Origin of the sequence: Variovorax sp. HW608 (genome assembly GCF_900090195.1) — a bacterium.
GTDB lineage: Bacteria > Pseudomonadota > Gammaproteobacteria > Burkholderiales > Burkholderiaceae_C > Variovorax.
The window spans coordinates 6,016,403-6,128,295 of sequence record NZ_LT607803.1 but is presented as its reverse complement, the minus strand read 5'-3'; the positions used below and the strand labels follow the sequence as shown (position 1 = coordinate 6,128,295).

The window sequence follows — 111,893 nt, the reverse complement described above, 5'->3', positions numbered from 1 at the left end:
ATGGCCGGCGCCATCGGCGGCGGCGGACTGGGCGACCTCGGCATCCGCTATGGCTACCAGCGCTTCCTGCCCGAAGTGATGCTGGCGGTGGTGCTGGTGCTGATCCTCTTCGTGCAGGCCGTGCAAAGCGGCGGCGACTGGCTGGTGCGCAGGCTCAGCCACAAGTAGTTTTTTTGACCAGGAATCGATATGAACCACAACAAGCGCAAGCTTCTTCAATCCGTCGTCGCACTCGCCATTGCCGCCGGCTTCTCCACCGCGCCGGCCTTCGCTGAGGACAAGCCGATCAAGGTCGGCGTGACCGCCGGCCCGCATGCGCAGATCTTCGAGCAGGTGCGCAAGGTCGCCGAGAAGGACGGCCTGAAGATCCAGATCGTCGAGTTCAGCGACTACGTGCAGCCCAATGCGGCATTGGCGGCCGGCGACCTCGACGCCAACAGCTACCAGCACAAGCCCTACCTCGACCAGCAGGTGAAGGACCGCAACTACAAGATCGTCGACGTCGGCTACACGGTCAACTTCCCGATCGGCATCTATTCGAAGAAGGTCCGGAGCCTGAAGGACCTGAAGGAAGGCGCGCGCTTCGGCATCCCGAACGACCCGACCAACGGCGGCCGCGTGCTGCTGGTGCTGCAGGACCAGGGCCTGATCAAGCTCAAGCCCGAAGCCGGCCTCAAGGCCACGCCGCTCGACGTGATCGACAACCCGAAGAAGATCAGGTTCGTCGAAGTCGATGCCGCGCAACTGCCGCGCACGCTCGACGATCTCGATGCTTCCGCGATCAACACCAACTACGCGCTCTCGGCCGGCCTCAACCCCGGCAAGGACGCGATCGCGCGCGAGAGCGCGAAGAGCCCCTACGTCAACCTGATCGCGGTGCGCGAGCAGGACAAGGACAAGCCGTGGGTCGCCAAGCTGGTGAAGGCCTATCACTCCGACGAGGTGCGGACCTTCGTGCAGAACGAGTTCAAGGGCTCGGTGCTCGCGAGCTGGTAGGCCGCCCGGTATCGCCGCCGGTCCGGGCGGGTTTCGTGTAGAAACCCGCCCGAGGTGGGGTTTTGCACGATGGTGCATCGTGGGACCCCACGACCGGAGGAACGCATGTCTTTATTCGATGTGGGTGACATCGTCGCCGACCTGCACGCGGCGCGCGACGAATGGCGCGATGCGCAAAAGCGATCGCGCGAGCCGGGCAGCCGGGAGTTTCCGTCGCGCGAAGCTTTGGCGGCCATCGTCGAGTCGCTCAAAGGGGCGCTGTTCCCGATGCGGCTGGGCCCGCCCGAACTGCGCCGCGAAAGCGAGGACTTCTATGTCGGCTACACGCTGGATGCGGCCCTGCAGGCGCTGTGGACGCAGGCACGCCTGGAGCTCCTCTACACCTCGCGCCACCAGCCGCGCCCGACCGAGGACATCGATGAGCAGGCGACGAGCGCCGTGCGCGAATTCGCGGCCGCGCTGCCGGGCATCCGCCGCCTGCTCGACGGCGACGTGATCGCCGCCTACCAGGGCGACCCCGCGGCGCGCAGCGTGGACGAAGTGCTGCTGTGCTATCCGGGCATCCTGGCGATGATCCATCACCGGCTCGCGCATCGCCTCTACCGGCTGCAATTGCCGCTGCTCGCGCGCATCGTGGCCGAGCTCGCGCACGGCCAGACGGGCATCGACATCCACCCGGGCGCGCAGATCGACGCGGGCTTCTTCATCGATCACGGCACCGGCGTCGTGATCGGCGAAACCGCGGTCATCGGCAAGCGGGTGCGGATCTACCAGGCGGTGACGCTCGGCGCGAAGCGCTTTCCGATCGATGGCGAGGGCAACCTGCAGAAGGGCGGGGCGCGGCATCCGATCGTGGAGGACGACGTCGTCATCTACGCCGGTGCCACCATCCTCGGCCGCGTGACCCTGGGCAAGGGCGCGATCATCGGCGGCAACGTGTGGATCACCGACGACGTGCCGCCGGGTGCCAATGTGTCACAGGCGAGCCTGCAGAACGCGCCGCTGCGCAAGACCGCGGCCTGAGTCGCACAATGCACGATCACGACTTCCTTCAACCCCTCTCAAGGAGTTTTCATGGCCCAGAAGAAGATCGCCGTCGTCGTCGGCAGCCTGCGCAAGGATTCGTTCAATCACAAGCTCGCGCTCGCCATCGCGCATCTCGCGCCGTCGGACTTCACCTTCGAGCATGTCCGCATCGATGACCTGCCGCTCTACAACCAGGACCAGGACGGCAACCAGGCGCCCGAGGTCAAGCGGCTCAAGACCGAGATCGCGGCCGCCGACGGCGTGCTGTTCGTGACGCCGGAATACAACCGTGCCATCCCGGGCGTGCTCAAGAACGCGATCGACAACGCATCGCGCCCCTACGGGCAAAGCGCCTGGGCCGGCAAGCCGGCGGGCGTGATCGGCATCTCGGTCGGCCAGATCGGCACGGCGGTCGCCCAGCAGCAGTTGCGCGGGGTGCTGGCCTATCTGGACATGCCGACGCTCGGCCAGCCGGAGGTCTTCCTGCAGAACAAGGAAGGGCTTTTCGACGACAAGGGCCATGTGGCCGAAGGCAGCAGGCAGTTCCTGCAGGGCTGGGTCGACAAATACGTGGCGTGGGTCAAGGATCACTCGAACTGAGCGACGACGAATGAAGAAAAGGGCGGGTGCGCCGTGCGCACCCGCCCTTTTCTTTGAGTCAGCCGGGATCAGGCAGCCAGCGTGGCCCGATCCTGGTTCGCGGCTTCGGTGACGGCCGTCGCGATGTCGGTGCGTGCGGCAGTGATCGCGGCCGTCTTGGCCGCGTCGCCCATGGCGATGCCCTCGGCGCGCACGAAGCGCACGTCGGTGATGCCGAAGAAGCCGAAGACCACCTTCAGGTAGCTCTCCTGGTGTTCCATGGCCTGGCCGCCTTCGCTGGTCGAGTACATGCCGCCGCGGGTCGAGGCGACGATCACCGTCTTGCCGCCGGCCAGGCCGACCGGGCCCTTGTCGGTGTACTTGAAGGTGCGGCCGGCCTGGGCGAGGCGGTCGATCCAGGCCTTGAGCTGGGTCGGCACCGAGAAGTTGTAGAGCGGCGCGCCGACGACGATCACGTCGGAGGCGAGGAACTGGCTCACCAGGCGCTCGGAGACTTCGTTCTCACGACGCTGGGCTTCGGTCGGGTTGGCCTGCACGCCGACCTTGATGCCGAGTGCGTCGGCGGTGAAGTGGTTGGGCGTGTCCACCGCGAGGTCGAGGTACTCGACCTTGGTGTGGGGGTGGTTCTTGCGCCATTCGGCCACGATCTCGGCCGTGAGTTGGCGCGAGACGGAGTTGGTGCCCAGGACGCTGGAGTCGACGTGCAACAGTTTCATGATCGATGGTCTTTCTTGAACAGGGCCGGCACGGAAATCGGTCGGCGTGGGAAGAATTCTATTTTTGTGGCGATTCATTGATAAGTCGGTAAAAATGGCTTAATTCGTTCCACTGATAGGACAATCAATGTGATGCAGGACCTGAACGACATGGTGTTCTTCGCCGAAGTGGCCGAGCGCGGCGGATTCGCAGCGGCCAGCCGCGCACTCGGCATTCCCAAGTCGCGGCTGTCGCGTCGCGTCGCGGACCTGGAGGCGCAACTGGGCGTGCAACTGATGCAGCGCAGCACCCGGCGTCTGTCGCTGACGCCGGCCGGCGAGATCTTCCTGAAGCACTGCGCGGCGATGCGCGATGCGGCGCAGGCCGCTTCGGAGGCGGTGGTCCAGGTGCAGACGGAGCCGCGCGGCACGGTGCGGCTGAGCTGTCCGGTCACGCTGGCGCAGGGCAGCGTCGGGCCGCTGCTGCCGCGCTTCATGGAGCGCTTTCCGGCAGTACGCATCGAGATGCGGGTGTTGAACCGGCCGGTCGATCCGATCGAGGAGGGCGTCGATCTCGCGCTGCGCGTGCGGCCCGAGATCGAGGACAGCGCGACGCTGGTCGCGAAGACCTTCGGCATCAGCCGCGGCATCCTGGTCGCGAGTCCCGATCTGCTGCGGCGGCAGGGGCCGGTGCAGACGCCGGCGGATCTGGGCAAGCTCGACACCGTCTCGATGTCCACGGGCGACGGCCGGGCCAACTGGCGGCTCGAGGGCCCGGGCGGCAAGGTGGTGGTCCACACCCATGTGCCGCGCTACGTGGCGGACGACCTGCTGACGCTGAAGTTCGCGGTGGTGCAGGGCACCGGCGCCTCGGTGCTGCCCGACTACATGTGCCGCGCCGAACTCAAGGACGGCCGGCTGGTGAAGGTCCTGCCGGGCTGGGGGCCGGCGCCGGGCATCACCCATGCGATGTTCCCGGCGCGGCGGGCACTGGTGCCGGCGGTGCGGCAACTCATCGATTTCCTGGTCGACAACCTCGATCGCGAAGAGCCGCACGACTACGTCATCTGAGGCGTCACCCGAGTTCTTATGCGTAAAACGTCATATTCAAACAAGTAGATATTCGTTTGTCTTCGAAGCAAGGCTTCGGAGAATCGCCGGTTCCCAATCCACCGAGAGCACGCAAGAGGAACCATGGCCCACGCGCCGAAGCCGACCATCGTCATCGTGCCGGGCTGGCGCGATTCCGGTCCGGGCCACTGGCAGAGCCTGTGGGCGGAACGGATGCAGAGCACGGTCCGCGTCACGCAGGACGACTGGCTCACCCCGCGCCGCGAGGCCTGGGTGGCCTCGCTCGAAAAGCTCGTGGCGGAAAGTCCGCAGCCGGTGGTGATCGTCGCGCACAGCCTCGGCTGCATCGCGACCGTGCACCTGTCCGAAGCAGCCGCGGCACGCATCAGCGGCGCGCTGCTGGTCGCGCCCGCCGATCCCGAGCGCCGCGCCGTGCTTTCCGATTTCGCGCCGGTTCCGTACGCGAAGCTGCCTTTTCGCAGCATCGTGGTGGCGAGCAGCAACGACCCCTACTGCCCGGTGCGCCTGGCCGGCGCCTATGCCCGCGCCTGGGGTAGCGAGTTCGTTCGGATGCAGAATGCCGGCCACATCAACATCGAATCCGGGCATGGCGACTGGCCCCTCGGCCTCGCGCTGCTGCAATCGTTGACGGACGAGCCGTTCCCTCTGCTGAACGGCGGCAAGAATCTCGAACCTCTGGCAACCCTATGACTTCAAGAATCAAGACACTCATCGGCGCGTTCGCGCTGGCCGCGGCTGGCATCGCGTCCGCGCAGCCGACGACCCTGCTCAACGTGTCCTACGACGTGGCGCGCGAGTTCTACAAGGACTACAACGCCGCCTTCGTGGCGCACTACAAGAAGACCACCGGCAAGGACGTCAAGATCGACCAGTCGCATGCCGGTTCCAGCGCGCAGGCGCGTGCCGTGGCCGACGGCCTCGACGCCGACGTGGTCACGATGAACACCAGCACCGACATCGATTTCCTCGCCAATGCCGGCGTGGTGGCCAAGGACTGGCCCAAGCGCTTCCCGTACAACGCGGCGCCGACCACTTCGACCATGCTGTTCCTGACCCGCAACGGCAACCCGAAGGGCATCAAGGACTGGGACGACCTGATCAAGCCCGGCGTGCAGGTGGTGATCGTCAACCCGAAGACCGGCGGCAACGGCCGCTACGCCTACCTCGCGGCATGGGGCTACGTGAAGAAGAAGGGCGGCAGCGACGCCCAGGCGGCCGAGTTCGTCGGCAAGCTGTTCAAGAACGTGCCGGTGCTCGCGCGCGGCGGCCGCGATGCGACCACCGCCTTCCTGCAGCGCAATATCGGCGACGTGCTGATCACCTTCGAATCCGAGGTGGTCTCGATCGATCGCGAGTTCGGCGCGGGCAAGGTCGATGCCGTCTATCCCTCGATCAGCATCCTGGCCGAGAACCCGGTGGCCATCGTCGAGCGCACGGTCAACAAGCGCGGTTCGGGCGAACTCGCGAAGGCGTACCTCGACTACCTCTATTCCGACGAGGCGCAGGAAATCGCAGCCAAGCATGCGCTGCGCCCGCGCTCGGAAGCCGTGCTCAAGAGAAACGCCGCGACCTTCAAGCCGCTGCAACTCTTCACGGTGCAGGAACTGTTCGGCAGCCTCGGTGAAGCGCAGAAGGTGCACTTCAACGACGGCGGGCAGTTCGACAAGATCTATACGCCTGGCGTCAATAGATGAGCGCCGCGCTGAACCGCTTCGAGCAAGCGAACGCCCCCTCGGGGGGCAGCGACGACACGACAGTGCGGAGCGTGGGGGCACGATGAGTGGTGCAGTTTCCTCGGCGCTGCCGTCTTCGGCGGCGCCCCTCGCGCGTGCAGGCGGCACGGGCGTGTCGCGGCGCGTGCTGCCGGGCTTTCACCTGACGCTCGGCTATTCGCTGCTGTACCTCGGCCTGATCGTGCTGATCCCGCTCTCGGCGCTGGTCTTCAGGACCTTCGCCTTGACCTGGGACCAGTTCTGGGCGGCGGTCACGGCGCCGCGCGTGATGGCCTCCTATCGGCTGACCTTCGGCGCCTCGTTCATCGCGGCGCTGGTCAACCTCGTGTTCGGGCTGCTCGTGGCCTGGGTGCTGGTGCGCTACAAGTTTCCGGGCAAGCGCATCGTCGACGCGCTGGTCGATCTGCCTTTCGCGCTGCCCACCGCGGTGGCCGGCATCTCGCTCACGGCGCTGCTGGCAGGCAACGGCTGGCTCGGCCAGTACCTCGAGCCGCTGGGCATCAAGCTCGCCTTCACGCCGGCCGGCGTGGTGATCGCGCTGATCTTCATCGGCCTGCCTTTCGTCGTGCGGACGGTGCAGCCGGTGCTCGAGGACACCGAAAAGGAACTCGAGGAAGCCGCCACCAGCCTCGGCGCGACGCGCCTGCAGACCTTCACGAAAGTGATCCTGCCGTCGATCATGCCGGCGCTGCTCACCGGCTTCGCGATGGCTTTCGCCCGCGCGATCGGCGAATACGGCTCGGTGATCTTCATCGCCGGCAACATGCCGATGATTTCCGAGATCACGCCGCTCATCATCATCGGCAAGCTCGAGCAGTACGACTTCGCCGGTGCGACGGCGGTGGCGCTGGTGATGCTGGTGATCTCGTTCGTGATGCTGCTGGTCATCAATGCGCTGCAGGCATGGCAGCGCCGCCGCTCGGGAGCGCCGGCATGAGCGCGAAGACCGTGCGCCGCGCGCAGGCCGGCACGACCGAATCGGCCTGGGTGCGCTGGACGCTGACCGCGGTCGCGCTGCTCTTCATGCTGCTGTTCCTGTTCCTGCCGCTCGCCGCAGTCGCGACCGAGGCGCTGCGCAAGGGTTTCGGCGCCTACCTCGAGGCGCTCCAGGAGCCCGATGCCTGGAGCGCGATCCGCCTGACCCTGCTGACCGCCGCGATCGCGGTGCCGCTGAACCTCGTCTTCGGCATCTGCGCCGCATGGGCGATCGCCAAGTTCGAGTTCCGTGGCAAGGCATTGCTGACCACGCTGGTCGACCTGCCGTTCGCGGTCTCGCCGGTGGTCGCCGGCCTGATCTACGTGCTGGTGTTCGGCGCGCAGGGCTGGTTCGGGCCCTGGCTTTCCGAGCACGACATCAAGATCATCTTCGCGGTGCCGGGCATCGTGCTCGCGACGGTGTTCGTGACCTTCCCGTTCATCGCGCGCGAGCTGATCCCGCTGATGCAGGCGCAGGGCACCGACGAAGAGCAGGCTGCGATCGTGCTCGGCGCGACCGGCTGGCAGACCTTCTGGCGCGTGACCTTGCCCAACATCAAGTGGGGCCTGATCTACGGCGTCATTCTCTGCAATGCGCGGTCGATGGGCGAGTTCGGCGCGGTGTCGGTGGTGTCGGGCCACATCCGCGGCCAGACCAACACCATGCCGCTGCACGTCGAAGTGCTCTACAACGAATACCAGTCCGTCGCTGCCTTCGCGGTGGCCTCGCTGCTGGCCATCCTGGCGCTGGTCACGCTGGTGATCAAGTCCTTCGTCGAATGGCGCCACGAACGCGAGATGAAGGCGATTGCCGACCTGCCCCCTGAGCGCCCGACGCCGGCAGCGACCTGAAAGAGAGAATCATGACCCCCAAACTTTGCACTTCGTGTCTTCGTTGCCCCCCGAGGGGGCGCGTTTCGCCTTGGGGCGGCCCGGCGGTGAAACCATGAGCATCGAGATCCGCAACGTCAGCAAGCGCTTCGGCGACTTCCATGCCTTGCGCGACGTGAGCCTCGATGTGTCATCGGGCGAACTGATCGCGCTGCTCGGCCCCTCGGGCTGCGGCAAGACCACGCTGCTGCGCATCATCGCCGGGCTCGAAACGGCGGACGCCGGCAGCATCCTGTTCTCGGGCGAGGACACCACGGACGTGCATGTGCGCGAGCGCCAGGTCGGCTTCGTGTTCCAGCACTATGCGCTGTTCCGGCACATGAGCGTATTCGAGAACGTGGCTTTCGGCCTGCGCGTCAAGCCGCGCAGCCTCCGACCCAGCGAGGCGCAGATCAAGGCCAAGGTGACCGATCTGCTGAAGCTGGTGCAGCTCGACTGGCTCGCGGACCGCTATCCCTCGCAGCTTTCGGGCGGCCAGCGCCAGCGCATCGCGCTCGCCCGTGCGCTCGCGGTGGAGCCCAAGGTGCTGCTGCTCGACGAGCCCTTCGGCGCGCTCGACGCCAAGGTGCGCAAGGAGCTGCGCCGCTGGCTGCGGCGCCTGCATGACGAACTCCACGTCACCAGCATCTTCGTCACGCACGATCAGGAGGAGGCGCTCGAAGTCGCCGACCGCGTGGTGCTGATGAACAGCGGCAAGGTGGAGCAGACGGGTTCGCCGCAGGACGTGTGGGACCACCCCGCGAGTCCGTTCGTCTACGGCTTCCTCGGCGATGTGAACCTGTTCCATGGCCGCGCCCACGAGGGCGAGGTGCATGTCGAGGGCTTTCGCATCGATTCGCCCGAGCACCGCGACCTGCGCGACGGCAAGGCGCTGGCCTATGTACGCCCGCACGACCTCGATGTGGTGCCGTACAAGCAGGGCGCCTCGGGCATCGTCTCGACCTTGACGCGGGCGATCGTGGTCGGACCGATCGCGCGGCTGGAACTCGAACCGGTCGAATCGAATCCTGATAATCCGGGCTCCGGAACCATCATCGAGGCGCAACTCCCTGCGCAACAGTTCCGGGAACTGGGACTTCGCGAAGGCGACACGGTCGTCGCCAAGCCGCGCAAGGCCCGGGTGTTCGTAGAGGACTGGGTATCACCTTGATCGATTGGTATTTCGGCGCGCCGCGGCGCGCTCTCGCTTTGATCTGTGCCGCATGCATCGCCATGCTGGCGTTCGGCATGTACCTGCAGCACGTGGTGGGGCTCGAGCCTTGCCCGATGTGCATCGTGCAGCGCTATGCGCTGGTGCTCGTCGCCCTGTTCGCCGGGCTGGCGGCCGCGAGCCGCCGCCGGGCTCTGCAGGTGACCGGCGCGCTGCTCGGGCTCATCATGGCCGTCGGCGGCGCCTATACGGCCGCGCGCCAGAGCTGGCTGCAGTGGCATCCGCCGGAAGTCGTGTCCTGCGGGCGCGACATCTACGGAATGATCGAGATGTTCCCGCTCCAGCGCGCAGTCCCGATGATCTTCCGCGGTGCGGGGGACTGCACCAAGATCGACTGGACCTTCCTCGGCCTGTCGATCGCCAACTGGTCGTTCATCGCGTTCAGCGTCTTCGCGGTGCTGCTGCTGGTCCTGATGTTCCGTCGCGGAAACCGCTGATCGCGGCGCTCCGGTTTTCGATCTCAAGACAAGAGTTTTCGATTTCGCCGCGCACGTAAGGGCCAAGATCGGCCCTTGGCGACGGGCGCCTGCTAGGAGTCAGGCTGCGAAAATCGTCAAAACAACGTAAGTAGGCTGATCCGATGGGAAGATGCGCTCGGTCTGAATTACGTGCACGCCGCGCGCCGAATGCGCGCCACTTCGGCTGCTTCGCACACTCCTGGAGTCATGAGCGCGAGATCGCTCCGCACTCCGCATCCAGCACGTCGATCAGCTTATCAACAAGTTTGTCAGAGCTGGCTTGAGTAGGATGGATTCCATCCAGTGTCGGGAGCGGTTCCGCGCCCCAATTCGCCCAGGGCGTTCCACTATCCTGTGCCACGGCATAGAGCATGGTGTTGACGGTCAGCCAACTGGGAATGTCGTTGGTAGTGGGCGACGGACCTGTCAGGAGCGGCCTACTGCCCTCTTCGCGAACCTTGTCGATCAGCGCGCGCATGAGGGAAAAGTCCCTGATGCGGTGGGTTGCGTCATTGACGCCCCATTGCAGTACTACGACGGCCGGCGTGGGACGTGGGTCACTCATTGCCAATTGCGCGCCCTCATAGCCCGTTTGCCCTGCCACGGCGCGCAATTCGACGTTCCATGAGGGTCGTGCACGCTGTATGCGGCGCTGAGGACCCTCCTGAACCAACGGCTCGCCCCGCATGATGCTGTCACCATAGAGCACAACGCTGCATTGAATATCCGGAGCGGGATCCTTTGAAAACGCACTGCCAACGTTCTTTTGGTCAAAGGACCCAAAAGACGAATTGCCAGCCTCGCTGCCGCCGCCGCACGCTGCGAGCATCAAGACCGCGGCGCAGTTAAGAAGAGATTTCATAGCAAAAACAAAGCCGTCGGAGCATTCATTGCTCCGATGCGGGTTTCCCGAAAAGAGTTGAATAAAGGTAGAGGCGAAGGACGCGTCTTGCCTCTAGGGCTGCTGCCGTAGCAGCACGTTGACGGACCCGCCGTAACTCGCAGACGCGCCGGCCCCCACGACGTGGCGCCTTCCGGGAGAAAGCGTCAAGCGACCGAAGAATAGAAGCGTGGCCTAGACCTTGGAATCAGACGAGTCCGAAAGTCGCCCGGATGAGCGTCGATTCGTCTTGCTCCGGGGAATGTGGGCCGCCGACCGGCCCTTCTTTTAACGACCGGCTACTCTCGATAGGCCGATCCGCTCCAGACTTATCACGCAACTCAAAAAGTCGCGGTTCGTCAGGGTGGGGTAGCGCTTGTCTTCCGCCTTGGTGGAATAGCCGCTGATCGAGGCATCCAGAACGCCGAAAAGTGTGACAGACGATTGAGCCGAGGCGGTGCTGACGGCGGCGAGGGCAGCCAGGGCGACCAGAGTTTTTTTCATTGCAAATTGCTCCAAGGTTAAACATAGGGCACCGGTTTTTTGCCGGGCCCGGCCAACCTCCTTTTGGGAAGTTGGTGTTATTCCATCAGAGCAAATTGCGGGTCGCTGAATCGATCCTGCGAGATCGATCCACAATCCTGCGGAATTGACACCGCGAATTCGGCGTCGCGTTGTGAGATTGCGACAGGCTTTAAAGCGGCAGCGTGTCGAACGCCCCGTAGGCCGTGGCCAGCCAGGTTTTTACGCGCTGGCGTTCCAGCAGGCCCAGCGCGTGCGGGCTTTCGCGGTCGTTGACCGCCTTCCAGAAACTGGTGTTGCGCGCGTCGATCTTGCGCATGCTGGCGTCGTGCAGGCGCGGCAGCGTGATCACGCGCGCGCCGTGCGCGGTCGCCTTGGCCAGCGATTGCGATCCCAGCAGCAGGCCGAAGTCGCTGCCGCGGCCGTAGTTCTGCACCACGACGTAGTTCGGCCGGTTGCCGAAGGTGTCGGTCAGGATGCCGAGCAGGTCGGTGGAATCCTTGCCGTCGTCGAGCACGTGCCAGAAGTTCACCGCCACGCCGAGTTCGGCGAAGACGTCGAAGAGGTCCGATTCCTTGATCCAGCGCGCGAGCGGCGCGAGCGTCTGCGCGGCGAGGTCGACGATCACGTTCTGCTGCGGCTTGTCCTCGAAGCCGTTCACCACGGTGTCGAGCCCCTCGAAGCTGTCCACCACCACCGGCGAGGCAAAGCCTTCATAGAAGCGGGTGAAGGAGCTGTGCGAGCGATCGGTGTCGAAGCCCACGAAAGGCCGGCTGTGATCGATGAAGTACTGCGCCAGCAGCCGCGCCGTCACCGATTTGCCGACACCGCCCTTTTCGCCGCCGATGAAGTTGAGAGAGCTCATGAGGTCCTTCGAGGAGTGGTTGCGTGAGCCTTGAGTGCCAAAGGTGCGGCAAAGGCATTTTTCAGACGATTCTCGCAGACGCATCGACCCCGGATTCCTACGATCGACAGCATTCGAATTCACTGCGAGTGCAGTGCGTCGACAAGCACGTGGAGAGCGTATTTCAGCCGGGGCTGACCCGAAGCGCGACGCTGACGCGCGCGGTCGTGAATAGAGAGATATCAAGGGATGGTTTGGATGGAATTGGCCGGTATGTCGGCAGCGGCTGCGCGAGGGCGCCGCGGATATTCGTTTACCCGGGGCCTCGGCTTCCTCTTTGTCGCGATCGCATGCGCCCTGGGAAGCGCCGGCGCGCGAGCGATTTGCGTCGAGACCGGGACAGGGTCCGGCGACGGCCTGTGGTCTTTCGCGCAGGGCCAGCCGATCGGACCGTCGAGCATCACTGTCTATCCGCAGAAGTTCATGCCGGTGGGGACGGTGCTGTTCGATCAGACCTACCCCATGACCTATCTGTTGGGCGGGAACGCCAATGCGGTCGTCGCGAAATGCACCGACACGGCCAGCGCCTCGAAGGTGTCGGCCGCCTTGCGCCTGGACGATACCTATCAGTTCGGGGGGTTCGATGTCGGCGGAACCCGCTACTACTACGTGCAGTACGTCTATCCGTCGAATTCGACCATGTACACGACGGTGGGGTGGAAGCTGTATGGGGTGATGGCCGACGGTTCGCAGCGTGAGTTGGTCTTCAATGACTCCGGCGCGGCGAGCAACACGGCGGTCGTCTTTCCGACCTCCGGCGGCTACGAGTCGTCCACCCGCGCCGACAAGCTCACCTATCCCTATGTCGTGATGGCCAAGCACTTTCCGAGCGTGCGGCTGGTCATGGTCCGCTCCCCTTACGACGACAACAAGTTCGCCGTGGTCAGCGACGGCTACATCGGCCGAATCGGCATCGCCCACACCGACTACGGTGGCGGCAGCACCGATTCCACCTACGGCTATATCAAGTTCGGCAATTACCAGCCGACGCCCAGCGCCGCCTGCGGCGTGTCGAGCGTGCCTCGCACGGTCGACCTGGGCTCCCACGCGAAGGCGACCGTGGCCGCCGGCAGTGCGCCCTGGTCGGGGTTCACGGTCACGTACGAGTGCACTTCCGCCAATTCTCCGGTGAGCAGTCTGCGCATCGGATTCGAGCCGCAGCAGCGGGGCAATCTGGTCGCCACCAACTACCGGTACCTGAAGTCCGACGCAGTGGCGAATGCGGCCCAGGGGGTCGGCATCGTCTATCGACGCCAAGGCGAGTCGGGAAGCCGCTACTGGGTTCAGAACTCCGGCTGCTCCGGGGTCAGCACGGCCACGCAGAACAACTCGAACTGCTATCTGGCGCGATCGCAGACACAGGACCAGGGTTGGTACAAGGCCAATTACCTCAGCAGCGGCAGTTCGGCGACCGCGGGGTACACCGAATACGCGGAACCGTTCGAGGCGCGCCTCGAATTGCTTCCGGACACGGCGGCCAACGATGTGACCACAGGTGGTGTGACTGCCACGGTCAACGTGCTGGTCAACCAGCCCTAGCCCCCAAATCACTCCGATCGAGACGCCCTGGCGCGTGCCAGCGGCATGGCTCGACCGGCACCCGACATCTCGCCGCGAACGACCTTCGCGGGGTGGTGGAGGAGTGGATGTGCGGCACGTCTGATCGAAGACGGCCGTCCGTCCGCTCTGTTTATTGAAACCGTTCGAAAGGAAAAATCATGTCGAAGAAATTGGCGCTAGCCATTGCCGCGTCCTGCCTGGCCGCGATGGGGGGACTGGCGCAGGCCCAGAGCAACACCATCACCTTCAACGGTGAAGTGGTCGAGACGACCTGCGACCCTGTCGTGACCGGTGGCAACTACACCGTCACGCTCGATCAGGTCGCCAAGAGCGCCCTGATCGCCAGCGGCCCCGGTCGGTACTCAGCACTGAGCGTTCCGTTCTCGATCCAGGTGGTGAACTGCCCGGCGAGCGTGTCAAAGGTCGGCGCGGTGCTGGACTCGAGCACCTACGACGCGGCCAACTTCAACCTGAACGACCTGACCACCTACGGCAGCAATGCCGTCCAGATCCAGGTCATGGACGGAACGGATCCCACGACGCAAGTCGAGGTCGGCGCGGCCGACCCGGTGACCTATGTGTCGACCGTCAGCAACGCGGCAAGCATTCCGATGACGGCGCATTACTTCGTGAAGGACGTCGCGAATGTCGTGACCGGAAAGATCAAGACGACCGCCGTCTACGCATTGCGTACTCAGTAAGTCACGCAGCGCCACGAGGACATCGCCCCGATGTCCTCGTGGCGCCCTCGCATTCCTTCTTTTCTCCATGACGCAAAGCGAATCCCGATGTCTGCACTGAAGCCAAAATTTCCCGGCACGGGAATCCTGCTGCTGGCGTTCCTGATCCTGTTCCTGGTCGAGGTTCAGGCTCACGCAGGGGTCGTGATGTATGGAACGCGGGTCATCTACCCTTCCGAGAAGAGCTTCGTCTCGGTCAGACTCGCCAACCAGGACAAGACCCCTCATCTGATCCAGGCCTGGGCCGACGATGGCAGCCTTCCTGCGGAGAAGGCCGCGCCGGCGCCGTTCGTCGTGCTGCCGCCGTTGTTCCGACTCGATGGGGGCGCCCAGCAGTCCGTCCGGCTGATGTTCAGCGGCGACGTCGATTTGCCGGCGGACAGGGAGTCGCTGTACTGGTTCAACTTTCTTCAGGTTCCTCCGGAAAGCCCGGCCGGTCCCGACGTTGGCGGCGCGCAGATCAGCATCTCCTTCCTCAACCAGGTCAAGCTTCTCTACCGCCCGGCCACCGTGAAGGGCGAGGTCCACGATCTCAGGGATCGCCTCGTGTTCACGCTGACTCGCAGCGGGAAGGACTGGCGGCTCACAGCCGAAAACCCGACGGGGTTCTACGCCAACTTCGTGGAGGCGGCCCATCTCCGGGTCGGTGATGAATCGCTTCCGGTCGACTTCGGCGGCGCCGTGACGCTCGCGCCGTTCTCGTCCCTGAGCTGGCGCCTGGCAGGGGGCCGCGCCTCCATGGCGGCGCCGAGCCTCGAGTTCTCCCTGATCGACGATTCCGGCAATCCGAGGACCCATCGGAAGGCCGTCGCAGTCCTTGCGCCGGATGGGGGAACGAACCCATGAGCCGTCGCCGCACGACCATCGCCCGAGCCTGCCTGATCCTGGCAGCGCTCGCCGCCGAGGCCCAGCATGCCGCCGCCAATGAGGCCGCCGTTTCCCCGGTCAGGTTCAACAGCGCCTTTCTGCGCGGCGGCAGCGCGGCGAACGTGGATCTTTCCATCTTCACGAAAGAGGGCAACGTTCCGCCCGGGCGGTATGAAGTCGACCTCTACATCAACGGCTCCTTCCTGAAAAACGTCGAGCTGGCCTTCGTCCTCGCGGGAGATCGGGTCAGGGCGTGCCTGAACCGGGAACTGATCGTCGATGCGAACGTGCTCGAGGATGCGATCGCCACGCCTTGGCAGGACCAAAGCTGCAGATCGGTCGAGGACGCCGTCAGGGGCGCGACCGAATCCTTCGACTCGTCCCGCATGCGACTCGACCTGGTCTTTCCGCAGGTGTCGCTGCGCCGCACGCCACGGGGCTTCGTTCCCGAGTCGGCCTGGGACAGCGGCGAGACCGCCGGATTCGTCAACTATTCCGGCAGCTACTACAACAATTCCTACCGCGGGGCGAATCGTTCGCTCAATTCGACCTACTTCAACCTGCAAAACGGCCTGAACCTCGGCCTTTGGCAACTGCGCAATTCTTCGACCCTGCGCCACACGCCGGCGGGCGGAACCGCATTCACCTACGGCAATACATTCCTTCGCCGCGCATTGCCGGCGTGGCGCTCCGAACTGACGCTGGGAGAGACCTCGACCAGCGGGACGCTCTTCGATGCGCTCAGCTTCCGCGGTGTCCGTCTGGCGAGCGATGAACGCATGCTGTCGCCCAATCGGCAGGGTTACGCGCCGGTCGTGCGCGGCATGGCCTACAGCAATGCGCGGGTGGTGATCCGGCAGGCGTCAACGATCGTCTATGAAAGCTCGGTGCCCCCGGGCGAGTTCGCTTTCGACGACCTGTACCCGACGCAGAACTCGGGGGACTTGACGGTCGAGGTGACTGAAGCCGACGGCAGCGTGCGCAGCTTCGTGGTTCCTTTTTCTGCGGTCGCCGCTTCGCTGCGGCCCGGTCTGTCGCGCTATGCGGTCACGGCCGGCAGAACCAAGGTCGCCTATTCGGGTGTCGAGAACGTGGGATTCGCGGAAGCGACCTACGAGCGCGGGATCAGCAATCGATTGACTCTCAACGGCGGCGCGCAGCTGGCCGGCAATAACTATGCGGCGATGGCTGCGGGCGCTGTCCTCGCGACGGACCTGGGCGCCTTCGGCGTCGGCGCCAGCTTTGCACACGCGGGCGTCCGCGACGCCCCATCGAACGGCTGGCAGTTCAAGAGTTCCTACAACACGGCGTTCGCGGCGACGGGAACCAGCCTGACCCTGGCCGGTTACCGCCATTCGACCTCGGGCTACCGGTCGCTGGCCGATACGCTCGGGGGCGGCGCGGCGCCGTACTACATCGACGATCAGGGAAACCGCGTCCGCTCGAACACCTTCAAGCAGAGGAATCGATTCGACCTGCTGGTCAGCCAGCCGCTGGGGCGCTCCGGATCGGTCTTTGCAAGCGCCATCAGGCAGGACTACTACGACCACTATCGTCCGGGAACCCAGTTCCAGCTCGGCTACCAGAATACGCTGGGCCGGGTGGGCTACAGCGTCAGCCTTTCCCGGCAGTCCCAGGCCGCGATCTACGGCAGGCCCCAGGCGCAGAACGTCGCGATGCTGTCGATTTCGGTGCCCCTGGATCTGGGCCGCCGCAGCGCCTCGCTGACGTCCAGTGTGAGCCGCTACGGCGATCAGGGAACGGTCGTCCAGTCGAACCTGACGGGGACGGCCGGCGCGCACAACGAATACTCGTATGGTGCGAATGTCTCGAGGGACAGCGGTCAGCGCGTGACCCGCGCGGGCGTGAACCTCGGGCGCAACACCTCGATGGGGGCGTTCGGCGCCGGCTACTCCCACGGGACCGATTCCTCGGCGTTCTCGGCCTACGCCCGCGGGGCAGTGGTCGCTCACCGAGGCGGCGTGCTCCTGGGCCCCTATGTCGGCGATACCTTCGGCATCGTGGAGGCCGAGGGGGCCGGGGGAGCCAAACTGACGAATGCCGCGGGCGTGGTCCTGAACCGCGCTGGCTTCGGCATCATTCCGGCGCTGGCCCCCTATCGCTACAACACGGTGAGCCTGGACCCCGCCGGCGCGCCAGACAACGTCGAGCTCGAGGAAACGCAAAAACGCGTCGCTCCCTACGCCGGTGCGATCGCGCGGATCCAGTTCAAGACGCGCACCGGCTATCCGGTGCTGGTCGATGTCGAGCTGGAGGATGGCAAGCGGCTGCCGGTCGGCGCGCCGGTGTCGGACGCCCAGGGCCACGAGGTCGGCGTGGTGGGCCAGGGAGGTCACCTCTACGCGCGGGTCAAGGCGGCGACCGGCGTGCTCTTCGTCGCGTTGGGGCCGGGCGGCGCGAAGTGCGAGGCCGCCTACGACATCGCGGGTCAGGACCTGGGCCAGGCATTGATCCGGACCCGCGCGGTCTGTCGACCGGTGGCGCCGTCGGCGCAGGCTGCCCGGCCGATCGAGACGGCGTTGTGAGGTGGAGTCGGTGGCGCTTCGAACACCTTTGACCAGCCGTTGCCGCCGGGCAGCGGCCGCGCTGCGCATCGCCTGCGTCCTGCTGGTGGCCTGTCCGACGGCTGCGGGAGCGCGCGCCGAGACAGGGGCCGGACTGTTCGTCAGCGCCACCCGGCTCGTGTTCCCCGGCACCGCGCGCGAAGCCTCGCTGCAGATCCACAACGAGAATGTCTATCCGGTGCTCGTGCAGACCTGGGTGGATGCGGGTGATCCGACCGCGGATCCGGCGACGATCGATGTGCCCTTCGTGGTTCTTCCGCCGCTGATGAGGCTGCAGCCGAACGAGGCCCGGGCGTTGAGGGTTGTCTACACCCGGCAGCCGTTGCCGAGCGATCGCGAGTCGGTCTTCTGGCTCAATGCCCAGATGATTCCGCCCCATCCGGACGACGGCGCCGCCCGCGACCATGTGATGGAGGTGTCGGTGCGGATCCGGCAGAAGATCTTCTTTCGCCCCCCACGACTGGTGGGCGGATCGGCAGAGTGGATCCAGAGGCTCGACTGCAGGCCGTCCAGGCAAGCCGAACTGGTCATCGTCCAGTGCCGCAATCCGACCCCTTACTTCGCGACCATCGACCGCCTCGGCATGACCGAAGAGGATGGGGAGTTTTCCGCGCTCGGCGACATGCTCGCGCCGTTCGGCGAGATGGAGTTCCGGCTGTTGAAGGAGGGCGCTGCCCTCGATCGCGATCGACCCGACAGGCAAGCCGCGGGCAGACTGAGCATTGCCGCCATCGACGATGAAGGACGCGTGACGGTCGTTGTCAACGACGCGCCCCCGTGGTCCGCCCCTCCGGTGCGACCGGCTACTTCGGCACCATAGAAAAGAACGGACCGAGGTTTCCGAGAAGCCAGTTCTGGCTGAAATCCAGCGCGGCGCGCCGGTATTTCTCGTCCGCCTGCGCCGCCAGCAGGTCCAGTCGCGCGACCACCTTCGACAGTTCGCGATCGACCAGCAGGTTGCGGCCCCGGTCGCTGATTTCAGTCGCCAGCAGCAGCGGTTATCCATCCGGGCCCGCCTTGGAGCTGATGAGCCAGAGCGAAATCTCGAAATTGCGCGCCGCCCGGTAGCTGTTCTCGGCGTTCACGCCGTCGAGCATGGTCTGCTCCCAGGTGTTGCCGTTGGCCTGCTTGAGCAGGCTCTCATAGGGCTCCGCGCGCTGCGTCGAGGTGCAGCCCGCCATGAACAGAGCGGCCGTGCAGATTCCGGGCAGCCATGCAAGACGTCGAACGAGAGGGAAACGAAGAGGGACATCGAGGCAGAAACGGCACGGGGCACGCATGGTCCGCACGTTATCATCCCGGCCTCGGGTGGCGGCCGATCCCCGTGGGTGACGGCCAGTGAAAATTCCCTTACAAATCAACACCTTGGCATAGGGCCGACCTGTCGTGCGTCTCAACTCCATCAAGCTATCGGGCTTCAAGTCGTTCGCCGAACCCACCAATTTCCTGCTTCCCGGCCAGCTGGTCGGGGTCGTCGGGCCCAACGGCTGCGGCAAGTCGAACATCATGGACGCCGTGCGCTGGGTGCTCGGCGAATCGCGCGCCTCCGAATTGCGCGGCGAGTCGATGCAGGACGTCATCTTCAACGGCACCACCACGCGCAAGCAGGCGAGCCGTTCGAGCGTGGAACTGGTATTCGACAACGCCGACCATCGCGCCGGCGGCCAGTGGTCGCAGTTCGCCGAGATCGCGGTCAAGCGGGTGCTGACGCGGGACGGCAATTCGAGCTACTACATCAACAACCAGCCGGTGCGCCGGCGCGACGTGCAGGACGTGTTCCTCGGCACCGGCCTCGGCCCGCGCGCCTACGCGATCATCGGGCAGGGCACGATCAGCCGGATCATCGAATCCAAGCCCGAGGAACTGCGCCTGTTCCTCGAAGAGGCCGCCGGTGTCTCCAAGTACAAGGAACGCCGCCGCGAGACCGAGAACCGCCTGGGCGACACGCGCGAGAACCTGACCCGCGTCGAAGACATCCTGCGCGAGCTCGGCAGCAACCTCGAAAAGCTCGAGAAGCAGGCCGAGGTCGCGGCGCGCTACAACACGCTGCAGGCCGACGCCACGCGCAAGCAGCATCAGCTCTGGTTCCTGAAGCGCACCGAAAGCGAATCGGACCAGACCCGCATCAAGCTCGATGCGGAAAAGGCGATCAACGACCTCGAATCGCGCACCGCCGATCTGCGCCACATCGAGGCCGAGCTCGAAACCATCCGCCAGGCCCACTACGCGTCAGGCGACCAGGTCAACCAGGCGCAGGGCAAGCTGTATGAGGCCAGCGCCGAAGTGGGCCGCCTCGAAGGCGAGATCCGCTTCGTGGTCGAAGGCCGTCAGCGTGTCGAGCAGCGCCTCGTGCAGCTGCGCGAGCAGATCGCGCAATGGAATGCGCGCCGCGAAGACGCCGAAACCGAGATCGAAACCCTGGCCGGCCAAGGCGTGAACGCCGAAGAGCAGGCCGAACTGCTTGCCGCCCAGCTCGAAGAGCACGACGCGCGCATGCCCGAACTGGAAGACGCGCAGCAGCGCGCGCAAAACGAGGCCAATGCGCAGCGCGCCGCGGTCGCGCAGGTGCAGCAGCAGATCCAGGTGCTGGCGGCCGATCAGCGCAACATCGAGGAACAGAGCCGCCAGCTCAACCAGCGCGCCGAGCGCCTGCGCAGCGACCAGAACGCGCTCGCCGCGCCCGACGAGGCGCGCCTGCAGGACATGCAGGAGCAACTGGCGGCCGCGCAGGAAGCTTCCGCCGAGGCGGAAGCGCGGCTGCACGAGCTGCAGGATTCGGTGCCCCAGCTCGACGAGGACCGCCGCAACCGCCAGCAGACGGTGAACACCGAGGGCGCGCGGCATGCCGAACTCGCGGCGCGGCTCGAAGCCCTGAAGGCGCTGCAGGAAAAGGTCAAGACCGACGGCAAGCTCGCGCCGTGGCTCGCCAAGCACGGCCTTGAAAGCCTGCAAGGGCTGTGGAGCCGGATCCACATCGAGCAGGGCTGGGAGAACGCCCTCGAAGCGGCGCTGCGCGAACGCCTGGGTGCGCTCGAAGTCAGCCGCCTCGACATGGTGCGCGCTTTCGGCAACGACGCGCCGCCGGCCAAGCTCGCGTTCTACAGCCCGCCGTCGGCCGCCGCACCGTCAGGCGAGGGCGCCTTGCCCCGGCTTTCCGCGCTGCTTCGCCTCAGTGACGCCGGCCAGCAGGCGCTGCTCGAAGAATGGCTCTACGGCTGCTTCACCGCGCAGACGCTCGAAGAGGCGCTGGCGCAGCGCGAGCAGCTCAAGGCCGGCCAGGTGATCTACGTCAAGAGCGGCCACGCGGTCACCGCGCACAGCGTGAGCTTCTATGCGGAGGATTCCGAGCAGGCCGGCCTGCTCGCACGCCAGCAGGAAATGGAAAACCTGGAGCGCCAGCTGCGCGCCCAGACCCTGATCGCGGAAGAGTCGCGCAGCGCGCTCGCGCGCGCCGAGTCGGCCTATGCCGACGCGGCGCAACGGCTCGTCACCGCGCGCCGCGAAGCGGCCGACACGCAGTCGCGCGCGCACGAACTCCAGGTCGAGACGCTGCGCCTCACGCAGCTCGCCGAACAGACCCGCGCGCGCAGCGAGCAGCTCTCCAACGACCTCGGCGAGGTCACGGCCCAGCTCGAGGAACTGCAGGAGCGCCGCATCGCCGCCGAAGGGCGCTTCGAAGAGCTCGACATGCAGCTCGCCGACAGCCAGGAGCGCCATGCGCAGCTCGACGAGCGCGTGATCGAAGCCGCACGTGTGCTCGCCGCCAGCCGCGAACAGCACCGCAGCCTTGAGCGCCAGGCACAGGAGGCCACCTTCGCGCAGCGATCGCTCGAAGCGCGCCGCGGCGAACTCAGCCGCGCCATCGAGACGGCCGCGCAGCAGACCACGTCGCTCGCCGATGAAGACGAACGCGCGCGCGCCGAACTGGGGCGCCTGTCGGATGCCGCAGCGCAAGCCGGCCTGCAGGACGCCCTGTCGGTCAAGCTCGAACGCGAGTCCGCGCTCGGCGCGGCACGCAGCCAGTACGACGACCTCACGCTCAAGCTGCGCGCGAGCGACGAGCGCCGCCTCCAACTCGAACGCGAGCTCGACCCGCTGCGCCAGCGCATCACCGAATTCCAGCTCAAGGAACAGGCTGCGCGCCTGGGCTTCGAGCAGTACCAGCAGCTGCTGGCCGATGCCCATGCCGACCTCGAAGCGATCGCCCAGTCGATCGAGACCGACAAGGTGCGCCTCACGGGCCTGCAGGGCGAGATCGACCGGCTCAACCGCGAAGTGGCCGGGCTCGGCGCGGTCAACCTCGCGGCGCTCGACGAGCTCGCGGTGGCGCGCGAGCGCAAGACCTTCCTCGACTCGCAGTCGGCCGACCTCAACGAGGCCATCGGCACGCTCGAAGACGCGATCCGCAAGATCGACGGCGAAACGCGCGAGCTGCTGGGGGGCACCTTCAAGACGGTCAACGACCACTTCAGCCGCATGTTCCCGGAGCTGTTCGGCGGCGGCAACGCCAAGCTCATGATGACCGGCGACGAGATCCTCGACTCCGGCGTGCAGGTCATGGCGCAGCCGCCGGGCAAGAAGAACCAGACCATCCACCTGCTCTCGGGCGGCGAGAAGGCGCTCACCGCCATCGCGCTGGTGTTCGCGATCTTCCAGCTCAACCCGGCGCCGTTCTGCCTGCTGGACGAAGTGGACGCGCCGCTCGACGACGCCAACACCGAGCGCTACGCCAAACTCGTGACCTCCATGAGCCGCGAAACCCAGTTCCTCTTCATCAGCCACAACAAGATCGCCATGGAAATGGCCGAGCAGCTGATCGGCGTGACGATGCAGGAGCAGGGCGTGTCGCGCATCGTCGCGGTGGACATGGAATCGGCCGTCTCGATGGCCGAGGCTGCATGAGCCGCCGGGCCGCCCCAAGGCGAATCCCGAAGCGCCGCTGCGCGAGGGGAATCCAGTGAGCAGCCTGACCGTCGCACTCGCCATCCTCGGCGGACTGACCCTGGCCGCGGTGATCGGCTACAACGCATGGACCTCGCACCGCAACGCGCCGCGTCAGCCCGACGCGCGCAGCGCGCAAGCTCCCGAGGCGGACGTCGACTCGCCACAGGTAGACCGCGAGCCGGTGCTTCACGTCGATCCGCATCAGGTCGCCGGCGCCGAGCGGCACGAACCCTTGTTCGACCCGGCCTTGCCCGCGCCGAGCGCGTTGCCCGTGCCATCGGTCGACCGCCGCGGCGGCCTCGATCCGCTGATCGACGTGATCGCGCCGATCTCGCTCGAAGGACTGGCTTCCGGCGATGCAGCGATTGCCGCGATGCCGGCCACGCGCCGGGCCGGCAGCAAGCCGGTGGCGATCGAAGGCCTCAACGAGCACACGGGCGCGTGGGAGCCTGCAGTGCAGGGCCAGCGTTACAGCGCGTTCCAGGTCGGGGTGCAGCTCGCCAACCGCACCGGTGCGCTCAACGAGATCGAGTATTCGGAATTCGTCGTCAAGGCGCAGGCCTTTGCGGATGCGGTGAACGGCGCACTGGAGTTTCCAGAAATGCTCGACGAAGTCGCCCGTGCGCGCGAGCTCGACCAGTTCGCCAGCTCGCACGATGCGCAACTGAGCTTCGTGCTGCGCGCTCGCCATGCGGCATGGAGCCCCGGTTACGTGCAACAGAACGCCTCGCGTCTCGGCTTCGTGCCGGGCATGATCCCCGGCCGCATGGTGCTGCCCGCGGCCGAGCTGGGCCTGCCGCCGATCCTCGGCCTCGCGTTCGACACCCAGGCCGCGCTGGCCGACGATCCCGCGCAGTCGGCGATCCGCCAGCTCTCGATCAGCCTCGATGTGCCGCAGGTCGACCGCGAGGAAAGGCCGTTCGAGCGCATGCGGGATGCCGCCGCGGCCCTGGCGCACGACATGGACGGCATCGTGACCGACAGTGACGGCCAGCCGCTGCAGGGCGAGGTCATGGACGCGATCGGCGTCGACCTCGAGCAGCTCTACGACACCCTTGACGCGCGCGACCTGTCGGCGGGTTCGCCGCTGGCACGCCGCCTGTTCAGTTGATTGCCGCTCTTCGGGAGATCCGCATGACCACGCGCGACGACGCGGCCCGCGAAGCCGCCGCATTGAGCGAGCAGCTCCATCGCCACGCTCACCTCTACTACGTTCTCGACGCGCCGGAAATCCCGGATGCGGAGTACGACAGGCTGTTCCAGCGCCTGCAGGCGCTCGAAGCCGAATACCCGGATCTGCGCACGCCCGATTCGCCGACCCAGCGCGTCGGGGGCAAGCCGCTCGAAGGCTTCACCAAGGTGCGTCACAAGGTGCCGATGCTTTCGATCCGCACCGAAACCGACATCACGCCGGCCGGCGCCAGCGCCTTCGATGCGCGCGTGCGCAGGGAGCTGGACCTCGCCGAGGACGGGGCCCAGGTCGAATACGTGTGTGAGCTCAAGTTCGACGGGCTGGCGATCAACCTGCGCTACGAGAACGGCGTGCTGGTGCAGGCCGCGACCCGCGGCGACGGCGAGATCGGCGAAGACGTGACGCAGAACATCCGCACGGTGCAGCAGATCCCGCTGCGGCTGCATGGCGAGGCTTCGAAGATTCCACCGGTGGTGGAAGTGCGCGGCGAGATCTACATGCGACGCGACGATTTCGAGGCGCTCAACGAGCGTCAGCGCCAGAAGATCGCCGATGGCCAGAAGAACGAGAAGGTGTTCGTCAATCCGCGCAATGCGGCTGCGGGCGCGGTTCGCCAGCTCGACCCGGCGATTGCCGCCGACCGGCCCTTGAGCTTCTTCGCCTATGGGTTCGGCGAAGTGACGCCGCCGGAGCAGGGCGGACCGGCGTACGCGACGCAGTTCGACTGGCTGCAGCAGTTCGGCGCCTGGGGCTTTCCGGTGGCGCAGCAGACTGCGCGTGCGCGCGGCGCGGTCGAGCTGATCGCCTTCCACGAAACCATCGGCCGCCAGCGCGATGCCTTGCCCTACGACATCGACGGCGTGGTCTACAAGGTCGACAGCCTCGAGGCGCAGCGGCAGCTCGGCTTCGTTTCGCGCGAGCCGCGCTGGGCGGTCGCGCACAAGTATCCGGCGCAGGAGCAGCTCACGCAGGTGCTCGGGATCGAGGTGCAGGTGGGCCGCACCGGCAAGCTCACGCCGGTCGCCAAGCTCGCACCCGTGTTCGTCGGCGGCGTGACGGTGACCAACGCCACGCTGCACAACGAGGACGAAGCCCGGCGCAAGGACGTGCGCGTGGGCGACACGGTGATCGTCCGGCGTGCCGGCGACGTGATTCCCGAAGTGGTCGGCGTGGTGCCCGAGAGCGCGCAGCGGCCCGACAGCGAGCGCGGCCCCGTCTTCACGATGCCGCACAAGTGCCCGGTCTGCGATTCCGATGCGGTGCGGGAAGAGGGCGAGGTCGACTACCGCTGCACCGGCGGACTCTTCTGCGGAGCACAGCGCAAGGAGGCGATCCTGCACTACGCGCAGCGGCGTGCCCTGGACATCGAAGGCCTCGGCGACAAGCTGGTGGAGCAGATGGTCGACGGCAACCTGATCCGGACGCTGCCCGATCTCTACAAGCTCGGCCTCGTGACGCTCGCCGGGCTCGAGCGCATGGCCGAGAAATCGGCCAAGAACCTCATCGATGCGCTGGAGTCCTCGAAGAAGACCACCTTGCCGCGCTTCCTCTTCGGCCTCGGGATCCGGCACATCGGCGAAAGCACCGCGAAGGACCTCGCGCGGCATTTCGGCAAGCTCGACGCGATCATGGATGCGACCGGGGAGCAGCTGCTCGAAGTCAACGACGTCGGCCCGGTGGTCGCGCAGAGCGTGCGCACCTTCTTCGACCAGCCGCACAACCGCGAGGTGGTCGAACAGCTTCGCGCCGCCGGTGTGCACTGGGAGGAAAGCGAACCGGAAGCGCGCGCGCCCAAGCCGCTTGCGGGCAAGACCTTCGTGCTGACGGGCCAGCTTCAAACCCTGAGCCGCGATGAGGCCAAGGACATGCTCGAGGGCGCGGGCGCGAAAGTTGCCGGCTCGGTCAGCAAGAAGACCGACTACGTGGTCGCCGGCGCCGAGGCCGGCAGCAAGCTCGACAAGGCGCGCGACCTGGGCGTGGCGGTGATCGACGAGGCGGGCATGCTGGAAATCCTGAGGAACGGACTCTGAGCGGCCCGCTCAAACCCTGACGGGGCCATCTTTACATGGCCCGGCGCGGGCGCTGTCAACACGGGTTGCCGGCCGGCGTTGAACAGAGAGAAGCGTATCGACCAGGAGTGCGTCATGAGCGGAGTTCGTCTTCTTGCGGCAGGCCTCGCGGCCAGCGGTGCGATCGTGCTGGGCGGCTGTGTGGCAGTGCCGTCGGATCCGTACTACAGCGGCGGCGTGGCGTATTCGCAGCCGGCTTACGGCTACCCCTATTCCTATCCGTACTACTACCCCTACTACTGGGGGCCGTCGATCTATCTCAGCGGCGTCTACGGCTACTACGGGCATGGCTATTACGGGCACCCGTATCACGGCGGCTACTGGCACGGCTCTCCGTACTGGGGCCATGCGGGCTATTACGGCGGGTACCGGGGCGGTGGGGGCTGGGCGCGAAGAGGCCGCGTCTGACTGCTGAATCCGATGGCCTCACGATAATGTCCCGATGGCCATCCGTGAAATCCTGAAAATGGGCGACCCCCGGCTGTTGCGCGTCGCGCAGCCGGTCGCCGAATTCGACACCGACGAACTTCACCTCCTGGTGCGGGACATGTTCGAGACCATGCAGGCGGCAAGCGGCGCTGGACTGGCCGCGCCGCAGATCGGCGTCGATCTGCAGGTCGTGATCTTCGGGACCGACGCGGTCAACCCACGTTATCCGGACGCACCGGTCGTGCCGCGCACGGTGCTCGTGAATCCCGTGGTCACGCCGATCGGCGCCGAGGAGGAAGAGGGCTGGGAGGGCTGCCTCTCGGTGCCGGGCCTGCGCGGCGTGGTGCCGCGCTTCGCCAACATCCGCTACACCGGCTTCGATCCTTACGGCGATCCGGTCGACCGCAGCGTGAGCGGCTTCCATGCCCGCGTGGTCCAGCATGAGGTGGACCACCTGCTGGGCAAGCTCTATCCGATGCGGGTGCGCGATTTCTCGCGCTTCGGCTTCACCGAGGTCCTGTTTCCGGGCCTCGATGCCGCCGAGGACGACTGAAGATCAGTTGTAGCGGCCGCCGGTGCCGCCGACGCTGAAGCGGCCCGCGCCGAGGAAGGCGATGGCGATCGCGCCGAAGAGGAACATGCCCTCGAGTTCGAGGACCCAGCCGCCGGTCTTGCCGATTTCCCACAGACGGCCCGTGTGGACCAGCCAGAGCGCGAAGAGCATGTTGATGGCGACGATCCATCCGGCCAGGCGCGTGTAGATGCCGGCGATCAGCAGGACCGGCGCAAGGATCTCTCCCACATAGACCAGATAGGCCACGGCGCCGGGAACGCCGTGCGAACTCAGCATGTTCTCGATCCAGCCAACGCCGCCCCCTCTGAGCTTGGAAATACCGTGCAGCAGGACCAGGACGCCGAGCGCGACGCGCAGAACGAACTTGCCGGTGTCATCGGAACGAACCATGGTGGAGTCATCCTCTTCTTCGAGTGAGTTGAAAGAAAGGTCAGATTGTGGTCGATGCCGGCGCGCGCTAAATGCATGTGCTGCCAACCCGCGGTTCTTTGGCAGATGTCCGCGAGCCCTCGTAAACTGCCCGCTGCCGTCAATTCCGACAAGACCAACCAAGAGGGGTTCCGAATGAACAAAGCTTTCCGTCCTGCGCTGGCTTCCCTGGCCGCCGTCCTGGCCTTCGCCGCCGCACCGGCCTTTGCCGGCAAGACGCTCGATGCGGTGAAGCAGCGCGGCAGCGTCAAGTGCGGGGTGACCAACGGCGTCGCCGGTTTCTCCGCCCCCGACACAGAGGGCAACTGGTCGGGCCTCGACGTCGACACCTGCCGCGCGGTCGCGGCGGCGGTGCTGGGGGACGGCAAGAAGGTGGAGTTCGTGCCGCTCAACTCGCAGCAGCGCTTCTCGGCGCTGCAGGCCGGCGAGATCGACATCCTGGCGCGCAACACGACCTGGACGCTCACGCGCGATGCGTCGCTCGGCTTCCATTTCACGACCATCACCTACTTCGACGGCCAGGGCTTCCTGGTGCCGAAGAAGATCAAGGTGACGAGCGCCAAGCAGCTCAAGAACGCCACCATCTGCACGCAGGCTGGCACCACCAACGAGAAGAACGTCGCCGACTACTTCAAGGCGCAGAACATCCCGGTGAAGACGGTGGTGTTCGAGAGCTTCGAAGCCTCTTTCAAGGCCTTCTTCGCCGGCCGCTGCCAGGCCTTCACGACCGACACTTCCGCGCTCGCGGGCCTGCGCAACAAGGAGGCGCCGAACCCCGACGACTACGTCATCCTGCCCGAGCTGATCTCCAAGGAACCGCTGGCGCCGCTGGTGCGCCGCGGCGACGACGAGTGGTTCGCCATCGTCAAGTGGGTGCCGAATGCGCTCATCGAGGCCGAGGAGTTCGGCGTCACGCAGGCCAACATCGACGACCTCAAGGCCAACAGCAAGGACCCGGCGCAGATGCGCCTGGTCGGCACCGGCGACGACCTCGGCAAGCTGCTCGGCCTGGACAAGGACTGGTCGTACCGCGCGATCAAGGCGGTGGGCAACTATGGCGAGGTCTTCGAACGCAACGTCGGGCCGAAGTCCGTGCTGAAGCTGCCGCGCGGAACGAACAACCTCTGGAACAAGGGCGGGCAGATGTACGGACTGCCGGTCAGGTGAGCCGGCAGTCCATGGCGAGCCGCCGTACCCGCGTCCTGTGAAACCGACGCGGCCAAGCCCAGGGCGCCCGTGGAACCGGCTTCGCCGGGCCGCCGGGTGCGCCCCCTCGAGGGGGGAGGCGGCTACACGAAGTGAGCAAGCAACGGGGGTGGTTTCATTTCGCGCCGTCTGGGTCGCCTGGATCGTGCAGGCGCTGCTGATCGCGGCGATCGTCGGCGGCGTCTTCTGGCTGGTGAACCATGCCCTGGAAGTGCTGCGCGCGCGCGGCGTGCGATCGGGCTTCGACTTCCTGCTGCAACCGGCCGGCTTCGAGATCTCCGAAGGCTGGCTGGAGTTCAGCGCGGGCCAGCCGTTCTGGCGGGCGTTCCTCGCCGGGTTGATCAACACCATCCGCGCATCGATCCCGGCCGCGGTGATGGCGGTCGTCCTGGGGACCTTGCTGGGCATCGGCCGGCTGGCGCCGCATGTGCTGGTGCGCGGGCTGTGCGGGCTCTATGTCCAGGTGGTGCGCAACGTGCCGCTGCTGGTGCAGCTGCTGATGCTTTACTTTGCGCTCACGCAGCTGCTGCCGGATTCGACCGAGCCGATCGAGCTGATCGACGGTTTCTGGCTCAGCAAGGGCGGTCTGTCGATGCCGTGGCCGGTTCCGGACGAGGGCGCCTTCTGGCCGAGCCATTTCGAGTGGCCGGAACGCGGCAGCTTCAACGTCAGCGGCGGTGCGGCGCTGAGTCCGGAGTACCTTGCGGTGGTCATCGCGCTCGGGCTCTATACGGCGGCTTTCGTCGCGGAAATCGTGCGCGCGGGGATCATCTCGGTGTCGCAGGGCCAGAAGCTCGCGGCACAGGCGCTGGGCCTTTCGCCGGTGCAGCAGCTTCGCATCGTGGTGCTGCCGCAGGCGCTGCGCGTGATCGTGCCGGCGCTCACGAACCAGCTGCTGAGCCTGACGAAGAATTCCTCGTTGGCCGTGGCGGTGGGCTATCCGGAGCTGGTGTCGGTCGCCAACACATCGCTCAACTCGACCGGCCGCGCCTTCGAGTGCATCGCGGTGATCATGGCGGTGTATCTCGCGCTTTCGCTCGTCATTTCCGCCGCGATGAACCGCTACAACGCGCGCGTCGCGCTGAGGGGATGGCGTTGATCGGCGCGGCGCGTTCTCCCATCGAATGGCGCAAGGAGCTGTGGGGATCGCCTCTTCGGGCGGTATTTACCGTCGTGCTCGTGCTGCTCTTCGCATGGGCCGGGCACTACCTGGTCGAATGGGCGGTGGTTCACGCAGTGTTCCGCCCGGATGCAGAGGCCTGCCGCGCGTTGCAGCACGGCGCGTGCTGGGGCGTGATCGCCGAGAAATGGCGGCCGATCCTCTTCGGCCGCTATCCCTACGAAGACCAATGGCGGCCGGCCGTGGCGGTCATCGTGCTGTCGCTGACCACGATGCTGAGCGCGTGGCCGCGCACCTGGCGCTGGTGGCTACTGCCCGTGTGGCTGGTTTCGCTCGCGCTGTTCCTGGTGCTGATGCGCGGCGGCGTGCTGGGCCTGGAGGGGGTGCCGACGAACCGCTGGGGTGGCTTGCCCCTGACCATCGGGCTCGCGGTCGTCGGGCTGGCGCTCGCGTTTCCACTGTCCCTGGCGCTGGCACTGGGCCGGCGTTCGCAGTGGCCGGTGGTGCGCACGCTCTGCGCCACCTACATCGAGCTGGTGCGCGGCGTGCCGCTGATCTCGGTGCTGTTCATGGCTTCGTTCCTGCTGCCGCTGCTGTGGCCGGCGGGCTGGCAGCCCGATGTGCTGCTGCGTGTGCTGGCCGGCCTGGCGCTGTTCGTCGCGGCCTATCTGGCCGAGATCATCCGCGGCGGCCTGCAGGCCGTGCCGCGCGGCCAGACCGAAGTCGCCATGGCGCTCGGCTTCGGCCGCTGGCCGGTGCAGCGCGACATCGTGCTGCCGCAAGCCCTGCGGCTGGTGGTCCCGGCGCTGACCAACAACGTGGTCGGCACGCTGAAGGACACCTCGCTGGTCACGGTCGTCGGGCTGTTCGAGCTGACCGGCGCCCTGGGCCTCGCGCTCGGCGGCGATCCGACCTGGCGGCCGTTCTACCTCGAGGGCTATCTGTTCATCGCGCTGGTCTACTGGGTGCTGTGCTTCGGCCTGTCGCGCTACAGCGTGTGGCTCGAGCGCCGCCTCGCGAGCGCGCCCTGAGCCTCAGGCCGCGAGTGCGTCGAGCAGCTCGGTTTCGATCGCCGCCTGGGCGCGCTGTCCCTGCAGTTCGGGCCCGCTGATCAGGAAGGTATCTTCCACCCGCTCGCCGAGCGTCGTGACCTTGGCGAGTTGCAGGTTCAGATGGTGCCGCGCCAGCACGCGCGCCACCGAATAGAGCAGCCCCGCGCGGTCGCTAGCGGAGATGCTGAGCAGCCAGCGCTGCGCCTTCTCGTCCGGCAACAGGCTGACGCGCGGCTTGATCGGAAAGCTGCGCACCCGGCGCGACACCCGGCCCTTGCTCGGCGTGGGCAGCGGCCCGGCTTCGCGCAGGGCCTTGGCGAGGCCGGCCTCGACCATGTTGATGAGGTCGCGGTAGTGCTCTGGGATGAACGTGGTGATGACCTGGAAGGTGTCGAGCGCGAAGCCGTTGCTCGTCGTGTACACCTTGGCGTCGAGGATGCTGAACGACGCCTGGTCGAAATAGCCGCAGATGCGCACGAACAGGTCCGGCTGGTCGGGCGTGTAGACCGCCACCTGCAGGCCTTCGCCCACCGGCGAAATCCGCGCGCGCACGATCGGCGGCCGGTGCAGGTCGACCGGAACGCCGGCCGGCGGCACGTGGTAGGAGAGCTGCCGCGCGTGCCAGGCGATCTCCGAGGGATCGTGGCGCATGAAGTAACTCACGTCGAGCGTGTCCCACAGCCCCTTGTGCGCATCGAGCGGCTCGGCGTGCAGGGCGAGCTGCGCGATCGCGTCGCGCTTGCGGGCCTCGACCTCGGCGCCCGGGTCGGGCATGCGGCCGCCGAGGGCGCGCAGGGTGAAGCGGTAGAGGTCCTCGAGCAGCTTGCCCTTCCAAGCATTCCAGACCCGCGGCGAGGTACCGCGGATGTCGGCCACGGTGAGCAGGTACAGGGCCGTGAGGTAGCGCTCGTTGCCCACGCGCTTCGCGAAAGCGCCGATCACTTCCGGATCGCCGAGGTCCTGCTTCTGCGCGACCTGGCTCATCACGAGATGCTCGGCGACCAGGAATTCGATCAGCTTGGCGTCTTCGCGCGCGATCTCGTGCTGGCGGCAGAAGCGCCGCACGTCGCGCGCGCCGAGCGTCGAATGGTCGCCGCCGCGGCCCTTGGCGATGTCGTGGAAGAGCGCCGCGATGTAGAGGACCCAGGGCTTGTCCCAGCCCGCCGCGAGCTGCGAGCAGAAGGGGTATTCGTGCGCATGCTCGGCGATGAAGAAGCGCCGCACGTTGCGCAGCACCATCAGGATGTGCTGGTCGACCGTGTAGACGTGGAACAGGTCGTGCTGCATCTGCCCCACGATGCTGCGGAACACGCGCAGGTAGCGCCCCAGCACCGAGGTCTGGTTCATGAGCCGCAGCGCATGCGTGATGCCGCGCGGCTGCAGCAGCATGCGCATGAAGGTCTTGTGGTTCTCCGGGTCGTTGCGGAACTTGCTGTCCATCACGTGGCGCGCGTTGTAGAGCGCGCGCAGCGTGCGCGCCGACAGGCCCGTGACGCCGATGGTCTTCTGGTAGAGCAGGAAGGTCTCGAGGATCGCGTGCGGCTCCCGGAGGTAGAGGTCGTCGCTCGCGACCTCGATCATTCCGCCCTTTTCGAAGAAGCGCTCGTTGATCGGCGTCGGCTGGTCGGCCTGCGGCTGCAGCCGGTCGGCGATGTTGAGCAGCAGGATCTGGTTGAGCTGCGAGACCGCCTTGGCGGCCCAGTAGTAGCGCCGCATCAGCGCCTCGCTGGCCTTGCGCTGCGACTCGCCGACGTAGCCGAAGGTGGCCGCGACGGCGGTCTGCAGGTCGAACACCAGCCGGTCCTCGCGGCGGTTCGCGGTCACGTGCAGGCGGGCGCGGATCAGGCTCAGCAGGGCCTCGTTGCGCTTGATCTGCTGCACCTCGAAGGTGGTGGCGAGGCCGTTCCTGGCCAGGTCGTCCCAGCGGCCGCCGAAGCCGGCCGCCTTGGCCGCCCAGAGGATGATCTGCAGATCGCGCAGGCCGCCGGGCGATTCCTTGCAGTTGGGTTCGAGCGCGTAGGGCGTGTTCTCGTACTTCTGGTGCCGGTGCCGCATCTCCTGCGTCTTGGCCGTGAAGAAGGCCAGCGGGTCGATGGCGGCCAGGAAGCGCTTGCGGAAACCGGCGTAGAGCTTCTTGTCGCCGACGATCAGGCGCGATTCGAGCAGGGAGGTCTGGACCGTGACGTCCTTCGCCGCCTCGGCCAGGCATTCGGACACCGTGCGAACGCTGGAGCCGATCTCGAGGCCCGCGTCCCAGCAGTGGCCGATGAAGGCTTCGATCCGCGTGGGGTCGATCGGCGGCTCGCCCTCCGGGAGCAGCAGCAGCACGTCGACGTCGGAGTAGGGGAAGAGCTCGCCCCGCCCGAAGCCGCCGACCGCCACGAGCGCCAGCTGGTTGCCGAAATCCGCATCGGTCCACAGCGCGGTGAGGGTTTCGTCCGCCAGCGCCGCGAGCTGGCGCAGCACGGTGTGGACGCTGCGCGTCGGGGCGCGGGCGCTGCGCAGCTGGTCGAACAACGCCAGCTTGTGCGTGCGATAGGCGTCGCGCAGCGACGGGATGTCCATCATGGCTCCCCTGAAGAGCACGCGCGGTTTCAAGCCGCGTCGGTCACGAAGGCGGGGGGCGGCGGGCTTCCGGCCGACAGCGTGAGCACCTCCCAGCCGGTCTCGGTGACCAGCACGGTGTGTTCCCACTGGGCAGACAGCGAGTGGTCGCGGGTGACGATCGTCCAGCCGTCGTACTGGCCGCCCTTGGCGTCTTCCTTGATGTCGCGCTTGCCGGCGTTGATCATGGGCTCGATGGTGAAGGTCATGCCGGGCTTGAGCTCTTCCAGCGTGCCGGGGCGGCCGTAGTGCAGCACCTGCGGCTCTTCATGGAAACCGAGGCCGATGCCGTGGCCGCAGAACTCGCGTACCACCGAGAAGCCGTTGCCCTCGGCAAAGCGCTGGATCGCATGCCCGATGTCGCCGAGATGGGCGCCGGGCTTGACCTTCATGATGCCGTGCCACATGGCCTCGTAAGTCATCGTGCACAGCCGCTTGGCCGCGATCGACGCGTCGCCGACCACGAACATGCGGCTGGTGTCGCCGTGCCAGCCGTCCTTGATGACGGTGATGTCGAGGTTGACGATGTCGCCCTTCTTGAGCGCCTTGTCGTTCGGGATGCCGTGGCAGACCACGTGGTTGACCGAGGTGCAGATCGACTTCGGGTAGGGAACGCTGCTGGCGCCCATGTAGTTCAGCGGCGCCGGGATCGCGCCCTGGACCTGCGTGATGTAGTCGTGCGCGAGCTTGTCGATCTCGTTGGTGGTGACGCCGGGCTTGATGTGGGGGGTCAGGTAATCCAGCACTTCGGACGCGAGGCGGCACGCCACGCGCATGCCGGCCACGCCTTCGGCGTCTTTGTAGGTAATGCTCATGGGGCGGAATTATCCCATTGACACCTTAACACTGCCCCAGGCTCGGCACTTTGTGTCCTCGCGGCCCCCGAGGGGCTGCGGCCACCTTGGGAGCGGCCCGGCGGTGGCCTAAAATTCAGGGTTCACGCGGATGGCCCCAGTCAGCGGCTGCCGCCTTCTACGCATTCTTCATCCTCAATCCGGCCAGCCGGCCAAGCCGAACGTGACGTTGCCCGTGAACCCGTCTTCCCATCCCGCCCATGTGGTGACCTTCTTCGAGGGCGGCAGCGCGCTCAGCGACTTCCGGGCCCGGCAACTGCTGCCCAAGCTGCAGGCGCTGGAACCCCGCATCGAGGGCATCAGCGCCCGCTTCGTGCATCTGGTCAGCACCGACAAGGCGCTGGATGCGCCGGCCCGCGAGCAGTTTTCGGCGCTCCTGGGCTACGGCGAACCCTTCGTCGCCCCGGCGAAGACCGGCGCGACCGTCGTCGTCACGCCGCGCCTGGGCACCGTGTCGCCCTGGGCATCGAAGGCGACCGACATCGCCCACAACTGCGGGCTGGCCCTGCACCGGGTCGAGCGCGTCACCGAATACCACCTGACCTTGAAGGCGCCGCTCTTGGACAAGGCCCTCGGCAAGTCCGCCGCGCTCGATGCCGAACAGTTCGCTGCTGTCGCCGGCCTCTTGCATGACCGGATGACCGAGTCCGTGCTGCCCCGGCTCGACGAGGCGGCCGGCCTCTTCGCCGAGCTGCCGCCGCAGCCGATGGCCCACGTCGATGTGCAGGGCGGCGGCCGCGCCGCGCTGGTCGAGGCCAACAAGACCTTCGGCCTGGCGCTGGCCGAGGACGAGATCGACTACCTCGTCGACGCCTTCACCCGCCTCGGGCGCAACCCGAGCGATGTCGAGCTCATGATGTTCGCCCAGGCCAACAGCGAGCACTGCCGCCACAAGATCTTCAACGCCGACTTCATCATCGACGGCCAGCCGCAGCCGCAAAGCCTGTTCTCGATGATCCGGCACACCGAGCGCCAGAACCCGCAGCACACCATCGTCGCCTACGCGGACAACGCCTCGATCATGGAAGGCCATCCGGTCGAGCGCTTCGTGGCGGCGGCCGGCGCGGCCAGCTACGGCAAGAGCGACGCGACCCACCATGTGCTGATGAAGGTCGAGACCCACAACCATCCGACCGCGATCTCGCCGTTCCCCGGCGCATCGACCGGCGCGGGCGGCGAAATCCGTGACGAAGGCGCGACCGGGCGCGGTTCGCGTCCCAAGGCGGGCCTGACCGGCTTCACCGTCTCCAGGCTCTGGCCGAAGGAGGGCAGCTACGGCAAGCCCGAACACATCGCCAGCCCGCTGCAGATCATGACCGAGGGGCCGCTCGGCGGCGCCGCCTTCAACAACGAATTCGGCCGGCCGAACCTGCTCGGCTACTTCCGCGAATACGAAGAGACCGCGGCGAGCGACATCGATACCGTGCAGCGCGGCTATCACAAGCCGATCATGATCGCCGGCGGCCTCGGCAGCATCGACGCGGCGCAGACCAAGAAGATCCGGTTTCCGGCCGGCGCCTTGCTGATCCAGCTCGGCGGACCCGGCATGCGCATCGGCATGGGCGGCAGCGCGGCCAGTTCGATGGCCACTGGTGCGAACCTGGCGGAACTCGACTTCGACTCCGTCCAGCGCGGCAACCCCGAGATCGAGCGCCGCGCGCAGGAGGTCATCAACCACTGCTGGCAGCAGGGCGAGGCCAACCCGATCCTCGCGATCCATGACGTCGGCGCGGGCGGGCTGAGCAATGCCTTCCCTGAGCTCACCAACGACGCCGGCCGCGGCGCGCGCTTCGACCTGCGTGCGGTGCCGCTCGAGGAATCGGGCATGGCGCCCAAGGAAATCTGGTGCAACGAGAGCCAGGAGCGCTACGTGCTCGCGATCGCGCCCGGATCGCTCGACCAGTTCCGCGCCTTCTGCGAGCGCGAGCGCTGCCCGTTCGCGGTCGTCGGCGTCGCTACCGAGGAGCGCCAGCTCCTCTTGGCCGACGAGGGCGCCGAAGACCAGCCGGTCGACATGCCGATGGAGGTGCTGCTCGGCAAGCCGCCGAAGATGCTGCGCGACGTGAAGTCGGTCGCGCGCCGCTTCAAGCCGCTGGACCTGACCGGTGTCGATCTGCAGAAGGCCGCGATCGACGTGCTCTCGCACCCGACCGTGGCATCGAAGCGCTTCCTGGTCACCATCGGCGACCGCACCGTAGGCGGGCTGAGCCACCGCGACCAGATGGTCGGTCCCTGGCAGGTGCCGGTGGCCGATTGCGCGGTCACGCTGGCCGACTACAAGGGCTTCGCCGGCGAGGCGATGAGCATGGGCGAGCGCACGCCGCTGGCCGCGCTCGACGCGCCGGCTTCCGGCCGCATGGCGGTGGCCGAGGCGATCACGAACCTGCTGGCCGCGCCGATCGAGCTGTCGAGAGTCAAGCTGTCGGCCAACTGGATGGCTGCCTGCGGGGAGCCCGGGGAAGACGCGGCGCTCTATGAAACCGTCAAGGCGGTGGGCCTCGAACTCTGCCCGGCGCTCGGCATTTCGATCCCGGTCGGCAAGGATTCGCTGTCGATGCGCACGCAATGGAAGGACGGCAACGCCGACAAGAAGGTGACCTCGCCGGTCAGCCTGATCGTCAGCGCCTTCGCCACGCTGGCGGACGTGCGCGGCACGCTCACGCCGCAGCTCGACGCCGCCGAGCCCGATACCACGCTGGTGCTCGTCGACCTCGGCCGCGGCAAGCACCGCATGGCCGGCAGCATCCTGGCGCAGACGCTGGAGCAGAGCGGCGATGCGGTGCCCGATCTCGATGATCCGCAGGACCTCGTGAAGCTGGTGAATGCGGTCAATGCGCTGCGCGCCGAAGGCAAGATCCTCGCGCTGCATGACCGCAGCGACGGCGGCCTGTTCGCGGCCGCGTGCGAGATGGCTTTCGCGGGCCACGTCGGCGTTGCGCTCAACGTCGACCTGCTGGTCACCGAGGGCGACGGCATCAGCGACAGCCGCGCCGAATACGGCGATGCCAAGAACTGGGCCGGCCAGGTCAGCGCACGCCGTGAGGAACTCACGCTCAAGGCGCTCTTCAACGAAGAACTGGGCATGCTGCTGCAAGTACGCACCGCCGATCGCAACGACGTGATGCAGACCCTGCGCGCGCATGGCCTGAGCACCCACAGCCACTTCGTCGGCAAGACCCGCCCCGAAAGCGCGTCGATGGACGCGGGCAAGGGCAAGGTCGAGGTGTGGCGCGATGCCAGGTCGGTCTTCAGCGCGCGCCTCAGCGACCTGCACCAGGTCTGGGATTCGGTGAGCTGGAAGATCTGCCGCGAGCGCGACAACCCCGACTGCGCCGATGCCGAACACGCGGCCGCGGGTGATCCGCAGGACCCGGGGATGCACGTGCACCTGGCCGGCGGCGTTATCGAGAACGTCGCGGCGCCGTTCCTGAAGCTCGCGAGGCCCAAGGTCGCGATCCTGCGCGAGCAGGGCGTCAATTCGCACGTCGAGATGGCCTATGCCTTCACCGAAGCGGGCTTCGAGGCCTTCGACGTCCACATGACCGACCTGCAGACGGGCAGGGCGGACCTCGCGAACTTCAAGGGCGTGGTCGCCTGCGGCGGTTTCAGCTACGGCGACACGCTGGGTGCCGGCATCGGCTGGGCGCGCAGCATCACCTTCAACCCGCGTCTGGCCGAGCAGTTCAAGGGCTTCTTCGGGCGCAGCGACACCTTCGGCCTCGGCGTGTGCAACGGCTGCCAGATGTTCGCCGAGCTGGCCGACATCATTCCGGGCGCTGAAGCCTGGCCGCGCTTCACCACCAACCAGAGCGAGCGCTTCGAGGCCCGCCTGTCGATGGTCGAGGTGCTGGATTCGCCGAGCCTGTTCTTCGCCGGCATGGCCGGCAGCCGCCTGCCGATCGCGGTCGCGCATGGCGAGGGCTATGCCAACTTCCGGCATCGTGGCGACCCGGCCAAGGCCATCGCGGCGATGCGCTACGTCGACAACCACGGCCAGCCGACCGAACGCTACCCGTTCAACCCGAACGGCAGCGCCGGCGGCCTGACTTCGGTGACCACCCCCGACGGCCGCTTCACCGCGCTGATGCCGCATCCGGAGCGCGTCTTCCGCAACATCCAGATGAGCTGGACTTCGGGCGACAAGAACGAACTCAGCCCGTGGATGCGCATCTGGCGCAACGCGCGCAAGTGGGTCGGCTGACGCCACCCATCGGCGTCCCCTCTCCCAGCGACTGAGCAGGCCCTGCGGTCGCCCTTCGGGGCGACTGCAGGGTCATGCGTTCCTGCTCCGCAGCCATCCTCGGCCGCCGCCTCTCGAGGGCGCGCGGCGGCTCGGCTTCGCCTCTTCTCAGGGAATATTCTCATCCAATCTAGAGAAACGTCTTCATTTTGAGAAGATTCTTATTCATCCGATTCGGCCAATTGTTTACAGTTGAGTCATGGTCGAGTTGATCGATGAATATCGATTTCAAACCAGACCGAGGCGGAAAGATATCGCAAAGACAAGAATAATCAATTTGTGGATTTTTTTCCTTTTTGATTGATGGCTCGAAATATCAAAATCGAGTCATCGGATTTAAACGTTTTTTCAACTTGGAGGTATTTTCATGAAAAAGTCGGTTCTCTTTGCAGCGCTCGTCGCCACCCCGTTCTTCGCCTTCGCCCAAAGCGCGAACACTATCACCTTCCAGGGCGAAGTCGCCGCGCAGACCTGCTCGGTCGCGGTGAACGGCAATTCGAACAATCCGGTCGTCCTGCTGCCGACGGTGAGCCAGTCGCAACTCGACGTCCTGGGCAAATCGGCCGGTGAAACCGAATTCACCGTGTCCGTGAGCGGTTGTTCGACCAGCACCTCGGCACAGGCCATGAACACGACGTTCATGCCCAACACCGTGACCGGCAGCGGCAATCTCGCGAATACGGGCAGCGCTTCGAACGTGAGCCTGCAATTGCTCGATCCGCAGGCCGGAACGCCCTTCAATCTGACCGGCGGTCATTCGGCTCCGGGCCTGGTCGTGGCCGCGAACGAAACCACGGCTTCGCATCAATTCGCGGTGCGTTATTTCGCGGAAGGCGCAGCAACGCCGGGCAGCGTGATCAGCGCAGTTCAATACGCGGTCACCTACCCGTAAGCGGCCGCCTCCGGGTCGCCCTGCAGACGCGGGGCGCCTTGTCAAGGACAACGCGGGAAGACCGATTTCACGCGCACTTGCGCTAGCCTGCAAAAGGTGCCGATCGCCAGCCGGCGGTCGGCATTGCGCCGAGGAGGATGTCGGTATGAGACGCGGGCTTCGCTTGCTGCTGTCCTTATTCGTGGCCGGATTGGCGGCCTCGTCTTCCCTGGGCAGCGTGGTGATGACCGGCACGCGCGTCATCTATCCGGGCGGTGCCACGGAACGCAGCATCCAGTTCACCAACCAGGACGATGTTCCCAATGTCGTGCAGGTCTGGGTCGACAGCGGCGATCCGAATTCCACGCCGCAGACGGCGAACGCCCCCTTCGTGGTGACGCCGCCGGTTTTCCGCATCGAGCCCAAGGCGGGACAGACCGCCCGCCTCATCTTCACCGGCAAGGACCTGCCGCAGGATCGCGAATCCGTTTTCTTCATCAATGCGGTGCAGATCCCGGCGCTGAATTCGGCGGACGCCGATCGCAACAAGATGCTGCTGCTGCTGCGCAATCGGGTGAAGCTTTTCTATCGCCCGAGCGGTATCTCGGGAGAGCCCGAACGCGCGGCGGAAAAGCTCAGGTTCAGCCTCAGCCGCCAAGGCGGCGAATGGAAGATCGTGGCAACGAACGACTCGGCCTTCCATGTGTCCCTGACCGGTGCGCAGCTCGTCAAGGCCGGCCGGGCCGGCGTGGCCCTCCAGCCGGACATGGTGGCGCCCAGGTCCACATTCGAATGGCGCATCAAGAGCGATGAGGATCTCGCGGCCGGCGGATGGAACGTCAAGTTCGTCTTCGTCAACGACTACGGAGGCGAAAACAACGCCGAGGCGCCTCTCGTCGTGGGCCGTTAGGACACAAGGCCGGCTTCCTCATGCGAGCGCTGCCGGTCTTCATTTGCGGGTCCGCCATCGGCACAGCGCTGTTCTCGGCACCGGCCCGGGCCGCGGATCCTGAAGCTGCGCCGGCCTACCGGTTCGACAGCCGTTTCCTCTTGGGCTCTTCGCTCGGGGCGGGCGACATCGAGCGCTTCAATCGTGTCAGCGCGGTCGACCCTGGCGTCTACCAGGTCGACGTCTTCGTCAACGGCGTGTTCCGTTCGCGCAAGGATGTGGAATTCCGCGCCGTGGGCAACGAGGTCGCGCCCTGCTTGGAGACTTCGTTCCTGGTGGCCGCCGGCGTGCTGCCCTCCAGTTTCGCGCCGCCCGCGGAAAGTGCTGCCGATGATGCCTCGCAGGCCTGCCGGCCCCTCGGCCAGCGCATTCCCGGCGCGCGGACGAGTTTCGATGTGTCCCGGCTGCGGCTGGACCTGTCGATCCCGCAGGCATTGATGAAGCGGACGATCCGCGGCGCGGTCGATCGGGCGGACATCGATCCGGGCGTCACCGCCGGCTTCCTCAACTACGACTCCAACTACTTCCGCGCCAGCAGCGAGGGCACGTCCAACGAATCGCTGTTCCTCGGCATGAACTTCGGCGCCAACCTCGGCATGTGGCGGTTCCGGCAGCAGTCGAGCTACAGCCATTTCGCGGGCCGCGACACCAGCGAAGGCCACTGGAACTCCATTCGCGCCTATGCGCAGCGCGCCTTGCCGGACTGGGGCAGCGAGCTGACCGTCGGCCAGAGCTTCACGACCGGACGCCTGTTCGGCACCGTGGGCTTCGAGGGCGTCCAGGTCGCCACCGACGAGCGCATGCTGCCCGATTCCCAGCGCGGGTTCGCGCCGGTGGTGCGCGGCGTCGCATCGACGAACGCGCGCGTGACGGTGCGCCAGGCGGGCAACGAGATCTACCAGACGACCGTCGCGCCCGGTCCGTTCTCGATCGAGGACCTGTACCCCACGAGCTTCCAGGGCGACCTGCAGGTCACGGTCACCGAAGCGGATGGCCGGGTGTCGACCTTCACGGTGCCCTTCGCGGCGGTCCCGGGCTCGATGCGGCCCGGCACCTCGCGCTACGCCGCGACCATCGGGCGCGTGCGCAACATCGAGGGCAGCCGCGCCGTGTTCGGCGAGGGCGTGTACCAGCACGGACTGTCGAACGAACTGACGGCCAACATGGGCGCGCGCGCGGCGAGCGACTACCAGGCGCTGCTCGGCGGCGTGGTCTGGGGAACGTCGTTCGGCGCACTGGGAAGCGACGCGACCTACGCGGTTTCGAAGAACCCCCTGGGCGATGGCAACCTGAACGGCTGGCGCGCCGGTCTGTCGTACAGCCAGGCGTTCCAGCCGATGGGCACCAGCTTCGCGCTGACGGGCTACAACTACTCGCGCGGCTATCGGGAGATGTCCGATGCGCTTGCTTCGCTGGCCGAGCAGCCGAACCTGACCATCCTGCAGTCGACCACCTACCTGCTGCGCAACCAGATCGTCGCCAACCTCAATCAAAGCCTGGGCAGCTATGGGCAGCTGTTTCTCAGCGCATCCGTGAGCGACTACCACGGCGGGCTGAAGGACCGCGACACGCAGTTCCAGTTCAGCTACAGCAACGTGTACCGGTCCGTCAGCTACGGCATCAACGTCACGCGCCAACGCACCGGGGCGCTCTTCGGCACCAACACGGCGTTCCCGAACACCACGCCGCCCGCCGTGCTGGCGATCGATTCGAGACTGGTCAATGTGGTGATGTTCACCGTCTCGATCCCCCTGGGCTCGGGGCCGCGCACGGCTTCGGCATCGGGGTCGGTGGTCCGCACAAGCGGGGGCGGCACGAGCTACCAGACGTCGGTCTCCGGCGTCGCGGATGAGGCGCAGACGCTGAGCTACGGCGTCAGCGCGACATACGACGCCTACGGCAGTACCGAGTCCGGCGGGACGTCGTCGGCGGCGACGAGCGTCAGCGGCAATCTGCAGAAGCGGCTGTCCGTCGCCACCGTCGGCGCCAGCTATTCGCGCGGCTCCGGCTTCTGGCAGGCGGGCGCCAGCGCACGCGGCGCGCTGGTCGCGCATGCCGGCGGGCTGACGCCTGGCCCTTATCTGAGCGAGACCTTCGGCGTCGTGGAAGCGCCGGGCGCCAGCGGCGCGGGCGTGCGCAACGGCCTGGGCGCGCGGGTGGACGATGCCGGCTTCGCGATCATTCCTTCGCTCGCCCCGTATCGCTACAACGACGTCGGGCTCGATTCGCAAGGCATCAACCGCAACGCCGAACTCGACGGCAGCCTGCAACGGACCGCGCCTTCGGCGGGCGCGGCGGTGCATCTGAAGTTCAGCACCCGCATCGGCTATGCGCTGCTGGCGCGAGTCGCTACCGAAAGCGGCAAGCCGCTGCCGCTGGGCGCGCCGGTCATCGGAAGCGATGGCGCGAGCGTCGGCATGGTGGGGCAGGGCGGCCAGGTCTACGCGCGGGTCGGCCAGGCCGAAGGCGTGCTGACGGTCAAATGGGGCGATGCGCCGTCGCAGCGCTGCGATTTCCCCTTCAGCATCGACCCCAAGGCCGATGAACTGTTCCATCGCTTCGAAGCGACATGCCGGCCGGGCGGGCCCTGAAAGGACGAACATGGCGCCGACATCCATCCCCGCAACTGCCTGCGCCGCTTGCATGCGCAGGTGGCTTTCCCGCTGGACCCTGGCCGTGATGCTGACCCTCTGCGTGCCCGCATGGGCCACCTGCACCCGGATCAGCTATGCGCCGACGACCAGCTATCCGAGCAACTCGATCTACTACGTCGACCCGGCCCATGGCACGCACAACACCTGGACGGGTTCGGTCGACGGCGCCGGCGCCAGCGGCCTTTCGGTCTCGGCGGTGAATCTCAACAGCAGCACCTTCCAGCCCGACGGCACCCTGCTGGCCAGCGGCAGTGCCAGCATTCTCACGCTGGGCAACGAGCCGTACACCGCCGAGCAGGTGCTGTTCCGCTGCGATGCGGCGGACGCGGGCAGCCTGTTCGAGTTCTACGCGACCAACGGCGACAACGAATTCGGCGGCATGTACGAAGACGGCGCGAGCTTCGGCTTGCCGGCCGCTTACCGGACCTACTTCCGGGGCATGGTGATCCGTGTCACGCACACCCAGACCGGCAACTACTTCAGCCGCTACTGGCAGTCCAGGCCGCTGACCGGCCTGGACCACGACAGCCAGGGCAAGATCCTGGTCAAGGCCAAGAACTTCAGCGACGTGCGAGTGGAGCTGGTTCGCGTCAGCAACACGGGCGGCAGTACCGGTTCGGGCAACTACGGCTATTCGCAGCCCGCGGCCTACATCGCGTTCAAGGGGCCGGGGTTCTCGAACAATCTGCAGGATGGGCGCGACTCGCTGTCGTACTACGAAGGCTGGTACACCGCCTGGCCGGGCACGGTCAATCTGTACAACCGCCTCACGGTGAACCGGTCGGCCACCTGCGCGGTGACGAACGTGACGCCGAACGTGCGCTTCCCGTTGATGACCGTCGCGGAGCTCGAAGGCGGCGGCACGCGGCAGATGCCGATCGACATCACCTTCGAATGCCAGACTGGGGCACCGGCCAATACCGGGCTGACTGCGCTCGCGAGCGGGGTCAAGGCCGGGCAGACCGCGATGGGCGTCCTGGTTCCGGCGGCCAACTACCAGAGCGCCGCGGGCCTGGGCTTGACCACCGCCAGCGGCGGCGCGACCTTTCTGCTGTCCGACGGCTACGGCGTGGATTCCGGCGTCGCCACCGGCGTGGGAGTCGCGCTCGCATTCGGCGACGGCACGGCGCTCAACTTCCTCGGCAACGAGATGGTCACGGCCACCGGCAACGCAGCGGGCTGGTATCCGGTGCTGGAGGGCGCCTCATCGACCGGCGTCGCCGCCGGCGTGACCAGCTACACCAAGCACCTGCAGGCGACGCTCAAGAAGATCCCGGGCCGCACCGTCACGCCGGGCAAGGTCAATGCGCGCGCGCAGGTCGTGATTCGCGTCCAGTAAAAGGAGTCGATCCCATGGCGATCCTTCGAATGCCGTTCGTTCGCATCCTCTTCCTGCTGGCGCTGGGACTGTTCGCCGGACGGGCTGCCTTCGCCGGCGTCGTGGCCGAGTCGACCCGGGTCGTCTTCATGGCCGGCGCGGGCGAGCGTTCCCTGCAACTGATCAACCTGAACGACTATCCGGTGGTGGTGGAGGTCTGGGTGGACGACGGCGCGCTGGACTCGCTGCCCGAGAACTCGCGCGCGCCGATCATCCCCCTGCCGCCGATCTTCCGGCTGAACCCGCACGACCAGATCAGCCTGCGCCTCCTGTATTCGGGCGCGCCGCTCCCCAAGGACCGCGAATCGCTGTTCTGGCTGAATCTCTACGAGATTCCTCCCACCGAGGTCGACCGTTCGCCGGATGCCGCGACGCTCACGGTGGCGATCCGCACGCAGATGAAGGTCTTCGTGCGGCCGCAGGACTTGCCGGTGTCGCCCGGCGAAGTCCCCTCCAAGCTCGAATTCCTGCTCGACAACGAGCCGGGGCATCCGCACCTCACGGTGAAGAATCCCACGCCTTACTTCGCGAACCTGGCCGAGCTGCAGTTCACGCACGATGCGAAGGAGGTGGCCGAGGCCGTCACGGTCGCGCCTTACGGCGACGCCGACCTCGACATCGAGCCATCGGACGCGGCGCGCACCGAAGCGACCGTCGCCTACACGCTCATCGATGACAACGGCAACACCGAAGCCCGATCCCGCGCCTGCCGGATCGTGGCGCGGTGACATCAAGAAAAACGGCCTCCGTGGGGAGGCCGCTTCCTTCTTCTTTCGGGGTCCGCGAGCGCGCGCTTATTCGACCTTCGCCTTCGCGCGCAGTTCTTCCTGGTACTTCTGCAGACGCTGCTGCTGCAGCTGCTGCACGATCTGCGGCTTCACTTCCTCGAACTTCGGCAGTTGCGCCTGGCGGATGTCGTCGACGCGGATGATGTGATAGCCGAATTGCGACTTGACCGGCGTCTGCGTCATCTCGCCCTTGCCGAGCTTGACCATCGCTTCCGAGAACTCGGGCACGAAGCTCGCTGGCGATGCCCAGTCGAGGTCGCCGCCGTTGGCGCCCGAACCCGGGTCCTTGCTCTGCTTCTTGGCGATGTCCTCGAACTTGGCGCCCTTCTTGAGGTCGGCAATGATCTTCTTGGCCTGGTCTTCGTTTTCGACCAGGATGTGGCGGGCCTTGAATTCCTTGCCGCTGTTGGCGGCGGCGAACTTGTCGTACTCAGCCTTGGCGTCGGCGTCCGACACGACATTGGTCTTGCGGTAGTTCTCGAACAGCTGGCGGATCAGGATCGCCTGGCGGGCGAGTTCGAGCTGGTTCTTGTAGTCCTCGGTGGCATCCAGGCCCTGCTTCTGCGCTTCCTGCATGAAGACCTCGCGGGCGATGACCTCCTCGCGCAGCTGCTCCTGCATCTCGGGCGTGACGGGGCGGCCGGCTGCCGCCAGCTGCTGAGCCAGCACCTCCATGCGCGCCTTCGGAACCGGTTTGCCGTTGACGATGGCCGCGTTCTGCGCAAAGGCGGCAAAGGGAACCGCGCCAACGAGTACGGCGGCTGCGACGGCTTGCAGGATATGTTTCTTCATGTTGGGAGCCTCGATCCTGGAGGTAGACGCGCCTTGGGCGCGGTTGAATAAAGCGCTGGATGGAAAAGGGAGGGGAGTTTTTCGCCGCAAGGTGTACGGCCGGGTGCGATCAGAGCGGCTTAGAACGTCTCGATGGCAATCGCGTGAAGACCCTGTGCGATGAAAAGCTGCAGCGCATCATACACAAGCCGATGGCACGCCACGCGGGACTTCCCGGCGAACAGCGGCGAGGCGATGCGGACCCGGAAATGGGTGCCATAGCCCTCGGCATTGGCGCCGGAATGGCCGGCGTGCGCGGCGCTCTCGTCGATGACTTCGAGCATCGTCGGGTCGAGTGCGTCGCGCAGCCGCGCTTCGAGATCGTGCGAGGTGGGGGGCGTCATGGGTACCCCCACGCTCGGCACTTCGTGTCCTCGCTGCCCCCCGAGGGGGTGCGAGCTTGCTTGGGCCGGCCCGGCGCTGCGCTCATGCGGCGGGCTCGTCGGATTTGAGGTGGGGCGCGATGTACAGCCCCTGCACCACCAGGAAGACGATCGGGAAGACGTACCCCCAGAGCTTGAAGTTGACCCACGCCTCGGTGCTGAAATACGCCGCCACGTAGCCGTTGAGCGCGGCCATGAAGACGCAATACGCCACCCACGCCACGTTGAGCCGGCCCCAGATGTGCGTCGGCAGTTCGAGCTGGGTGCCCAGCAGCATCTTGAGGAAGTTCTTCTTGAAGCCCCACAGCGCCACCGCGAGCGCCACGGCCATCGCACCGTACAGCACCGTCGGCTTCCACTTGATGAAGCGGTCGTCGTGCAGCGCGAGGGTCAGCGAGCCGAACAGCAGGATCAGCACCAGGGTGGCCTTCTGCATCGGCAGCAGCTTGCGCTCGCGCAGCCAGATGATGCCCATCTGGATGACGGTGCCGGCCATCAGTACGGCGGTGGCGGTGTAGATGTCGTAGAGCTTGAACGCCCCGAAGAAGAGCAGGATGGGGAAGAAGTCGAGGATCAGTTTCATGATGGGGCGTTCAGTCGCTCGCGGTCGCTCGTAGTGGCTCAGCGCTTCTGGAAGTCGAGCGCGGCCGAATTCATGCAGTAGCGAAGGCCGGTCTCGGTCGGTCCGTCGGGAAACACGTGGCCGAGGTGCGCGCCGCAATTGGCGCACACATTTTCGGTGCGAACCATGCCGTGCGACCGGTCGATGATGTTGCGGATCGCGCCGGGCACCGCTTCCTGCGAGAAGCTGGGCCACCCGCAGCCGGCGTCGAACTTGGTCGACGACTCGAACAGCTTCGCGCCGCAGCAGATGCAGTGGTAGGTGCCGTCTTCCCAGTGCGCTTCATATTTGCCGGTGAAGGGGCGCTCGGTGGCCGCATGGCGCGTGACCTCGAAGGCGCCGCGCTCGGCACCTTTTTCGGCAAGGATCGTTTTCCATTCGGCGTCGGTCTTCTGGGTGGGTGCGGTCATGATGAACAGCTGATTTCGATCGTTGAAGCCCAGTCGGGCGGGAAGCCGGCCCATTGGTCGTGGCCGGCGTGCTCTTCAAATGGGGATTCGAGCAGCCTGAGCAAGGCGGCGACGCCGGAGTGGTCCTTGCGCTGTGCGGCTTCGATGGCTTGCTGGCCCAGATGGTTCCTGAGCACGAACTTGGGATTGCTGGCGAGCATCAGGTCGGCCGCCTTCGAGGGCGCAATCGCGGCATGGCGCTCGGTGAACGAGCGGAACCAGCCGTCGAAGCCGCCGCGGTCGATGAACAGGTCGCGCACCGAATCCGGATTGTCGCCGGCCATCACGCGCGAGAGCCGCCGCCAGAAGATCGGGTAGTCGACCTTCTCCTGCGCCAGCAGCTTCAGCAGCCGCTCGATCAGGGAACGGTCCGATTCGGCCCGGTCGGTCAAGCCGAGCTTGGCCCGCATGCGGGCCTCGTATTCATGAGGGAAGACGGTCTTGTACGACTCCAGCGCCGCGACCGCGATTTCCTGGTCGCCGATCAGCGGCAGCAGCGCCTGGGCGAGGCAGAAGAGATTCCAGTACGCCACGTTCGGCTGCTGGTTGTAGGCATAGCGGCCGGAGGTGTCGCTGTGGTTGCAGATGTGCCGCGGGTCGAAGCCGTCGAGGAACTGGAAGGGCCCGTAGTCGATGGTGAGCCCGAGGATGCTCATGTTGTCGGTGTTCATCACCCCGTGGCAGAAGCCGGCCGCCTGCCATTGCGCAAGCAGCGCCGCGGTGCGCTCGCTCACCGCTTCGAGCAGCGCGGCGTAGGCGTTGCCGCCCCAGCGCTCCGTGGTCCGGCAGGCGGGGTAGTAGCGGTCGATCACGTAGTCGGCCAGGGCGCGCAGTTCCGCGTCGCGCTCCCGGGCGGCGAAGTGTTCGAAATGGCCGAAGCGGATGAAGCTCGGCGCCACCCGGGTCACCACGGCGGCGGTTTCGATCTCCTCCCGGTGCACGGGGGCATCGGAGCCGGTGACGCACAGCGCGCGCGTGGTCGGGATGCCGAGGGCGTTGACCGCCTCGCTGCACAGGAATTCACGGATGCTCGAACGCAGCACCGCCCGGCCGTCGCCCATGCGGGAGTAGGGCGTGAGCCCGCTGCCCTTGAGCTGCACTTCGAGCCCGCCCGCCGTTTCGCCCAGCAGGATCGCGCGGCCGTCCCCGAGCTGGCCGGCCCAGACCCCGAACTGGTGCCCGCTGTAGACCGAGGAAAGCGGCCGCGAACCCCTGACCGATGCATTGCCCGTGAAAGCGGCCAGGGCGTCGTCCGAAGACAGCTGATCGGGGTCCAGGCCGAGTTCCCTCGCCATCGCGAGGCTGCGGCCCACCCAGTAGGGCTCGGGCAGCGGCGTCGGCCGCAGTTCGGTATAGAACGCGGGCCCGAGCGCCGAGAAGCCCGGGGCCCAGCGCAGCCCGAGATCCACGGCTTCGGTTTCTTCTGCAAGCGTGCTCATGGGTGGATTGTCCCGCACCCGCGGTCCACCGGCCGCGACTGCGGGTTTCTGTCATTGTGTGGCGCGCCCCCCTGGGTGAACCTCGGGCCGCAGGGCGCGCGCTGGTTACATTGCGTTGCTGCCGAATCAACAAAGCCCGTTCAAGAAGGAGCCAATCGATGCTGGGTTTGATGCAGGACCAACCGCTCTTGATCTCGTCGCTGATCGAGTTCGCCGAACGCCATCACGGCGACGCCGAAATCGTCTCTCGCAGAGTGGAAGGCGACATTCACCGCACCACATGGCGCCGGATTGCCGCGCGTTCGCGGCAGGTGGCCAATGCGCTCGACGACGAACAACTGCTCTTCAGCGATCGGGTCGCGACGCTGGCCTGGAATGGCTACCGCCACCTGGAGCTCTATTACGGCGTGAGCGGCTCCGGCCGCGTGCTGCACACCATCAACCCGCGCCTGCATCCGGACCAGATCGCCTGGATCGCCAACCATGCCGAAGACCAGATCCTCTGCTTCGACATGAGCTTCCTGCCGCTGGTGCAGGCGATGCACGCCAAGTGCACCACGGTGAAGAAATGGATCGCGCTGTGCGACGCCGACAAACTGCCGGCCGACAGTGGCATCCCCAATCTGGTGAGCTACGAGGCCTGGATGAGCCAGCGCCCGACCGACTACGCCTGGCCGAGCTTCGATGAGAACTCGGCCTCCAGCATGTGCTACACGAGCGGCACCACGGGCAACCCCAAGGCGGCGCTGTACAGTCACCGCTCGACCTTGCTGCACGCCTACGCGGCGGCCTTGCCCGACGTGATGTCGCTGTCGGCGCGCGACTCGGTGCTGCCGGTGGTGCCGATGTTCCACGTCAATGCCTGGGGCATTCCGTACTCGGCCGCGCTGGTCGGCGCCAAGCTTGTCTTCCCCGGTCCGGCGCTCGACGGCAAGTCGGTCTACGAGTTGATCGAAGGCGAGAAGGTGAGCTTCGCCGCCGGCGTGCCGACGGTCTGGCAGATGCTGCTGGGTCACCTGCAGGCCAACGCTCTGCGCTTCGGGACGCTCAAGCGCACGGTGATCGGCGGCTCCGCCTGCCCGCCGGCGATGATCAATGCGTTCCAGCAACAGTACGGTGTCGAAGTGTTGCATGCGTGGGGCATGACCGAAATGTCGCCGCTGGGCACCCTGTGCACGCTGAAGAACAAGCACCTCGAGATGCCGCCCGAGCAGCAGACCGCGATCCGCATGAAGCAGGGCCGCTCGATCTTCGGCGTGGACATGAAGATCATCGACGGCGACGGCAAGGACCTGCCGTGGGACGGCAAGGCCTACGGCGACCTGCTGGTCAAGGGCCCGTGGGTGGTCAAGGAGTATTTCAAGGGCGAGGGCGGCGACCCGCTGGTCGACGACGAGAACGGGCGCGGCTGGTTCCCGACCGGCGACGTCGCCACCATCGATGCCGACGGCTTCCTGCAGATCACCGACCGCAGCAAGGACGTGATCAAGTCCGGCGGCGAATGGATCAGCTCCATCGACATCGAGAACATCGCCGTGGCCCATCCGGCGGTCGCGATGGCGGCGTGCATCGGCGTGAAGCATCCCAAGTGGGACGAGCGGCCGATCATCGTCGTGGTGAAGAAGCCCGGCGCCGAAGTGACGCGCGACGAATTGCTGGCCTTCTATCAGGGCAAGACGGCCAAGTGGCAGATCCCGGACGACGTCGTCTTCGTCGATGCGATCCCCATCGGCGCGACCGGCAAGATCCTCAAGACGAAGCTGCGCGAGCTGTTGCGCGACTACAAGCTGCCGGGCACCTGACGGCCAAGCTACCGGCCGGTAGGATTTCGTGGCGTCCGTGTCGCCTGGGTGATAGTTTGAGGGGGCTTGGAGTCCGCCGTTACGGGCATTCCCTGAGGGGTGCACATGCAAAGACTTGTACCCTCAGCCCGTGTTTGAACGACCACCGACCCAGGAGACGACTTCCATGAAATTCGCACTCAAATTCCTTGCCGCGAGCCTGATGCTGTCGGGCGCCGCCGGGGCTTTTGCCCAGAAGGGAGAAACCGTCAGGATCGCCATGATCGAAGGTCTTTCGGGCCCCTTCGCCAACGTGGGGCAGAACCAGCTCAAGAGCTGGCAGTTCGTGGCCGAACACCTGACGCCGGAAGAGAACCCGGCCGGGGTCAAGTTCGAGATCACGGGCATGGACAGCAAGAGCTCTCCGCAGGAGGCGCTGAACCTGCTCAAGGCCGCCAGCGACCAGGGCTATCGCTATGTCACGCAGGGCAACGGCTCGAACGTCGCCGTGCCGCTGGCCGATGCGGTCGGAAAGGCCAACGAGCGCAATCCCGGCAAGGAAATCATCTACCTGAACTACGCGGCGGTCGACCCGGTCCTGACCAACGACAAGTGCAACTACTGGCACTTCCGCCTCGACGCCGACACCTCGATGAAGATGGAGGCGCTGACTACCTTCATGAAGGACCAGCCCACCGTCAAGAAGGTCTACCTGATCAACCAGAACTACTCGCACGGCCAGCAGGTCGCCAAGTATTTCAAGGAGGGCCTGGCGCGCAAGCGGCCCGACGTCCAGATCGTGGGCGACGACCTGCATCCCCTGGGCCAGGTCAAGGACTTCGCGCCCTACGTGGCCAAGATCAAGCAGTCGGGCGCCGACACGATCGTGACCGGCAACTGGGGCCAGGACATGACCCTCCTGATCAAGGCGCTGAACGACGCCGGCCTGAAGGTGCCGGTCTATGCCTACTATGCCGGGGTGTCCGGCACCCCGACCGCGCTGGCTTCGGGTGGGGATCTCGAGGTCTACCAGATCGCCTACAACCACTCGAACTACCCGGGTCGCCTGGGCACCCTGACGAACGAGTTCCAGCAGAAGTTCAACGATGACCTCTACACCTTCTCGGTCTACAACGCCCTGGTGATGATGAGCAACGCGATGGCCAAGGCGAAATCCACCGACCCGGTCAAGGTTGCTGCGGCGATGGAAGGCCTGAAGTTCAAGGGCTTCAACGGTGAGAGCGAAATGCGCAAGACCGATCACCAGTTGCAGCAGGGCCTCTGGATCTCCAAGTGGCAGAAGGTCGATGCCAAGAACAAGTACAGCGTCGAGAAGACCGGCTTCACCTTCGCGCCGGTGAAGTACCTGGAGCCCTACATCGCCAGCACGCCGACCTCGTGCCAGATGAAGCGTCCGGGCGCCTCGACCTCCTAGCACGCTTGCCGGAGCCGCACGCCGGGGAATGATGCCCATCGCTCCCCGGCGTCGCTATTTGGGGCATTCGGCGACGCCCCGAACCGTTCACCCAGATCCCATGGAATTCTTCACCGTCTCCCTGTTGAACGGCCTCAGCTATGGCTTGTTGCTGTTCATGCTGAGCTCCGGCCTCACGCTGATCTTCAGCATGATGGGTGTGCTCAATTTTGCGCACACCAGCTTCTACATGCTGGGCGCCTATTTCGCGTACTCGATCTCCACTGTCGTCGGCTTCTGGCCGGCCCTCGTCGTGGCGCCCCTGATCGTCTTCGTGCTGGGCGCGGCATTCGAGCGCTACAGCCTGCGGCGCGTCCACAAGTTCGGGCATGTGCCGGAGCTGCTCGTGACCTTCGGTCTTTCCTACCTGATCCTCGAAGTCGTGCAGCTGGTCTGGGGGCGCTCGGTGGTCCCCTATGCCTTGCCGCCGGCGCTCGAAGGGCCGCTGTTCACCATCTACGGAACCCAGTTTCCCAAGTCCCGATCCTTCATCATGCTGATCGCGGTGCTGATGCTCGTCTCGGTGTGGCTGCTGCTGACCCGCACGCGCATCGGCCTGGTCATCCAGGCCGCGCTCAAGCATCCTGAAATGGTCGAAGCGCTCGGTCACAACGTGCCGCGTGTCTTCATGCTGGTGTTCGGGGGCGGCGCCGCGCTGGCGGCCCTGGCTGGCGTGATCGGCGGCAACACCTACGTCACCGAGCCGGCCATGGCGGCATCGGTCGGCTCGATCATCTTCGTGGTGGTCGTGGTGGGCGGCATGGGGTCGCTCGCCGGGGCGTTTCTCGCCTCCCTTCTCATCGGCGTGGTGCAGACCTTCGCGGTCGCCATGGACCAGTCCTTTGCCGGCGCGCTCCAGGCCCTGGGCATGACCGTCGGCAGCCAGACCTTCGGGTACGAGCTGCTGAGCCTCAAGATTTCGCAGATCGCACCCATCCTGCCGTACATGTTCCTGGTGCTGATCCTGATCTTCCGGCCCAAGGGCCTGCTCGGCACGCGGGAGGATTGATGAGCGCAACGCAAAGCATGACAACGCAGTACTACCGCTTCAAGCCCTGGAACATCGGGCGCATCGTCATCTGGACGCTGTTCGCGCTGCTGCTGCTGCTGGCGCCAGTGCTGTTCCGCAGCGGCCTTGCGCTGACGATGCTGTCGCAGATGGGCTACCTGGTCATCATCTGCCTGAGCTACAACATCCTGTTCGGACAGGGTGGAATGCTGAGCTTCGGGCACGCCGTCTACACCGGGATGGGCGCCTTCATCGCGATCCACGCCATGAATCTGGCGACCCAGGGAAGCCTGCCCGTGCCGCTGGTGCTGATCCCGCTGGTCGGCGGCCTGGGCGGCATGTTCTTCGCCGTCCTCCTGGGCTTCGTGACGACCAAGAAGTCGGGCACCACCTTCGCCATGATCACGCTGGGCATCGGTGAACTGGTGGCGTCCATGGCGCTGATGTTCCCCGGATTCTTCGGCGGCGAGGGCGGCGTCACGACCAACCGGGTGTACGGCACGCCATTTTTCGGGTTGAGCTTCGGTCCGCAGTTGCAGGTCTACTACCTGATCGCGGCCTACTGCTTCGTTTGCACGGCGCTGATGTTCGCCTTCACGGGCACGCCGCTCGGGCGCATCCTGAACGCGGTGCGCGACAACCCGGAGCGGGTCGAATTCATCGGCTACAACACCCAGCGCGTGCGCTACTTCGCCTTCATCATCGCGGGCTTCTTCGCCGGAATCGGCGGCGGCCTGTCGGCCATCAACTTCGAGATCGTGAATGCCAGCGACAGCCTGAGCGGCCTGCGCTCCGGAGGCTATCTGCTGTTCACCTTCCTTGGCGGGGCCGGTTTCTTCTTCGGTCCGATCATCGGCGCGGTGCTGCTGGTGTTCGCATCGGTCATGCTGTCCGAACTCACCAAGGCCTGGCTGCTCTATCTGGGCCTGGTGTTCCTCTTCATGGTGATGTTCGCGCCGGGCGGCGTCGCCAGCCTGGTCATGATGAACCTGCGGGTCGCGAAGTTCGGCCTGTTCAAGCCTTTCTGGAAGCTCTACGCCGGGCTCGTCGCCACCGGCGCACTGGTGGTCGTGGGGGCCGCGGCACTGGTCGAAATGGTCTATCACATCCAATTGAACGCGGCGCTGGGACCACAGGTCCGGTTTGCCGGACTCGTGCTCGACACCGGGAGTGCCGGCAGTTGGCTTGGCGCCGCGGCGGTGGCCCTCGTGGGCGTGGTCCTGCTGGAATGGATGCGCCGGCGCTTCGCCCAGGCCTGGGGCCACGCGCAGGAGCAGATCGAAGCCGAAATCAAACGACGGGCGACCACATGAGCGAGACGCAAATAATGAAGGGCCGTGCACTCGAACTCAAGGGCCTGCGAAAGAGCTTCGGCAAGACGGACATCATCCGGGGCGTCGACCTCGCAGTGCAGGCGGGCGAACGCATCGCCATCATCGGACCCAACGGCGCCGGCAAGTCGACCCTGTTCAACCTGATCAGCGGCCGGCTCGCGCCCACCAGCGGCGAGGTCCTGCTCAACGGGCAACGCATCGACGGGATGAGGCCCTACGAGATCAATCGCCTCGGCCTGTCGCGCAGCTTCCAGATCACCAACATCTTTCCGAAGCTCAGCGTGTTCGAGAACCTGCGCTGCGGCGTGCTGTGGAGCCTCGGCTATCGCTACAGCTTCCTGCGCTTCCTGTCGAAGCTCGACGATGCCAACGCGCGCACCGAGGAACTGATCCACCAGGTCGGCCTCGACAAGAAGCGCGACGTGCTGGCGGTGAACCTCACCTACGCGGAGCAGCGCGCGCTGGAGATCGGCGTGACCATCGCCGGCGGCGCCAGCGTGATCCTGCTGGACGAGCCGACGGCGGGCATGAGCAAGACCGAGACGGCGCACTTCATCGCCCTGATCAAGCAGGTGACGGTCGGCAAGACGCTGCTGACCGTCGAGCACGACATGGGCGTGGTGTTCGGCCTCGCCGACAAGATCGCGGTGGTGGTCTACGGCGAGGTGATCGCCTTCGACACGCCGGCCGCGGTGCGCGCCAATGCGCGCGTGCAGGAGGCCTATTTGGGTTCGGCAGTCGCCGATGCGCAAGGTGCTGGACACTGACATGCTCAAACTCCAAGACATCCACGCCTATTACGGCAAGAGCCATGTGTTGCACGGTGTTTCGTTCGACGTGCGGCCCGGCGAAATCGTGGCGCTGCTGGGACGCAACGGCTCCGGCCGCTCGACCACGGCGAAGGCGATCATGGGCCTCGTGCATGCCGAAGGCCATCTCCGCTGGAAGGAGCGCGACATCCTGCACTGCAAGGCCTACGAGATCGCGCACCTCGGCATCGGCTACGTGCCGGAGAACCGTGACATCTTTCCCAAACTGACGGTGCACCAGAACCTGCTGCTCGGCCAGAAGGGATCGGGCAAGGGCAGCCGCTGGTCCTTCGACGACATGTACGGCATGTTCCCGCGCCTCAGGGAGCGCCAGCACACCGAGGCCGGCGTGCTCTCGGGCGGCGAGCAGCAGATGCTGACGCTGTGCCGCACGCTGATGGGCGACCCGGACCTGATCATCATCGACGAGCCCACCGAAGGCCTGGCGCCGAAGATCGTCGAACTGGTGGGGCAGTACCTGCGCACGCTCAAGGACAAGGGCATCTCGGTGCTGCTGATCGAGCAGAAGCTGACCATTGCGATGCAGATCTCGGACCGCGCGCTCGTCATGGGCCACGGCAGCATCGTGTTCGACGGCACGCCCGATTCATTGCGCGCCGATGCCGCCACCCGAAAGGAATGGCTGGAAGTCTGACTTCCAGCTTGTCCCGGTAGCGACTGAACGCCATTGCGGCGCCTTCCGAAACGCCTAGAATCCGACGAAAAAAGAACACTCGTGCTTTTTAAGTGCGGAGTCCTCGGCGTCGATGGCGGCGAGGTCTTCGAACCCGTTTTTTCGATCCTCTCCCAATCCAAAGGAACGCAGCATGACGGCTGAATACAAAGTGCTCGGCGACGTCGCCGTGATCACCATGACCAACCCCCCGGTCAATGGCCTCGGTTTCTCGACGCGCATCGGTATCACGGACGGTCTCTCCAAGGCCATCGACGATCCCGCGGTGAAGGCGATCGTCATCACGGGCGCCGGCAAGGCCTTCTCGGGCGGTGCGGACATCAAGGAATTCGGCACGCCCAAGGCGCTGCAGGAACCCAACCTGCTGAGCGTGATCCTCGCGCTCGAAGCCTCGACCAAGCCGATCGTCGCCGCGATCCATTCCGTCTGCATGGGCGGCGGTCTCGAACTGGCGCTCGGCTGCCACTACCGCGTGGCTGCACCGGGCGCCAATGTCGCGCTGCCTGAGGTCAAGCTGGGCCTCGTCCCCGGCGCCGGCGGCACCCAGCGCCTGCCGCGCGTGCTCGGCGTCGAGACCGCGCTCAACATGATCGTGAGCGGCGAGCCGGTCAAGAGCGAGATGCTCGCATCGCTGCCGGGCCAGAAGCTGTTCGACAAGCTGGCCGCATCGGCCGAGTCGCTGTTCGACGAAGCCATCGAGTTCGCGAAGTCGGTGGCCGGCAAGACGGGCGAGGCCCTGCCGCTGGTGCGCAACCTGCCGTGCAAGCACCCACAGGGCGACGCCTACTTCCAGTTCGCGCGCAACATGGTCGGCGGCATGTCGAAGAACTATCCGGCGCCGCTCAAGTGCGTCGATGCGGTGCAGGCCGCCACGAAGATGAAGTTCGACGAGGGCATGGCCGAAGAGCGCCGCATCTTCACCGCATTGATGTTCACGCCCGAATCGATCGCGCTGCGCCACCTGTTCATGGCCGAGCGCGCCGCCTCGCACATTCCGGACGTGCCCGGCGACACGCCCCAGCGCGCGGTCAAGTCGGTCGGCGTGGTCGGCGCCGGCACCATGGGCGGCGGCATCTCGATGAACTTCCTGAATGCCGGCATCCCGGTCACCATCCTCGAGATGAAGCAGGAAGCGCTCGACCGCGGCATCGCGACGATCAAGAAGAACTACGAGGCGCAGGTCAAGAAGGGCAAGCTCAAGCAGGACAAGTACGCAGAGCGCATGGCCCTGCTCAAGACCACGCTGTCCTACGACGACCTGAAGGACGTCGACCTCGTCATCGAGGCCGTCTTCGAGGAACTCGGCGTCAAGGAAAAGGTGTTCAGCGAGCTCGACCGCGTGATCAAGCCCGGCGCGATCCTCGCCTCGAACACCTCCACGCTCGACGTGGACAAGATCGCGGCCTTCACCAAGCGTCCGCAGGACGTGGTCGGCATGCACTTCTTCAGCCCGGCCAATGTGATGAAGCTCCTGGAAGTGGTGCGCGGCAAGGCAACCGCCAAGGACGTGCTCGCCACCGTGATGGGCATCGCCAAGAAGATCAAGAAGACGGCCGTGGTCTCGGGCGTCTGCGACGGCTTCATCGGCAACCGCATGATCGAGCAGTACTCGCGGCAAGCGGGCTTCCTGCTCGACGAAGGCGCGACGCCGCAGCAAGTCGACAAGGCGATCGAGAAGTTCGGCTTCGCGATGGGCCCGTTCCGCATGGGCGACCTGGCCGGCAACGACATCGGCTGGGCGATCCGCAAGCGCCGCGCGACCGAGATCGCCGACATGAAGTACAGCCGCACGGCCGACAAGCTCTGCGAACTCGGCCGCTTCGGCCAGAAGACCGGGGCAGGGTGGTACGACTACCAGCCCGGCAAGCGCGATGCGATTCCGTCGGACCTGGTCAACAAGATGATCGAGGACCACCGCAAGGAACTCGGCATCACGCCGCGCAAGATCTCCGACGAAGAGATCGTGCAGCGCCTGGTGTATTCGCTCGTCAACGAAGGCGCGCACATCCTCGAAGACGGCATTGCGTCGAAGGCGGGCGACATCGACATGGTGTACCTGACCGGCTACGGCTTCCCGATCTGGCGCGGCGGCCCGATGCACTACGCGTCGCAGGTCGGCCTCTTCAACGTCGCCGAGTCGATGAAGCGCTTCGCGAAGAACCCGCACGACGACGCGAAGTTCTGGCAGCCCGCCGGGTTGATCCAGAAGCTGGTGGCCGAAGGCAAGTCGTTCAGCTGAGCGGAGGCGAGACCGTTCCATGCTGAAACGTGCGTTCCTTGCGCTGGTGCTGGTGATCGCGGGAGGGGTGGCGGCGATGGCGGTCAACACCTGGCGCACGCCGTCACGGCAGGTTGCCGTGACGCCCGCGGCGCCGCTCGCGATCGATGTGCAGGCCGCCGCCAGGCGGCTGGCGGGCGGGATCCGGTTCCGCACGGTGTCCAGCCTCGACGATCCTGCCGGCAACGCGGCGGAATTCGACAAGCTGCATGCCTACCTCGCCGAGCAGTTCCCGAAGGTCCACGCCACCCTCAAGAAGGAAGTGATCGGGCAGCACGCGCTGCTCTACACCTGGACCGGCTCCGATCCGCAGGCCAGGCCCGTTGCGCTGATGGCGCACCAGGACATGGTGCCGATCGCGCCCGGCACCGAGAAGGCCTGGAAGGTCGACCCCTTCGGCGGCGTGATCGAGGACGGCTTCATCTGGGGCCGCGGTGCGCTCGACGACAAGGGCAACCTGTTCGCGCAGATGGAAGCCGTCGAGGCGCTGGTCGCGAGCGGCTTCAAGCCCACGCAGACGGTCTACCTCGTGATGGGCGACGACGAGGAGGTGAGCGGCCTGCGTGGCGCGCTGCCGATCGCCGAGCTGCTCAAGTCGCGCGGCGTGCGGCTCGACTGGGTGCTCGACGAAGGCCTCTTGGTGCTCGACGGCGTGCTGCCGGGCCTGTCGAAGCCTTCGGCGCTGATCGGCCTGGCGGAGAAGGGCTATGCGACCTTTTTCCTGTCGCTCGACACCGCGCCGGGCCACTCGTCGATGCCGCCAGCGCACAGCGCGATCGGCCAGATGAGCGCGGCGCTCGCGCGGCTCGAAGCCACGCCGATGCCGGGTGGCATCAAGGGCATCGCGGGCCAGATGTTCGGCACCCTTGCGCCGGAGATGAGCGGCCTCAACCGCGTGCTGCTGTCGAATCTGTGGCTCAGCGGGCCGCTGGTGGAAAGCCAGCTCGAGAAGAGCCCGAGCAGCAACGCCATGCTGCGCACGACCACCGCGCTGACCATCGTGCGCGCCGGCAACAAGGACAACGTCCTGCCGGGCCGCGCCGAGGCGGCCGTGAACTTCCGCATCCTGCCGGGCGACACCATCGACAGCGTCGAAGCGCACCTGAAAAAGGCGCTCGGCAACGACGCGATCCAGGTCAAGCGCTACCCGGGCAACTCGGAGCCGTCGCCGGTCTCGCCGACCGAGGCCAACGGCTATCGCGCGATCGAGCACACGGTGCGGCAGACGTTTCCCGACGCCATCGTCGCCCCGGGCCTGATGACCGCCGCCACCGATTCGCGCCACTTCAGTCTCATCAGTGACTCGGTCTACCGCTTCTCGCCGTACCGCGCGAAGAGCGAGGACCTGGCGCGCTTCCACGGCACCAACGAGCGTCTCGCCATCTCGAACTACGGCGAGGCGATCAATTTCTATCAGCAGCTGCTGCGCAACGCCGCGCAGCCCCAGTAACCGACATCCCTCTTCTTCAAAGGACCACACCATGACCAGCGCCGTCATCGTCTCCACCGCCCGCACGCCGCTCGCCAAGAGCTGGAAGGGCTCCTTCAACATGACGCACGGCGCCACGCTCGGCGGCCACGCGGTGCAGCATGCGGTCCAGCGCGCCGGCATCGATCCGGCCGAAGTGGATGACGTGATCATGGGTTGCGCCACGCCTGAAGGCGCGACCGGCTCCAACATCGCACGCCAGATCGCGCTGCGTGCCGGCCTGCCGATCACCACCTCGGGCATGACCATCAACCGCTTCTGTTCGTCGGGCCTGCAGACCATCGCGACCGCGGCCCAGCGCATCATCGCGGGCGAGGGCGAGGTCTACGTCGCCGGCGGCGTCGAGAGCATCTCCTGCGTGCAGAACGAAGCCAACAAGCACATGCTGGCCGATCCGTGGCTGGTCAAGCACAAGCCCGAGATCTACTGGAACATGCTGCAGACGGCGGAGCAGGTCGCCAAGCGCTACAACATCGGCCGCGATGCGATGGACGAGTACGGCGCCGCCAGCCAGCAGAAGGCCAGCGCGGCGCTCGAAGCCGGCCTCTTCAAGGCCGAGATCGCGCCGATCACCGTGCTGGCCGGCGTCGCCGATCCGGTGATGGGCCTGCGCACCAAGGAAGTCACGGTCGAGAACGACGAAGGCATCCGCCCCGGCACCACCAAGGAGGGCATCAGCGGCATCCGCTCGGCGCTGCCGGGCGGACTGATCTCGGCGGGCAACGCCAGCCAGTTCTCCGACGGCGGCGGTGCCTGCGTGGTGGTCGACGAGAAGTACGCCGAGCAGAAGGGCCTCAAGCCCCTCGGCCGCTTCCTCGGCTTCGCGGTCGCGGGCTGCGAGCCTGACGAAATGGGCATCGGCCCGGTGTTCGCGGTGCCGAAGGTCCTCAAGCGGCTGGGCCTCAAGGTCAGCGACATCGACCTCTGGGAACTCAACGAAGCCTTCGCGGTGCAGGTGATCTACTGCCGCGACAAGCTCGGCATCCCGGGCGACCGCCTGAACGTCAACGGCGGCGCGATCGCCGTCGGCCACCCCTACGGCGTGAGCGGCCAGCGCCTGACCGGCCATGCGCTGATCGAAGGCAAGCGCCGCGGCGCAAAGAAGGTGGTCGTGACGATGTGCATCGGCGGCGGCATGGGTGCGGCCGGCGTGTTCGAAATCTTGTAGCTCGCCCCCAGGCTCGCGCACTTCGTGTCGCTCTCCACCCCCTGCCGGGGGCAACCCCAGCGGCCCGGCAGAGCCGGTTCCGCGGGGTATCCGGCCTTCGGGCCGTTGCATTGAGAACCAACCATGAGCCTTCGTCCTACTCTTGATTTCCTACTGTACGACTGGCTCCATGCCGAGTCGCTCAACGAGCGCGAGCGGTTTGCCGACCATTCGCGCGAGACCTTCGACGCGGTGCTCGACACCTGCGAGCGCATCGCGCGCGAGAAGTACGCGCCATTCAACCGCACCGTCGACACCCAGGAGCCGCATTTCGACGGCGAGAAGGTGATCCTGCCGCAGGCCACGCACGATGCGCACAAGGCCTTCGTCGAGTCCGGCATGATGAGCGCAGCGCAGGACTACGACATCGGCGGCATGCAGTTGCCCTACACCGTGCAGGCAGCGGCCAACAGTTTCTTCGCCATGGCCTCGGTCAGCATCGGCTCGAACATGCTCACGAGCGGCAACGCCAACCTGCTGATGGTGCACGGCACCGAGATGCAGAAGGAGGTCTTCGCCAAGAACGAGTTCTCGGGCCGCTGGGCGGGCACCATGTGCCTGTCCGAGCCGCAGGCCGGCTCCAGCCTCAGCGACGTGGCGACGCGGGCGGTGCCCGACGGCCCTGATTTCCAGGACGATCCGCTCGGGCCGCGCTTTCGGCTTACCGGCAACAAAATGTGGATCTCTTCGGGCGACCACGAGCTGACCGAGAACATCGTGCACATCGTGCTCGCCAAGATCCCCGACCAGAACGGCAAGCTGATTCCGGGCACGCGCGGCATTTCGCTTTTCATCGTGCCCAAGCGCATGGTCGACACGAAGGGGCAACTCACCGGCGAACGCAACGACGTGGCGCTGGCCGGCCTGAACCACAAGCTCGGCTGGCGCGGCACCACCAACACGCTGCTCAACTTCGGCGAAGGCAAGTACCCGGTGGGCGGCAAGGCCGGCGCGGTCGGCTACCTGGTCGGCCAGCCCGGCAAGGGCCTGCACTGCATGTTCCACATGATGAACGAGGCGCGCATCGGCGTCGGCACCGCGGCGGTGATGCTCGGCATGGCCGGCTACCACGCCTCGCTCGAGTACGCGAAGGCGCGCCCGCAGGGTCGTCCTGTCGGGCCGGCGGGCAAGGATTCCGCGAAGCCGCAGGTGCGCATCATCGAGCACAGCGACGTGCGCCGCATGCTGCTCGCGCAGAAGGCGTATTGCGAGGGCGCCCTCGCGCTGGAGCTCTACTGCGCCCGGCTGGTGGACGAGCAGAAGACCGGCACGCCCGAAGCCGCCGATGATGCGCGGCTGCTGCTGGAGGTGTTGACCCCGATCGCCAAGAGCTGGCCGAGCGAGTGGTGCCTCGAAGCCAATTCGCTCGCGATCCAGATCCATGGCGGCTATGGCTACACGCGGGATTTTCCGGTCGAGCAGTACTGGCGCGACAACCGCCTGAACATGATCCACGAGGGCACGCACGGCATCCAGGCGACCGACCTGCTCGGACGCAAGGTGCTGATGGAAGACGGACGCGGCCTCACGCTCCTGGGCGCCCGGATCGCGGCTACCATCGAGCGCGCCGCCGCGCTGCCCGCGCTGGCCGGCCATGCCAAGGCCCTCGGCGCGGCGCTGCAACGTGTGGCCGCCGCGACGAAGGCCGCATGGTCCACCGGCAATCCGCAGGAGGCACTGGCCAACGCCGTGCCGTACATGCAGGCCTTCGGCCACGTGGTGCTGGCCTGGATCTGGCTCGACGTCGCGCACCGCGCCTTGCAGGCCGACGGCGCGAAGTCGCTGCCGGCCACCGCGGGCCGCGTCGGCGCAACGGACTTTTTCTTCAACTACGAACTGCCGAAGATCGGCGCCTGGCTCAATGTCGTCGAGTCGCGCGACCCGACCTGCGCCACATTGCCCGAGGAGGCTTTCTGATGACCGAAACCAAAGCGCACGCCACGCTGGAAAAATGGATATGGATCCTGATCTACGGCGGCCTGCTCATCCTGATCCTCGGCATTGCGACCGGGCGCGCGGAGCCGGCACTCGGCTGGACCCTGGCCGTGCCCGGTGCGGTGGTCGCCGCGGTGGGCTTCGTGCTGATCTATGTCCGCTCGCGACTCTCGAACAAGTAACGCCAAGGAACAGCCATGATCAAACACATCGTCATGTGGAAGCTCAAGAACCCGGGCGACGCGGCCAGATTCAAGGCCCAGCTCGACAGCTGCAAGGGCCTGGTACCCGGCATGCGCGAGTTCGAGGCGGCGGTCCGCACCGAGGGCCTCGAAGCCAACGTGGACGTCGTGCTCGTCTCGGCCTTCGACGACCAGGCGGCGCTCAAGGCCTATCTTGAGCATCCGGTGCACGTCGCGGTCTCGGCCGTCCTCGGCGGCCTGCGCGAATCGCGCACCGTGCTCGACTACGAAACCCACTGATCCCCCGGAGACACCATGACTGCAAGAAGCATCCAGAAATTGTTCGACCTGAGCGGCAAGGTCGCGCTGGTCACCGGCGGCTCCCGCGGCCTCGGGCTGCAGATGGCCCATGCGCTCGGCGAGGCCGGCGCCAAGATCATGCTGAGTTCGCGCAAGGCCGAGGACCTCGAACAGGCCGCGGCCGAGCTGCAGGCGGCCGGCATCGATGCGCGCTGGATCGCCGCCGACTGCTCCAGGGAGGAAGACACGCGCCGCCTGGCCGACGAGACGCTGGAGCGCATGGGCGCGGTCGACATCCTGGTCAACAACGCCGGCGCGAGCTGGGGCGCACCGGCCGAAAACCATCCGGTCGAGGCCTGGGACAAGGTCATGAACCTCAATGTCCGCGGCTACTTCATCCTCGCGCAGCAGGTCGCGCGCAGCTACATGATCCCGAAGAAGAGCGGCCGCATCATCAACATCGCGTCGATCGCGGGCCTGAACGGCAACCCGCCCGAGATGCAGACCATCGCCTACAACACCTCCAAGAGCGCGGTGATCGGCTTCACGCACACGCTGGCGGCGGAGTGGGGCAAGTACGGCATCAACGTCAACGCGATCTGCCCGGGCTTCTTCATGACGAAGATGGCGGCCGGCCTGATCAAGTCGATCGGCGAGGAGAAGATGGCGGCGCACGCGCCGCTCGGCCGACTCGGCGACGAGGAGGACCTCAAGGGCATCACGCTGCTGTACGCGAGCGATGCCGGCAAGCACATCACCGGCCAGTGGCTGGCCGTGGATGGCGGCGTGAGCGTGGTCCTTGGCGCTTGAGATGAACGATTCCAGCAACAGCATCAACCTGCGGTCCTATACGGATCAGATTCCCTTTGCGCGCCATCTCGGCTTCGAGATCGCGAAGTTCGAGGGCGGCGAGTCCGAGCTGCGCTACACCGCGAAGCCCGAGCATCTGAACACCTTCGACGTGACGCACGGCGGTGCGGTGATGACGATGCTCGACATTGCCATGGCCGCCGCGGCGCGCAGCGAGACGCCGGAAATCGGCGTCGTCACGATCGAGATGAAGACCACTTTCATGGCCCCTTCGGTCGGCCCGCTCGTCGCGCGCGGCAAGCTGCTGCATCGCACCGCCACGATGGGCTTCACCGAGGCCAGGATCTACGACGCGCAGGAGCGCATCTGCGCGCATGCGACCGGCACTTTCAAGTACGTCAAGCGCCGGCTGCCGACCGGACCCGCGAGCGCCAACGAGATGCGCCCGCCTTCGACCGACTGATTCCGACACGGAGACTTCCATGCCCACCAACAAGCAACAGATCCTCGACAACCGCCCCGAGGGCGAAGCCGTCGCCAGCAACTTCAAGCTCGTGACCAGCGAGACGCCGCCGCTCAAGGACAACCAGGTGCTGGTCCGCCATCACTACATGAGCCTCGATCCCTACATGCGTGGCCGCATGAACGAGTCCAAGAGCTATGCGCAGCCGCAGCCGCTCGGGCAGGTGATGCAGGGCGGCACGGTCGGCGAGATCGTCGAAAGCAAGCACCCGAAATTCGCGGTGGGCGACAAGGTGGTCGGCTTCGGCGGCTGGCAGGAATACAGCGTGGTCGATGCCTCGCAGCCCGGCATGCTGCGCAAGGTGGACACCACGCACGTGCCGCTGTCGCACTACCTCGGCGCGGTCGGCATGCCCGGCGTCACCGCCTGGTACGGCCTGGTGAAGATCATCAACCCGAAGGCGGGCGAGACGCTGGTCATCACCGCGGCGAGCGGGGCGGTCGGCAGCGCTTTCGGCGCGCTCGCCAAGGCGCGCGGCTGCCGCGTGGTGGGCATCGCGGGCGGTGCCGAAAAGTGCAAGTACGTGACCGACGAGCTCGGCTTCGACGCCTGCATCGACTACCGCCAGCACCCCGACGTCAAGAGCATGAGCGCGGCGCTCAAGGAAGCCTGCCCGAGGGGCATCGACGGCTACTTCGAGAACGTCGGCGGCTACATCTTCGATGCCGTGCTGCTTCGCGCCAACGCCTTCGCGCGCGTCGCGCTGTGCGGGATGATCGCGGGCTACGACGGCCAGCCGCTGCCGCTTGCGAACCCGGCGCTGTTCCTCATCAACCGCATCAAGCTCGAAGGCTTCATCGTCAGCGAGCACATGGAAGTGTGGCCCGAGGCGCTGGCCGAGCTCGGCGCGCTGGTGGCAAGCGGCAAGCTGCGCCCCCGCGAGTCGGTCGCTGAGGGCATCGAGGCCGCGCCCGAAGCCTTCCTCGGCCTGCTGAAGGGCCGCAACTTCGGCAAGCAGCTCGTCAAGCTGATCTGACAACGCCACGGAGACCGGCCATGGATACGACTCACGAAGTGTTCAACCAGCCGGCTCCGCTGACCGGCTACAACCTCTTCGAAACCAACCGGCCGCTGCAGGGCGCGCTGAAGTTCAACGCGCCGCAGTTGCACACCGCTGCGCTGGGCCACCTGGGCGCGGCGCTCGGCTCGGCCGAGATGCAGACGCACGCGCGGCTCGCGAACATCCACACGCCGGTGCTGCACACGCACGATCGCTTCGGGCGGCGCATCGACGAGGTGGAGTTCCATCCGAGCTACCACGCGCTGATGTCGACCGCGGTCGGGGCCGGCCTGCACGGCACGGCCTGGGCGGCCACCGGGCCCTCGCCGCATGTGCATCGCGCGGCCGGCTTCATGCTGTTCACCGAGCTCGAGCCGTCGATCCTGTGCCCGATCTCGATGACCTACGCGGTCGCGCCGGCGCTGCGCGGCAATGCGGCCATCCATGCCGACTGGGGGCCGAAGCTCGCGAGCCTCTGGTACGACCCGAGCCTGCAGCCGTGGTCCGACAAGCCCGGCGTGACCATGGGCATGGGCATGACCGAGAAGCAGGGCGGCTCGGACGTGCGCGCCAACACCACGCGCGCGGTTCGCGCGGGCAGCGATGCGTGGGGCGAGCGCTACGAGATCACCGGCCACAAGTGGTTCTTCTCGGCGCCGATGTGCGATGCCTTCCTGATCCTCGCGCAGGCGCCGGCAGGCCTGTCGTGCTTCTTCCTGCCGCGCGTGCTGGGTGACGGCAGCCGCAACGCGATCCAGATCCAGCGGCTCAAGGACAAGCTCGGCAACAAGGCCAACGCGAGCTCCGAGGTCGAGTTCCGCGGCGCGACCGCCTGGCTCGTCGGCGAGGAAGGGCGCGGCGTCCCGCAGATCCTCGAAATGGGCACGATGACGCGGCTCGATTGCGCACTCGGCACCACCGGCCTGATGCGCCAGGCAGTCAGCCTCGCGCTCAACCACACCGCGCAGCGCAGCGCCTTCGGCAAGCCTCTCATCGAGCAGCCGCTGATGAAGAACGTGCTGGCCGACCTGGCGCTCGAAAGCGAAGCGGCCACCGCGCTGGCGATCCGCCTCGCACGCGCCTTCGACCGGCCGGACGACGAGCACGAGCGCCTGATGGCGCGGCTGCTCACGCCGGTGGCGAAGTTCTGGATCTGCAAGCGCGGCAGCCTCGTGGCGCAGGAGGCGATGGAATGCCTCGGCGGCAACGGCTACGTGGAGGAGGGCGGCGAAGGCGTGATGGCGCGCATCTATCGCGAGATGCCGCTCAATTCCATCTGGGAGGGCGCCGGCAACATCATGGCGCTCGATCTGCTGCGCGGCCTGCGCAAGGGCGATGCGGTCGCCGCCATCGCGCAGGAGATCGCGCCCGCGCGCGGCACCGACGCGGCGCTCGACCGCCTCGCCGATGCCTTGCCCGCGCGCATCGAAGCGATGGCGACCGAACCCGAAGCGCGCCGCCTGGCGCAGGATGTGGCGCTGGCGGTGCAGGGCGCCCTGCTGGCGCAGACGGCACCGGGCGAAGTCACGAGCGCCTTCTGTGCATCGCGCCTCGGCGGGGACTGGGGCCATGTGTTCGGCACGCTGGGCCGGGCGGTCGATTTCGATGCGATCATTGCCCGCGCGCAGCCGCACTGAATTCAACGCAACGGTAAGGATTTCCATGGCAGACCTGATCCTCCATCACTACGCGACGTCGCCCTTCTGCGAGAAGGTACGGCTGATCATGGGCTTCAAGAAGCTCAGCTGGAAGTCGGTGATCGTTCCGCAGATCATGCCCAAGCCCGACTACGTGGCGCTCACCGGCGGCTACCGCCGCGTTCCGGTGCTGCAGATCGGCGCCGACATCTACTGCGACACGGTGCTGATCTGCGACGTGCTCGAACATCTCACGCCGCTGCCTTCGCTCTATCCCGAGCCGGGCAAGGGGCTGTCCCGGGTGGTCGCACAGTGGGCCGACAGCAGCCTGTTCTGGGCCTCGATGGCCTACAGCTTCAGCGGCAAGGGAGCGGCGGATGTCTTCGCCAAGGCGCCGCCCGAGGCCGCCAAGGCCTTCGGCGAGGACCGCAAGGCCATGAGCGGCAACATGGTCCGCCTGCGACCGGGCGATGCCACGTCGGCCTACAAGTCGTACCTGCGGCGGCTGTCCGACATGCTCGACGACACCGACTACCTGCTCGGCGGCTACCCGACGGTGGCGGACTTCGCCTGCTACCACCCGCTGTGGTTCACGCGCAAGCGCACGCCGTCGATGGCGGAGATCCTCCAGCTCACGCCCGCGGTGGTGGACTGGCTCGACCGCATGGCCGGCCTCGGCCACGGCACGATGGAGATGTTCGACGAGCCCCAGGCCTTCGAAGTCGCCAGGGCCTCGACGCCGCACACGCTGCTGTCGGACAGCACCTTCCAGGACGACCACGGCATTCCGCTCGGCTCGCACGTCACCATCGCCGCCGAGAGCTTCGGCCAGGAGCCGACCGACGGCGAGCTCATCGCCGCCACGCGCACGCACTACACGCTGCGCCGCACCGGCGAGCGCTTCGGCACGGTGCACGTGCACTTCCCGCGCATCGGCTACGTGCTGCGAAAGGTCGAGGGCTGAGCGCGATCAGCGGCGCGCGGTGACGATGTGCGCCTGGATCTTGCTGTCGACCGGCCCGGTGCCGAAGCGCCGGGCGATGGCGGCCTCGCAGACGGCCGTGGCTTCGGCGAAGCTGCCCGAGCGGGCTTCGATCTCGTTGCGCAGCGGCGTGCCCTCGCAATAGGCAAACGCCGCTGCATGCGCCGATGCGGCGCGGCTGCGTGCGGCGACGGTTTCGAAGCCGGGGTTTGCAGCGAATCCCGCGTTTGCGAGATCGCGCTCGATCACCTGGCGATCGTGGTAACCGTGCGGCACCCGCACCAAGAAGCGTGGCGGGTCGGAGGGGAACAGTTCGGCAAGCGCCTGCGTCGCGACATCGGCGAATTCGTTGTCCTCGATGCGGTCCCAGACGTCGAAGAGGAACACGCCGCCGGGCCGCAGCACGCGGCGCGCTTGCGCATACGCGGCGGCCCTGTCGGGGAAGAACATCGCGCCGAACTGGCAGACCACCACGTCGAAGCTCGCGTCCTCGAAGGGGAGCTGCATCGCGTCGGCCTGCTGCCAGTGCACGGGCCGCGGCGTGCCCGTGGCGGCGGCGCGGTCGAGCATGGGCTGGTTCAGGTCCGTCGCGATCAGCTCGGCACCGGCCGGCAGGGCGCGCGCCATGGCGCGCGTGACGACGCCCGTGCCGGCGGCGGTCTCCAGCACGCGCGAGGGGGCCAGCGCCGCGACGCGCGCCGCGAGTTCGGCCGCGTAGGGCTCGAAGATCATCGGGACGAGATATTCGTCGTAGAGCGCCGGGATCGAGCCGGCAAACTGGATGTCCGAAGCGGGGATCGCCATCGCGTGCCTCCTGGGTGCTGCCCGGCGCGATTGTGGACCCGTCGGGCACCTTTGCGACTGCGCCGATCGGCTTTCCGTATTTCAATAGCGGTTTCGCACACCACTCAAGAGACGAAAGGACACGCGCAAATGATTCAGGATTTCAAGGGCACCACGGCGGTTCTCACCGGCGCCGGTTCGGGCTTCGGCCTGGAGTGCGCGCGCATCGGCGCCGCCCGCGGCATGAACCTCGTGCTGGTCGACGTACAGCAGGACGCGCTCGACAAGGCACGCGCCGAGATGGAAGCGGCCGGCGTGCAGGTGATGGCGCGCAAGGTCGACGTGGCCGATGCGAAGCAGATGGAGGATCTGGCCAAGGCCGTGCAGGAGCGCTTCGGCGCGCCGCATTTCGTCTTCAACAACGCGGGCGTGGGGGCAGGCGGACTGGTGTGGGAAAACACCGTGGCCGACTGGGAGTGGGTGCTGGGCGTCGACCTCTGGGGCGTGATCCACGGCGTGCGCCTGTTCACGCCGATGATGCTCGAAGCCGCCGCCAAGGACCCCTCGTACCGCGGCCACATCGTCAACACCTCGAGCATGGCCGGCCTGCTGACGCCGCCCAACATGGGCATCTACAACACCGCGAAGGCTGCCGTCGTGAGCCTCACGGAGACGCTCTACCAGGACCTGAAGCTGGTCACCGACCAGGTCGGCGCGAGCCTGCTGTGCCCGTACTTCGTGCCCACCGGCATCACGCAGAGCGAGCGCAACCGGCCCGATTCGCTCGCGAGCGGCAAGCCGACCAGGAGCCAGCTCATCGGTCAGGCGATGAGCGACAAGGCGGTGAGCAGCGGCAAGGTCACCGCGGCCGAAGTCGCGCAGAAGGTGTTCGAGGCCATCAGTGCGAACCAGTTCTACGTCTTCAGCCACCCGAAGGCGCTGGGCAACGTGAAGAGCCGCATGGAGAACATCGTCGCCGTCGTCAACCCGGCCGATCCGTTCCTGGAGCGCCCGGAGATCGGCGCGAACCTGCGCGCCCAGCTGCGCGCCGGGTGATGGCCCGTCGCCGGCGCCGGCGAATGCCCGCGCCGGCGAATGGGACTTGGGGTGGCGCGGCAGGCTGCTTAGACTGGACTCCAGGCTTCGGTATCGTCTGCCGATCCACAACAAGGAGATGCTTGCATGGCCTACGTCGATGGATACGTCCTCCCGGTCCCCAAGGGCAATATCGAGAAGTACCGCGAGCTGGCGACGCGGGCCGCCGCGATCTGGCGCGAGCACGGGGCGCTGCAGTACCGCGAATGCATCGCCGATGACGTCAAGCCCGGTGAAGTCACCTCGTTCCCGCAGAGCGTCCTGTTGAAGGACGACGAGACGGTCGTGTTCGCCTACGTGGTCTTCAACTCGCGGGACCATCGCGACGAAGTCAACGCCAAGGTCATGAGCGACCCGCGCCTGGCCGACATGATGGACATGAAGAACATGCCCTTCGACGGCAAGCGCATGTTCTGGGGCGGCTTCGAAGTGCTGGTCGAGGCCTGAGCGTCGGACCGGCAGCGGGCTGCGTTCCGGGAACTGGCCGTTCCAGTACGGGTCGCACGGGTGGCCCCGATCCATACGGTCTCTCCCGGTGGCCAGGAGGCTTCCGGCGCGGGTACGGGTCCTGCTTGATTTCCTTGTCGCCAAGGTCACCGACAATGGGCGGCCGAGGCCATGAAAGAAATCCCTGACGCCATCGTCTGCGAAGGTTGCGACGCCATCTGCCGCCGCGTGGCCCTGCGCCCGCGCGAGGTGTCGCGCTGCCCGCGCTGCGGCACCGAGCTCGACCGGCACCCCGGCGACCAGCACGCGCGCATCCTGCCGCTCACCGTGGCCAGCCTGATCCTCTTCGCGATCGCCAACCTGTTCCCGATCGTCGAGATGGAGTTGCAGGGCCTTTCGAGCGAGACCACGCTCGCCGGGGCCGTGGTGGCGCTCGCGTCGGAGGGCATGTCGCCGGTCGCGCTGCTGGTGCTGGCGACGACGATCCTCTTTCCGCTGCTGCAACTGTGCATCCTGGCCTACCTGCTGGTGCCGATGGCCTACGAGCGCCGGCCGGCGGGTTTCGGCGTGCTGGTGAAACTGCTGCTGTCGCTGCGGCCCTGGGGCATGGTCGAGGTCTTCCTGCTCGGCGTGCTGGTGGCATTCATCAAGCTGAGCAGCATGGCGCACGTCATCGCCGGGCCGGCCCTCTGGGCCTTCGGGGTGCTGACGGTGCTGCTGACGGCCGTGATCTCGTTCGACCCGCGCGCCTTCTGGGAAGTGGCCTTCGAGGCCCGTCCGGGACAAGACGAATGAACGACGAACCCGCCCCCTTCGAGACCGCGGCAGAGCGCGGCCTCCTCGCCTGCCACCACTGCGGCAGCGTGTGGGAAGGCGCCTCGGAAGGCGAGCGCTGCGCACGCTGCGCCACCCGGCTGCACAGCCGCAAGGCCGACGCCTTCAACCGCACCTGGGCCTATCTGATCGCCGCGGCCATCCTCTACCTGCCGGCGAACATGCTGCCGGTGATGATCACCAAGAGCCTGTTCGGCACGCAGCAGGACACCATCCTGAGCGGCGTGATCTACTTCTGGGTCTCGGGCGCCTACGGGCTCGCGGCGCTGATCTTCGTCGCGAGTTTCCTGGTGCCGCTCTTCAAGCTGACGGCGCTGACCCTGCTGAACTACCTGTCGCAGCGCGGCAGCGACTGGCGGCAACTGGAGCGCGCCAAGCTCTACCGCGTCCTCGAAGCGATCGGGCGCTGGTCGATGCTCGACGTCTTCGTGGTCGCGCTGCTCGCCGGGCTGGTGCGCATCCACGGCTTCGCCGAGATCACCGCGGGCTTCGGCATCGCCGCCTTCGGTGCGGTGGTGGTGCTGACCATGCTCGCATCGCTGAGCTTCGACCCGCGTTCCACTTGGGACGTGCGAAACGAGCCAGCCCCCGAGGGCCGGACCGACGACGATATGAAAAACAGTGGAGAAACCGCATGACCACACCTCCGCTGGCCGCACCGGCGGTCGCGAAACGACGCAACTGGCTGCCGTCGCTGATCTGGCTGATCCCCATCGTGGCGGCGCTGGTCGGCATCACGCTGGTCGCGCGCATCCTGATGGAACGGGGCCCCGAGGTCGTGCTGACCTTCCGCACCGCCGAAGGCCTCGAAGCCGGCAAGACCGCGGTCAAGTACAAGGACGTGCAGATCGGCACGGTGCAGAACATCCGCCTTGCGCATGACCGCTCGCATGTGCGCGTGCTGGTGCAGCTCAAGAAGGAAGCCTCGGGCTTCACCGCCAAGGACACGCATTTCTGGGTGGTGCGGCCACGGCTCGACACCTCGGGGATCTCCGGTCTCGGCACCTTGCTGTCGGGCGCCTACATCGGCGCCGATGCGGGCATGTCGGAAGAGAGCTCGGGCGAATTCACCGGCCTCGAATCGCCGCCGATCGTGACGCGCGATGCATCGGGGCGCCAGTTCCTGCTGCGTGCGCGCGACGTGGGTTCGCTCGACATCGGCTCGCCGGTGTATTTCCGCCGCATCAAGGTGGGCCAGATCGCGGCCTTCGAGCTCGACGGCGACGGGCGGGGCGTCACGCTGCGCGTGTTCATCAATGCGCCTTACGACAAGTTCGTCGGCGTCAACACGCGCTTCTGGCACGCCAGCGGCTTCGATGTCGAACTCAACGCGGGCGGCCTCAAGGTGCGCACGCAGTCGCTCGCCACCGTGCTGCTGGGCGGGATCGCCTTCCAGTCGCCCGACGACGTGAGCGGCCCGGTGGCGCAGGAGAACACCGCCTTCACGCTGTCCGACGACGAGACCTCGGCGATGAAGGAGCCCGACGGCCCCTCGCAGACGGTGCTGCTCTATTTCAACCAGTCGCTGCGCGGGCTGTCGCCGGGTGCGGCGGTGGATTTCCGCGGCGTGGTGATCGGGGAGGTCAAGTCGATCGGCGTGGAATTCGACCGCAACGAGCGCGAGTTCAAGATGCCGGTGGTGGTCCAGATCTACCCCGACCGGCTGCGGCGCCGGTCGGCGACCCCGACCGATCCGCGCTTCACGCAGCTCGACCGCTGGCAGTTCCTCGTCAGCAAGGGGCTGCGCGCGCAATTGCGTACCGGCAGCCTGCTGACCGGGCAGGTCTACGTGGCGATCGATTTCTTCCCTGATGCGCCGCCGGCCAAGCTCGACATCACGCGCAATCCGATGGAGCTGCCGACCACGCCCAACAGCCTGGACGAGTTGCAGGCGCAGGTCTCCGACATCGCGCGCAAGCTCAACAAGGTGCCGTTCGACGAGATCAGCGGCGACCTGCGCAAGGCGATGGCCTCGCTCAACCGGACGCTCGTGACCACGGAGCAACTGGTCAAGGGCCTGCACGACAACGTCTCGCCCGAGATGGCCGCCGCGATGAAGGACGTGCGCCGCACGCTCGGAACGGCCGAGAAGACCATCGCCGACGACTCGCCGCTGCAGCAGGACCTGCGCCAGACGCTGCAGGAGATCACGCGCGCGGCGGGCTCGCTGCGCGTGCTGACCGACTACCTCGAGCGGCATCCCGAGTCCCTCGTGCGCGGCAAACCGGAGGACAAGCAGAAATGACGAAGAACCCCATCCGACTCGCCGCCGCGGCGCTCGCGACCGCCTGGCTGATGGCCGCCTGCGGCAGCGCGGGCGGGCCGCAGTACTACAGCCTCGCGCAGGCGAGCCCGCCATGGTCCGCCGCGGTGAAGACGGGCAGTGCGCCCGACTACATCGAGCTGGCGCCGATCGCGATGCCCGAGCGTTTCGCCAGGCCGCAGTTCGTGGTCCGCAAGAAGGACGCGCCCGACAGCCCGGCGGTCGACATCCTCGAGCAGCATCGCTGGTCCTCGTCGTTCGAGGACGAACTGCGCGACGCGCTCGGCAGCGGCATCGCCAGCCGGCTCGGCGCGGTCGACGTGACCAAGACCGGACGCCAGCGCGGCCAGCCCGCGACGCGCATCGCGGTGCAACTGGGACAGTTCGATGCGATCGAGGGCAAGCGGGTCGACGCCAGCTTCACCTGGACCGTACGCCGCACCGACGAAGGCCCGGCCACCGGCTGCCAGCTCTCGATCTCCGAGCCCGTGGGGGCAGGCTTCGATGCGCTGGCGCAGGGTGCGCAGCGCGTCACGGCCAGGCTGGCCGATGCGATCGCCGGCAGCGTGTCGGCGGCGAAGGCGAGCCAGGTTCCGAACTGCGCGGCCTGAGCATTCGGCGGCGGCATGAACCCGACCGGCTTCGCGTTGTTCGCCACCGCCATCGGCGCGTGCGGCATCGCGTGGGGGCCGCGCGGGCTCGTCGGCGTGCAGTTGCCGGAATCGGCGGAGGACGCCACGCGGGCGCGCATGGCGCGGCGCTTTCCGGCGCGGGGCGAATGCGAACCGCCGCCCGAGGTGCAGCGCGCCATTGCCTCGATCCGCGCGCTGCTGGACGGCGAACCGCTGGACCTGGCCGAGATCCAGCTGGATCAGGAAGGCATCAGCGAATTTCATCAGCGCGTCTACGCCATCGCGCGCCGCATCCCGCCCGGCCGCACGCGCACCTATGGCGAGATCGCGGAAGAACTCGGCGACAAGGGGCTCGCGCGTGCCGTCGGGCAGGCGCTCGGGCTCAACCCCTTCGCGCCGGTGGTGCCGTGCCATCGCGTGCTCGCGGCCGGCGGCAAGTGGGGCGGCTTCTCGGCCCATGGCGGCGCGGCATCGAAGCTGCGCATGCTGGCGATCGAGGGCGCGCGGCCGGACAGCGATACCGAACCGCTGTTCTGACTAGCACAACCCGGCGTTTCGTGCATCGCACGGCCCATCGAGACCTTGGCGACAATCCGCCGGATGACTTCATCGCGCTTCTTCAGGATCGCGCTCGTGCTGGGCCTCTTGTCGGCCATCGGGCCGTTCGCGATCGACATGTATCTCCCGGCCTTGCCCGAGATCGGCAGCAGCCTCGATGCCGCCATCGGGCCGGTGCAGATGAGCCTCACGGTGTTCTTCATCGCGCTCGGCGTGGGTCAACTGCTGTACGGGCCGGTGTCGGACATGGTCGGGCGCAAGCCGCCGCTGTATTTCGGGCTCGGGCTGTTCGCGCTCGCGAGCATCGGTTGCGCAATGGCGACCGACATCGAGATGCTGATCGCGCTGCGTTTCGTGCAGGGCCTCGGCGCAGCGGCCGGCATGGCGATCCCGCGCGCGGTGGTGCGCGACCTGCACACGGGCAACGACGCGGCGCGGCTGATGTCGCTCCTGATGCTGGTCTTCAGCGTGTCGCCGATCCTGGCGCCGCTGGCCGGCAGCGCGGTCATCGCTTTCACCGGATGGCGCGGCGTGTTCTGGGTGGTGTCGGTGGCGGCGGTGATCGGCCTTGCCACCATCGCCTCGGTGCTCAAGGAAACGCGGCCCGCGAAGGAGCGCGTGGAGAGCAGCATGGGCAGTGCGCTCAAGGCCTACGGCGTCCTGCTGCGCGATGCGCACTACCTCGGGCTGGTCTTCATCGGCGCTTTCGCGATGGCGGGCTTCTTCACCTACCTCGCGAATTCCTCCTTCGTGATGATCGACCACTACGGCCTGTCGCCCACGCTGTACAGCGTGGCCTTCGGCGTCAACGCCGCGGCCTTCTTCGGCGCGGCGCAGCTCAACGGCATGCTGTGCGAGCGCTTCGGCATCGTGCGCGTGGTCAAGACCAGCGTGACCGCCTGCGGCGTCGTGATGACGGCGATGTTCCTCTACTACCTGGGCGGCGGCGACCGGCTCGCAGTGCTGATCGTGCTGTACTTCATCGCGAGCGCGCTGATGGGCTTCGTGATCCCGACCACCTCGGTGCTCGCGCTCGAACAGCACGGCGCGATCGCCGGCACCGCCTCGGCACTGCTCGGCACGCTGCAGATGCTCACCGGCGCGGTGGTGATGGCGGTGGTGGGCCTCTTCACCGACGGCCGGCCGCTGCCGATGGTCGCCGGCATGGCGGGCGGGGCGCTGATCGCCGTGGCGCTGGCGTGGATCACCCTCGGCGGGCGCCGGCCGGCCACCTATGCAGCGGGGTGAAGCGGTGTCGGCCACGACAGCATCCGCTTCCGCATCCGCCGTTGCCGCCCGCGACGGGCTTCCGTGGCCGCAGCGCGCGCATGCGATGGTGGTCATCATCCTCGGCATCGCGGTGGCGGTGCTCGACGGCACCATCGTCAACCTCGCGCTGCCGGGCATCGCGCGCGAACTCCGGTCCGATGCGTCGCACGCCATCTGGGTGGTCAACGCCTACCAGATCGCGACGCTGGTGATGCTGCTGCCGCTGGCATCGCTCGGCGACCTGATCGGCTACCGGCGCGTGTACCTCGTGGGCATGGCGCTGTTCGCAGTGTCTTCGCTGGCGGCGACTTTCGCGAACTCGCTCGAGATGCTGATCGGGGCACGGGCGCTCCAGGGCCTGGGCGCGGCGGGGATCATGAGCGTCAACTCGGCGCTGGTACGGCTCATCTACCCGCGCTCGCAGCTCGGGCGCGGCATGGCGATCAATTCGATGGTGGTGGCGACCGCTTCGGTGGCCGGGCCGTCGGTGGCGGCGGCGATCCTTTCGGTGGCTTCGTGGCCCTGGCTCTTCGCGCTCAACGTGCCGCTGGGCATCCTGGTGCTGACGCTCGGCATGAAGTCGCTGCCCGTCAGCCAGGCGCAGGCGGCTTCGGGGCGGCGCTTCTCGGGTGTCGATGTGCTGCTCAACGTGCTGATGTTCTCGCTGATCTTCATCGGCGCCGACCGGCTCGGCGTGCGCGGGGACCCGGGGCAGGGCATCGGCATCGGCGCCGGGGCGTGGGCGATCCTGCTGGCCGGCGTGGCGGTGGGCTTCGTCTATCTGCGGCGGCAGTTGTCGCTCGCGCTGCCGCTGTTTCCGGTCGATCTGCTGCGCATTCCGGTGTTCGCGCTGTCGATGGGCACCTCGGTCGGCGCGTTCTGCGCGCAGATGCTGTCGTTCATCGCGCTGCCGTTCCTGCTGCTCGAGACTTACGGCCGTTCGCACTTCGAGGCCGGCCTGCTGATCACCGCCTGGCCGCTCGCGATCGTCTTCATGGCCCCGATCGCGGGGCGGCTGATCGGCAAGTATCCGGATGGGCTGCTGGGAGGCATCGGTCTCGCGACGCTCGCTACGGGACTGGTGCTGCTGGCCGCCTTGCCTGCGCATCCGGGCAATGCCGACATCGCATGGCGCATGGTGCTGTGCGGACTGGGCTTCGGGCTGTTCCAGTCGCCGAACAACCACACCATCGTGACCTCGCCGCCGCCGCATCGCAGCGGCGCGGCGAGCGGCATGCTGGGCACGGCGCGGCTCACGGGCCAGACGCTCGGCGCGGTGATCCTGGCCGGCATCTTCAGCTTCTGGCCGCCGCACGACGGCAAGGGGCAGGTGATTGCGCTGTCGATCGCGGCCTGTTGCGCGGCGGTAGCGGCCGTGTTCAGCACGCTGCGCACGCGGCAGCCGATCGCGAAGCATGCGTAGGACGCAAAGCACGCTAAGCGTGCTCCGAGGCTGGTACCCAACGGTACAGAGTGGGCACGGACACACCCAGGTTCTTGGCTACGTCCCGGGGCGGCACACCGTTGGCCAGCAACTTCTTGGCTGACTCGATCTTGCTGTCGGTCATTTGTCGCTTGCGCCCGCCCGTGCGGCCGAGTCGTCGGGCGACTTCCAGCCCGGCGCGGGTTCGCTCGACTGTCAGTTCGCGCTCCATCTCGGCCAGGCTGGCCATCACGTGGAAGAAAAAGCGCCCGGACGGCGTGCCCGTATCGATGGCATCGGTGAGGCTCTTGAACTGGACCTTCTGATTGCCCAACTCGGTGACGAGATCCACCAGATGCTTGACGCTCCGCCCAAGACGATCCAGCTTCCAAACGACAAGTGTGTCGCCTTCACGCAGCATCTCCAGTGCCTTGGCCAGGCCAGGCCGCTCCTGCCGACTACCGCTGATCTTGTCGTCGAAAACCTTCTTGCAGCCGGCCTTCTTCAAAGCCGCGATTTGTAGATCAAGGTTCTGATCTTGCGTCGAGACACGCGCATATCCGATCAGCATGGTTCGTTCATCCCCTGGGCTGCAAAGGTAGCAGGCGCAAACGCGTGCGGTTCGGATCGACCGTGAGCAACGCGCCTTCCTCCAGCTCGGGGGCCATCTGCCGCAACGCGATGACGATCTGCTTGCCGATCGCGTCCGGGCTGACATCGTCAGCGCGAATCTGCACCACGCTGGGTTTCTCACCGTGGGTGGCCGCGAGGATCGCGCCGAAATCCAGGTCGTGAGTCAGCACCACGCAGTTGTTCGCGCTCGCATAGGCCATGATCTCCGAGTCCGGCGCGTTGTAGGCGCCAAGCGTCGACCAGTGTGTCGCCTCGATCCCCGCATCGGCCAGCACATCGACCCAGCGCGGCGACAGGTTCATATCGATCAGCAGCCTCATGAGATGGCCAGCGTGACCTCGCGTTCATCCGCGCGCCATGCGGCGTAGCGAAGCGCCTGCATGATGTCGTCGCGCTCCAGGTAGGGGAAATCGGTCAGGATTTCGTCGACGCTGTGGCCTGCGCCGATCTGGCCCACCACCATGCCGACCGTGACGCGCATTCCGCGAATGCACGCCTTGCCACCCATGACTTCAGGCTGTTGGGTAATGCGATTGAATTGACCCATATTGCTGCTCCTTATCGAAACTCGTTGTTATGGTAGGGGTTCGAGAATACCGTTTCAAGAACTGTTTGTGAGAATGGGAGTTGCCTCGGGGCCGCGCGCACATCGGCCGACGCGGCGAGGCTTCTAAAAAACCGGCGCTTCCAAGAGGAGGAGCAGCGGGCCCCCGTCGTTCAAACCGACACGGCGGGCTTCACCGGTCATGTCTTCTTGAATTGACCTTGTTTCTGTTTATCGATAAATCATCATCTTCATTCAGAAAAAAAAGGATGATGATGACTGCTCCAAACACCAACACGAGAAAGATCCGCAATGCCAGCCTGATCCTGGGGTGGTTCAGCCAAGCGCTGCTGCTAACCCTGCCGGTGCTGATCGGGATTTACTGGGCGACGGCTGGCGAGGAAACGCTTGGCATCCAGTGGCTCGGCCGCTCTGACGTGGTGCGTGGTCTGACCGGCTGGCATCGCTTGGCGGGTGGCATGCTCATGCTCTTGATGGCGGTTCCCATCCTCTGGGGCATCTTCCGGCTACGGCAGTTGTTTCGGCTCTTCGCGACCGGGCAATTGTTCGTGCGCTCCAGCGTTCCAGACCTTGCAGGCACTGGCCTGGGCTTTGATCAGTTTCGAGGTGGCCAGCATCCTGGTCCAGCCGCTGCTCGCGATGGTCCTGACCGCTTCCAACCCCGTGGGGGAGCGTTTCATCGCCATTGGTGTGAGCTCGGGCTCCGTCATGGCGTTGGTGACCGGCGGCGTGCTGCGTGTGTTGGCCTGGGTCATGGATGAAGCGCGCAAGCTGGAAGAAGACCTGGCGGGCACGGTGTAAGCGAAATGCCGATCATCGTTCGCCTCGACGTCCTGTTGGCCAAACGCAAGGTGCGCTCCAACGAACTCGCTCGCGCAGTCGGAATCACGGAGGCCAACATCTCGCTGCTCAAGTCAGGCAAGGTGCGGGCCATTCGCTTCTCGACGCTGGAGGCGATCTGCGACTACCTGGACTGCCAGCCGGGCGACCTGCTCGAATACGTGCATGCGCCTGGCGAGATGGATTGAGTTTGCGGAACATGAGCCTTCCGCGCGTGAGGCTTTCATGCGTCAGACAGATCCATCCTCGCTGGTTTGCCGTGGCACTTTCCGTGACGCTTCATGTAGGCATCATGGCGTTCCTGAGCACACGCAACGTCGCGACGACAAGGGCTCCGCGCCACGACGTGCCGCCGCCTCGAGCGATTGAAGCCTTCATCGTCGCGGCCCCTCGATCCGAACGCCCTGCGCTCTCGCCGATATCCGCTCCCGCTTCGACCGTACCGCCATCGAAGGCCCGATCGAGGGCGACGGCGAGAGGCCTCGTGACTCGCAGTCCGTCCGCAATGACGGTTCCCGCCGAGGCGATGCCTTCCAGCGTGCGGCCGGAGCTTCCATCAACCTCGTCACCTGCGCCGGAGCGTTCGTTGAATCTGACCTTGGATCGCGCGAGTCTTCAGGCCTTGTCGTCGGCCTCGCGGACTCAGCCACGGTGGCGCGGCGAAGCGACAGAGAGGGAAGCGCCCCTGGCGTCTGGCATCCGGCGCACGGTGCGCCCGGACTGCCGGACCCATGCTGCGCACCTGGGGTTGTTCGCCATAGCCCCTTTGGTGGCGGGAACAGTCTCCGAAGACGGGTGCAGGTGGTGAGCAGGGCGTCGCGGACGTTCAGGGCTGCGCCTTTGGAATGACCCCGCCGATCCGCTCCGCCATGTAGGGGTAGAACGGATTCGACGACAGCCGCGACAGCGAATCCAGGCTCACGATCAGCGCACCGCGCTCCCCGCGCATCGCCAGCGCGCCGAGGTTGACGCCGAACTCGTCGGTGTTGTCCGGCCGCATGCCATAGAGCGAATCGTTCATCGGGAAGGGCAGCGCGAGGTGCGACAGCGAGAACACCTCGAGCGGAAACTCCAGGTCCAGCGTGCGCGTCTTCTCGCTGGTCGCACCCGCTTCGGTGACGCGCTCCAGCACCTGCCGGCTGTCGGGCCCGGTGTTGGTGATGATGGTCGAGCGGAAGTTTCTCGGCGCGGCCGGCAGGATCCGGTCCAGCCGCAGGTCGCTGCCCGAACGCAGCAAGGGGCCGAACTTGATGCTGCGGTTCAGGTCGAAGAGCACCAGCTCGCTGCCGTTGGCCGGCAGCCGCGCATAGAGCCCGGTCACGATCGCGCGCGTGCTCACGGTGAAATCGATCAGCGACTGGAAGGTGAGGATCGGCGGCAGCCTCGCCAGGTTGCCCGCGCTTTCCTCGCGCGCGATGTGGGCGCGCAGGTCGCGCGTGAGCAGCGACGACTGCCGCGCCCCGTTGACCGGGAACGAGTTGTACTTGAAGGGGTTGAACTCGGGCACGATGCCCAGCCACGCCGCCTTCGCGAACGCCGGAAAAATGGCCGGCCAGCCGAACACGCCCGCGAAGCGCGAGAGCTCGGTGATGCCGATCATCGGCGCGATCAGGATCACGCGATCGGGCCGCGCGAGGTTCCGGTCGTCGAGCCCGTCGAGCGCGTACTTCATCGCCAGCGCACCGCCGTTGGAGAAGCCCACCACATGCAGCGGCAGCGGCGCGGGTGCGCGCCGGCGCGCTTCGCGCACCGCGAGGCGCGTGGCCTCCGACCAGTCTTCCCAGTCGACCTTCGTGAGCCCTGAAGGGACGGTGCCGTGTCCGGGCATGCGGATCGCGACGACGACGAAGCCGCGGTCGCGGTACAGCCCCGCCACGTGCCGCAGGCTGTAGGGCGAATCGGTCAACCCGTGCAGCAGCACGACCGCGCCGCGCGCTGCGCCTTCGGGCTCGAGGAGGTAGGAGCGGTTCCAGTCCTGCGCGAACCGGCCCGGGTAGATCGGGCTGTCCTTGAAATAGCGGTTGCCGGGCAGCTGCGCCTCGGGCGGCAGCTTGTCGGTGACCTGTGCGCGGACCTCGTCGAAGGCCTTGTTCTCGGCGGCGATGTAGGCGGCCCAATCGGCCTTGCGCAGTTCGCCCTGCGAGAGCTCGTGCGGGACGAAGGTGTGCCAGCGCTCGAGCGGCGGTCCGCGCTGCACGTCGTAGGTGCGCAGCGCGATCGCGGTGATGAGCATGATGACCAGCACCAGCGCGGTCCACTTCAGGAACTTCAACAACCGGGAAACCATGGCGGCCCTCTCGTGCTTGCGCGGCATGGTGCCGCTGCCGGCGGGCAATCTAGCACGAGGGGCATCGATGCATGCCCCCCATTCGCTCGCCTTGCACGGCCCGCGCCGCTTGCCTTCATACTGGCGGGCCTTCGACTGCATCGTGGAGGGCTTCCATGAGCCCACGCCCGGCCGTTCCGAAGGGGGCTCACACCGCAGTGCGGAGCACGGAGGTTATCAATGACCCAGATCGGCAAGCCACCGGGCGACGAGGCGCTGATCCGCCACGGCTGCGAGAGCGCCGACTGTGCGCCGTCCGCGCGGCCCTGGGTGCTCGCCGCGGCGATCATCGGCTCCAGCATGGCCTTCATCGACGGCACGGTGGTGAACGTCGCGCTGCCCGCGATCCAGTCGGACCTGCATGCGACCGCCTTCCAGGCGCAGTGGGTGGTGGAGGCGTATGCGCTCTTTCTTGCGGCGCTGCTGCTGGTCGGCGGGGTGCTGGGCGACCGCTTCGGGCGCCGGAGGATCTTCGCGACCGGCGTGACGCTGTTCGCGATCGCGTCGGTCGCATGCGCACTGTCGCGCGACGTGCAGCAGCTCATCCTCGCGCGGGCGGTGCAGGGAGTCGGCGGCGCGATGCTCGTGCCGGGCAGCCTCGCGCTGATCAGCGCATCGTTTCCCGAGAAGGAGCGCGGTCGCGCCATCGGTACCTGGTCGGGCTTCAGCGGCATCACTGCGGCGATCGGGCCGGTGCTCGGCGGTTTCCTCGTCGATCGCTATTCGTGGCTCTGGGCCTTCCTGGTCAACGTGCCGATGGCCACCCTGGTGTTGCTGATCGCGTGGCGGCATGTGCCCGAAAGCCGCGGCGGCGAGTCGGCCTCCGGACTCGATGTCTGGGGCGCCGCGCTCGCGACGCTGGCGCTGGGCGGCGTCGTGTATGCCTTCATCGAGGCGCCGACGCAGGGCTGGCGCTCGCGCACCGTGCTCGCCGCGCTGGTCGCGGGCGTCGCCGCCGGCATCGCCTTCGTCGGTGTCGAGCTGCGCGTGCGTTCGCCGATGCTGCCGCTCTCGTTGATGCGCATCGGCAACTTCGGCGGGGCGAACCTGCTGACGCTGCTGCTCTACGCGGCGCTGGGCGGCGGGCTCTATTTCTTTCCGCTCAATCTGATCCAGGTGCAGGGCTATTCGGCCACGGCGGCCGGCGCGGCCTTGCTGCCGTTCATCCTCATCATGTTCGCGCTGTCGGGGTGGGCGGGGCAGCTTGTCGATCGATTCGGGCCGCGTTGGCCCTTGGTCATCGGGCCGAGCATCGCGGCCGTCGGCTTCGCGCTGTTCGCGGTGCCGGGCGTGGGGGTCAACTACTGGACGGCGTTCCTTCCCGCCGTGGTGGTGCTGGGCTTCGGCATGACCGTGACCGTCGCACCGCTCACGACGACGGTGATGAATGCCGTCGGGCCGGATCTGGCGGGCGTCGCATCGGGCGTGAACAACGCGGTCTCGCGTGCGGCGTCGGTGCTCGCGATCGCGGTGTTCGGGGTGGTGATGGCGTGGGCGTTCGGTGGGCAGTTGGGGGAGGGACTGCAGGGCGTCGGGGCATCCGCGCAAGCCACGGCCTTTCTCGAATCGCAGCGAAGCCAGCTGGCGGGCGCGGCGCTTCCGCCGGGTGTCGACGAGGCGACCGGCAAGGCGTTGCGGCATGCGGTGAATGCGGCCTTCGTGTCGGGGTTTCGGTGGGTGATGGGGATCTGCGCGGCGCTGGCGCTCCTGAGTGCAATGAGCGCGTGGTTCCTGATCGCGCGCCAGCCGGCTACACTCCCGGCCCCTTTTTCTGATCGGAGACCCGAGAGCCCATGAAGAAGAACGAGAGCAAGAATCCCTCGTGGATGACAGCCGCTTTGGACTACGTGCCCAAGTGGCTCGAGTTCCAGGTCGAGCGCTACCGCCAACCCGGCTGCGCAATCGCCATCGTCCACAACGACAGGTTGATCGCCGAGTTCGGCATCGGCGTCGCCGACATGCGCACCGGCAAGCCGATGACGCCGAGGCACCGCTTCCGCATCGCGTCGCACTCCAAGACCTTCACCGCCAGCGGCGTGATGCTGCTGCGCGAAGAGGGCAAGCTCGGGCTCGACGATCCGATCGGCCGCTACGTCGGCGGCCTGCACAAGGATCTCGCCAAGGCGCGCATCGGCGAGCTGCTGTCGCATGGCGCGGGCGTGGTGCGTGATGGTGCCGACGCGGGGCAGTTCCTCGATCGCCGGCCTTATCTCTCGCGCGCCGAACTGCTCGAAGAGCTCGCGAAGAAGCAGCCGCTCGACCCCGGTGTCCAGTTGAAGTATTCGAACCACGGCTACGGCCTGCTCGGCATCCTGATCGAGGAGCTCAGCGGCACGGCGTACGCGGACTGGATCACGCGTCACGTGATCGAAGCCGCGGGCCTGAAGGAGACCGTCCCCGACATGCCGCGGTTGCCGAAGTCCGCGCCGATGGCCTCGGGCCACACCACCGAGTTTCCCTACGGGCAGCGGCTCGTCGTGCCGGGCGACAACGCCTGCAATGCAATCGCGCCCGCGGGCGGCTTCGTCTCCACCGCTTCGGACGTGGCGCGCTTCTTCGCCCAGCTTGCGCCCGAGAGCAGGCAGAGCATCCTCTCGCCGGCCAGCCGGCGCGAGATGATGCACCGCCGCTGGCGCGACGAGTGCAACACCATGGAGTTCCACTACGGCTTGGGCACGATGATGAACGAGCGGGGACCGAAGGAGTGGTTCGGCCACACCGGCAGCCTGCAGGGCTTCATTTCGCGCACGGCGCGCTTTCCGGCCACGGGCTTCACCATCACCGTTCTGACCAACGCGATCGATGGTCTCGCGTATGCATGGGTCGACGGCGTGGCGAGCATCCTTTCCGCGTTCAGCCGCCACGGCGCACCGGTGAAGAAACTGCAGGACTGGGACAGCCGCTGGTGGTCGATGTGGGGCACGACCGATCTGGTCGCGATGGGCAAGGTGGTCTGCCAGATCGCACCGGCCATGCTGACGCCGTTCGATGGCGCCACGACCGAGTTCACGATCACCGGCAAGGACGACGGGGTGGTCCGCAAGACATCTGCGTTCAACAGTCCCGGGCAGACGGTTCGTCGCGTCCGCAATGGCAAGGGCAAGGGCAAGCCGATCGAACTCTGGGTCGGCGGCAGCAAGCTGCTGCCGAAGGAGGCGCTGGTGGCGGAGGTGACGGGGCGCTATCGCAAGACCGGAAAGACGCGGCCCTGAAGGTCCGCCGCCGCATACTCCCTTCGCGTTAGCGCGCATGGCCGATAGGCAAGCCGCGCACCCCCCTCCACACTGCGCCATCTCAGCCGCCCGCTCGCGCGGGCGCTGACGCAGGAGGGAAAGCAATGACCCAGAGTGGCTGGCGCGCGGCAAGTCTCCTGCCGCTTCTCGTTTGCGCCGTGTTGGCGGCATGTTCCAAGGGGCCGCAGCCCGGCGAGGTTCTCGACGAAGCCCGGCTGGCGGGGCGCGATGCCAAGTCGTTTCCACAGGCCGACGAGGATTACTTCCACGACATGGACAACGGCGTCGCGCTCTCGCCCGAAGAGATCCGCGGCCGCAACATGTGGCTGGTCTGGAGCGGCGGCAACGACCGCTTCTGGAACCTGATGACCGAGTACACCTTCGGCGCCTTCGACCTGCTGAAGATCATCAGCTCGCATCCCAGCCAGGGCTATTCGCGCGCCAACCGCTGGAAGTACTTCGGCCTCGTCAACGAACCCTGCTTCGGGAACGCGACCGGCCCCGACAAGAACCGGCGCGGCCTGTGGCTCGATGCGCGCAGCAAGGACTGCGCACCCGATCCCTTCGAGAACGAGAGCAAGTATCCGGGCGTCAGGATCGGCTCGCGCGGCCAGCCGCTGGGCGACGGCACCACGCAGCCCGTCGGCTCGTACTACGGCTACGCCACGGGCATCGCGGGCCTCAGGCTCTTTCCGAACCCGGCCTTCGACGAGAAGGCGGCCAAGGAATGGGACGCCGAGCGCTACTACACCGACCCGAGCTACTACAACCGCAAGGACCTGGTGCGGCCGTACCGCGTCGGCATGTCGTGCGGCTTCTGCCATCTCGGCCCGAGCCCGGTCAAGCCGCCGGCCGATCCGGACAACCCGAAGTTCGAGAACCTCAGTTCGTCGGTGGGCGCGCAGTACATGTGGGTGGATCGGCTCTTCATCCACAACTCGAACAAGCCCGAAGGCCGCACCAACTACATGTACCAGCTCGCGCACACCTACCGCCCGGGCACGATGGACACCTCGCTGGTCTCGACCGACATGATCAACAACCCGCGCACCATGAACGCGGTCTACGAGTTCGGCGCGCGCATGGGTCTGGCGAAGCGGCTCGGCACCGAGAAGCTCGCGGGCGGCGAGCTGGACAACCGGCAGTTCAACGACTTCCTCGGCGAAGGGCCGTTGACCGAGTTCTTCTCGAAGGGCGACGGCATGGTGCGCACGCCGCGCGTGCTGAAGGACGGCGCGGACTCGGTGGGCCTGCTGGGTGCGCTCAATCGGGTGTACCTGAACATCGGGCTCTTCAGCGAGGAATGGCTGCTGCACTTCAATCCCGTGGTCGGCGGCAAGACGATCTCGCCGATCCTCATCGCGTCGGCGCAGAAGAATTCGAGCTACTGGCAGGCGACCGAGCAGGGCACCTTCGACACCGCGCGCTTCTTCCTCAAGGCCGCCAAGCCCGACCGCCTCAAGGACGCGCCCGGCGGCGACAGGTACCTGGCCGATGCCGCCACGCTGGAGCGCGGCAAGCTCGCCTTCGCCGACACCTGCGCGCGCTGCCATTCGAGCAAGGCGCCCCCGGTGCCCGAATCGCTCGGGCTGACGCCGGCGCGCTGCGCCGGTGGGGGCTACGTCGAGTGCTTCAAGCGCTACTGGGGCTGGACGCAGACCGACGACTACAAGGCGCAGATGCGCAAGATCGTGCAGGCGCCGGACTTCCTGGAGGGCAACTACCTCTCCACCGACCAGCGCATCCCGGTGACCCTGCTGCGCACCAATGCCTGCAGCCCGCTCGCGACCAATGCGCTGCGCGGCAACATCTGGGACAACTTCTCTTCCGAGACCTACAAGAGCCTGCCGTCGGTGGGCACGATCACCATCGTCGATCCCTTCACCGGCGAGCAAAAGCCCTACCTGATGCCGGCGGGCGGGCGCGGCTTCACGCGCGTGCCTTCGCTGATCAGCGTGTGGTCGACCGCGCCGTTCCTCCTGAACAACACGGTCGGCGACGCGGATCCGGACAACAACCCGTCCGTCGAAGCGCGCATGAAGGTCTTCGACGCTTCGATCGAGCAAATGCTGTGGCCCGAGAAGCGCAAGACCGACGCCGAGCTCGGCGCGAAGGCCGGCGGCATCATCGACCGCACGACCGAGCGCAGCACCGTCACCATCCCCGCCGGTTTCGTGCCCGAAGCGGCGCAACCCCTGCAGGGCATGCTGCATCGCTGGCTACCGTGGCTGGTCAAGGACGAGGGCGACATCGTGCTCGGACCCATTCCCAAGGGCGTGCCGGTGAACCTGCTGGCCAACCTCAGGCTGCGCGCCGAAGCCGACGCCATCAACGAGAACCTCAGCCACGTGAAGGAGGTCGGCGAACTGCTCGTCAAGCTCAAGCGCACGCTCGCCAACGTGCCGGCGGGCGCGACCGACGAGGAGCTGCGCCAGCACTTCGCGGCGGTGCGCGGCCCGTTGCTCGAGCTGAGCAAGTGCCCCGACTTCGTGGTGAACCGCGGCCACTATTTCGGCACCGCACAGTTCAACCAGCAGGAGACCTTGAGCGCCGACGAGAAGTCCTTCGGCCGCGAACCGGTCCTCGGCGACGACGACAAGCGCGCATTGATCGCTTTCCTCAAGACCTTCTGACCGCCACCCGACCGCGCCTCATGCACGGAGCCGATCCGACCGACTGGGACTACGTCATCGTCGGATCGGGGGCGGGCGGGGGCACGCTGGCGGCACGCCTGGCAGAGGCGGGGATGCGCGTCTTCCTCATCGAAGCCGGGGGCGATCCGCGCACGGGCGACCGCCGCCTGCCGGACGACTACGACGTGCCGGCCTTCCATGCCTTCGCCTGCGAGAACCCGGCGATGAGCTGGAACTTCCATGTGCGCCACTACGCCGACGAAGCGCAGCAGGCCAGGGACTGGAAGTACGCGCCGGGGCAGGGCGTGTTCTACCCGCGCGCGGCGGGCCTGGGCGGATGCACCGCGCACAACGCGATGATCTTCATGCTGCCGCACGCCTCGGACTGGGACAACATCGCGCAGCTCACCGGCGATCTGTCCTGGCGCGCCACCCACATGCGCCGCTATGCGCAGCGGGTGGAGGACTGCCGCCACCGGCCGGTGTGGCGCGCGCTGCGGCATCTCGGGCTCGACCCGACCGGTCATGGATGGCAGGGCTGGCTCTGCACCGAGAAAGCCATTCCGCTGACGGTGCTCGGCGACGACGGACTGGTGCGCGTGCTGCGCGATACCGCGCGGACTTTCACGAGCAGCCTGCCCACGCCCTTGCTCAGCACGCTGCGCTGGCTGCGCGGCGGCATGGGCGATCCGAACGCGCGGCGTGCAGCGGGGAGGAGCTTCGAAGGCATCTGCTACACGCCGCTCGCCACCTCGGACCACCGGCGCGTGGGCGTGCGCGAACGGCTGCTCGACGTCGCGCACCGGCATCCCGACCGCCTGCACATCGAGCTCGATGCGCTCGCCACCCGGCTTCTGTTCGATTCCGATGGCGGCGTCTACGGCGTCGCGTACCGCAAGGGCGAGAGGCTCTACCGCGCCCATGCGGACCCGAGCGCGTCGGACGGCGAGCAGCGCGAGGTCCGGGCGCAGCGCGAGGTCATCCTGTGCGGCGGCGCGTTCAACACGCCGCAGTTGCTGATGCTCTCGGGCATCGGACCGGCGGACCATCTCGCCGAGCACGGCATCCGGGTGCGTGTCGATCTGCCGGGCGTCGGGCGCAACCTGCAGGACCGCTACGAAGTCGCGATCACGCATCGCATGCGCGCACGGTGGGAAGTGCTCGAAGGCGCGCGCTTCGACCGCGACGACACGCTGTGGCGGCACTGGAACGACGGCGAATCGGGCATGTATGCATCGAACGGCGCGGCGCTCGGCGTGGTGCAGCGCTCCCGGGCCGCGCAGCAGCGCGGAGGGCCGCCGGATCTTTTCTGCATGGCGCTGCTCGCGCGCTTCGAGGGCTACTTCAGCGGCTTCTCGAAGTGGATCAGCGAGGACCACGACCGCCTCACCTGGGCCGTGCTCAAGGCGCACACGCACAACCGCGCGGGCACCGTGCTCCTGCGCTCGGCCGATTCGCGCGACATGCCGCAGGTCGACTTCCACTACTTCGAGGAAGGCAGCGACGCGGCCGGCGAAGACCTGCAGGCGGTGATCGAAGCCATCCGCTTCGTGCGCCGCATGACCGCGCCGTTGATCAGGAGCGGATGGATCGCCGAGGAGATCGCGCCCGGCCCCGATGCACAGAGCGACGAAGCGCTGGCCGCCTATGTGCGCGACACCGCATGGGGCCATCACGCCTCGTGCTCATGCCCCATCGGCGCGCAAGAAGAGGGCGGCGTGCTGGACAGCACCTTCAGGGTGCACGGCGTGAAGCGCCTGCGCGTGGTCGATGCCTCGGTGTTCCCGCGCATCCCGGGCTTCTTCGTGGTCGCGGCGGTCTACATGATCGCCGAGAAGGCGGCCGACGTGCTCTTGCAGGAGGCGGGCCGCACACGTCTTTCGGCAAATTGACGGCCCCCATCGATCGACGGACACTTTGCCGACAAAGGGGCTTCCCCCGAGGAGAAGGCGTATGGCATATGACGTGCAGCAACTGCTCGACATGTCGCAGCAGCAGCTCGACGACCTGTTCCGGGAAAGCCCTGCGGGCGACATCCCCAACGGCGAAGCCGACGGCACCGCGATCATCGCGCCCGGCACGCACTATTCGGAATCGATCGCGAAGATCATCAACTTCTTCGGCTGGCAGGGGAAAGTGTTCGATGCCGAGAAGGGCGTGCTGAAGAACAGGATCACGCCCTTCGGCGTCGAGGCCATCGTGGCCAAGGTCGGCAAGGGCGAGAGCTGGCTCGATGGCAAGGAGTGCATCGTTCTGGACTACTCCGCCACCTCGCTGGTCGCGCACTGGATCCGCGACGAGATCCGGCTCATCTCGCCCGACTTCTACCTGGGCAAGGTGTATTGGGGCAAGGAACGGCTGATCGACTTCTGCCTCAAGTTCTGATGGTGCGGTGACGCCTCAATCCCACTTCATGGTGCTGGCAGCCGTCGTGCCGGACCGGGAGTCCGACCTGCGCGAGTTGCTGGACACGATGAACCTGATGCCGGGCACCGCCGACCCCGCGAATGCGCTCGTGCCCTTCGGCGAGTTCGAGCGCCTGCACTTCGCGCGCTTCGCGGTGCTGGTGGACGCCACCGGTTCCGACTTCGAGGTCTTCGATCTGCAAAGGCCAGAGGTGCCGGTCTATCTCGCGTTCCTCGGCGAGTGCGACGGAGCGGCCGAGGCGCAGCTGGCGGAATTCGCCCGCCGGGCGGGCGATGGGCTGCGCCGCATCTTCTCGCACTGCGCGGGCCTCGATGCGGACAGCGATCTGCTCGCGTGGCTCAGGGCGCGCCAGGTGCCCACGTCCGCGGGCTACGTCAACTGGATCGGCCGCACCGCGAGGCAGGTGCGCGAGAACAGCGCGCTGCAACGGGCACTGTCGTCGCAGGTGCCGCGCGACGGCAGCGCGGGCGATGATCCGCAGGCCACGCGGCGTGCGCTGATGGCCTACGTGCAGCAGGAGCAGCTCGAAGGCCGTCTGCCGCTCACATCGGCAGAGCGCACGCCCTTCGGCTGGCAGGTCTGCAACCTGGTCCACGCGGTGGGCATCCCGTTGATCGGGCTGGTCCTGCTGCCGCTCGTCGTCGTGCTCGCGCCATTCGCCATCGTGCTCTTGCGCCGCCACGAGAAGAGCGACCCGGAATTCTGCCCACGGCCCGAGCGCGCCGCGGTGCAAGCGATGCAGAAGCTCGAAGACCACGACCTCACCAACAGCTTCACCGCGCTCGGCTGCGTCAAGCCCGGATGGTTCCGCCGCCGGCTGACGCAGCTCGTCCTGCTGCTCATCGACTACGCGGCCCGCCATGTCTTCGGACGCGGCCATCTCGCGCGCGTGCAGACGATCCACTTCGCGCGCTGGGTCTTCCTCGACGACAGGTCACGCGTGCTGTTCGCGAGCAACTACGACGGCAGCCACGAGGCCTACATGGACGACTTCATCAACAAGGCCGCGTGGGGGCTGAACCTGATCTTCAGCAACGGCTTCGGCTGGCCGCGCACCGACTGGCTCGTGAAGGGCGGTGCGCGCCACGAGCTGCGCTTCAAGTACTACCAGCGCCGCCACCAGCTGCCGACGCAGGTCTGGTACAAGGCCTACCCCGGCCTCACCCTCACGGACCTGAACCGCAACCAGCGCATCCGCCAAGGCTTCGAGATGGCATCGATGAGCGATGAACAGGCGCTTGCATGGCTCGGGCTGCTATGAGCCGCCCGGCCGCCCGAAGGCGAATCCCGAAGCGCTTCTGCGCGAGGGTTGTCCCATGACCTTGCGATCCGTCGACTACGAGGACATCCAGGGCATCGTGCGCTTCGGCTACAAGCGCATGACGCAGGCGGTCTTCCTTTTGCTGCGCGTGACCGACGCCGGGGCCGCGCGTGCATGGCTCGCGAGAGCGCCGGTCACCAGTGCCGTGTCGCAGGAGCCGGCGCCCACGACCGCGCTGCAGATCGCCTTCACGAGCAGCGGGCTGCGCGCACTCGGCGTGGCCGACGACATCGTGGAAGGCTTCTCGGCCGAGTTCATCGTCGGCATGGGCAGCGACGCGAGCCGCGCACGCCGGCTCGGCGATCTCGGGCCGAACGATCCCGCGCGCTGGCAATGGGGCGGGACGCCGGAGAGGGTCCCGCATGTGATGGTGATGCTCTATGCCGAGCCCGGCGGCCTCGAAGCCTGGGGCATCGAAGCGATGGCCGGCGCGGAAGAGGGCCTCGAGCAGCTCGCCTGCCTCGGCACCTCAGACATGGACGGCGTCGAGCCCTTCGGCTTCGTGGACGGCATCTCCGAACCCACGCTCGACTGGCAGCGCGAACGCGCGGCGCGTGACGAGGAGCGCGAGGACTACACCAATCTCTCGTGCCTCGGCGAATTCCTGCTCGGGTATCCGAACGAGTATGGCGGCTACACCGACCGGCCGCTGCTGGATGCCGCGCGCGATCCCGACGCAATGCTCGCGCCCGCGGAAGACGCGCCGGGCAAGGCCGATTTCGGTCGCAACGGCAGCTACCTCGTGCTGCGCCAACTCGAACAGGACGTCTCGGGCTTCTGGCGCTTCATCGATGCGCAGGTGCAGGGCGATCCGGCGGACCGCAAGCGGCTGGCCGAAGCAATGGTCGGCCGCACGATGGACGGCGAGCCGCTGGTGGGCCGCACCAGCGAGGCCATCGACGGCGAGGACGATCCGCGCAACCGCTTCACCTACCGTGGCGACGACCGCGGCCTGCGCTGCCCGATCGGCGCGCACATCCGCCGCAGCAATCCGCGCAATGCCGATCTGCCGGCGGGGCCGCCGGGCTTTATTTCGTGGGCCAGGCGCACGCTGGGTTTCGATGCCAAGGCGCTCGCGGACGACCTCGTCGCCTCGACGCGCTTGCACCGGCTGCTCAGGCGCGGGCGCGAATACGGCCCCGGCGTGTCGCTGTCCGATGCGCTCGCGGGACACACGCCCGAGGAGGGCACCGGCCTGCATTTCATCTGCCTCAACGCGAACATTGCGCGGCAGTTCGAGTTCGTGCAATCGGCATGGCTCGCCGGCATCCGCTTCGACGCATCGCGCGACGAAAGCGACCCGCTCATCGGCAACCACCTCCCGCGCGCCGACGGCACCGCGACCGACGGCTTCTCGATCCCGGTGGCCGGCGGCCCCGACCAGCGCGTCTGCGGGCTGCCGCAATTCGTGACGGTGCAGGGCGGCGCGTACTTCTTCCTGCCCGGGCTTCGTGCGCTGCGCTACATCGCAAAGGGAGAGCCATGAACTCGAACGCCAGCCGCCCGACGCCGCGCGCCAACACCGGCTCGCTGTGGCGCAACGTGGTCAGCGATGCGGGCCTGGCCTTCATCCGCCTGGAGCGCCGCTTCGATCCCCTTTTTCGGCCGGCCTTCGATGCCTTGCTGCGCGATCCGCTCGCGCGCCTGGCCACCGCGCTCATCAACAGCCGGCGCGTGAACGAAGGGCTCGGCATCGCGGAGGAAAGACTGCTGCCCGATGAGGAGAGCTTCACCGATTCGATCGTCAAGAGCTTCACGCGGCAGATGACCGACCTGTGGAAGCCCGGCGGCTTCGAGCGCGGCGGCAACACCAAGACGCAAGGCATCGTGCGCGGCGAGTTCATCGTGCACGACGACATTCCCGAGCACATGAAGCGCGGCATCTACGCCAGGCCGCAGACCTTCCGCGCCTGGGTGCGCTTCTCGGGGCCGGGGCCCTACATCACGCCGGACATCGACGACGTGGGCTTCATGAGCATCGGCATCAAGCTCATGGGCGTGCCCGGCGAGAAGCTGATGGACGAGGAGCAGCACACGCTGGACATGTTCGCCGTTTCCACGCCGACCTTCGTCACGCCGGATGTGCGCTGCAATGCCGCGCTGCAGATCGAGAGCGTGAAGAACGCGCAGATCTTCTACTTCGTGAACCTGCGCGAATCGCACATCCTCGACCTCGTGATGCAATCGCTGTTCATCAAGACGCAGAGCAGCCCCTTCGAGGCGCCGTACTTCAGCTGCGTGCCCTACCTGATGGGCGAAGGGCAGGCCATGCAGTACTCGGTGTGGCCCAAGACGACCAGGCGCACGCCCATCCCGCGCCTGCCGCTGCGGCCGCCCGACGACTACCTGCGCAATGCGATGGTCGCTTCGCTCGAGGCGGGCGATGTGGAGCTCGACGTCCGCATCCAGATGCAGACCGACTCGCACCTGATGCCGATCGAGAACGCCGGCGTCTTGTGGCCGGAAAAGCTCTCGCCGCGCGTCAGCGTCGCCACGCTGCGCCTGCCGCGGCAGAAGTTCGATTCGCCGGCGCAGATGGAGTTTGCGAAGCGCCTCTCGTACAACCCGTGGCACACCATCTCGGACCATCGGCCGCTCGGCAACCAGAGCCGGGCGAGAAGGCGCATGTACTGGGCGCTGTCCACCCTGCGGCACAACATGAACGCGGTGCCGCATTTCGAGCCGACCGGGGACGAGGTGTTCGAGTAGTTCCGGAATCAGGCCCGATGGCCGAGGTCGAAAGACCTGCGATTGGCCCACAGATTGACCATCGCATCGAGTTCCGTCGTGTAGATGCCCACCTGCGGCGGTCCGATGGAGCCGTCGTCGCGGCGCTTGCTGCGCATCGACGCGTGCCAGAGACCGTCCGACAGGTGCCGGTATTGGCCGAGGAATTCGCAGCCCAGCGGCGTGGTGACCGAGAAGGCACAGCGGCGCAGAAGGATGCCGTCGCTGCGCGAGCCTTCCACGCCCTTGGTCGAGACGAGGATGTGCACCCCGTCGTCCTGCAGGATGTTTTCTCTTGGGAGCTCGGGGAGCAATCCCGGCGATCGTCTCGAATCTGGCGTGTCCATGGCTCTGCCTATCGGCGGCCAATGGCGCAAGTTGTAGGCGGGTCGTCGCGAAAAAAGTGTAAGCGCCGTATTTTTCGGAACTGGCCCGCCGCGTCAGATCAAGCGCCGGATGGTCTTCTTGCGCCAGACGAAGCGGTAATAGCAGGCCTGCATCGTCAGCATCGCCGTGAAGGCCACCGGGTACGCGATCCAGATGCCGTTGAGGCCGATGCGGTGGCTCATCCACCAGGCCACCGGCACCTCGATCAGGGCGATGCAGAAGATCGAGATGCTGGTCGGCACCAGCACCGAGCCGCTGGCGCGCATGATCCCCGACAGCGCCGAGCCCATGCCGAAGATCACGGTGCTCCACAGCATGATGTGCAGCAGCGTCTGCGCGACCTCGATCACCGGGTCGCTGGTGATGAAGAAGCCCATCAGCGCACGCGAGAAGAGATAGCCCAGCACCACCAGCGCGCCGGTGAGCACGAGGTTCATCAAGAGCGCGGTGCGCGTGATCGCGCCGAGGCGGTCGGTGCGGCCCGCGCCGATGGCCTGCGCGCCGAGGATCGAGGCGGTGATCGCGATCGAGATCGCAGGGAACTGCACGTATGCGACCACCTGGTTCACCGCCCCGTACGCGGCGGTCGCGTCGGAGCCGTAGGTGTTCACGAACGAGAGCAGCGCGAGCTCGGCCAGCGACACCACGATCATCTGCACGCCGGTCGGCACGCCGACCTTGAGCACCGCCTTGAGCAGCGCCGGGCGCACCCGCAGATGCCGCACGAAATCGGCATCGGGCGCGAGCGGGCTCTTCTTGCGCCGCAGGTGGAAGGCCAGCCAGGTCGTCGCGACCACGAAGGAGACGACCGTCGCGCACGCGCCGCTCGCTACGCCCATCTGCGGCAGGCCGAACCAGCCGCGGATCAGCGAGGGCGTGATGACCAGGCCGATCAAGGTCGAGATCATCAGCGTGTAGAGCGGCGTGACCGTGTCGCCGACACCGCGCAGCATCGCGGTGGAGAGCAGGAACACGAACAGGCCCGGCATCGCGATCAGGATGATCCGCGCGTAGCGCGTCGCATCGGCCAGGATGTCGGGCGGCGTGCCGAGCATGCGCAGCATCGGCTCGGTGAACGCGCCGCCGAACAGCGCCACGCACAGGCCGAACAGCACGCCCACCGTCAGCGTGGTGCCGGCGACGGCGCGCGCCTTGTCCGGCTCGCGCGCGCCCCAGGCCTGGCCGATCAGCACCGAAGCGCCGGCGCCGAGCCCGATCGTGAAGGCGATGAAGAAGAACATCACCGGAAAGAAGCCCGACACCGCCGCCAGCGCGCCGACGCCGATCATCTGCCCGAGAAAGACGTTGTTGAGCGTGCCCGACAGCGACTGCAGGATGTTGCTGAGCAGCATCGGCGCCAGGAAGATCAGGAAGGTCTTCCACAGCGGCCGCGCGGCCATTGCCGCCGCGCGCGGATGGGCGTGCAACGCGGCCGGCGGGGGCACCGGATCGGCTGCCGATGCCGGCGGGGCGGTGCGGGTCTGCATCGGCGCGCTCATGCCGCGGCACTCCAGGCCGCGGCGGCGAGCTTGTGCAGATGCGCCTGGACGTCTTCGGGCCAGGTCGCGATGTGGGCATCGAAACGCGCACGATCGCCGGCAAAGAGCGCGCGGGCCGCCTCCTCGAAGCAGGGCAGATCGCCGGCGATGGCGCTCATGAAGCGATAGGTGGCTTCGCGCGCGGCGCGCTGCGCATCGCGATCCGCGTGCACGTGGCGTGCCTCGTCGATCAGGCGCCGCAGGGCGACCGAGGCGCCACCGGGCTGGCGGCCGAGCCATTCCCAGTGGCGCGGCAGCAGCGTCACTTCGCGCGCGACCACGCCGAGCCTGGGCCGGCCGACGCCGCGCGCGGCGGGATCCTGTGCCGTGGCGGCCGGGGCCGGCGAGGCGCCTTCGCGAAGGTCGATGTCGAGCCGTTCGCCGGTGCTGTCGTCGAATACGAAGGGCTGCGCCTGGCCGGAATGCGCGCATTGCTTGCGCACCTGGGCGATGACCTTGGCACGCGGGCCGGACGCGATGCGCCGGAAGCCGGCGAAGGCCGTGAGTCGGGATTCGGAGGAAGAAGACATGGGCGCGAATAATACCCGGGCAAAAACAAAGGCGTCAATCTACCCGGGTAAAAATTTCGATCAGCGCGCGCGCCGGAAACTGCGCCACGAGCGCCGCACGCTGTTCCCGATCGCGCGGCTGATGCGCCACGGCAGGCTTTGCCGGACCGCGAGCATGAGCTTGTCCTTCCAGGCCTTCCAGCGCGGATACCAGCGCGCGAAAGCGGGAATGTCCATCAAAGCGGGCTCGACGAGCTGGAACAGCCGCGCGAGGATCGCGGTGCCGGCCAGCTTGGCCGCGAGCAGCAGCAGCAGGGCGCTCTTCGCGTGGCCTTGCGCGAGCAGCAGCAGACCGAGGAGCTTGATCGGAAACAGCATCACCACCGGCGCAAAGAAGGCCAGCACCGCGCCCCAGGGCGAGAGGTTGCGCAGGGCCTGCTCGATGCGGGCCCAGAGCGGCAGGCGGGCGAGTTGCGCCATGAGCCGGGCAAGCGGCTCCCAGCCCCATTCCTCGAACAGCAGCACCGGAACGATCAGGATCGCGGCGAGCACGCGAAGGAGTTTCTTGAGGAGGCCCATTGCCGGCGATTGTCGGGCGTCCGCCGCCATGACTCGCTACACGAAGTAATGCGAAGTCATCACCCCGGAGGACCTGCCTGCCTATGGCAAACTTCCCCGCTTTCGCTTCATCTCGTCAGTCGCCCGATCCGGGCGCCGGACTCAGGGACGTCCTTCCAGCATGCAGAAAATCATTCGCCAGCTCGCCGCCGAGATCAAGGTCGGCGAGCACCAGGTGAAGGCCGCCGTCGAGCTGCTCGACGGGGGCGCCACCGTGCCCTTCATCGCCCGCTACCGCAAGGAGGCGACCAACGGCCTCGACGACACCCAGCTGCGCGAGCTCGAAGCGCGCCTTTCGTACCTGCGCGAACTCGAGGACCGCCGCGCCGCGGTGATCAAGAGCATCGATGAGCAGGGCAAGCTCACGCCCGAGTTGCGCGCCGCGATCGAGGCCGCGCCGACCAAGCAGGAGGTCGAGGACCTGTACCTGCCGTTCAAGCAGAAGCGCCGCACCAAGGGGCAGATCGCGCGCGAGTTCGGCATCGAGCCGCTGGCCGACAAGCTGCTGGCCGACCCGACGCTCGACCCGGCGGTCGAGGCCAAGGCCTTCCTGCAGCCGGCCACCACGCTCGACGACGGCAAGCCGGGCCCCGATTTCTCGACCGTGCCGGCCGTGCTCGACGGCGTGCGCGACATCCTCTCCGAGCGCTGGGCCGAGGACGCCGCGCTGGTGCAGAACCTGCGCCAATGGCTGTGGAGCGAAGGCCTCTTCAAGTCGAGCCTGATGGCGGGCAAGGACGAGAACAACGCCGAAGTCGCCAAGTTCCGCGACTACTTCGACTACGACGAGCCGATCGGCCGCGTGCCTTCGCATCGCGCGCTGGCGGTGTTCCGCGGCCGCGCGCAGGAAATCCTCGATGCCAAGCTGGCGCTGCCGGTCGAGCCCGAACCGGGCAAGCCGTCGATCGCCGAAGGCAAGATCGCGCTGCACCTCGGATGGAGCCACTCGGGCCGCGCGGCGGACGACCTGATCCGCAAGTGCGTCGCGTGGACCTGGCGCGTGAAGCTCGCGCTCTCGACCGAGCGCGACCTGTTCACCCGTCTGCGCGAGGACGCCGAGAAGGTCGCGATCAAGGTCTTCGCCGACAACCTGCGCGATCTGCTGCTGGCCGCGCCGGCCGGCCAGCGCGTGGTGATGGGCCTCGATCCCGGCATCCGCACCGGCGTGAAGGTCGCGGTGGTCGATGCCACCGGCAAGCTGGTGGAGACCGCGACCGTGTTCCCGCACGAGCCGCGCAAGGACTGGGAAGGCTCCCTGCACACGCTCGGCAAGCTGTGCGCCAGGCACAGCGTGAACCTGATCGCGATCGGCAACGGCACCGCGAGCCGGGAGACCGACAAGCTGGCCGCCGACCTCATCAAGCTGCTGGCGAAGATGAGCGCGCAGGCTGGCGCAGGACCGCAGCAGATCGAGAAAGTGGTGGTGAGCGAGGCCGGCGCCTCGGTCTACTCCGCGAGCGAATTCGCGGCGCAGGAAATGCCCGACGTGGACGTGAGCCTGCGCGGCGCGGCGAGCATCGCGCGCCGCCTGCAGGACCCGCTGGCCGAACTCGTGAAGATCGACCCCAAGTCGATCGGCGTCGGCCAGTACCAGCACGACGTGAACCAGAGCGAACTCGCGCGCACCTTGAGCGCGGTGGTCGAGGACTGCGTGAACTCGGTCGGCGTCGACCTCAACACCGCGAGCGTGCCGCTGCTGTCGCGCGTCTCGGGTCTTTCGTCGAGCGTGGCCAAGGCGGTGGTGCGCTGGCGCGAAGCCAACGGCGCCTTCGCGAGCCGGCAGCAGTTGCTGGACGTGACCGGCTTCGGCGCCAAGACCTTCGAGCAGAGCGCGGGCTTCCTGCGCATCCGCGGCGGCGCCAATCCGCTGGACATGACCGGCGTGCACCCCGAGACCTACCCGGTCGTCGAGCAGATGATCGAGAAGACCGGCAAGCCGGTCGCCGAGCTGATGGGCCGCGCGGACATGCTCAAGACGCTCAAGCCCGAGCTGTTCGCGAACGAGAAGTTCGGCGTCATCACGGTCAAGGACATCCTCGGCGAGCTGGAAAAGCCCGGACGCGATCCGCGCCCCGACTTCAAGGTCGCGCGCTTCAACGAAGGCGTGGAAGACATCACCGACCTCGTGGAGGGCATGGTGCTCGAAGGCACAGTGAGCAACGTGGCGCAGTTCGGCGCCTTCGTCGACCTCGGCGTGCACCAGGACGGCCTCGTGCACGTGAGCCAGCTCTCGCACAAGTTCGTGGGCGATGCGCGCGAGGTCGTGAAGACCGGCGACATCGTCAAGGTCAAGGTGATGGAAGTCGACGTGGCGCGCAAGCGCATCGGCCTCACGATGAAGCTCGACGCCGCACCTTCGCGTCGCGACGGTCCGCGCGAGAACCGCTTCGAGGGGGCAGGGCGCGGCTACCAGCAGGGCTCGCGCCGCGACAACTCGCCGCAGCCGGCCGGCCAGATGGCCAATGCCTTCGCCAAGCTGCAAGGGCTGCGCAAGTAGATGAGCGCGGCGGCAGGCAGGGCATGAAGGCGCTTCGCATCTATGCCGGGCCGGCCGCCCGCGAACACATCGCTTCGAACGGCCTCGCGCCGCAGGACGTGCGCACCATTCCCGGTGCGGCCGGCGGACCGAAGGGCTTGATCCTCGGGCCGATCGACCGCTTCCTGTTCGGCGACTGGCTGCCGCAGTCGACGCAGCCGGTCGACCTGGTCGGCGCATCGATCGGCGCCTGGCGGCTCGCCAACGCCTGCCTGCACGATGCAAAGCACGCCTTCGAGCAGTTCGAGCAGGGCTACATCCACCAGCACTTCGAAGTGCCGCCGGGCCAGAAGCGGCTGACGGCGCGGCAGGTCAGCGCACAGTTCGGCGAAGGGCTGCGCGACTTCTATGGCGGGCGCATCGACGAGGTCCTGCGCCATTCGCGCTTCCGCCTGCATGTGATCACCGCGCGCGGCCGGCACATCCTGGGCCGCGAGGGGCGGGCGCGCACGCCGGTCGGCTATCTCGGCGCGTTCATCGCCAACAGCGTGCATCGCCGGAGCCTCGGCGCATGGCTGGAGCGCGTGGTGTTCTCCACGCCGGGCGCGCTGCTGCCTTTCGGCACGCGCGATTTCCGCACCCGGCAGGTCGAGCTGATCCCGGGCAACTTCGAGCTCGCGCTGCAGGCCTCGTGCTCGATCCCGTTCATGCTCGAAGCGGTGCACGACATTCCGGGCGCGCCGCGTGGCGCGTACTGGGATGGCGGCATCACCGACTACCACCTGCATCTCGACTACGTGAACGCGGACGGCATCGTGCTGTATCCGCATTTCCAGAAGGCGGTGGTGCCGGGCTGGCTCGACAAGGGCCTGAAGTGGCGGCACAAGGCCACCGGTTTCCTCGATCGCACGGTGGTGCTCGCGCCCAGTCCCGAATGGGTGCAGAGCCTCCCCAACGGCAAGCTGCCCGACCGCAACGACTTCGTGCGCTACGGCAACGATGTGCAGGCGCGCGCCAGGGCCTGGAGCACCGCCGCGAAGGAATCCGAGCGGCTCGCGGATGAGTTCGCCGAGTTCCTGCGACGCGGCAGCGCGGGCGACGTCCTGCCCCTGTGACTTGCAGCCGCGGGCCGGCTAAAGTCGAAGGCCATCGGAGGAAATTTCATGAACCTGACGCGCGTCATCGGCCTCGTCCTGATCGTCGCGGGCATCGTGGCCCTCGGCATGGGTGGCTTCAGCTACATGAAGGAAACCCATCAGGCCAAGATCGGCCCCATCGAGCTGGCGATCAAGGAGCGGCAGGAAGTGAACTTCCCGATCTGGGCGGGTGTCGCCGCCATCGTCGTCGGCGGGGCACTGCTCGTGTTCGGGGGCAGGAAGGGCTGATTCAGCCGCCTGCCTGCCGGCCGTAGGCCGCGAGCAGTCGCAGCGCCGACGCGACCATCGGCGTGAAGGTCAGGGCCATGCCGGCCACGCGGAAGGCATAGCGCTCCCTGACCTGGCTCACGCCCACCGCATGCAGCACGCGCCCGAGCAGGATGCAGATGCCCAGCGCATGCAGGAACCACGGTTGCACAGCCGTCGACGCAACGAAGTACATCAGCAGCAGATTGAGCGGCACGTATTCCGCGAAGTTCGAATGCACGCGCATCGCGCGCAGCATGCGCTCGTTGCCCGCGTCGCCGATCACGATGCGCAGGCGTCGCCGCAGGGTCAGCGTGCGGAAGCTCAGGCCGAAGAACAGCAGCGCGAGCAGGGCGGCATAGAGCCAGACGATGTGCATGGCGTCAGCCGAAATCGTGTGCGCGCAGCTCGATCGGCTGGCCGTGCGGCGTGCGGTCGGCCGCGCGGTCCCAGGCGTCGCGGTAGCGCGCGAGCTCGCCTGCCGTGCTCGCGCCCTTGGCCGCGACCAGCGCTTCGAGTGCGGCCAGCCAGTGCCGGTAGTAGGTGTCGCCGCGATCCGCGTCGCCGGCGGCTTGCGCGGCGGTGATCTGGCGTGCGAGTGCATCGGCCCATTCGGGCCAGGTGAACAACCCTTGCTGATGCAGCGTCACGGCCAGCGCGAAGGCGTGCGCCTCCCACGGCTCGCGAAAGACTGGCTCCGCGCCATCGTTCGTCGGCATGCCGGGCAGCAGCAGGGGGGTGGTGGTGCTCACTCGACGGCCTCCAGGTAGCTTTCCCACGCATCGACCGACACGCTGAGGCCGGGCTCCGACCCCGGTCCCCAGAGATCCTCGCCCGCGAAGACGACCGTGTAGAGCCACTGCGGCTGCTCGCCCAAGCCCTGCGCATGCGCATCGGCGAAGACATGCATGCCGTGCCGGTGCGCGATGGTGCCGATCTTGCCCGCCACATAGGCGGGCAGGCGAGTGTGGTGATCGACGTGACCGGCGCGGGTGCGCACCCGCTGACCCTCGGCGAAGCGCGCCGGCTCGGTGGCGGGGCGCTCGACGCTCGTGCCCTTGGCGAGCACTGCGGGAACATCGGCCGCGTGCAGCACGCGTTTCACCGGTTGCGGCGGATGCAGCATGTGGCCGGCCGCGATTTCGTCGGCCATGACCTGCGATCGTTCGGCCATGAGCTTCTCGAGCGCGGCGAGCCAGATCTGGTAGTAGCTCATCCGCGCGTAGTCCGGCAGCGTCTCGCGCGCGCTGCGGCTGGCGTCGATGTTCCACGAGCCGGTGCCGCCCATGGCGAGCGTCAGGGCGAGCACGCGCGCTTCCCAGTTCGCGTGGAAGCGCTCGTCCTCGGGCTCCGGCACGATGCGGCCGGGCATGTTCCTGCCGCCGAGGTCGGCGTGGCTGGTGTAGGTCATTCCGCGCCTCCCGGTGTGCGGGCGAGGCCGGTGCCGATCATCGAATCGCGCGTGACGAGTCCGGCGAGCGCGTCTTCGCTCCAGCCGTCGGTCCCGGCCGGGCGTTGCGGGATCACGAGATAGCGCACTTCGGCGGTCGAGTCCCAGACGCGGATGCGGGTCGATGCGGGCAACTCGACGCCGAACTCGGCCAGCACGCCGCGCGGGTCCTTCACCGCGCGCGAGCGGTAGGGCGCGCTCTTGTACCAGGTGGGCGGCAGGCCGAGCACCGGCCATGGATAGCAGCTGCACAGCGTGCAGACCACCATGTGGTGCTGCTCGCCGGTGTTGGCCAGCGCCACCATGTGCTCGCCCTGGCGGCCGGTGTAGCCGAGCGAGGCGATCGCGGCTGTCGCGTCCTTCAGCAGCCAGTCATGGAACGCCGGATCGGCCCAGGCCTTCGCGACGACGCGGGCGCCGTTGCGCGGGCCGATCTTGGTCTGGTAGGTGTCGATGAGCACGTCGAGCGCAGCCGGGTCGATATAGCCCTTTTCCGTCAGCACGGTTTCGAGCGCGCGGACCCGCAGGTCCATCTCGCCGAGCTCGCTGTGCTCCTCGTGGCCGTGATCGTGAGGGTGGTGGTCGTGTGCCATGGCGTGCTACATCGAGGCTTCGAGCATCTGCCGGTAATCCTCGCGCGTGGCGAGCCGGGGATTGGTCTTGTGGCAGTGGTCGACCATCGCGCCGTCGATGATCTTCTCGAACATGTCCGCCGTGACGCCCACTTCAGCCAGGCCCTTCGGCAGGCCGAGGCGCGCGTTCATGTCGTGGATCGCGCCGCCGAGATCGCCGGGCGAGTCGAGGTGCATCGCCTGCGCCATGCGCTGCAGCCGCTGCTCCTTGCGCACCGACTCGGCCCCGGAGTTGAACTGGATCACCGCCGGCAGGAAGAGGGCGTTGAGCGTGCCATGGTGCAGCCGCGGATCGATGCCGCCGAGGCTATGGCTCAGCGAATGCACGCAGCCCAGGCCCTTCTGGAAGGCCATCGCGCCCTGCATCGAGGCGCTCATGAGATTGAGGCGCGCCTCGCGGTCGCTGCCGTCCCGGGTGGCGCGTTCGATGTGGCCCCAGGCGCGCTCCAGGCCGTCGAGCGCGATGCCGTCGGCCGGCGGATTGAAGGCGGCCGACATGAAGGTCTCCATGCAGTGCGCGATCGCGTCCATGCCGGTGGCGGCGGTGAGCTTCGGCGGCAGGCCGAGCGTGAGCTCGGGGTCGCAGATCGCGGCCTTGGGCATCAGGAACCAGCTGTGGAAGCCGAGCTTGCGGTGGTCGTCCACGATGACGATCGCGCCGCGTGCGACCTCGCTGCCGGTGCCGCTGGTGGTGGGGATGGCGATCAGCGGCGCCACGCGGTCGGTGATCTTCGGCGAGCCGCCCTCGATGGTGGCGTAGGTCTTGAGCGGGCCTTCGTGCGTCGCCGCGATCGCCACGCCCTTGGCGCAGTCGATGGCGGAGCCGCCACCCACGGCGACCAGGCCGTCGCAGCGCTGGTCGCGGTAGATCGCGGCGGCGGCGCGCACGGCGGCCTCGGTCGGGTTGGAGGGCGTCTGGTCGAACACCGCGGCAGGCAGGCCGCCGAGCGCATCGAGCGCCTTCTGCAGGATGCCCACGGCGCGCACCCCGGCATCGGTCACGACCAGCGGCCGTGTGATGCCGACGCGCTCGCATTCGCTCTGCAGCAGCTGGATGGCGCCGAAATCGAACTGGATCTGTGTGAGGTATTGGATGAGAGCCATGGGGTCGGTCCGGACGGTACGATGCGGATCCTCGAATCTAACAAGCAGCGAGCACCTTGGACACTCCTGAAACCCCTGCGCTTGACGCAACCGGGACAAACGGCCCGGACGTCGGGAGCGCATCGACCCGATGAGCGCACTCACCCCCAAGATGGCCAACGTGATCGAGCGCATGGCGCGCGCCAAGCGCCCGCCGCTCCACGCGCTGACGCCGGCAGAGGCCCGCGCCGCCTACGAGAAGGGCGCCGACGTGCTCGAAGTGCCCAAGCCGCAGCTCGCGCGCGTCGAGGATTTCCTGCTTCCCGCGCGCGACGGCCATGCGCTGCCGGCGCGGCTCTATGCGCCCTCGAACGGGCTCTTGCCCGCGATGATGTTCTTCCATGGCGGCGGCTTCACCGTCGGCAGCATCGCGACGCACGACATCCTGTGCCGCGTGCTGAGCGAGAAGAGCGGCTGCGCGGTGCTTTCGCTGGATTACCGGCTCGCCCCGGAGCACAAGTTCCCGACCGCGTCGAACGATGCCTGGGATGCGCTCTCGCACCTGGCGGCGAACGCGGCGCGATTCGGGCTCGACGGCACGCGCATCGCGGTCGGCGGCGACAGCGCGGGCGGCACGCTGGCCGCGGTGTGCGCCATCCTCGCGCGCGACGCGGGCTTGCCCCTCGCCCTGCAGATGCTCATCTATCCGGGCACCACTTCGCACCAGGACACCGATTCGCACCTGCGCTTTTCCACCGGGCCGCTGCTCGGCGAGGCGCTCATCAGCTACTTCTTCGCCCAGTACGTCAATTCGAAATCCGATCGCGACGACTGGCGCTTCGCGCCGCTGAATGCCGACGACGTGGAAGGCGTCGCGCCGGCCTGGATCGGCCTGGCCGAATGCGACCCGGTGGTGGACGAGGGCGTCGCCTATGCCGACAAGCTGCGCGCCTCGGGCGTGCCGGTCGATCTCGAGATCTACCGCGGCGTGATCCACGAATTCGTCAAGATGGGCCGCGCCATCCCCGAAGCGCTGCAGGCGCACGCCGACGCCGCGCGCGCACTCCGGGAAGCCCTGCAACCCGCCACAGAACCATGACCGCGACACTCAAGAAATCCGACTTCCGCATCTTCCACCGCCTGCGTGTGCGCTGGGCCGAGGTGGACATGCAGAAGATCGTCTTCAACGCCCACTACCTGATGTACTTCGACACCGCGATCGCCGACTACTGGCGCGCGATGGCGCTGCCGTACGAAGAGGCGATGCTGGCGTTCGGCGGCGATCTCTACGTGCGCAAGGCGACGGTCGAATTCAATGCCTCGGCGCGGGCGGACGATCTGCTCGACGTCGGCATGAAGTGCGTGCGCGTGGGCAATTCGTCGATCCTGTTCCTGGGCGGCCTGTTCCGCGGCGACGAACTCCTCGTCAGCTGCGAGCTGGTCTATGTCTTCGCCGACCCCGCCACGCAGACTTCCAAGCCGGTGCCGCCGCTCTTGCGCGAGATCCTCGCGGGCTACGAGGCCGGCGAGCCGATGCGCGAGGTCGTGACCGGCGGCTGGGATGCGCTCGGCGAGGGCGCGGGCAAGGTGCGGCGCGAGGTCTTCATCGACGAACAGCGCATTCCCAAGGAGCTCGAATGGGACGAGCTCGACGCGATCGCGCTGCATGCGGTCGCGCGCAACCGGCTCGGGCAGGCGATCGCGACCGGCCGGCTGGTGCAGGAGTCGCCCGGGCTGGGCCGCATCGGGCGGATGGCGGTGCATCGCACGCTGCGCGGCGGCGGCCATGGCGAGGCGGTGCTGCGCGCGCTCGAAGCGGCGGCGGCTGCGCGCGGCGACCGGGAAATCATGCTGCACGCCCAGCGCAGCGCCGAGGCCTTCTACCTGCGCCTCGGCTATGCGCCGCACGGCGAGCCGTTCGAGGAAGCCGGCATCGTCCACATCGAGATGAGCCGCAAGCTCTGAGCCCGGCGCTCCTGCCGCCCCATGAATCTCCGCACGAAGATCGTCACGCTCGCCATCGTGCCGCTGCTGACGGCGCTGGTGCTGGTCGCCTTCGCGGTGCGCCACCAGGAGCGCGACCTGGCGCAGCGCGAACGCCTCCTGGCCCAACAGACCTACATGGCCCAGCGGCGCAGCGAGCTGCGCAGCTACGTCGATCTCGCGGTCAGCGTGGTGCGGCCGCTCTACGACACCGGCAAGGACGACGAGGCGGTGCGCGCCGAGGCGCTGCGCCTCCTGGCCGCGCTGGACTACGGCGACGACGGCTACTTCTTCGTCTACGACCTCGAAGGAAGGTCGCTGATGCATTCGCGGCAGCCCGAGCTGGTCGGCCAAAGGCTCTGGGAACTGCGCGATTCGGCGGGCCGGCCCACGATCCAGCAGTTGATCGCGCAGGCGCGCAACGGCGGCGGCTATGTCGAGTACGAATGGCGCAAGCCGTCCAACCAGCAGATGGCGCCCAAGCTCGGCTACGTGACGATCCTGCCGCGATGGAACTGGATGCTCGGCACCGGCCTGTACCTCGACGACATCGACACGGCGATGCACCGCCTCGACCAGCAGATGAGCACCAACCTCACCACCACGATGCTGTGGATCGTCGGCATCGCGGCCTTGGGTATCGCGGTCGTGAGCGCGACCGGGCTGCTGCTGAACCTGAGCGAGCACCGCGTGGCCGAAAGCAAGCTGCGGCAGCTCGCGCGGCAGGTGGTGCGATCGCAGGAGGACGAGCGCGCCCATCTTGCACGCGAGCTGCACGACGGCACCAGCCAGACGCTGGTGTCCGCCAAGCTCTTGATCGAGTCGGCGGTGGATGCGCTGGAGCGCGGGCGGCAGGCCGTGCCCGCCGCGCTGGCGAAGGCGCTGCAGCGGCTCAACGAATCGCTCGCGGAGGTGCGCGGCATCTCGCACCGCCTGCGGCCGGCGCTGCTCGACACGCTGGGCCTGCCGGCCGCGCTCGAACGGCTCGGCGTCGAGTTCGGGGACGAGGGGCCGATCGAGGCCGCGGTGTCCATCCACGGCACGCCGCGCGAGCTGCCGCAGGACGTGAAGACCGCGCTGTTCCGCGTCGCGCAGGAGGCATTGACCAACGTGCGCAAGCATTCGCATGCCGCGAAGGTCGAGATCGCGCTCGCGTTCGAGGCCCGGCACGTCCGCCTCGACATCACCGACGACGGGCGCGGCTTCGACGAAGAAGCGGTGCAGGCCGACCCCCGCAGCGGCATCGGCCTGCGCAACATGCGTGAGCGCGTCGCCGCGATCGGCGGGCGGCTCGATGTGCTCTCGGGCGACGCGGGCACGACGATCCTGGCCGAGGTGGCGCTCGACGGGCCGGAGGCCGTATGAGGAATCACGACACCATCCGCCTGTTCCTGGTGGACGACCACCCGCTGGTGCGCGACGGGCTGCGGGCGCGCCTTTCATCGCTGCCGGAGATCGAGATCGTCGGCGAGGCCGACGGCGCCGCCGAGGCGCTGCCGCTGATCGAGGCGTTGAAGCCCGACCTGGTGCTGACCGACGTCGGCATGAAGGACATCAATGGCATCGAACTTGCTGCCCGGCTTCAGGAGCGGGAGCCGCAGGTCCGCGTGGTCATGCTCAGCATGTACGACAACCCCGAATACGTGCAGCAGGCGCTCCAGGCCGGTGCGCGCGGCTATGTGCTCAAGGACGCGCCGGCGAGCGAGATCGTCGCCGCGATCGATGCGGTGGCGGCGGGCGGCACCTTCCTGAGCCCGGCGGTGTCGAAGCGGCTCTTCCGCAACCAGACGCCGCGGCCGCTCCTGACGCCGCGCGAGAGCGAGATCCTGTCGGCACTCGGGCGCGGCGCGTCGAGCAAGGAGATCGCGCTCGAACTGGGCCTGAGCGTGCGCACCGTCGAGGCGCACCGGCAGAGCATCAAGCGCCGCCTCGGCATCGAGGGGCAGGCCGAACTGATCAAGTACGCGGTCGAGCACGCCAGGAAGCTTTGAGGGTTATCCCTTAGGTGGTCCCGCGCGGGGCGCTTGCGCGGTGCAACCGATGCGCCCAAAGCAACCTCTGGCGACACTCTCGGAAACAGCTTCAGGAGACATCCGCATGCACACCCTTCGCCGCCACCTGGTGTGGCTCGTCGTCGCCATCGTCGGCGCTTTTGCGCTCGGAACGGTGGCACTTTCGCGCGGCGAGTCCATCAACGCGCTATGGATCGTGGTCGCAGCCATCTGCACCTATCTCATCGCCTACCGCTACTACAGCCTCTTCATCGCCGAGCGCGTGCTCGGCCTCGACGCGAGCCGCATGACGCCGGCCCACCGCCACAACGACGGCCTGGACTACGTGCCGACCGACAAGAAGGTGCTGTTCGGCCACCACTTCGCGGCCATCGCCGGCGCGGGCCCGCTGGTCGGGCCGGTGCTCGCGGCGCAGATGGGCTACCTGCCCGGGCTGCTGTGGATCCTGGCCGGCGTGGTGTTCGCCGGTGCGGTGCAGGACTTCATCATTCTCTTCATCTCGACGCGGCGCGACGGCCGCTCGCTCGGCGACCTGATCAAGCAGGAGATGGGCACCGTGCCCGGCATGATCGCGCTGTTCGGCACCTTCATGATCATGATCATCATCCTCGCGGTGCTGGCGCTGATCGTGGTCAAGGCGCTCGCCGAATCGCCCTGGGGCACCTTCACCGTCGCGGCGACGATTCCGGTCGCGATCTTCATGGGCGTGTACCTGCGCTACATCCGCCCGGGGCGCATCGGCGAGATCTCCATCATCGGCTTCGCGCTGCTGATGCTCTCGATCTTCGGCGGCCAGGTCGTGAGCCAGAACCCCGAGTGGGCCCCGTTGTTCACCTTCGACGGCAAGGCGCTCACCTGGATGCTGATCGCCTACGGCTTCATCGCCGCCAGCTTGCCGGTGTGGCTGCTGCTCGCCCCGCGCGACTATCTGTCGACCTTCCTGAAGATCGGCACAATCATCGCGCTGGCGATCGGCATCGTCTTCGTCGCGCCGAGCCTGCAGATGCCGGCACTCACGCAGTTCGCGCAGGGCAACGGTCCGGTGTGGTCGGGCAGCCTGTTCCCGTTCCTCTTCATCACCATCGCCTGCGGCGCGGTGTCCGGCTTCCATGCGCTGATCTCTTCCGGCACCACGCCGAAGATGCTCGACAACGAACGCCACGCGCGCTTCATCGGCTATGGCGGCATGCTGGCCGAATCCTTCGTCGCGGTGATGGCGCTGGTCGCGGCCGCGGTCATCGAGCCCGGCGTGTACTTCGCGATGAACAGCCCGGCCGCGCTGGTCGGCACCACGCCCGACGCGGTCGCGCAGGCGATCTCGGGCTGGGGCTTCTCGATCACGCCCGACGTGCTGCTGCAGACCGCCAGGAACGTCGGCGAGACGACCATCCTCGGCCGTGCGGGCGGTGCGCCGACCTTGGCGGTGGGCATGGCCCACATCCTTCACCAGGTCGTGGGCGGGCAGGCCATGATGGCCTTCTGGTACCACTTCGCGATCCTGTTCGAGGCGCTCTTCATCCTGACGGCGGTGGACGCCGGCACCCGCGCCGGCCGCTTCATGCTGCAGGACCTGCTGGGCAGCTTCGTGCCGGCGCTCAAGCGCACCGACCTGGCGGTCTCCAACCTGATCGCGACCTGCCTCTGCGTCGCGGCCTGGGGTTACTTCCTCTACCAGGGCGTGGTCGATCCGCTCGGCGGCATCAACACGTTGTGGCCGCTCTTCGGCATCTCCAACCAGATGCTCGCCGCCGTGGCGCTGATGCTCGGCGTGGTGGTGCTGTACCGCATGAAGCGCGAGCGCTATGCGTGGGTCGCGATTGCGCCGGCCGCCTGGCTGCTGGTGTGCACCTTGACTGCCGGCTGGCAGAAGATCTTCTCGCCGGATCCGAAGGTCGGCTTCCTGTCGCACGCGGCCAAGTACGCGGACGGCCTGGCGCAGGGCGTGCTGATCGCGCCGGCCAAGACGCCGGAAGCCATGGCGCGCATCGTCTTCAACGACCGCCTCGACGCGGCGCTGTGCGGGCTCTTCATCTTCGTGGTGGTGAGCGTGCTGGTCTACAGCGTCAAGAGCTGCCTGGCGGCACGAGCGGCCCACCAGCCGACGGCGCGCGAGACGCCTTTCGAGCCGATGCCGGTGTCGGCCGCAGCATCATGAGAACCGCGGGCGCCAGCCTCTCCGAATCCGGGCGCTACCTGGCGCGCTCGGTGGTGCAGTCGCTGCGCCTGATGGTCGGCCTGCCCGACTACGACGCCTACCTGAGCCACATGGCACGCACCCATCCCGATCAGACGCCGATGAGCTACGAGGCGTTCTTCAGGGAGCGGCTGGAAGCGCGCTACGGCAGCGGGAAGGGGCGTTGCTGCTGAATCGGCAGCGGTTGCTTCATCCCCACGAGCGAGTCAGCAGCTCGTCCATGGCATCGGTGATCTGCTGACCATGTTCTGCCAGGGATCCGACGCAAGGGCCCAGGTCGTCCATGGCAACCGAGACCGTGTCGAGCGGATGCAGCACGTGGTCCGAACCGTCGAGCACAAAGATAGGATTCATGCGGGTACCGGCGACTTGCACTCCCGCCGGCAATGCGCTGCGCAGGACCAGCGGAACCACCACGCGACGGCGGTAGCGGTCGAACTGCGCCGATTGGACCACCACGACGAAGGGGATGCTGGCACTTTGCCTGCCCTTGTTGCGATGGACATCGAACTGCGGCACGTCTTCGGTCTACAGCGTGGAATGCTCGTCAGCGAAAGAGCCCAGTTCGCCTTCGACCACGTTCCATGCTTCGGCGCAGGCAACGGCCCATTCCCGAGGGCCCCGACCTTCGTCAGGCGCGCCACGCGCGCGCCGGAGCGTTTCCATCTCCTTCGGAGAAATCAAGTAGGCAGCGGGGCGCCCGTGGCGCGTGATGACGATGGGCTCACGTTGGGCACTGTCGAGCAATTGCCCGAACCGGTTCTGAGCCTCCACTGACGATACCTTCATCATGATGATTTTCAGAAGTAGCCAACCTGGACAGTTTACGCGATGGCTTTCCGAGTGCCAGGCCGCGAATACCGGCCAGTTGGGAGCTGCGTTCAAGCCGCCGCGCACTTCCTCACCGTCTCCCACGTCCTCGTGGTCACCCCCGTGCCGAAGGTCTTTTCGATCAGCGCCATGAAGACCGGCCCGCGTGGACCCGGTACATAGGCCGAGAGGATCTCTCGGCCGCGCATCGCGAGGATCTGCGCGCCGTCGCTTTCCATCGGCAGCGAGAGCGCCTTGCCGTGCGCCGAACGCAGAAAGGTCACCACCCGCTTGGCGTTCGAGGGCAAGCTGAACGCGGCGTAAGGATCGGCTTCGAGTAGCTCGCGCAGCGCATTCACCGGGCGAACGATGGTGTGGAAACTCCGGTCGAGGTGCTCCGTCATCGCCGCCTCGGCCTTGCGTTCGAGCGTCGCCTCCGACGAAGCGCGTGCATCGAACACCACGTTGCCGCTCGACAGCACCGTCTTCACGTTGCTGAATCCGGCGCTTTCGAAGCAGCGCCTGAGCTCCGGC

At 67.0% G+C, this 111,893-nt stretch carries 106 protein-coding genes (2 of these 106 running past the window's edge); 75 read left to right on the top strand and 31 right to left on the bottom strand.

Annotation, left to right across the window (positions count from 1 at the left end):
* The 4 genes from VAR608DRAFT_RS28960 to VAR608DRAFT_RS28945 all read left to right on the top strand — a co-directional run.
* Window positions 1-168: the 3' end of a methionine ABC transporter permease gene (locus VAR608DRAFT_RS28960; RefSeq protein ID WP_088957213.1), read on the top strand. It extends 498 nt beyond the left edge of the window; 168 of the gene's 666 nt are visible here — the last part of the coding sequence; its start codon lies beyond the left edge, outside the window; the stop codon is at window positions 166-168.
* Window positions 169-189: 21 nt separating this feature from the next.
* The gene (locus VAR608DRAFT_RS28955; protein ID WP_088957212.1) at window positions 190-996 is read left to right on the top strand and encodes a MetQ/NlpA family ABC transporter substrate-binding protein; all 807 of its coding nucleotides are present in this window, start codon (window positions 190-192) and stop codon (window positions 994-996) included.
* Window positions 997-1,101: 105 nt separating this feature from the next.
* Entirely contained in the window at window positions 1,102-2,019 is a 918-nt protein-coding gene (epsC, locus tag VAR608DRAFT_RS28950; protein WP_088957211.1) for a serine O-acetyltransferase EpsC, read from the top strand.
* A 51-nt stretch (window positions 2,020-2,070) separates the two neighbouring features.
* Window positions 2,071-2,622, top strand: coding sequence for an NADPH-dependent FMN reductase (locus VAR608DRAFT_RS28945; protein WP_088957210.1), 552 nt, complete (start codon window positions 2,071-2,073; stop codon window positions 2,620-2,622).
* Window positions 2,623-2,690: 68 nt separating this feature from the next.
* Here the strand turns inward: VAR608DRAFT_RS28945 and VAR608DRAFT_RS28940 are convergent, their stop codons facing one another.
* Window positions 2,691-3,338, bottom strand: coding sequence for an FMN-dependent NADH-azoreductase (locus VAR608DRAFT_RS28940; protein WP_088957209.1), 648 nt, complete (start codon window positions 3,336-3,338; stop codon window positions 2,691-2,693).
* Between the two features lie 132 nt (window positions 3,339-3,470).
* Between VAR608DRAFT_RS28940 and VAR608DRAFT_RS28935 the strand changes: the two genes are divergently transcribed.
* The 7 genes from VAR608DRAFT_RS28935 to VAR608DRAFT_RS28905 all read left to right on the top strand — a co-directional run bounded on the left by VAR608DRAFT_RS28935 (window position 3,471) and on the right by VAR608DRAFT_RS28905 (window position 9,655).
* On the top strand, window positions 3,471-4,388 hold the full coding sequence (locus tag VAR608DRAFT_RS28935) for a LysR family transcriptional regulator (RefSeq protein WP_088957208.1): 918 nt from the start codon (window positions 3,471-3,473) through the stop codon (window positions 4,386-4,388).
* 123 nt (window positions 4,389-4,511) lie between these two features.
* A complete protein-coding gene (locus VAR608DRAFT_RS28930; protein ID WP_088957207.1) occupies window positions 4,512-5,099 on the top strand; it encodes an RBBP9/YdeN family alpha/beta hydrolase in 588 nt (195 codons plus the stop codon).
* Window positions 5,096-6,103, top strand: coding sequence for a sulfate ABC transporter substrate-binding protein (locus tag VAR608DRAFT_RS28925; protein ID WP_088957206.1), 1,008 nt, complete (start codon window positions 5,096-5,098; stop codon window positions 6,101-6,103). Before VAR608DRAFT_RS28930 ends, VAR608DRAFT_RS28925 begins: the two co-directional genes overlap by 4 nt.
* A gap of 82 nt (window positions 6,104-6,185) precedes the next feature.
* Window positions 6,186-7,079 (top strand): sulfate ABC transporter permease subunit CysT, encoded by an 894-nt coding sequence (gene cysT, locus VAR608DRAFT_RS28920; RefSeq protein ID WP_088957205.1) that lies wholly within the window; start codon window positions 6,186-6,188, stop codon window positions 7,077-7,079.
* Window positions 7,076-7,969, top strand: coding sequence for a sulfate ABC transporter permease subunit CysW (cysW, locus tag VAR608DRAFT_RS28915; protein WP_088959032.1), 894 nt, complete (start codon window positions 7,076-7,078; stop codon window positions 7,967-7,969). Before cysT ends, cysW begins: the two co-directional genes overlap by 4 nt.
* Before the next feature lie 94 nt (window positions 7,970-8,063).
* Window positions 8,064-9,158: a sulfate/molybdate ABC transporter ATP-binding protein gene (locus VAR608DRAFT_RS28910; RefSeq protein ID WP_088957204.1), complete on the top strand. Its 1,095-nt coding sequence runs from the start codon at window positions 8,064-8,066 to the stop codon at window positions 9,156-9,158.
* Complete coding sequence (locus tag VAR608DRAFT_RS28905) at window positions 9,155-9,655, top strand: disulfide bond formation protein B (RefSeq protein WP_088957203.1); 501 nt, start codon at window positions 9,155-9,157, stop codon at window positions 9,653-9,655. Before VAR608DRAFT_RS28910 ends, VAR608DRAFT_RS28905 begins: the two co-directional genes overlap by 4 nt.
* Before the next feature lie 226 nt (window positions 9,656-9,881).
* Here VAR608DRAFT_RS28905 and VAR608DRAFT_RS37295 read toward each other — a convergent pair whose 3' ends face one another.
* From VAR608DRAFT_RS37295 to VAR608DRAFT_RS28890, 3 genes are all read right to left on the bottom strand, one after another.
* Entirely contained in the window at window positions 9,882-10,538 is a 657-nt protein-coding gene (locus tag VAR608DRAFT_RS37295) for an SGNH/GDSL hydrolase family protein (protein WP_157731149.1), read from the bottom strand.
* Window positions 10,539-10,844: 306 nt separating this feature from the next.
* The gene (locus VAR608DRAFT_RS38605; protein ID WP_088957201.1) at window positions 10,845-11,060 is read right to left on the bottom strand and encodes a porin; all 216 of its coding nucleotides are present in this window, start codon (window positions 11,058-11,060) and stop codon (window positions 10,845-10,847) included.
* 190 nt (window positions 11,061-11,250) lie between these two features.
* The gene (locus tag VAR608DRAFT_RS28890; RefSeq protein ID WP_088957200.1) at window positions 11,251-11,943 is read right to left on the bottom strand and encodes a mobilization protein; all 693 of its coding nucleotides are present in this window, start codon (window positions 11,941-11,943) and stop codon (window positions 11,251-11,253) included.
* A gap of 237 nt (window positions 11,944-12,180) precedes the next feature.
* Between VAR608DRAFT_RS28890 and VAR608DRAFT_RS28885 the strand changes: the two genes are divergently transcribed.
* From VAR608DRAFT_RS28885 to VAR608DRAFT_RS28865, 5 genes are all read left to right on the top strand, one after another.
* Window positions 12,181-13,521 (top strand): fimbrial protein, encoded by a 1,341-nt coding sequence (locus VAR608DRAFT_RS28885; RefSeq protein ID WP_157731148.1) that lies wholly within the window; start codon window positions 12,181-12,183, stop codon window positions 13,519-13,521.
* Between the two features lie 179 nt (window positions 13,522-13,700).
* Window positions 13,701-14,243 (top strand): fimbrial protein, encoded by a 543-nt coding sequence (locus VAR608DRAFT_RS28880; RefSeq protein WP_088957198.1) that lies wholly within the window; start codon window positions 13,701-13,703, stop codon window positions 14,241-14,243.
* 87 nt (window positions 14,244-14,330) lie between these two features.
* Window positions 14,331-15,128 (top strand): fimbrial biogenesis chaperone, encoded by a 798-nt coding sequence (locus VAR608DRAFT_RS28875; RefSeq protein ID WP_172843913.1) that lies wholly within the window; start codon window positions 14,331-14,333, stop codon window positions 15,126-15,128.
* On the top strand, window positions 15,125-17,695 hold the full coding sequence (locus VAR608DRAFT_RS28870) for a fimbria/pilus outer membrane usher protein (RefSeq protein WP_088957196.1): 2,571 nt from the start codon (window positions 15,125-15,127) through the stop codon (window positions 17,693-17,695). Before VAR608DRAFT_RS28875 ends, VAR608DRAFT_RS28870 begins: the two co-directional genes overlap by 4 nt.
* A 1-nt stretch (window position 17,696) precedes the next feature.
* Window positions 17,697-18,554: a fimbrial biogenesis chaperone gene (locus tag VAR608DRAFT_RS28865; protein ID WP_088957195.1), complete on the top strand. Its 858-nt coding sequence runs from the start codon at window positions 17,697-17,699 to the stop codon at window positions 18,552-18,554.
* On the opposite strand, the gene VAR608DRAFT_RS38320 is transcribed toward VAR608DRAFT_RS28865, so the two are convergent.
* Both VAR608DRAFT_RS38320 and VAR608DRAFT_RS38140 read right to left on the bottom strand, forming a co-directional pair.
* The gene (locus tag VAR608DRAFT_RS38320; protein ID WP_269458503.1) at window positions 18,538-18,663 is read right to left on the bottom strand and encodes a hypothetical protein; all 126 of its coding nucleotides are present in this window, start codon (window positions 18,661-18,663) and stop codon (window positions 18,538-18,540) included. The two genes, VAR608DRAFT_RS28865 and VAR608DRAFT_RS38320, sit on opposite strands and share 17 nt — an antisense overlap.
* Window positions 18,664-18,732: 69 nt before the next feature.
* Window positions 18,733-18,915, bottom strand: coding sequence for a hypothetical protein (locus VAR608DRAFT_RS38140; protein WP_231972998.1), 183 nt, complete (start codon window positions 18,913-18,915; stop codon window positions 18,733-18,735).
* Window positions 18,916-19,120: 205 nt separating this feature from the next.
* Here VAR608DRAFT_RS38140 and smc point away from each other — a divergent pair, with 205 nt between their 5' ends.
* The 5 genes from smc (at window position 19,121) to def (ending at window position 26,921) form a co-directional block, all read left to right on the top strand.
* Window positions 19,121-22,636: a chromosome segregation protein SMC gene (smc, locus tag VAR608DRAFT_RS28855; protein WP_088957194.1), complete on the top strand. Its 3,516-nt coding sequence runs from the start codon at window positions 19,121-19,123 to the stop codon at window positions 22,634-22,636.
* A gap of 55 nt (window positions 22,637-22,691) precedes the next feature.
* On the top strand, window positions 22,692-23,789 hold the full coding sequence (locus VAR608DRAFT_RS28850; protein WP_088957193.1) for a cell division protein ZipA C-terminal FtsZ-binding domain-containing protein: 1,098 nt from the start codon (window positions 22,692-22,694) through the stop codon (window positions 23,787-23,789).
* A 23-nt stretch (window positions 23,790-23,812) separates the two neighbouring features.
* Window positions 23,813-25,900 (top strand): NAD-dependent DNA ligase LigA, encoded by a 2,088-nt coding sequence (gene ligA / locus VAR608DRAFT_RS28845; RefSeq protein WP_088957192.1) that lies wholly within the window; start codon window positions 23,813-23,815, stop codon window positions 25,898-25,900.
* 114 nt (window positions 25,901-26,014) lie between these two features.
* Entirely contained in the window at window positions 26,015-26,347 is a 333-nt protein-coding gene (locus tag VAR608DRAFT_RS37705; RefSeq protein WP_197700428.1) for a hypothetical protein, read from the top strand.
* A 34-nt stretch (window positions 26,348-26,381) separates the two neighbouring features.
* A complete protein-coding gene (gene def, locus VAR608DRAFT_RS28835; protein ID WP_088957191.1) occupies window positions 26,382-26,921 on the top strand; it encodes a peptide deformylase in 540 nt (179 codons plus the stop codon).
* Window positions 26,922-26,924: 3 nt separating this feature from the next.
* On the opposite strand, the gene VAR608DRAFT_RS28830 is transcribed toward def, so the two are convergent.
* Entirely contained in the window at window positions 26,925-27,332 is a 408-nt protein-coding gene (locus tag VAR608DRAFT_RS28830) for a DoxX family protein (protein WP_088957190.1), read from the bottom strand.
* A gap of 174 nt (window positions 27,333-27,506) precedes the next feature.
* Here VAR608DRAFT_RS28830 and VAR608DRAFT_RS28825 point away from each other — a divergent pair, with 174 nt between their 5' ends.
* From VAR608DRAFT_RS28825 to VAR608DRAFT_RS28815, 3 genes are all read left to right on the top strand, one after another.
* Entirely contained in the window at window positions 27,507-28,538 is a 1,032-nt protein-coding gene (locus VAR608DRAFT_RS28825; RefSeq protein WP_088957189.1) for an amino acid ABC transporter substrate-binding protein, read from the top strand.
* A gap of 148 nt (window positions 28,539-28,686) precedes the next feature.
* Window positions 28,687-29,676, top strand: a complete 990-nt coding sequence (locus tag VAR608DRAFT_RS28820) for an amino acid ABC transporter permease (protein ID WP_197700427.1) — start codon at window positions 28,687-28,689, stop codon at window positions 29,674-29,676.
* Window positions 29,667-30,728, top strand: coding sequence for an amino acid ABC transporter permease (locus VAR608DRAFT_RS28815; protein WP_231972997.1), 1,062 nt, complete (start codon window positions 29,667-29,669; stop codon window positions 30,726-30,728). Before VAR608DRAFT_RS28820 ends, VAR608DRAFT_RS28815 begins: the two co-directional genes overlap by 10 nt.
* A 3-nt stretch (window positions 30,729-30,731) precedes the next feature.
* On the opposite strand, the gene VAR608DRAFT_RS28810 is transcribed toward VAR608DRAFT_RS28815, so the two are convergent.
* Window positions 30,732-33,317: a [protein-PII] uridylyltransferase gene (locus tag VAR608DRAFT_RS28810; protein ID WP_088957188.1), complete on the bottom strand. Its 2,586-nt coding sequence runs from the start codon at window positions 33,315-33,317 to the stop codon at window positions 30,732-30,734.
* A gap of 26 nt (window positions 33,318-33,343) precedes the next feature.
* The gene (map, locus tag VAR608DRAFT_RS28805; RefSeq protein WP_088957187.1) at window positions 33,344-34,168 is read right to left on the bottom strand and encodes a type I methionyl aminopeptidase; all 825 of its coding nucleotides are present in this window, start codon (window positions 34,166-34,168) and stop codon (window positions 33,344-33,346) included.
* A gap of 130 nt (window positions 34,169-34,298) precedes the next feature.
* On the opposite strand from map, the gene purL reads away from it, so the two are divergent.
* The 6 genes from purL to VAR608DRAFT_RS28775 all read left to right on the top strand — a co-directional run bounded on the left by purL (window position 34,299) and on the right by VAR608DRAFT_RS28775 (window position 45,027).
* On the top strand, window positions 34,299-38,408 hold the full coding sequence (gene purL, locus VAR608DRAFT_RS28800) for a phosphoribosylformylglycinamidine synthase (RefSeq protein WP_088957186.1): 4,110 nt from the start codon (window positions 34,299-34,301) through the stop codon (window positions 38,406-38,408).
* A 406-nt stretch (window positions 38,409-38,814) separates the two neighbouring features.
* The gene (locus VAR608DRAFT_RS28795; protein WP_088957185.1) at window positions 38,815-39,339 is read left to right on the top strand and encodes a fimbrial protein; all 525 of its coding nucleotides are present in this window, start codon (window positions 38,815-38,817) and stop codon (window positions 39,337-39,339) included.
* 145 nt (window positions 39,340-39,484) lie between these two features.
* Entirely contained in the window at window positions 39,485-40,228 is a 744-nt protein-coding gene (locus VAR608DRAFT_RS28790) for a fimbrial biogenesis chaperone (RefSeq protein ID WP_088957184.1), read from the top strand.
* A gap of 20 nt (window positions 40,229-40,248) precedes the next feature.
* Window positions 40,249-42,858, top strand: coding sequence for a fimbria/pilus outer membrane usher protein (locus VAR608DRAFT_RS28785; protein WP_172843912.1), 2,610 nt, complete (start codon window positions 40,249-40,251; stop codon window positions 42,856-42,858).
* Between the two features lie 88 nt (window positions 42,859-42,946).
* On the top strand, window positions 42,947-44,260 hold the full coding sequence (locus VAR608DRAFT_RS28780; protein ID WP_197700579.1) for a fimbrial protein: 1,314 nt from the start codon (window positions 42,947-42,949) through the stop codon (window positions 44,258-44,260).
* Window positions 44,261-44,274: 14 nt separating this feature from the next.
* A complete protein-coding gene (locus VAR608DRAFT_RS28775; protein WP_231972995.1) occupies window positions 44,275-45,027 on the top strand; it encodes a fimbrial biogenesis chaperone in 753 nt (250 codons plus the stop codon).
* Between the two features lie 66 nt (window positions 45,028-45,093).
* On the opposite strand, the gene VAR608DRAFT_RS28770 is transcribed toward VAR608DRAFT_RS28775, so the two are convergent.
* The 5 genes from VAR608DRAFT_RS28770 to VAR608DRAFT_RS28750 form a co-directional block, all read right to left on the bottom strand.
* The gene (locus VAR608DRAFT_RS28770) at window positions 45,094-45,879 is read right to left on the bottom strand and encodes a peptidylprolyl isomerase (protein WP_088957181.1); all 786 of its coding nucleotides are present in this window, start codon (window positions 45,877-45,879) and stop codon (window positions 45,094-45,096) included.
* Window positions 45,880-45,998: 119 nt separating this feature from the next.
* A complete protein-coding gene (locus tag VAR608DRAFT_RS28765; RefSeq protein WP_088957180.1) occupies window positions 45,999-46,262 on the bottom strand; it encodes a BolA family protein in 264 nt (87 codons plus the stop codon).
* Between the two features lie 82 nt (window positions 46,263-46,344).
* Window positions 46,345-46,884 carry a septation protein A gene (locus VAR608DRAFT_RS28760; RefSeq protein ID WP_088957179.1) on the bottom strand — a complete coding sequence of 180 codons (540 nt, stop codon included), beginning with the start codon at window positions 46,882-46,884 and terminating at the stop codon, window positions 46,345-46,347.
* A 38-nt stretch (window positions 46,885-46,922) separates the two neighbouring features.
* Window positions 46,923-47,333, bottom strand: a complete 411-nt coding sequence (gene msrB, locus VAR608DRAFT_RS28755) for a peptide-methionine (R)-S-oxide reductase MsrB (protein ID WP_088957178.1) — start codon at window positions 47,331-47,333, stop codon at window positions 46,923-46,925.
* On the bottom strand, window positions 47,330-48,811 hold the full coding sequence (locus tag VAR608DRAFT_RS28750; RefSeq protein ID WP_088957177.1) for a protein adenylyltransferase SelO: 1,482 nt from the start codon (window positions 48,809-48,811) through the stop codon (window positions 47,330-47,332). Before VAR608DRAFT_RS28750 ends, msrB begins: the two co-directional genes overlap by 4 nt.
* Window positions 48,812-48,969: 158 nt before the next feature.
* Here VAR608DRAFT_RS28750 and VAR608DRAFT_RS28745 point away from each other — a divergent pair, with 158 nt between their 5' ends.
* From VAR608DRAFT_RS28745 to VAR608DRAFT_RS28665, 17 genes are all read left to right on the top strand, one after another.
* Window positions 48,970-50,613, top strand: a complete 1,644-nt coding sequence (locus VAR608DRAFT_RS28745; RefSeq protein WP_088957176.1) for a 3-(methylthio)propionyl-CoA ligase — start codon at window positions 48,970-48,972, stop codon at window positions 50,611-50,613.
* Between the two features lie 166 nt (window positions 50,614-50,779).
* Window positions 50,780-52,027 carry a branched-chain amino acid ABC transporter substrate-binding protein gene (locus tag VAR608DRAFT_RS28740; RefSeq protein WP_088957175.1) on the top strand — a complete coding sequence of 416 codons (1,248 nt, stop codon included), beginning with the start codon at window positions 50,780-50,782 and terminating at the stop codon, window positions 52,025-52,027.
* 100 nt (window positions 52,028-52,127) lie between these two features.
* Complete coding sequence (locus VAR608DRAFT_RS28735; RefSeq protein WP_088957174.1) at window positions 52,128-53,075, top strand: branched-chain amino acid ABC transporter permease; 948 nt, start codon at window positions 52,128-52,130, stop codon at window positions 53,073-53,075.
* Window positions 53,075-54,388 (top strand): branched-chain amino acid ABC transporter permease, encoded by a 1,314-nt coding sequence (locus tag VAR608DRAFT_RS28730; RefSeq protein ID WP_088957173.1) that lies wholly within the window; start codon window positions 53,075-53,077, stop codon window positions 54,386-54,388. The genes VAR608DRAFT_RS28735 and VAR608DRAFT_RS28730 overlap by 1 nt, the downstream gene beginning before the upstream one ends.
* A 14-nt stretch (window positions 54,389-54,402) precedes the next feature.
* Entirely contained in the window at window positions 54,403-55,176 is a 774-nt protein-coding gene (locus VAR608DRAFT_RS28725) for an ABC transporter ATP-binding protein (protein ID WP_088957172.1), read from the top strand.
* Between the two features lies 1 nt (window position 55,177).
* Window positions 55,178-55,873, top strand: coding sequence for an ABC transporter ATP-binding protein (locus VAR608DRAFT_RS28720; RefSeq protein ID WP_088959028.1), 696 nt, complete (start codon window positions 55,178-55,180; stop codon window positions 55,871-55,873).
* 172 nt (window positions 55,874-56,045) lie between these two features.
* Window positions 56,046-58,151, top strand: coding sequence for a 3-hydroxyacyl-CoA dehydrogenase NAD-binding domain-containing protein (locus tag VAR608DRAFT_RS28715; RefSeq protein WP_088957171.1), 2,106 nt, complete (start codon window positions 56,046-56,048; stop codon window positions 58,149-58,151).
* 19 nt (window positions 58,152-58,170) lie between these two features.
* Window positions 58,171-59,640, top strand: coding sequence for a M20 family peptidase (locus tag VAR608DRAFT_RS28710; RefSeq protein ID WP_088957170.1), 1,470 nt, complete (start codon window positions 58,171-58,173; stop codon window positions 59,638-59,640).
* A gap of 31 nt (window positions 59,641-59,671) precedes the next feature.
* A complete protein-coding gene (locus VAR608DRAFT_RS28705; protein WP_088957169.1) occupies window positions 59,672-60,847 on the top strand; it encodes an acetyl-CoA C-acyltransferase in 1,176 nt (391 codons plus the stop codon).
* Window positions 60,848-60,970: 123 nt separating this feature from the next.
* Window positions 60,971-62,803: an acyl-CoA dehydrogenase gene (locus tag VAR608DRAFT_RS28700; RefSeq protein WP_088957168.1), complete on the top strand. Its 1,833-nt coding sequence runs from the start codon at window positions 60,971-60,973 to the stop codon at window positions 62,801-62,803.
* Window positions 62,803-63,003 carry a hypothetical protein gene (locus VAR608DRAFT_RS28695; protein WP_088957167.1) on the top strand — a complete coding sequence of 67 codons (201 nt, stop codon included), beginning with the start codon at window positions 62,803-62,805 and terminating at the stop codon, window positions 63,001-63,003. Before VAR608DRAFT_RS28700 ends, VAR608DRAFT_RS28695 begins: the two co-directional genes overlap by 1 nt.
* 15 nt (window positions 63,004-63,018) lie before the next feature.
* Window positions 63,019-63,303, top strand: a complete 285-nt coding sequence (locus tag VAR608DRAFT_RS28690; protein ID WP_088957166.1) for a Dabb family protein — start codon at window positions 63,019-63,021, stop codon at window positions 63,301-63,303.
* Window positions 63,304-63,318: 15 nt separating this feature from the next.
* A complete protein-coding gene (locus VAR608DRAFT_RS28685) occupies window positions 63,319-64,113 on the top strand; it encodes an SDR family oxidoreductase (protein WP_088957165.1) in 795 nt (264 codons plus the stop codon).
* Between the two features lies 1 nt (window position 64,114).
* A complete protein-coding gene (locus VAR608DRAFT_RS28680) occupies window positions 64,115-64,576 on the top strand; it encodes a PaaI family thioesterase (protein ID WP_088957164.1) in 462 nt (153 codons plus the stop codon).
* Between the two features lie 19 nt (window positions 64,577-64,595).
* Window positions 64,596-65,612, top strand: coding sequence for an NADP-dependent oxidoreductase (locus VAR608DRAFT_RS28675; RefSeq protein WP_088957163.1), 1,017 nt, complete (start codon window positions 64,596-64,598; stop codon window positions 65,610-65,612).
* 20 nt (window positions 65,613-65,632) lie between these two features.
* Window positions 65,633-67,273 (top strand): isovaleryl-CoA dehydrogenase, encoded by a 1,641-nt coding sequence (locus VAR608DRAFT_RS28670; RefSeq protein WP_088957162.1) that lies wholly within the window; start codon window positions 65,633-65,635, stop codon window positions 67,271-67,273.
* A 25-nt stretch (window positions 67,274-67,298) separates the two neighbouring features.
* A complete protein-coding gene (locus VAR608DRAFT_RS28665; RefSeq protein WP_088957161.1) occupies window positions 67,299-68,237 on the top strand; it encodes a glutathione S-transferase family protein in 939 nt (312 codons plus the stop codon).
* Between the two features lie 6 nt (window positions 68,238-68,243).
* Here the strand turns inward: VAR608DRAFT_RS28665 and VAR608DRAFT_RS28660 are convergent, their stop codons facing one another.
* Window positions 68,244-69,059 (bottom strand): class I SAM-dependent methyltransferase, encoded by an 816-nt coding sequence (locus VAR608DRAFT_RS28660; protein ID WP_088957160.1) that lies wholly within the window; start codon window positions 69,057-69,059, stop codon window positions 68,244-68,246.
* A 129-nt stretch (window positions 69,060-69,188) separates the two neighbouring features.
* On the opposite strand from VAR608DRAFT_RS28660, the gene VAR608DRAFT_RS28655 reads away from it, so the two are divergent.
* From VAR608DRAFT_RS28655 to VAR608DRAFT_RS28615, 9 genes are all read left to right on the top strand, one after another.
* Complete coding sequence (locus VAR608DRAFT_RS28655; RefSeq protein ID WP_088957159.1) at window positions 69,189-70,094, top strand: SDR family oxidoreductase; 906 nt, start codon at window positions 69,189-69,191, stop codon at window positions 70,092-70,094.
* 126 nt (window positions 70,095-70,220) lie between these two features.
* Window positions 70,221-70,580, top strand: a complete 360-nt coding sequence (locus tag VAR608DRAFT_RS28650; RefSeq protein ID WP_088957158.1) for a DUF1428 domain-containing protein — start codon at window positions 70,221-70,223, stop codon at window positions 70,578-70,580.
* A 171-nt stretch (window positions 70,581-70,751) separates the two neighbouring features.
* A complete protein-coding gene (locus tag VAR608DRAFT_RS28645) occupies window positions 70,752-71,375 on the top strand; it encodes a paraquat-inducible protein A (RefSeq protein WP_088957157.1) in 624 nt (207 codons plus the stop codon).
* A complete protein-coding gene (locus VAR608DRAFT_RS28640; RefSeq protein ID WP_088957156.1) occupies window positions 71,372-72,052 on the top strand; it encodes a paraquat-inducible protein A in 681 nt (226 codons plus the stop codon). Before VAR608DRAFT_RS28645 ends, VAR608DRAFT_RS28640 begins: the two co-directional genes overlap by 4 nt.
* Complete coding sequence (locus VAR608DRAFT_RS28635; protein ID WP_088957155.1) at window positions 72,049-73,659, top strand: PqiB family protein; 1,611 nt, start codon at window positions 72,049-72,051, stop codon at window positions 73,657-73,659. The genes VAR608DRAFT_RS28640 and VAR608DRAFT_RS28635 overlap by 4 nt, the downstream gene beginning before the upstream one ends.
* Complete coding sequence (locus VAR608DRAFT_RS28630) at window positions 73,656-74,288, top strand: PqiC family protein (protein ID WP_088957154.1); 633 nt, start codon at window positions 73,656-73,658, stop codon at window positions 74,286-74,288. Before VAR608DRAFT_RS28635 ends, VAR608DRAFT_RS28630 begins: the two co-directional genes overlap by 4 nt.
* A 15-nt stretch (window positions 74,289-74,303) precedes the next feature.
* Window positions 74,304-74,846: a methylated-DNA--[protein]-cysteine S-methyltransferase gene (locus VAR608DRAFT_RS28625; RefSeq protein WP_088957153.1), complete on the top strand. Its 543-nt coding sequence runs from the start codon at window positions 74,304-74,306 to the stop codon at window positions 74,844-74,846.
* Window positions 74,847-74,909: 63 nt separating this feature from the next.
* Window positions 74,910-76,115, top strand: a complete 1,206-nt coding sequence (locus VAR608DRAFT_RS28620) for a multidrug effflux MFS transporter (protein ID WP_172843911.1) — start codon at window positions 74,910-74,912, stop codon at window positions 76,113-76,115.
* Window positions 76,102-77,559 carry an MFS transporter gene (locus VAR608DRAFT_RS28615; RefSeq protein ID WP_088957152.1) on the top strand — a complete coding sequence of 486 codons (1,458 nt, stop codon included), beginning with the start codon at window positions 76,102-76,104 and terminating at the stop codon, window positions 77,557-77,559. The genes VAR608DRAFT_RS28620 and VAR608DRAFT_RS28615 overlap by 14 nt, the downstream gene beginning before the upstream one ends.
* A 13-nt stretch (window positions 77,560-77,572) precedes the next feature.
* Here the strand turns inward: VAR608DRAFT_RS28615 and VAR608DRAFT_RS28610 are convergent, their stop codons facing one another.
* The 3 genes from VAR608DRAFT_RS28610 to VAR608DRAFT_RS28600 are packed head-to-tail and all read right to left on the bottom strand — an operon-like array spanning window position 77,573 to window position 78,739.
* Window positions 77,573-78,130 (bottom strand): recombinase family protein, encoded by a 558-nt coding sequence (locus tag VAR608DRAFT_RS28610; protein WP_088957151.1) that lies wholly within the window; start codon window positions 78,128-78,130, stop codon window positions 77,573-77,575.
* Window positions 78,131-78,137: 7 nt separating this feature from the next.
* Window positions 78,138-78,512 carry a DUF5615 family PIN-like protein gene (locus VAR608DRAFT_RS28605; protein ID WP_088957150.1) on the bottom strand — a complete coding sequence of 125 codons (375 nt, stop codon included), beginning with the start codon at window positions 78,510-78,512 and terminating at the stop codon, window positions 78,138-78,140.
* Window positions 78,509-78,739 (bottom strand): DUF433 domain-containing protein, encoded by a 231-nt coding sequence (locus VAR608DRAFT_RS28600; RefSeq protein WP_088957149.1) that lies wholly within the window; start codon window positions 78,737-78,739, stop codon window positions 78,509-78,511. The genes VAR608DRAFT_RS28605 and VAR608DRAFT_RS28600 overlap by 4 nt, the downstream gene beginning before the upstream one ends.
* A gap of 588 nt (window positions 78,740-79,327) precedes the next feature.
* Between VAR608DRAFT_RS28600 and VAR608DRAFT_RS28595 the strand changes: the two genes are divergently transcribed.
* Together VAR608DRAFT_RS28595 and VAR608DRAFT_RS28590 are read left to right on the top strand one after the other, a co-directional pair.
* Window positions 79,328-79,558, top strand: coding sequence for a hypothetical protein (locus tag VAR608DRAFT_RS28595; RefSeq protein WP_157731147.1), 231 nt, complete (start codon window positions 79,328-79,330; stop codon window positions 79,556-79,558).
* Window positions 79,559-79,563: 5 nt separating this feature from the next.
* A complete protein-coding gene (locus VAR608DRAFT_RS28590) occupies window positions 79,564-79,785 on the top strand; it encodes a helix-turn-helix domain-containing protein (protein WP_088957147.1) in 222 nt (73 codons plus the stop codon).
* A 638-nt stretch (window positions 79,786-80,423) separates the two neighbouring features.
* On the opposite strand, the gene VAR608DRAFT_RS28585 is transcribed toward VAR608DRAFT_RS28590, so the two are convergent.
* Window positions 80,424-81,884 carry an alpha/beta hydrolase gene (locus VAR608DRAFT_RS28585; RefSeq protein ID WP_088959026.1) on the bottom strand — a complete coding sequence of 487 codons (1,461 nt, stop codon included), beginning with the start codon at window positions 81,882-81,884 and terminating at the stop codon, window positions 80,424-80,426.
* A gap of 219 nt (window positions 81,885-82,103) precedes the next feature.
* Between VAR608DRAFT_RS28585 and VAR608DRAFT_RS28580 the strand changes: the two genes are divergently transcribed.
* From VAR608DRAFT_RS28580 to VAR608DRAFT_RS28545, 8 genes are all read left to right on the top strand, one after another.
* On the top strand, window positions 82,104-83,720 hold the full coding sequence (locus VAR608DRAFT_RS28580; RefSeq protein ID WP_088957146.1) for an MFS transporter: 1,617 nt from the start codon (window positions 82,104-82,106) through the stop codon (window positions 83,718-83,720).
* On the top strand, window positions 83,717-85,135 hold the full coding sequence (locus VAR608DRAFT_RS28575; protein WP_088957145.1) for a serine hydrolase domain-containing protein: 1,419 nt from the start codon (window positions 83,717-83,719) through the stop codon (window positions 85,133-85,135). Before VAR608DRAFT_RS28580 ends, VAR608DRAFT_RS28575 begins: the two co-directional genes overlap by 4 nt.
* Before the next feature lie 125 nt (window positions 85,136-85,260).
* Window positions 85,261-87,789: a hypothetical protein gene (locus tag VAR608DRAFT_RS28570; protein WP_088957144.1), complete on the top strand. Its 2,529-nt coding sequence runs from the start codon at window positions 85,261-85,263 to the stop codon at window positions 87,787-87,789.
* Window positions 87,790-87,809: 20 nt separating this feature from the next.
* Entirely contained in the window at window positions 87,810-89,681 is a 1,872-nt protein-coding gene (locus VAR608DRAFT_RS28565) for a GMC family oxidoreductase (RefSeq protein ID WP_088957143.1), read from the top strand.
* Window positions 89,682-89,742: 61 nt separating this feature from the next.
* On the top strand, window positions 89,743-90,174 hold the full coding sequence (locus VAR608DRAFT_RS28560; protein WP_088957142.1) for a hypothetical protein: 432 nt from the start codon (window positions 89,743-89,745) through the stop codon (window positions 90,172-90,174).
* A gap of 7 nt (window positions 90,175-90,181) precedes the next feature.
* On the top strand, window positions 90,182-91,477 hold the full coding sequence (locus VAR608DRAFT_RS28555; RefSeq protein ID WP_088957141.1) for a hypothetical protein: 1,296 nt from the start codon (window positions 90,182-90,184) through the stop codon (window positions 91,475-91,477).
* A gap of 55 nt (window positions 91,478-91,532) precedes the next feature.
* Entirely contained in the window at window positions 91,533-93,023 is a 1,491-nt protein-coding gene (locus tag VAR608DRAFT_RS28550) for a Dyp-type peroxidase (RefSeq protein WP_088959025.1), read from the top strand.
* Window positions 93,020-94,246: a hypothetical protein gene (locus VAR608DRAFT_RS28545; protein WP_197700426.1), complete on the top strand. Its 1,227-nt coding sequence runs from the start codon at window positions 93,020-93,022 to the stop codon at window positions 94,244-94,246. The genes VAR608DRAFT_RS28550 and VAR608DRAFT_RS28545 overlap by 4 nt, the downstream gene beginning before the upstream one ends.
* Window positions 94,247-94,254: 8 nt before the next feature.
* On the opposite strand, the gene VAR608DRAFT_RS28540 is transcribed toward VAR608DRAFT_RS28545, so the two are convergent.
* The 4 genes from VAR608DRAFT_RS28540 to VAR608DRAFT_RS28525 all read right to left on the bottom strand — a co-directional run bounded on the left by VAR608DRAFT_RS28540 (window position 94,255) and on the right by VAR608DRAFT_RS28525 (window position 97,277).
* On the bottom strand, window positions 94,255-94,578 hold the full coding sequence (locus VAR608DRAFT_RS28540) for a hypothetical protein (RefSeq protein WP_157731146.1): 324 nt from the start codon (window positions 94,576-94,578) through the stop codon (window positions 94,255-94,257).
* Between the two features lie 126 nt (window positions 94,579-94,704).
* Complete coding sequence (locus VAR608DRAFT_RS28535; protein WP_088959023.1) at window positions 94,705-96,051, bottom strand: MATE family efflux transporter; 1,347 nt, start codon at window positions 96,049-96,051, stop codon at window positions 94,705-94,707.
* A 95-nt stretch (window positions 96,052-96,146) separates the two neighbouring features.
* A complete protein-coding gene (locus VAR608DRAFT_RS28530) occupies window positions 96,147-96,719 on the bottom strand; it encodes a DUF2239 family protein (protein WP_088957139.1) in 573 nt (190 codons plus the stop codon).
* A gap of 60 nt (window positions 96,720-96,779) precedes the next feature.
* Window positions 96,780-97,277, bottom strand: a complete 498-nt coding sequence (locus VAR608DRAFT_RS28525) for a hypothetical protein (protein WP_088957138.1) — start codon at window positions 97,275-97,277, stop codon at window positions 96,780-96,782.
* Window positions 97,278-97,437: 160 nt separating this feature from the next.
* On the opposite strand from VAR608DRAFT_RS28525, the gene VAR608DRAFT_RS28520 reads away from it, so the two are divergent.
* The 3 genes from VAR608DRAFT_RS28520 to VAR608DRAFT_RS28510 are packed head-to-tail and all read left to right on the top strand — an operon-like array spanning window position 97,438 to window position 101,177.
* A complete protein-coding gene (locus tag VAR608DRAFT_RS28520; protein ID WP_088957137.1) occupies window positions 97,438-99,813 on the top strand; it encodes a Tex family protein in 2,376 nt (791 codons plus the stop codon).
* A 23-nt stretch (window positions 99,814-99,836) separates the two neighbouring features.
* On the top strand, window positions 99,837-100,907 hold the full coding sequence (locus tag VAR608DRAFT_RS28515) for a phospholipase (RefSeq protein ID WP_088957136.1): 1,071 nt from the start codon (window positions 99,837-99,839) through the stop codon (window positions 100,905-100,907).
* A 48-nt stretch (window positions 100,908-100,955) separates the two neighbouring features.
* Window positions 100,956-101,177, top strand: a complete 222-nt coding sequence (locus tag VAR608DRAFT_RS28510) for a hypothetical protein (protein WP_088957135.1) — start codon at window positions 100,956-100,958, stop codon at window positions 101,175-101,177.
* Between the two features lies 1 nt (window position 101,178).
* On the opposite strand, the gene VAR608DRAFT_RS28505 is transcribed toward VAR608DRAFT_RS28510, so the two are convergent.
* Genes VAR608DRAFT_RS28505 through VAR608DRAFT_RS28485 form a run of 5 tightly spaced genes read right to left on the bottom strand, consistent with a single transcriptional unit; the run spans window position 101,179 to window position 104,381 of the window.
* A complete protein-coding gene (locus VAR608DRAFT_RS28505) occupies window positions 101,179-101,574 on the bottom strand; it encodes an MAPEG family protein (protein WP_088957134.1) in 396 nt (131 codons plus the stop codon).
* 4 nt (window positions 101,575-101,578) lie between these two features.
* The gene (locus VAR608DRAFT_RS28500) at window positions 101,579-101,914 is read right to left on the bottom strand and encodes a nitrile hydratase accessory protein (RefSeq protein WP_088959022.1); all 336 of its coding nucleotides are present in this window, start codon (window positions 101,912-101,914) and stop codon (window positions 101,579-101,581) included.
* Between the two features lie 29 nt (window positions 101,915-101,943).
* On the bottom strand, window positions 101,944-102,606 hold the full coding sequence (nthB, locus tag VAR608DRAFT_RS28495) for a nitrile hydratase subunit beta (protein ID WP_088957133.1): 663 nt from the start codon (window positions 102,604-102,606) through the stop codon (window positions 101,944-101,946).
* Window positions 102,603-103,238 (bottom strand): nitrile hydratase subunit alpha, encoded by a 636-nt coding sequence (gene nthA / locus VAR608DRAFT_RS28490; protein WP_088957132.1) that lies wholly within the window; start codon window positions 103,236-103,238, stop codon window positions 102,603-102,605. Before nthA ends, nthB begins: the two co-directional genes overlap by 4 nt.
* Window positions 103,239-103,244: 6 nt before the next feature.
* On the bottom strand, window positions 103,245-104,381 hold the full coding sequence (locus tag VAR608DRAFT_RS28485) for an iron-containing alcohol dehydrogenase (protein ID WP_088957131.1): 1,137 nt from the start codon (window positions 104,379-104,381) through the stop codon (window positions 103,245-103,247).
* 130 nt (window positions 104,382-104,511) lie between these two features.
* Here VAR608DRAFT_RS28485 and VAR608DRAFT_RS28480 point away from each other — a divergent pair, with 130 nt between their 5' ends.
* The 6 genes from VAR608DRAFT_RS28480 (at window position 104,512) to VAR608DRAFT_RS28455 (ending at window position 110,722) form a co-directional block, all read left to right on the top strand.
* Complete coding sequence (locus tag VAR608DRAFT_RS28480; RefSeq protein ID WP_231972994.1) at window positions 104,512-105,459, top strand: alpha/beta hydrolase; 948 nt, start codon at window positions 104,512-104,514, stop codon at window positions 105,457-105,459.
* Window positions 105,456-106,325, top strand: a complete 870-nt coding sequence (locus tag VAR608DRAFT_RS28475) for a YbgC/FadM family acyl-CoA thioesterase (protein WP_088957129.1) — start codon at window positions 105,456-105,458, stop codon at window positions 106,323-106,325. Before VAR608DRAFT_RS28480 ends, VAR608DRAFT_RS28475 begins: the two co-directional genes overlap by 4 nt.
* A gap of 21 nt (window positions 106,326-106,346) precedes the next feature.
* Window positions 106,347-107,708, top strand: a complete 1,362-nt coding sequence (locus VAR608DRAFT_RS28470; protein ID WP_088957128.1) for a cache domain-containing protein — start codon at window positions 106,347-106,349, stop codon at window positions 107,706-107,708.
* Entirely contained in the window at window positions 107,705-108,334 is a 630-nt protein-coding gene (locus VAR608DRAFT_RS28465) for a response regulator transcription factor (protein ID WP_088957127.1), read from the top strand. Before VAR608DRAFT_RS28470 ends, VAR608DRAFT_RS28465 begins: the two co-directional genes overlap by 4 nt.
* A gap of 106 nt (window positions 108,335-108,440) precedes the next feature.
* Window positions 108,441-110,510, top strand: a complete 2,070-nt coding sequence (locus VAR608DRAFT_RS28460) for a carbon starvation CstA family protein (protein ID WP_088957126.1) — start codon at window positions 108,441-108,443, stop codon at window positions 110,508-110,510.
* Entirely contained in the window at window positions 110,507-110,722 is a 216-nt protein-coding gene (locus VAR608DRAFT_RS28455; RefSeq protein WP_088957125.1) for a YbdD/YjiX family protein, read from the top strand. The genes VAR608DRAFT_RS28460 and VAR608DRAFT_RS28455 overlap by 4 nt, the downstream gene beginning before the upstream one ends.
* A 16-nt stretch (window positions 110,723-110,738) precedes the next feature.
* On the opposite strand, the gene VAR608DRAFT_RS28450 is transcribed toward VAR608DRAFT_RS28455, so the two are convergent.
* The 3 genes from VAR608DRAFT_RS28450 to VAR608DRAFT_RS28440 all read right to left on the bottom strand — a co-directional run.
* Complete coding sequence (locus VAR608DRAFT_RS28450) at window positions 110,739-111,068, bottom strand: CcdB family protein (protein ID WP_088957124.1); 330 nt, start codon at window positions 111,066-111,068, stop codon at window positions 110,739-110,741.
* Between the two features lie 9 nt (window positions 111,069-111,077).
* Entirely contained in the window at window positions 111,078-111,341 is a 264-nt protein-coding gene (locus tag VAR608DRAFT_RS28445) for a type II toxin-antitoxin system Phd/YefM family antitoxin (RefSeq protein ID WP_088957123.1), read from the bottom strand.
* Window positions 111,342-111,430: 89 nt separating this feature from the next.
* Window positions 111,431-111,893: the 3' portion of a DUF1697 domain-containing protein gene (locus tag VAR608DRAFT_RS28440; protein ID WP_088957122.1), read on the bottom strand. Its footprint extends 53 nt past the window's final position; 463 of the gene's 516 nt are visible here — the last part of the coding sequence; its start codon lies beyond the right edge, outside the window; it ends in the stop codon at window positions 111,431-111,433.

Coding starts and splice junctions, on each gene's coding strand:
- VAR608DRAFT_RS28955 (WP_088957212.1), top strand. CDS start 190: ATGAACCACAACAAGCGCAAGCTTCTTCAATCCGTCGTCGCACTCGCC.
- epsC (WP_088957211.1), top strand. CDS start 1,102: ATGTCTTTATTCGATGTGGGTGACATCGTCGCCGACCTGCACGCGGCG.
- VAR608DRAFT_RS28945 (WP_088957210.1), top strand. CDS start 2,071: ATGGCCCAGAAGAAGATCGCCGTCGTCGTCGGCAGCCTGCGCAAGGAT.
- VAR608DRAFT_RS28940 (WP_088957209.1), bottom strand. CDS start 3,338: ATGAAACTGTTGCACGTCGACTCCAGCGTCCTGGGCACCAACTCCGTC.
- VAR608DRAFT_RS28935 (WP_088957208.1), top strand. CDS start 3,471: ATGCAGGACCTGAACGACATGGTGTTCTTCGCCGAAGTGGCCGAGCGC.
- VAR608DRAFT_RS28930 (WP_088957207.1), top strand. CDS start 4,512: ATGGCCCACGCGCCGAAGCCGACCATCGTCATCGTGCCGGGCTGGCGC.
- VAR608DRAFT_RS28925 (WP_088957206.1), top strand. CDS start 5,096: ATGACTTCAAGAATCAAGACACTCATCGGCGCGTTCGCGCTGGCCGCG.
- cysT (WP_088957205.1), top strand. CDS start 6,186: ATGAGTGGTGCAGTTTCCTCGGCGCTGCCGTCTTCGGCGGCGCCCCTC.
- cysW (WP_088959032.1), top strand. CDS start 7,076: ATGAGCGCGAAGACCGTGCGCCGCGCGCAGGCCGGCACGACCGAATCG.
- VAR608DRAFT_RS28910 (WP_088957204.1), top strand. CDS start 8,064: ATGAGCATCGAGATCCGCAACGTCAGCAAGCGCTTCGGCGACTTCCAT.
- VAR608DRAFT_RS37295 (WP_157731149.1), bottom strand. CDS start 10,538: ATGAAATCTCTTCTTAACTGCGCCGCGGTCTTGATGCTCGCAGCGTGC.
- VAR608DRAFT_RS38605 (WP_088957201.1), bottom strand. CDS start 11,060: ATGAAAAAAACTCTGGTCGCCCTGGCTGCCCTCGCCGCCGTCAGCACC.
- VAR608DRAFT_RS28890 (WP_088957200.1), bottom strand. CDS start 11,943: ATGAGCTCTCTCAACTTCATCGGCGGCGAAAAGGGCGGTGTCGGCAAA.
- VAR608DRAFT_RS28885 (WP_157731148.1), top strand. CDS start 12,181: ATGGAATTGGCCGGTATGTCGGCAGCGGCTGCGCGAGGGCGCCGCGGA.
- VAR608DRAFT_RS28880 (WP_088957198.1), top strand. CDS start 13,701: ATGTCGAAGAAATTGGCGCTAGCCATTGCCGCGTCCTGCCTGGCCGCG.
- VAR608DRAFT_RS28875 (WP_172843913.1), top strand. CDS start 14,331: ATGTCTGCACTGAAGCCAAAATTTCCCGGCACGGGAATCCTGCTGCTG.
- VAR608DRAFT_RS28870 (WP_088957196.1), top strand. CDS start 15,125: ATGAGCCGTCGCCGCACGACCATCGCCCGAGCCTGCCTGATCCTGGCA.
- VAR608DRAFT_RS38140 (WP_231972998.1), bottom strand. CDS start 18,915: ATGGCGGGCTGCACCTCGACGCAGCGCGCGGAGCCCTATGAGAGCCTG.
- ligA (WP_088957192.1), top strand. CDS start 23,813: ATGACCACGCGCGACGACGCGGCCCGCGAAGCCGCCGCATTGAGCGAG.
- VAR608DRAFT_RS37705 (WP_197700428.1), top strand. CDS start 26,015: ATGAGCGGAGTTCGTCTTCTTGCGGCAGGCCTCGCGGCCAGCGGTGCG.
- def (WP_088957191.1), top strand. CDS start 26,382: ATGGCCATCCGTGAAATCCTGAAAATGGGCGACCCCCGGCTGTTGCGC.
- VAR608DRAFT_RS28830 (WP_088957190.1), bottom strand. CDS start 27,332: ATGGTTCGTTCCGATGACACCGGCAAGTTCGTTCTGCGCGTCGCGCTC.
- VAR608DRAFT_RS28825 (WP_088957189.1), top strand. CDS start 27,507: ATGAACAAAGCTTTCCGTCCTGCGCTGGCTTCCCTGGCCGCCGTCCTG.
- VAR608DRAFT_RS28815 (WP_231972997.1), top strand. CDS start 29,667: ATGGCGTTGATCGGCGCGGCGCGTTCTCCCATCGAATGGCGCAAGGAG.
- VAR608DRAFT_RS28810 (WP_088957188.1), bottom strand. CDS start 33,317: ATGATGGACATCCCGTCGCTGCGCGACGCCTATCGCACGCACAAGCTG.
- map (WP_088957187.1), bottom strand. CDS start 34,168: ATGAGCATTACCTACAAAGACGCCGAAGGCGTGGCCGGCATGCGCGTG.
- purL (WP_088957186.1), top strand. CDS start 34,299: ATGGCCCCAGTCAGCGGCTGCCGCCTTCTACGCATTCTTCATCCTCAA.
- VAR608DRAFT_RS28795 (WP_088957185.1), top strand. CDS start 38,815: ATGAAAAAGTCGGTTCTCTTTGCAGCGCTCGTCGCCACCCCGTTCTTC.
- VAR608DRAFT_RS28790 (WP_088957184.1), top strand. CDS start 39,485: ATGAGACGCGGGCTTCGCTTGCTGCTGTCCTTATTCGTGGCCGGATTG.
- VAR608DRAFT_RS28785 (WP_172843912.1), top strand. CDS start 40,249: ATGCGAGCGCTGCCGGTCTTCATTTGCGGGTCCGCCATCGGCACAGCG.
- VAR608DRAFT_RS28780 (WP_197700579.1), top strand. CDS start 42,947: ATGCTGACCCTCTGCGTGCCCGCATGGGCCACCTGCACCCGGATCAGC.
- VAR608DRAFT_RS28775 (WP_231972995.1), top strand. CDS start 44,275: ATGGCGATCCTTCGAATGCCGTTCGTTCGCATCCTCTTCCTGCTGGCG.
- VAR608DRAFT_RS28770 (WP_088957181.1), bottom strand. CDS start 45,879: ATGAAGAAACATATCCTGCAAGCCGTCGCAGCCGCCGTACTCGTTGGC.
- VAR608DRAFT_RS28765 (WP_088957180.1), bottom strand. CDS start 46,262: ATGACGCCCCCCACCTCGCACGATCTCGAAGCGCGGCTGCGCGACGCA.
- VAR608DRAFT_RS28760 (WP_088957179.1), bottom strand. CDS start 46,884: ATGAAACTGATCCTCGACTTCTTCCCCATCCTGCTCTTCTTCGGGGCG.
- msrB (WP_088957178.1), bottom strand. CDS start 47,333: ATGACCGCACCCACCCAGAAGACCGACGCCGAATGGAAAACGATCCTT.
- VAR608DRAFT_RS28750 (WP_088957177.1), bottom strand. CDS start 48,811: ATGAGCACGCTTGCAGAAGAAACCGAAGCCGTGGATCTCGGGCTGCGC.
- VAR608DRAFT_RS28745 (WP_088957176.1), top strand. CDS start 48,970: ATGCTGGGTTTGATGCAGGACCAACCGCTCTTGATCTCGTCGCTGATC.
- VAR608DRAFT_RS28740 (WP_088957175.1), top strand. CDS start 50,780: ATGAAATTCGCACTCAAATTCCTTGCCGCGAGCCTGATGCTGTCGGGC.
- VAR608DRAFT_RS28735 (WP_088957174.1), top strand. CDS start 52,128: ATGGAATTCTTCACCGTCTCCCTGTTGAACGGCCTCAGCTATGGCTTG.
- VAR608DRAFT_RS28730 (WP_088957173.1), top strand. CDS start 53,075: ATGAGCGCAACGCAAAGCATGACAACGCAGTACTACCGCTTCAAGCCC.
- VAR608DRAFT_RS28725 (WP_088957172.1), top strand. CDS start 54,403: ATGAAGGGCCGTGCACTCGAACTCAAGGGCCTGCGAAAGAGCTTCGGC.
- VAR608DRAFT_RS28720 (WP_088959028.1), top strand. CDS start 55,178: ATGCTCAAACTCCAAGACATCCACGCCTATTACGGCAAGAGCCATGTG.
- VAR608DRAFT_RS28715 (WP_088957171.1), top strand. CDS start 56,046: ATGACGGCTGAATACAAAGTGCTCGGCGACGTCGCCGTGATCACCATG.
- VAR608DRAFT_RS28710 (WP_088957170.1), top strand. CDS start 58,171: ATGCTGAAACGTGCGTTCCTTGCGCTGGTGCTGGTGATCGCGGGAGGG.
- VAR608DRAFT_RS28705 (WP_088957169.1), top strand. CDS start 59,672: ATGACCAGCGCCGTCATCGTCTCCACCGCCCGCACGCCGCTCGCCAAG.
- VAR608DRAFT_RS28700 (WP_088957168.1), top strand. CDS start 60,971: ATGAGCCTTCGTCCTACTCTTGATTTCCTACTGTACGACTGGCTCCAT.
- VAR608DRAFT_RS28695 (WP_088957167.1), top strand. CDS start 62,803: ATGACCGAAACCAAAGCGCACGCCACGCTGGAAAAATGGATATGGATC.
- VAR608DRAFT_RS28690 (WP_088957166.1), top strand. CDS start 63,019: ATGATCAAACACATCGTCATGTGGAAGCTCAAGAACCCGGGCGACGCG.
- VAR608DRAFT_RS28685 (WP_088957165.1), top strand. CDS start 63,319: ATGACTGCAAGAAGCATCCAGAAATTGTTCGACCTGAGCGGCAAGGTC.
- VAR608DRAFT_RS28680 (WP_088957164.1), top strand. CDS start 64,115: ATGAACGATTCCAGCAACAGCATCAACCTGCGGTCCTATACGGATCAG.
- VAR608DRAFT_RS28675 (WP_088957163.1), top strand. CDS start 64,596: ATGCCCACCAACAAGCAACAGATCCTCGACAACCGCCCCGAGGGCGAA.
- VAR608DRAFT_RS28670 (WP_088957162.1), top strand. CDS start 65,633: ATGGATACGACTCACGAAGTGTTCAACCAGCCGGCTCCGCTGACCGGC.
- VAR608DRAFT_RS28665 (WP_088957161.1), top strand. CDS start 67,299: ATGGCAGACCTGATCCTCCATCACTACGCGACGTCGCCCTTCTGCGAG.
- VAR608DRAFT_RS28660 (WP_088957160.1), bottom strand. CDS start 69,059: ATGGCGATCCCCGCTTCGGACATCCAGTTTGCCGGCTCGATCCCGGCG.
- VAR608DRAFT_RS28655 (WP_088957159.1), top strand. CDS start 69,189: ATGATTCAGGATTTCAAGGGCACCACGGCGGTTCTCACCGGCGCCGGT.
- VAR608DRAFT_RS28650 (WP_088957158.1), top strand. CDS start 70,221: ATGGCCTACGTCGATGGATACGTCCTCCCGGTCCCCAAGGGCAATATC.
- VAR608DRAFT_RS28645 (WP_088957157.1), top strand. CDS start 70,752: ATGAAAGAAATCCCTGACGCCATCGTCTGCGAAGGTTGCGACGCCATC.
- VAR608DRAFT_RS28640 (WP_088957156.1), top strand. CDS start 71,372: ATGAACGACGAACCCGCCCCCTTCGAGACCGCGGCAGAGCGCGGCCTC.
- VAR608DRAFT_RS28635 (WP_088957155.1), top strand. CDS start 72,049: ATGACCACACCTCCGCTGGCCGCACCGGCGGTCGCGAAACGACGCAAC.
- VAR608DRAFT_RS28630 (WP_088957154.1), top strand. CDS start 73,656: ATGACGAAGAACCCCATCCGACTCGCCGCCGCGGCGCTCGCGACCGCC.
- VAR608DRAFT_RS28625 (WP_088957153.1), top strand. CDS start 74,304: ATGAACCCGACCGGCTTCGCGTTGTTCGCCACCGCCATCGGCGCGTGC.
- VAR608DRAFT_RS28620 (WP_172843911.1), top strand. CDS start 74,910: ATGACTTCATCGCGCTTCTTCAGGATCGCGCTCGTGCTGGGCCTCTTG.
- VAR608DRAFT_RS28615 (WP_088957152.1), top strand. CDS start 76,102: ATGCAGCGGGGTGAAGCGGTGTCGGCCACGACAGCATCCGCTTCCGCA.
- VAR608DRAFT_RS28610 (WP_088957151.1), bottom strand. CDS start 78,130: ATGCTGATCGGATATGCGCGTGTCTCGACGCAAGATCAGAACCTTGAT.
- VAR608DRAFT_RS28605 (WP_088957150.1), bottom strand. CDS start 78,512: ATGAGGCTGCTGATCGATATGAACCTGTCGCCGCGCTGGGTCGATGTG.
- VAR608DRAFT_RS28600 (WP_088957149.1), bottom strand. CDS start 78,739: ATGGGTCAATTCAATCGCATTACCCAACAGCCTGAAGTCATGGGTGGC.
- VAR608DRAFT_RS28590 (WP_088957147.1), top strand. CDS start 79,564: ATGCCGATCATCGTTCGCCTCGACGTCCTGTTGGCCAAACGCAAGGTG.
- VAR608DRAFT_RS28585 (WP_088959026.1), bottom strand. CDS start 81,884: ATGGTTTCCCGGTTGTTGAAGTTCCTGAAGTGGACCGCGCTGGTGCTG.
- VAR608DRAFT_RS28580 (WP_088957146.1), top strand. CDS start 82,104: ATGACCCAGATCGGCAAGCCACCGGGCGACGAGGCGCTGATCCGCCAC.
- VAR608DRAFT_RS28575 (WP_088957145.1), top strand. CDS start 83,717: ATGAAGAAGAACGAGAGCAAGAATCCCTCGTGGATGACAGCCGCTTTG.
- VAR608DRAFT_RS28570 (WP_088957144.1), top strand. CDS start 85,261: ATGACCCAGAGTGGCTGGCGCGCGGCAAGTCTCCTGCCGCTTCTCGTT.
- VAR608DRAFT_RS28565 (WP_088957143.1), top strand. CDS start 87,810: ATGCACGGAGCCGATCCGACCGACTGGGACTACGTCATCGTCGGATCG.
- VAR608DRAFT_RS28560 (WP_088957142.1), top strand. CDS start 89,743: ATGGCATATGACGTGCAGCAACTGCTCGACATGTCGCAGCAGCAGCTC.
- VAR608DRAFT_RS28550 (WP_088959025.1), top strand. CDS start 91,533: ATGACCTTGCGATCCGTCGACTACGAGGACATCCAGGGCATCGTGCGC.
- VAR608DRAFT_RS28545 (WP_197700426.1), top strand. CDS start 93,020: ATGAACTCGAACGCCAGCCGCCCGACGCCGCGCGCCAACACCGGCTCG.
- VAR608DRAFT_RS28535 (WP_088959023.1), bottom strand. CDS start 96,051: ATGGCCGCGCGGCCGCTGTGGAAGACCTTCCTGATCTTCCTGGCGCCG.
- VAR608DRAFT_RS28530 (WP_088957139.1), bottom strand. CDS start 96,719: ATGTCTTCTTCCTCCGAATCCCGACTCACGGCCTTCGCCGGCTTCCGG.
- VAR608DRAFT_RS28525 (WP_088957138.1), bottom strand. CDS start 97,277: ATGGGCCTCCTCAAGAAACTCCTTCGCGTGCTCGCCGCGATCCTGATC.
- VAR608DRAFT_RS28520 (WP_088957137.1), top strand. CDS start 97,438: ATGCAGAAAATCATTCGCCAGCTCGCCGCCGAGATCAAGGTCGGCGAG.
- VAR608DRAFT_RS28515 (WP_088957136.1), top strand. CDS start 99,837: ATGAAGGCGCTTCGCATCTATGCCGGGCCGGCCGCCCGCGAACACATC.
- VAR608DRAFT_RS28510 (WP_088957135.1), top strand. CDS start 100,956: ATGAACCTGACGCGCGTCATCGGCCTCGTCCTGATCGTCGCGGGCATC.
- VAR608DRAFT_RS28505 (WP_088957134.1), bottom strand. CDS start 101,574: ATGCACATCGTCTGGCTCTATGCCGCCCTGCTCGCGCTGCTGTTCTTC.
- VAR608DRAFT_RS28500 (WP_088959022.1), bottom strand. CDS start 101,914: ATGCCGACGAACGATGGCGCGGAGCCAGTCTTTCGCGAGCCGTGGGAG.
- nthB (WP_088957133.1), bottom strand. CDS start 102,606: ATGACCTACACCAGCCACGCCGACCTCGGCGGCAGGAACATGCCCGGC.
- nthA (WP_088957132.1), bottom strand. CDS start 103,238: ATGGCACACGACCACCACCCTCACGATCACGGCCACGAGGAGCACAGC.
- VAR608DRAFT_RS28485 (WP_088957131.1), bottom strand. CDS start 104,381: ATGGCTCTCATCCAATACCTCACACAGATCCAGTTCGATTTCGGCGCC.
- VAR608DRAFT_RS28480 (WP_231972994.1), top strand. CDS start 104,512: ATGAGCGCACTCACCCCCAAGATGGCCAACGTGATCGAGCGCATGGCG.
- VAR608DRAFT_RS28475 (WP_088957129.1), top strand. CDS start 105,456: ATGACCGCGACACTCAAGAAATCCGACTTCCGCATCTTCCACCGCCTG.
- VAR608DRAFT_RS28470 (WP_088957128.1), top strand. CDS start 106,347: ATGAATCTCCGCACGAAGATCGTCACGCTCGCCATCGTGCCGCTGCTG.
- VAR608DRAFT_RS28465 (WP_088957127.1), top strand. CDS start 107,705: ATGAGGAATCACGACACCATCCGCCTGTTCCTGGTGGACGACCACCCG.
- VAR608DRAFT_RS28460 (WP_088957126.1), top strand. CDS start 108,441: ATGCACACCCTTCGCCGCCACCTGGTGTGGCTCGTCGTCGCCATCGTC.
- VAR608DRAFT_RS28455 (WP_088957125.1), top strand. CDS start 110,507: ATGAGAACCGCGGGCGCCAGCCTCTCCGAATCCGGGCGCTACCTGGCG.
- VAR608DRAFT_RS28445 (WP_088957123.1), bottom strand. CDS start 111,341: ATGATGAAGGTATCGTCAGTGGAGGCTCAGAACCGGTTCGGGCAATTG.